This window comes from Aeromonas sp. QDB62, assembly GCF_027705695.1.
GTDB classification, from domain to species: domain Bacteria; phylum Pseudomonadota; class Gammaproteobacteria; order Enterobacterales; family Aeromonadaceae; genus Aeromonas; species Aeromonas allosaccharophila.
The window spans coordinates 57672-168725 of record NZ_JAPDCD010000002.1 but is presented as its reverse complement, the minus strand read 5'-3'; the positions used below and the strand labels follow the sequence as shown (position 1 = coordinate 168725).

Below are 111054 nucleotides of genomic sequence, written 5' to 3'. Positions count from 1 at the left end.
CCTTGCCACTGGCGAGATCCCGGCGCCAGACGTTGAAATCGCCGCTGCGCTCGCTCAGGTAAAAGAGGGTATCCCCCTGGTCGCTCCAGACCGGATCGGTGGCGGCGACCCGATCTTCGGTCAGCTGCTTGTGCTGCTTGCCATCAAACAGCCAGAGGCGGGGCACCGCGAAGGAGTGCTGATGCTTGCGAAAGGGTTGATCCGCCGCGGGCATCTGATAGGCGAGCAACTTCCCGTGCGGGCGAGCCAGGGTCGCAGGCAGCGGCAGATCGGCCTGCAAGGTGCCGCCGCTGATCGGAGTCCAGTAGAGCTCGCCCCATTGGTAGCCTTCCGCGACAAAATGGTCGGCATCGGGGGACCCCGGCCGCTGGCTGCTCAGCAGCAGCCGTTTGCCATCGGCGCTGAAGGCTTGCGGCAGATCGGTGCGCGAATCGCGGGTGAGGCGCACCATCTCGCCGCCGCTGGCGGGTACCACGAACACATCCTCGTTGCCGTAGAGATTGGCGGCAAAGGCGAGCCGTTTGCCATCCGGCGACCAGACTGGCCGCTGGCTCAGGTAGTCGCTGCCGGTGAGCGCTGTAGCGGGGCCGCCCTCGGCACTGGCGACAAAAATGCGCCCCTGCCAGGTGAAGGCAAGCTGCTTGCCATCGGGGGAGAGGGCAGGCTCGCGCAGCCAGAGAGCATCGGCGGCAACACTGGCGGGCAGCCAGAGCAGCAGCGGCGAGCACAGTAGCGAAGAGAACAGCAGGGTGGCGAGGCGGCACGAAGATCGCATGGCATAAACCTGTCGGGGAGTGGAGTGTTATCTTCGCCGATCATTGCCCCGGGTGCCAGCGCGATAATATTTTGTATCTTGTTGTTTTAACTGTTAATTACCAATGTCAGATGACGGCGCTCAGGGCCGGTGTCGCCGCAGTTGCAAGATATGTTTTACCGGGCATATTGAGTATTGATGGCGATCCAATATCATGGCGCTCGCTCGCCGCTCGGCGGGCATAGTTCAGATGATCTGGTAACAAGAAAAGCCCGCACCAGAGGCTTGTCGAGGGATGGAATGAGAGCCGTATTACTGTGTTTGTTGGGGCTTTGGCCCGCACTGAGTTTTGCCAACCTGTCTGCCGACATGGTGATAGTCAAGAAGTCGACCTATAGCCTGACCCTGATGAAGGATGGCAAAGAGGTGAAACGCTACTGGATTGCACTGGGCCCGGCGCCCAAGGGGCACAAGCAGCAGGAAGGGGATCAGCGTACGCCGGAAGGGCGCTACACCCTCGATTACAAGAAGACCAATTCCGGCTACTACAAAGCCATCCATATCAACTATCCGAACCTGGATGACATCAAGCGAGCCAATGAGCTGGGTGTGCGTCCGGGTGGCATGATCATGATCCACGGCCAGCGCAACAGCATTGGCAACCGCAGGGTTCAGCCCTCCAACTGGACCAACGGCTGTATCGCCATGCTCAACCACGAGCTGGACGAGGTGTGGAGCGCCATCGAACCGGGCACGCCCATCATCATCGAGCCCTGATCCGCACAACGGGGGCCTTGTCGGCAGACAAGGCCCCCGTTCTGTTTGGGGTGTGATCGTCTATTGCGGATGTCTTTTTGAGACATTCGTATTGTTGTGAATGTCACTTCAAAAAAAGCCTGCAAACGGTGAGGATATGGGCTCTGTCCGTGAAGGAGTGTCCCATGTCTTTGACCGAAACCTGTCAGCGCATCGTGCGCGATCCCCATCTCTCTGCTGCCCAGAAGAGCCATGCGCTGGCGCTGGCCGCCGAGAATGCGTTGCCCTACCCCGACCTGCCTGCCGCAGTCGCCGAGGCGATGGAGCTGGGATTTATCTGCGACATGTTCGAAGGGCATGCCCCCTACAAGCCGCGCTATGTGCTGCCGGACTATGAAAAATTCCTGAGTCAGGGCTCTGCCTGGCTGGAGCTGGCGGCGCCGCAGGATTTCGACGAGGCGCTCAACGCCCTGCGCATCCTCTATCACCATGTCCCCTCCGTTACCGGCATGCCGGTCTGGCTGGGTCGGCTCGACCATCTGTTGCTGCCGTTCGTCGGCGAACTGGATGACGAGACCCTCTATCGCAAGCTGAAGGGGTTCTGGGTCTATCTGGACAGGGTGCTGCCGGACGCCTTCATGCACGTCAACATCGGGCCGGATGACAACCGCATCTGCCGCCTGATCCTGCGCATCGACAACGAGCTCAAGCAGGTGGCACCGAACCTCACCTTCTTCCACGATCCGGAGCAGACCCCGGACAGCCTGCTGCTGCAAGCGGTGAAGAACATCGCCGAGTGCAGCAAGCCGCACATCGCCAACTACCCGATCCACCGCGATACCTTCGACCAGCGTGGTTTTGGCATCGTCAGCTGCTACAACGCCCTGCCGCAGGCCGGTGGCGCCAACACCCTGGTGCGCATCTCCCTCAAGCGGGTCGCCGAGCAGTGTCAGGGGATCGATGATTTCCTCGGCTGCCTGCTGCCCCACTACTGCCGCCTGGCCTCCCAGTTGATCGAGGCGCGAGCCGCTTTCCTGCATCAGGAGTCCGGTTTCTTCGACAGCTTCCTGGTGAAAGAGGGGCTGCTGGATGAGGATCGTTTCGTCCCCATGTTCGGTATCTACGGCATGGCGGAAGCGGTCAATATCCTGATGGATAAAGAGAACCTGCCGGATCGCTACGGCCACGGCGAGGAGGCGAACCAGCTTGGCTATCGCATCTCGGCCCAGCTCTCGGAATATGTCACTGCGACGCCGCAAACCCATGCCTGGGGTGGTCGCGCCCTGCTGCACTCACAGGGTGGCCTCAGCATCGATGTGGCGGTGACCCCCGGGGTGCGCATTCCCTACGGGCATGAGCCGGATCCGGCCAGCCATGTGCTGGCACTGGCACCGCACCACACTTATTACCATTCGGGGATCAGCGAGATCCTGACCCTGGATCCCACCATCCGCCAGAACCCGCAGGCACTGCTGCAGCTCTGCAAAGGGGCGCTCGCCATCGGTATGCGCGAGTTCACCGCCAACGTGGCCGACAGCGATCTGGTGCGGGTGACCGGCTACATGATCCGCAAGAGCGACGTGGCTCGCTTCGCAGAAGAAGGGTCGCGGTTGCAGACCACCTGTCTCGGTGCCGAGGCGAGTGAAGTGACCGCCATCCGGCAGCGGGCACCGCGAGTGGTCGCCCACGAATCGACCATCGGCGAGTATTGAGTTCGCCCTGATGGCTGATGTTTTGCCAACACGCAGCGCCCTGGTAAGCAGGGTGCTGCCGTTCTCCTGTGTCGACGGGCCGGGCAACCGGCTGGTGCTGTTTCTGCAGGGTTGCAACTTTCGCTGCCCCGGCTGCCACAACCCGCACACCATAGGGCTGTGCGACGATTGCGGTGACTGCCTTGCGGTCTGTCCGAGCGGTGCCCTCTCTCTGGATGAGGCCCCCCCTGGCAAACGCAACGTGCGCTGGCAGGCGGCGCTCTGCACCGATTGCGATGCTTGTCTGGATGCCTGCCCCCGCAGCGCCAATCCCAAGACCGCCACCATGACGGTGGCCGAGGTGCTGGTCCTGCTGCGTCGCTACGGCCCGCTGCTGAGCGGAATTACCGTCTCCGGTGGTGAGGCGACCACCCAGCTCCCCTTCGTGGTTGCGCTGTTTGCCGCCATCAAGGGCGCGCCGGATCTGACCCATCTCACTTGCCTGCTCGACAGTAACGGCTCGCTGGCCGAAACCGGCTGGCAGCGGCTGCTGCCGGTGCTCGACGGCGCCATGCTCGATCTCAAGGGGTGGCGCGACTCGGTGCATCACTCGCTGACCGGCTATGGTCGCGAGCGGGTACTGGGGTCGCTGCAACTGCTGGCAAGCCACGGCAAGCTGACGGAACTGCGGCTGCTCCACGTGCCGGGCAAGAGCGATTTTCTGGATGCGAATGGTGAGCTGGACGCAGATCTCGCCACGTTTTTGCAGCGGCTTGGGCCTGTGCCCATTCGCCTCAACGGCTTTCGCCACCACGGAGTACGTGGGGAGGCGGCGCAATGGCCAGAGGCTAGCCAAACCGAGCTGGAACAGCTGGCCAGCCGCTTGCGCGCAGCAGGATTGGGGCCGGTCTCACTGCCAGCCCTGATGCGCTGAGTGGCTGCGTCATCCGGTGACCGTTATGGCGTGAGGAGCGGTATGGAAAGGCCGTAACTGTGATTTCTGTCTATTGGAGGGGGCGAGAACGGCGGCTAGAATAATGGCCATCTTCTTCCCCCTCAATGACAGATAATCATGAGTGAAAGCAAGGCGTTATATCGGGTTCAGTTTATTTGCCACAGCGAGCGCTACGAAGTGTATGTGCGCGAAGTCAATCAGGGCTCGCTGTTCGGTTTTATCGAGATTGCCGACTTTGTCTGGGACAACCACACGGCGCTTATCGTCGATCCCGGCCACGAGAAGCTAAAGAGCGAATTTGCCGATGTGCGCCACACCCTGATCCCCATGCATCAGGTGCTGCGCATCGATCAGGTCAGAAAGCAGGGGGCGGCTCGCATCACGGAGCTGGGCAGCAACGTCGCCTCCTTCCCCAGCCCCATCTATACCAAACGCCCCTGATCCCTCAATGCCGTTGATGTTTCGCCGCGGCGAAACATCAACTTCTTCTCTCTGTCGCCCGGCTCAGGGCTCAATCAATTCGCGACCCAGTTGCAGGATCCGCTGGCGGAACCAGTGACGGGCCGAACCGTCTCCGGCCGGGCCATACCAGACCAGACTGTGGCTCACCTTACCGTAATCGAACGGTGCCGGACGCAGTACCAGATCCGGCTGATTGGCCATGCAGGCTGCCCAGCCACCGATGGCGGTGAGGATCAGGTCGGTCTGGGGCAGCAGGGCCGCCGCGCTGGCAAAATCGGGCAGGGTGGCGCCAATCTGGCGACGTACCTGCTGCTGGGCCAGGCTCTGCTCGAAGAAGGGGTTGGCCAGCTCCTGATCCCGGATGGCGATATGGCGCCAGCTCAGGTAGGCATCGAGATCCCAGGGCTTGGCCAGCGCCGGGTGATCTTTGCGCAGCAGGCAGACCAGTTTTTCTTCCCGCAGGGTCTCCCACACCAGCCCCGGCTGGCGCGGCAATGGCTGGCTCTGGTCATGTGGCAGGATCACGAAGTCGAGTTTGCCCGCTGCCAGCGCCTCCAGCCCCTGCTCATCCTTGTTCCAGATCTCCGGCACCATGCCCGGCACCTCTTTCATCAGCTGACCCAGAATGGGGCCCACCGGCCAGGTCATCACGCTCTCGCGCAACCCCAGTCGCAAGCTGCCCTGCCACTGCTGCGGGTTGAAGGCGTTCTGGCGGGTGAGGCCGTTCAGCTCCCCCAGCAGCCGGTGCAGGGTCGGGGCCAGCCGCTCTGCCATGGGGGTGAGCAGCAGCTGGTTGCCCTGGCGATAGAGCAGTTGATCCCCCAGCAGATCCCGCAGCTGGTTGAGGGTCTTGCTGACGGTGGAGGGGGTGGTGCAGAGCCGCTCGGCGGTGCGGGTGACGCTCTGGTTGTCGAGCAGCAGGTGCAGGGTGACCAGATGGCGACCTCCCAGCCGAGAGAGAGCGATCAGATCCATAAAGACTCCACAAGCGAATGAAACAGACAAAAAGCCCCGCCGAAGCGGGGCTGGTGCGGATTAGCCCTGGAGCACCGCGGCCATGGCATCGGCCACGTAGTCGACGTTGCGGCTGTTGAGGCCCGCCACGCACATGCGACCGGAGCGCACCAGATAGACGGCGAACTCCTCGCGCAGGCGATCAACTTGCTCCGGCGTGAAGCCGGTGTAGCTGAACATGCCGCGCTGGTTGATGAAGTAGCTGAAATCACGGCCCGGCACCTTGGCGCTCAGCACCTCGAACAGCTTCTCGCGCATCGCCTTGATGCGGGTGCGCATCCCGGTCACCTCGTCAACCCACAGGGCGTGCAGCTCCGGCTGGCTCATCACCGCCGCGGTGATCTGGCCACCGTGGGTGGGCGGGCTGGAGTAGTTGCGACGCACGGTGGCCTTCATCTGGCCCAGTACCCGGCTTGCCTCTTCGGCATCTTTGCAGATGACCGACAGGCCGCCGCAGCGCTCGCCGTAGAAGGAGAGGTTCTTGGAAAACGAGTTGCTGACGAAGAAGCTGACCCCCGCAGCCACCATGGCGCGAATGGCATAGGCATCCTCTTCCAGCCCGTCGCCGAAGCCCTGATAGGCGATGTCCATGAAAGGAATGAGATTCTTCTCGACCACCAGCGCGATCACCCGATCCCACTGGGCGCGGGAGAGATCCACCCCGGTCGGGTTGTGGCAGCAGGGGTGCAGCAGCACGATGCTTTTTGCTGGCAGGACGCTCAGGCAGTCGATCATTGCATCGAACTGTACGCCGCCGGTGGCCGCATCGTAGTAGGGGTAGTCGTGCACCTTGATGCCGGCCCCCTCGAACATCGCCTTGTGGTTGTCCCAGGTCGGGTTGCTGACCCATACCTCGGAGGTCGGGAAGTAGCGCTTGAGCAGATCGGCGCCGATCTTCAGCGCGCCTGAGCCGCCGATGGTCTGGATGGTGGCGATACGTCCCGCCTTGACCGCTTCATGGTCGGCACCAAACAGCAGGTGTTGCACTGCGGTGCGGTAGTTGGCGGCGCCTTCCATCGGCTGGTAGGGGCGCGGGGCAGGGGCGGCGGCGCGCTGGGCTTCGGCCTGCTGCACCGACGGCAGCAGCGGAATGCGCCCCTGCTCGTCGTAATAGAGGCCGATCCCCAGGTTCACCTTCTGCTCGCGGGTGTCTTTGTGGAAGGTCTCGACTAGCGTCAGGATGGGGTCGCCAGCATAGGCATCGACGTGTTCAAACATGGGGGATCCTTGAAATTGACTGTCCAGTAAAACCGGCGGTCAGCCGGGCTGGACATCATGGCGCAAAGCTGACGGTGGCTCAAGCCCGACGCTAGTCGAGCCTGAAGGGATGGTGCCACTGGCAGGCAGTGCCACCTTGATCACTTCAAATAGGATCGCAGGACGCTGACCACCTGATCCAGATCCTCCAATCGCTCGGTCGGGGTGGCATCGGCGGCGCCGAGATGCTCGCGCATATGTCCCTCCAGCACCTCCAGCATCAAGCCGTTGACGGCGCCGCGGATGGCGGCGATCTGCTGCAAAATGGCGGCGCAGTCGCTCTCCTGCTCCAGCGCGCTCTCCAGCGCACCGGTCTGTCCCTTGATGCGGCGCACCCGTGTCAGCAGCTTCTTTTTGTCGTGAATGGTGTGGGACATGACGGATCCTCTCGATCGATAAAACTATACTGGGGTATAGTATATTGCATCGTCGCTCTCAGGAGAAATCCATGTCATCCCTCGCTCAATCCCACTGCCATCAACCCGTCATCCACCAGGGCAATCCGCTGGCCGAACAGAAGACCCGCTGGGCCGTATTGCTGACCGTCATCATGATGGTGGCGGAGATCGGCGGCGGCTGGTTCTACAACTCCATGGCACTGCTGGCGGATGGCTGGCACATGAGCTCCCACGCGCTGGCGCTCGGTCTCTCGGTGCTGGCCTATCGCGCTGCCCGCCACTTTGCTCGCGACCACAGATTCAGCTTCGGCACCTGGAAGATCGAGGTACTGGGGGGCTTCACCAGCGCCCTGTTGCTGGTGGGGGTGGCCGGGTTGATGCTGTTCGAGTCGGTGTTCCGGCTGCTCGATCCCAGCCCGATCCACTATCAACAGGCGATCGCCATCGCGCTGGTTGGGCTGCTGGTGAACCTCGCCTGTGCCTGGCTGCTCAAGGATGATCATGGTCATCACCACCACGGCCATGGGCATGACCACCATCATGATCATCACGACCACGATCATCATCATGACCACGATCATCATCATGACCATGATGATCACCACGGTCATCAGGATCTCAACCTGCGCGCCGCCTATATCCACGTACTGGCGGATGCAGCCACTTCCGTGCTGGCGATCCTGGCGCTGGTGGGGGGCATGCTGTGGGGGGCTGATTGGCTCGATCCGCTGATGGGCATAGTCGGCGCCGGACTGGTAGCGGTATGGGCCTGGGGTCTGCTGCGCGACTCAGGTCGGGTGCTGCTGGATGCCGAGATGGATACCCCGCTGGTGGCGGAGATCCGCGAGGTCATCGCCGAGCTGCCGGGCACCGATATCCGTGATCTGCACGTCTGGCGGGTAGGGCAGCAGCAGTATGCCTGTGTGCTCTCTGTGCTGATGGTCAATCCGCTGCCGGCGCAGCAGATCCGCGAGCGGCTGGCGATCCATGAAGAGCTGGTGCATGTGACCATCGAGATCGCCAGCGCATAGGATAAATAGCGGGGGCCGTTGGCCCCCTTGGTTTCAGTGCCGTTGGCTCCCTGATGTCAGTGCGGTTGCCCGGTGATCTCCTCCTGGGGCTTGTGTTGCCACACTGCGCCGAGCAGCAGCTTGAGCAGCAGTCCGGGCGGGTTGTCCAGCAGCTTGCCCGACTCCAGCAGCAGCTGGCCATCGGCGCGAAACCCGAGGCTGGCATCGATAGTGCCATCCTCCGAGACCACCTGGATCAGGCCATGAAGGGCTGAGCGCTCACCGGGCTGACAGCGCAGCCGCAACTCGCGGGGTTCCCCCAGCAGGGTGAAGGCGCGGTTCAGCGGGGGCGAGTCTTCATAATCGGGCCAGTTGAAGAAGTGATACTGCTCGGCCAGGGCGCCCGCCTGCTGGCAGAACTGGTCGAACAGCTGCCCGATCGCCTGATACTCCTGATCGAGTCGTTGTGCCTGCTCTTCAATCCGTTTCATTGTTTACTCCTTGTCTATCCACTTGATCAGACATTGCTTTTCTGACCCCGTGACTGCCGTTTTCCAGATATGAGGCCAAATGGCCGCGAGGTCTGTGAGCCGGATCGAAGTTTCAATCTGAAAACGTTATCTTGTTGAAACTGGATGGTTTTTTTGCCCTTCCGCTCACATTTGAATCGATTGCCGCTGATTAATATGGCACCGCCTGGCAATGACCGGGTGCTCGACTATCGAGACTAACTACAGCGGGAATTATAAAAATATGGATATGAAAAAGACCAAAGTGGCGCTGGTAACAGCCTCACTGTTCGCGCTTTTGTCTGGCTGTAATGACAACAGCTCTGATCCCTCCGGTGTGAAACCCGTCCCCCCTACACCGCCTACGCCTGAAGTCACCGATGGGCCTGTTGCCCGTCTGCCCAAGATGGATCCCCCGAAAGAGTTGCTGGTTGCCGGCGACAATCAGGTGGTCATTGCACTGGTGGATACCCAGTCGGCAGCCAAAGGGGCCAAAACGCCCTTTGACAGCCACAGCCTGCATCTTTGGAACAAAGATGCCTGCAACGCTACCGCTGCTGAATACCGGGTGGGATGATAAGAGCAAGACGCCAGCCACCGCCGACAGCTTTGGTCCGGCCTGGGTCGTACCGCTCAGCAAGGTGGAAGGGTGCATCAACTTCATTGCCCGCAACGGTGATCTGGCCAACCTGACCGGTAGCGACATGAAGGTGATCTTCAGTGAGCACCCGGATCGCACCGTGGCCATCGTCGCGGGCAAGAAAGATCTGTTTGGCAGCCGCGCCGAGGCCTTTACCGCCGCCTTCGGGGTGGCGGGTGCCAGCGCCCATCTGATCGATGGCAATACCCTGATCTGGCAAGGGGGCAAGGACAAGCCCCACGTGCGCCTCTATTACACCGACTCGGGCACCATCAAGGCCAATGCCGATGGGGTGTTCGATTTCCCCTATATCACTCTGACCGCGACCAGTCTCACTGCCGAGCAGCAGGCCAAGTATCCGCACCTCAAGGATGCAGCCGCCTTTGCCCTGACTGCCGGGAAAGATCTCAAGCCCCTGCTCAAGGGCGAACTGGTGGCTATCGGCACCGATGCTGACGGTATCCTGCAGGGGGCGACCCTGGTGCAGAGCGCCGGAGCCCTCGATGCGCTCTATGCTCCCGAGGCGACCAAGCTGAGCTATGGCGCCGTGGTGGAGGGCAACCGGGTGACCTTCCGCCTCTGGGCGCCGACCGCCAAGTCGGTCAAGCTGGCCTTCTACAATGCCAGCCACCAGAAGAGTGGTGAAGTGGCGATGACCTTCGACAGCGCCAGCGGCAGCTGGAGTTACGAAGGGGGCAGCGAGCTGGTCGGCCAGTTCTACCGCTACGACATGGAGGTCTACCACCCGCTGAGCCGCAAGGTTGAGCACTACGAGGTGACCGACCCCTACTCCTTGAGTCTGGCGATGAACTCCGAGTTCAGTCAGGTGGTGGATCTCGACGATCCTGCGCTGAAACCGGAAGGGTGGGATAGCCTCAAGGCGCCCCACAGCCAGCAGAACCCTGCCGACATCACCATCTATGAGGCCCATGTTCGTGACCTGACCGGTAACGACGCCTCCACCGATGAAGAGAAGCGCGGCAAATTTGTTGGTTTGACCCAACCCGATTCTGTACCGGTCAACCATCTGAAAGCGCTGGCAAAAAGCGGCGTCAGCCACCTGCACCTGCTGCCGGTGTTCGATATCGCCACCGTCAACGAGGATCCGGCCAAGGTGGCCAATCTCGGCGATGACTTCAGCAAGCTTTGTCAGGTCAATCCGGATGTGAAAACATCCCAATTTGGCACCTACTGCGGTGGCGGCCAGACTGTCGGCCAGGTGCTGGATGCTCTCAAGTCAGGCGACGGCAAGGATAATCCGCAGGTGCAGGAGCTCTCCGGCTACCTGCGCGGCGTCGACTCCTTCAACTGGGGTTATGATCCCTACCACTACACCACGCCGGAAGGCTCCTACGCCACCAACGCCGAGGGGACCAAACGTATTCTGGAGTTCCGCGAGATGGTCAAGGCCATCAAGCAGAACATCGGCATGAACGTGGTGATGGACGTGGTCTACAACCACACCAACGAATCCGGATTGGGGCCCAAGTCGGTGCTCGACAAGATCGTGCCCTGGTACTATCAGCGCCTCAATCCGGAGACCGGCTCGGTCGAGAACTCCACCTGCTGCTCCAACACGGCGCCGGAACATGCCATGTTCGCCAAGCTGATGGATGACTCGCTGGTGACCTGGGCGCGCGACTACAAGATCGACGCCTTCCGCTTTGACCTGATGGGCCACCACCCGAAAGATCAGATGGTGCAGGCGCTGGCCGCGGTGAAGAAGGTCAATCCCGAGATGTACTTCTACGGCGAGGGGTGGAACTTCGGCGAGGTGCAGGATGACAAGCGCTTCGTGCAGGCGACCCAGAAGCATCTGGGCGGTACCGGCATCGGCTCCTTCTCCGACCGCTTGCGTGATGCGGTGCGTGGTGGCAGTCCGTTTGATAGTAAAGATGCCATTCGTGAAACCCAGGGCTTTGGCAACGGCGCCTTCGCCGAGCCTAACGAAATGAGCAAGGTGGAGCTGGCAACGGCCTTGCACCAGTCCGATCTGGTGCGCCTCGGCATGGCGGGTAACCTCAAGGAGTTCGTGCTGACCGACAAGGATGGCATGCCGAAGAAAGGCGCCGAGATCGACTACAACGGTCAACCTGCCGGTTATGCCCAGGATCCGGTGGAAGTGCAGAACTATGTCGACAAGCACGACAACCAGACCCTGTTCGACAACCTGATCTACAAGGCACCTGCCGGAGCCGATCTGGTGCGGATGCAGGGGGTATCGCTCGCCACCGCCATGCTGGGGCAGGGTATCCCCTTCACCCACGCCGGTGTCGAGCTGCTGCGTTCCAAGTCCATGGAGCGGGACAGCTATGACTCGGGCGACTGGTACAACAAGGTCGACTACACCCTGGCCGACAACAACTTTGACAAGGGGTTGCCGCGCAAGGACAAGGATGGCGACAACTATCCGTTGATCGAGCAGGTGCTGGGCCAGCATGTCAAACCGAGCGGTGCCGACATGGCGACCATGGTGAGCTTCTATCAGGAGCTGGCGGAGCTGCGCAAATCATCGCGTCTGCTGCGTCTTGGAAGCGGGGCCGAGGTGATCAAGCGGGTCGATTTCCGCAATACCGGGCCGGATCAGGTGCCGGGCCTGATCGTGATGACGGTGGATGATGGCGTCAATGCCGGAGCGGATCTGGATCCGGCTATCGACGGTCTGGTGGTGATGATCAACGCCACCAATCAGAGCCAGAGTATCGGCGATTTCCGTGACGGTAACGATCAGACTATCGATCTGACCAGCCTGCGGTTGAGCCCGGCCCACCATGCCAGCAACAGTATTGCCCGCGATGCCGTCGCCAATGGCGGTACCCTGACCCTGGGAGCCTGGTCGGCAGCGGTGTTCATCAAGCCACAGTCTGGCGAGCAAGGCCTGGGCCTGCCGGTGAGCAAGAAGACCGACCTGAGCACGCTGCCCCCGTTCGGGAAAACCGATATTTTTATTCGCGGTTTCCTTGGCCAGTGGGATCCGGTCAATCAGATGGCGTTTAGCGGCAACTATATGTATGAGCTGACCACCCCAGTGGCCGAAGGGCAACTGGGTGAGGCGACGCTCAAGATTGCCGATGCCAACTGGGGGGCGATCAACTACGGCAAGTGTGCGCCGAGCGACGTGCTGACCATTTCAGCCCCTCTTACCTTGTGCAAAGGGGGTGATAACGTTGGTATGACCCTGAGCAAGGCAGGCAACTACAAGTTTGTCTTTACCGCGATGAACAAGGAGAAGCCGACCCTGAGCGTCAGCGTGGCTGAGGCAACGCCATAGGCAAACCCATTGAGCCCGGGGGATGGCTCGGCGTCCCCGGGTTGAATTCCACCTTGCCAAGGGTGGGATAACTCCGAGAGAGTAAGCAAAGCGCGACTGCCGACCGGCAGGCGCGCTTTTTCTTTGTCGGGTGAGTCGCTTGCATAGAAAGAGAAAAGCCGTCCAGGTTGGGGACGGCTTCTGGATGATAGGTATTGGCTACCTTGTCCGGATCAGCGCTTGCGCAGCAGCCGCAAGGCGTTGGCGGTCACCAGCGCGGTGGCGCCGGTATCGGCCAGCACCGCAATCCACAGGCCGGTGATGCCGAGCAGACTGGTAACCAGGAAGATAGCCTTCAGTCCCAGCGCCAGCGCGATATTCTGGTGAATATTGGCCAGTGCCGCCCGCGACAACCGGATCATCGCGGCGATGCCACCGAGCTGGTTATGGGTCAGCGCCGCATCGGCGGTCTCCAGCGCCACGTCGGTGCCGCCCCCCATGGCGATGCCGATGCTGGCCCGCTTCATGGCAGGGGCATCGTTGATGCCATCGCCGATCATCGCGACTTTCTGCGAGCTGGCCAGCTTGGCGATCTCTTCCACCTTGTTCTCCGGCAGCAGACCGGCACGCCAGCCCATGCCCAGCTCGGTGGCGATCGCCTCGGCGGCACGGGGGTTGTCCCCGGTCAGCATGATGCTGTTGAGCCCGAGCCGATTAAGCTCTTGCAGCGCAGCCGCCGCCTCTGGCCGGATCTGATCCCGCAGCGCCAGCAGGGCGACCGGCAGCGCCTGGTCGCCGCGGCTCTGGCAGAGCACCACGACAGTTTTGCCCTGCTGCTCCAGCGTACCAATCCGGGTCTGCTGTTCCGCATTCAGGGTCGCTACCCGGCTCGGTGCCAGCAGTTGCCACAGCTCGCCATCGATACGCCCCTCAACCCCCATGCCCGGCAGGGCACGCAGGTCGCGGGCGTCGGCCAGCGTAAGCCCCTGTTCGGTCGCGTTGGCGACCACGGCGCGGGCCAGCGGGTGGTGGGAACCCTGCTCGATGGCAGCCGCCAGTGCCAGCAGTTCGGTTTCCGGCTGGCCATTAAGGCTCACCAGCTCGGTCAGTTGCGGCTTGCCCAGAGTCAGGGTGCCGGTCTTGTCAAACGCCACGGTATCGATATGAGCCAGTCGCTCCAGCGCGGCACCACCTTTGATCAGAGCCCCCTGACGGGTGGCCGCCGCCAGTGCCGAGGTAACCGCTGCCGGGGTGGAGATGACCAGCGCGCAGGGGCAACCGATCAGCAGCAGCGCCAGGCCGCGATAGATCCACTCATCCCAGCTCTGGCCAAAGACAAGGGGCGGCACCAGCACCACCAGCAGGGCAACCAGCATCATGGCCGGGGTGTACCAGCGGCTGAAGCGGTCGATAAAGCGCTCGATGGGGGCGCGCTGGCTTTCGGCCTCCTCGATGAGGTGCAGAATGCGGTCGATGGCGTTGTTGCCGGGCTCGGAGACGACTTCAAGACGTAGTACCCGATCGGCCGCCAGACTGCCGGCCGGCACCTTGTCACCCTGGCGGCGTTCCACCGGAATGGATTCGCCAGTCAGGGCGCTCTCGTCAAACCCACCGAGCTCATCGAGCAGACGGGCATCGGCGGCCAAGCGGGCACCCGGGGCGATTTCGATGATATCGCCGGGACGCAGCTGATCGGCAGCTACCTCTTCCCGCACCTCGCCCTCGGCAGTGGTACGGATGCGCAGCGCCTTGTCGGGCACCAGCGCCATCAGAGCGGTCACCCCGGCCCGGGCGCGTCCGGCGGCGTAGGCCTCCAGATGTTCCCCCAGCATAAAGAGCAGCAGCACCATGGCCGCTTCGGCGGTTTCACCGAGGAACAGGGCGCCCAGCGCTGCCACCGTCATCAGGGTCTCGATGGCGAAGGGGGAGCCGCTTTTGGTCAGCGCCCACGCCTTGCGGGAGATAGGCCACAGACCCCACAGGGTCGCCAGGGTAAACAGCGGCTTACCGATTTCGCTCGGTAGCAGAGCGGCGACCAGCATCAGACCCGCCAGTGACAGGGGCTGCCAGTATTTGCCCAAAAAGTTGCCGAGCGCCTTGCCAAACAGATTGCCCAGCAGGGTCGGTTGTGAAGCTTGCTCGCGGCCAGCGGCCTGCTTGCCAGCGCTTTCCCCCTTGAGCTGGAAACCGGCGGCCAGTACGGCGGCGGTGACGGGATCGGGGGAGAGGCCGGGGGCCAGATCCACAACCAGCTTCTCGGTGGCAAACAACACGCGCGCCTGCTGCACGCCGCTCACCCGGCTGACGGCGGTCTCGATCTTGCGAGCGCAGCTGGGGCAGTCCATCCCCAGCACCTGCCAGCTGTGGCGGCTGTTGCCTTGCTCTGGCGCAACCAGCGGGTCGGCAGGTGGCATATCGTGATCATGTTCATGATCGTGAGCCGACGATAAGGGGGCACTGCAGCACGCTTGATCGTGGCAACCTCCTCGGGGAGGCTCATCATCCCCGGGGGATTCATTGCCGTCACGGGATGCGTGCTCATGAGGCGATGTGGCTGAACCGCCACTGACGGGCGTAGCGTTGTCGCAGCAGTGGCTATCGTGGTGATGTTCACTCTGGCCGGAGGCCGCCTTGCTGACGGCCTTGATGGGGGCGGCGTGCTGATGATTGCAGCAGGATTTGCTCATGATGAGTCCCTCTTGATGGATCCCGCCCCTGCGAGATCCCTGATTACTGAGGGGGAGTCTAAACCTTGGTGTTAAGTCCAAGGTCAACCCCTTTTATTCCCCTGATGTTGTCGGGTGTTTGTGAGGTCGTGACAGGCTTATACTGGGGCACAGATTTTTACTACACCAATAAAAAGGACATAACACATGAGCAACTCAGTCACTCTGCAAGGCAACCCGGTTTCCGTCGCGGGTCACTTCCCGGTCGCCGGTGAGCAAGCCAAGCCCTTCTCCCTGGTGGCCAAGGATCTCTCCGATGTGACCCTGGCAAGCTTTGCCGGTCAGCGCAAAATCCTGAACATCTTCCCGAGCGTCGATACCCCGACCTGCGCCACCTCAGTGCGCAAGTTCAACGAGCAGGCCAGCGCGCTGGATAACACCGTTGTGCTGTGCATCTCCGCCGATCTGCCGTTCGCCCAGTCCCGCTTCTGCGGCGCCGAAGGTCTGGACAAGGTGGTGACCCTCTCCACCCTGCGCGGTGCGACCTTCATGGAAGATTACGGCGTTGCCTTCTCCTCCGGCCCGCTGGTCGGGCTGACCGCTCGCGCCATCGTGGTGTTGGATGGTGACAACAAGGTGCTGCACAGCGAGCTGGTCGCCGAAGTGGCCGACGAGCCGAACTACGCCGCCGCGCTGGCCGTGCTGTAAGGCTGCAAGCCATAAAAAATCCCGCTTCGGCGGGATTTTTTATGCGGGAATGGCCTGTTCAGGGCGTTGCGGGCGGGGTGGTCGCTGACTCAGCCTTGGCGGGAGGAGATGGTTGCCACTCCACATAGGGGCGGTGGATCTTCTGGTAGATCTCGGCCAGTTTGCCGCTGGCGGCCAGCTGGTCGATGGCGTTGCGGAGAAATTCATCCATCTCGTCACCCGCCGCCCCTTTCTGGATGATGAAGACATCTTCGAAATCACCGAAGAATTCGCGGCGGATATTGGTCAGCCCCAGATGCTTCAGCATCAGGTCGGCCTCCTCTTGCGCCCAGACAAAGGCGTCGATACGCCCACGGGAGAGTTTGCGCAGTGACTGTTCGATGCTCATCGAGCGCTGCACCGGGAAGGGCATATAGTCGGGAACAGCCTCGATCAGCTGATCCCGTTTGGTGGGGATTATGCCGTAGGCCATATCTGTGCTAACCGGATGGGTGGTATTGCTGTAAATCACATGAGCCACCTTGCCGAAACTACGGGTGCTGAAGCGATAGGGCAGCATCTCGGCATCTTTGAGGTTACGGATGGCGGGCAGGCCCAGGTCAGCCTTGCCGGCAATCACCCCCGCCATGGCGCGTGCGATGGGGTAGATGGTGATCTTGATGGTCACATCGGGGTAGAGATCATCGATGGCGTGCACCAGATCGACGAAGGGGCCTGTCTTGTCGGCATTGATCAGCCCCGGCAGCTCGCCAAGGTGGGCATTGAGAACGCGCACCGGTTTCGGTTGCTCTGTACCCTTGTCGCTCGCCGTCGTCTGCGACAGGCCGAGCGTCGCGCTGCCGAGCAGGGCAGCCACGAGCAGCAGGAGGGGGAGGTGTCTGGTCATGGCGGGTCTCTCTTGGCAAGGTGTCAGGTGAAGTGTAGTCAGCCTGCCGCCCGCACCGTGCGGTCGGTCCATGGTGGATAGGGTTTTACTTCTCTCCCCCCGCTCACTAGACTTCGCCTCCCACTTCTTTGTTGACGTAGCGCCATGACCTTTAGCGAACTAGCCCTCCATCCCGCCCTGTTGGCCTCTTTGCCCGCCACCTTGCAGACGCCGACCCGCATCCAGCAGTTGGCTATTCCGGCGGCACTGGCGGGGCAGGATCTGCTGGCGCTGGCCCAGACCGGCAGCGGAAAGACCCTGGCGTTTGGCTTGCCGCTGTTGCAGCGGCTGGATCCCGCCTCCAGTCTGGTGCAGGGGCTGGTGCTGGTGCCGACCCGCGAGCTGGCGATCCAGGTCACTGCTGCGCTAAAAGAGGGCGCCGAGGCGTTGGGGCTGCGCATCGTTACCCTCTGTGGTGGTGTGCCTCAAGAGCGGCAGCAGGCCGAACTGGCGCAGGGGCCACAGCTGCTGGTGGCGACGCCGGGGCGGCTGCGGGATCTGCTGACCCAGCAACTGCTGGGGCTGGATGGCCTGCAATTGCTGGTGCTGGATGAGGCGGATCGTCTGCTGGAGATGGGTTTTGCTCCCGACATCAAGGCGCTGCTCGGTTTTATTCCGGCAGATCGCCAGACCCTGCTCTTCTCTGCCACCCTGCCTGCCGAGCTGGAGGCACTGGCCAACGGCCTGCTGCGCGAGCCCACCCGCATCGAGGCCAACCCCCTCAACAGCGTGGTGAACGAGATCGAAGAGCGGCTCTATCTGGTCAACAAGAGCAGCAAGGTGCCGGCGCTCATCAGCTTGCTCAAGGATCAGGCGTGGCCGCAGGTGCTGGTCTTTATCAGTGCGCGGGATGATGCCGACGGGGTTGCCAGAAAGCTGGCCAAGGCGGGCATTGCGGTGGCCGCCCTCCATGGCGAGAAGGAGCAGGCGGTGCGCGAGCAGGCGCTCAATGATTTCAAGGAGAGTCAGGTGCGGGTGCTGGTCGCCACTGACCTGATGGCGCGTGGCATTCATGTGGAGGCGCTGCCGGTGGTGATCAATCTGGACTTGCCCGCCAGCGCCCCTGTCTATGTACACCGCATTGGCAGGACCGCCCGGGCTGGCCGTGAAGGGCTGGCCATCTCGCTGGTCTGTCATGGCGAGAGTGACATGCTGCAAGCCATTCGCACCCTGACCGGCCGCGAGCTGCCGCTGGGCGATCTGGCCGGATTCCCGGTCACCGACCAGCCCGCCAGCGGCGAGGGCAAGCGCCCGGCTCGCGACAAGCAGGCCAATCGGCGCACGCAGGCCAAGCGTAGCGTCAAGGCGTTCAAGGGCAAGACGCCACGCGGCTGAGATCAGGCCCGTGCCAGCGGGTAGGTAAACAGCGCCAGATGGGCGAAGTTGAAGGCGAAGTGCAGCAGGATCGCCACCGTGAGTCGCCCGCTCAGCTGGAGTGCCAAGCCGTAGCAGATGCCCGCTAGCGTGGCGAAGAGAGCCAATAGGGCGCCACCCGCCAGATGACCCGCCCCGAACAGGCTGGCGGCCACCACTATGCCAATCCAGGGGCGGTAGCGTTCGGCCAGCCCTTGCTGGATCGCCCCCCGAAACAGCGCCTCCTCCGCCACACAGGTGAACAGCAGGTTGTTCAGCGCGAACAACCACCACCAGTGAGGCAGCCCCACCTCCGGTTTCAGTGCCCCCAACTGCCAGGCGATGACCAGCAGGGCGGCCAGCGGCAGCAACAACAGGGCCAGTGGGCGCCAGCAGATGCTGCCTCCCTTGCCGAGCAGCGTCGGGCAGGCCAGCAGCAAGCCAAACAAGAGCAGCGGCTTGTCGAGGTTCAGATACATATTGAACGGCACGCTGGCGGGGCCTGCCAGCGCCTGATCCAGTACCTTGAAATTGCTGAATCCGGGGATCAGATGCAGGGTCAGCGCTACCGCCCATATCAGCAAGGCGCCCCATGCGATGGTACGGCCATGGCCGGGCAGTGAGGGCAGGCGCCAGGCTAGCAGCAGTGCGGCCAGTGTCACCAGCAGGGCGGTCGGAGTGATGCGAGCGAGCCAGAGCGCCAGCAGCAGGGCTACCCCCAGCAGCAGGAAACCGGGCCGCCGTTGCCGTGCCAGACAGAGCAGGGTGGCCAGCGCCAGCGCTCCCCAGATCAGTGTGTCGGGTAGGGGTAACATCGGAACTCCTTTGTAACAAAAGGGCCGCACCTTAGCAGGAGCATCGGCGCAAAGGCAACCAGAGCGGGTTATCCGGGCCAGCCTCCTATACTCAACAAGAGAGTAAAAAGAGGGATGGTGATGAAGCACTATGGCTGGTTGTTCTGTTGTTGGTGTGGATGGTTGTCATGCGCCCCCTTGTCGCTGGTGACCGGGGAGTTCTCACCCTATTCCGGGGCTGCGCTGCCTGATGGCGGCCTGAGTACCCGGCTGGTCACCACCCTGCTGCGTGAGGCGGGCTATGACGAGCTGAAGGTGGAGTTTTTGCCCTGGAACCGGGGTTACGAGCTGACGCGCAACGGTCTGGCGTCCGCCACCTTCCCCTATGCCTGGACGCGCGAGCGGGCCAAGCTCTTCTATTACAGTGCCCCCATCCACATCAATTACCTCTCCTGGTTCAGCTATCGCGCCAGCGATCGGGTGCTCGATGGCAAATGGCAGGGATTGCGGGTCTGCATTCCCGCAGGCTGGAGTACCAGTCATGCGGATGAGGTCATTGCCCGTTTTTCCTTGCAACTCACCCGCCCAAAGAGTCTGGCGCAGTGCTTGAAAATGCTGGAACTCAAACGGGTTGATCTGATGCCGATGAACGATGCGGTGACGGCAGAAGCCAGCATGCAGGTGTTCGGTGATCCCAACTATCTGCAACCACTCCCCTATTTTCGCCAGCGCGATACCTTCTATCTGCTGGTTTCGCGCAAGTTGCAAGGGGGGCATGAGCTGATTGAACGCTTCAACGAGGTGCTGGCTGAAGCTCGCGCCAGTGGTCATTACGACAAGCTGGTTCCCGGAGCCTTACCCCGGTTGCCCCGTTGCGATAGATGATGAGTGGGGGAGCATAAAACCATCAAGCCGGAGCCGTGACTCCGGCTTGATGGATCTTGGAGGGGCATCACAACGCAGATATCGGGATGCCGTGAAGCAACGGTTGACCGGTATGGAGGGCTTGACGTGCCCAGATACTGATAACAGCGTCAATTGTCGGTGTTGCGGCTAATATCAGGATCGTCTCCCTGTTCGCATGCACTGAATTTCAGAGGTCGGGATGAAGCACGGTTGGTGGCTGCTCGGTTGTTGGTGTGGATGGCTATCCAGTGCCCCGTTGACGCTGGTGACCGGCGACTATTCCCCCTATTCCGGCGCCGATTTACCGGAGGGCGGGCAGAGCACCCGACTGGTGACCAGAGTGCTGCACACTGCCGGCTATCACGATCTGGTTGTGGACTATCTGCCCTGGGCCCGGGGCTATCAACAGGCCCTCAATGGTCTGGCCACCGCGACCTACCCGTATGCTCGCACCCGCGAGCGCGAGCTTGATTTCTATTACAGCGATCCCATCCATCTCGATCACCTCTCATGGTTCACCTACCGAGGCAGTCAGGCAGTGCTGGCTGGCCGATGGCAGGGGTTGAAAGTCTGTATGCCTCTGGGCTGGCGTTCCAGCAACTTTGATAGCGTGGTAAAGCAGTTCGGGTTGATTGTTCAGAGCCCCAAGACCCTGACGCAGTGTCTGCAGTTGCTGGCGCGTCAACGGGTCGATCTGATCACCATGAATGATGCCGTGATGGCGGACGCCAGCCTGCAGGCATTTGGCGACCCCTGTCATTTGCAACCCTTGCCCTATTTTCGCGAGGCCGAGGCACTCTATCTGATTGTCTCGCGCAAATTACCCGATGGGGCCGATGTGGTACGGCGCTTCAACCGCGCGCTGGCAACATTACATGCCAACGGAAGTTATGATGAGCTGGTAGGGGGGCGTAACGGCGGGCGGTGCCATCTATGGCAGAAAAAATAAGCCGGAGCAATCGCGCCGGCTTATTTGCATTCAGAGGGGGGATTAGCGGCCGGATTCGGCGATCACGCGGGCGATGATATCGGCGCGCTTGCTGGCTTCCAGCTCACCCAGAGCGATCAGGCCAGCCTTGAAGATGACATTCTTCGGCAGGCTGACGTCGTCCAGGGTGGTGATGGCTTCAACGTGCATGCCGTTGAGGCGGCTTGCATCGCGCGGGCTCAGGTTGACCTGGGTGTTCATCACCTGCTTGCCTTTCTTCTTGGCAGGCGCAGCGGCTTTCTTGGTGGATTCCTGTTCTTCGTCTTCCGGCAGTTCGTCATCAAAATCGTAAATAGACATAGTCAATCCTGTTGAGTTAGGCAAAAGGGCATGTTTGCCCGACATATTCATTTCGTATTTTAACCCGATATCGGGTCAATCAGCCCATATCCTCGTTACGGATAAAGGCGCGCCAGGAGGCGAGCACCTGGGCAAAATCTTCCAGCCCGCACATGGCCAGCTGTTCATCATCGTAGTAGGCGAGATCGTCGAGATCCTCATCCAGCTCGATATTGAGGGCGTTGGCTTTCACCTCCGCCTCTTCGTGGGTCAGCAGCAGGGAGTAGTCACCGCCATTGAGCCGGTATTCGACTCGGGTGCGGTTGGATAGCTGGTCAATGATGGCGAAGAGCTCGTCGAGCTTCTCTTCATCCTTGCCAACCTCGTCGATCAACCACTGACCGATGGCTTCATGGCCCATGGAGAACCGGGCGCGATAGCCACCAAACGGGTCGCGGCGAAATTCATAATCCATAGCACAGTCCAGATCGGAGGGATGGGCCATCACGGGCAGGCGGGTGCAAGCACGCAATTCCTGCTCCATGGCGGGGCCCACATCGGGTAAAGTGGCCTATTCTAGCGATCCCCCTCTCGCTTGTCTTGATGATGTGGCATCTTTGCGCCCATGTGCTCTGAATCGGCCCGTAGTGGCACCGCCAGATCAGCCCCATGTCCGGAGATGTTATGCAGCTAAACGATAACCTTGCCCGCCAGATCGTCGCACGGGCGATGAAGATCCTCTCCTTTTCGGTCAACGTGATGGACGAACGCGGCCTCATTATTGCGTCCGGCAATCCGGAGCGGATCCATGAGCGCCACGAAGGTGCCGTGCTGGCGCTGACCGAAAACCGGGTGGTGGAGATCAGCGAAGCGACCGCCTTGCAGCTCAAGGGGGTGCGGCCCGGCATTAACCTGCCTATCGCCTATCAGGGGGAGCTGATCGGGGTGATCGGCATCTCCGGCGACCCGGATGAAGTGCGTGCTTACGCCGAACTGGTGCGGATGACCGCCGAGCTGATCCTGGAGCAGGCGGCGCTCACCGAGCAGTTGCAGTGGGACAAGCGCCACAAGGAGGAGCTGGTGCTGCAGCTCATTCGTGGTGAGGGGCGAGTCGATCAGTTGCAACAGGCGGCCCGTTTTCTCGGGCTGGACTTGGCCCAGCCTCGGGTGGTGGCGGTGCTGGCGCTGGAGGAGGCCGACCCTGCTCGTCTGCGGGAGCTGGTCCATCAGCTGGAGAACCCGGAGCGGGACAATCTGGTGGCCATCAACGGGCTCGACGAGATAGTGGTGCTCAAACCGGCGCAACTGAGCGAGGGGGTCTGGCAATCAGCGCAGGAGCGCAGCCGGATCAAGCAGTTACTGGCGCGCATTCCCCACTTCAAGGTGCATATCGCGGTGGGCGATTACTTCGCCGGGATCGACGGGCTGGCGCGCTCTTACCAGACGGCGCGGGATACCCTGCGTCGTGGCATGCGGCAGGCGCCGCGCAAGCAGGTCTACTTCTTTGAGGACTATCGCTTGCCGGTGCTGCTGGGGAGTCTGATGGACTCCTGGCAGGCGGATCAGCTGCGTGCTCCCTTGCTGAAACTGGCCGAAGAGGATAGCAAGGGGGCGCTGCAGAAGACCCTGTGCCACTATTTCTTGCAGGATTGTGATCTGCATCGCTGTGCCGAAGCCTTGTTCATTCACCCCAATACCCTGCGCTATCGGCTGGGTCGGATCGAGCAGATAACCGGGTTGAATTTCAACAAGTTAGACGACAAATTTCAGCTTTACCTGGGGCTTAATCTGAGCATGTAATTGTTGGTAATTACAATTAATATGCTTTTTAGCGCCTGTTATTTGTCGTTTCGTCTAAAGATTTATCGTTTTGCATCCCCATAATGGCGAGCACTCTATCTATTCAAGGTGTCCGTCATGATCCCGGTTACAGCCCTTGGCGCCATCGCGGCGCTCTCCATCGCCATCATCCTCATTTTGAAGAAGGTGCCGCCCGCTTACGGCATGATCGTGGGAGCCCTGGCCGGTGGCCTGATTGGCGGTGCCGATCTGACCCAGACCGTCGCCCTGATGATCGGCGGCGCCCAGGGGATCACCACCGCGGTGATGCGGATCCTGGCGGCCGGTGTGCTGGCTGGCGTGCTGATCGAATCGGGTGCGGCCACAACCATCGCCGAAACCATCGTCAAGAAACTGGGTGAAACCCGCGCCCTGCTGGCGCTGGCGCTGGCGACCCTGATCCTGACGGCGGTTGGCGTCTTCGTGGACGTGGCCGTCATCACGGTTGCGCCCATTGCGCTGGCCATCGCCCGCCGTGCGGATCTCTCCAAGGCGGCCATCCTGCTGGCGATGATCGGTGGCGGCAAGGCGGGTAACGTCATGTCACCCAATCCCAACGCCATTGCCGCGGCTGACGCCTTCCATCTGCCCCTCACTTCGGTGATGGCTGCGGGCATCATCCCGGGTCTGTTCGGTCTGGTGATGGCCTACTGGCTGGCCAAGCGTCTCAACAACAAGGGCAGCAAGGTCGCGGCCGACGAGGTAGTGAGCTTCGAGGGCACCAAACTGCCGGGCTTTGCCGCCGCCATCAGCGCACCGCTGGTCGCCATCCTGCTGCTGGCTCTGCGCCCGGTCGCCGGTATCGTGGTGGATCCGCTGATTGCACTGCCGCTCGGTGGTTTGGTCGGCGCCCTGATGATGGGTAAATTCAGCAAGGTGAACCAGTTTGCGGTCTCCGGCCTCGCCCGCATGGCTCCGGTCGCCATCATGCTGTTGGGTACCGGTACCCTTGCAGGCATCATCGCCAACTCCGGCCTGAAAGATGTGCTGATCAGTGGCCTGACCGCCTCCGGTCTGCCTTCTTACCTGCTGGCGCCTATCTCCGGTGCTCTGATGTCGCTGGCGACTGCCTCGACCACCGCCGGTACCGTGGTGGCCTCCAACGTCTTCAGCTCCACCCTGATTGAACTGGGGATCAGCAGTCTGGCCGGTGCGGCGATGATCCATGCCGGTGCCACTGTGTTTGACCACATGCCCCACGGCTCCTTCTTCCACGCCACCGGTGGCAGCGTCCACATGGGGGTGGGTGAACGCCTGAAACTTATCCCTTACGAAACTGCAGTCGGTCTGACCATTGCCACTGTCTCCACCCTGATGTTTGGCGTGTTTGGCCTCGCCTAAGGAATTGATATGAAAATTGTTATTGCCCCCGATTCATTCAAGGAGAGTCTGAGCGCCATGGCGGTGGCTGATGCCATCGAGGCTGGTTTCAAGCAGGTGTTGCCGAATGCCACCTACGTCAAATTGCCGATGGCCGATGGCGGCGAAGGCACGGTGCAATCGCTGGTTGATGCCACCGGTGGCCGCATTCTGCCGGTCGAAGTGACCGCACCGCTTGGCAACAAGGTACAGGGTTTCGTCGGCCTGCTGGGTGATGGCGAGCGTGCCGTCATCGAGATGGCCGCCGCCTCCGGCATCCATCTGGTTGCTCCCGAGCAGCGCAATCCGCTGCTCACCTCCAGCTTCGGTACCGGTGAGCTGATCCTGGCCGCGCTGGAGATGGGGGTGAAGCACCTGATCCTCGGTATCGGCGGCAGCGCCACCAATGACGGCGGTGCCGGCATGATCCAGGCACTCGGCGGCAAGCTGCTCAAAGCCGATGGCTCTGCCATCGAGCTGGGCGGTGGTGGTCTCAGTGAGCTCGCGACCATAGATCTGAGCGGTCTGGATCCGCGCTTGAGCGAGCTGGTTATCGAGGTGGCGTGCGATGTGAACAACCCGCTGTGCGGCCCGAAAGGTGCCTCCGCGGTGTTTGGCCCGCAGAAGGGGGCGACCCCGGAGATGGTGGCGCAGCTCGATGCCAACCTCTCCCGTTATGCCGACTGTATCGAACAGGCGCTCGGCTGCCGGGTGAAGGATATTCCGGGTGCGGGCGCTGCCGGTGGTATGGGGGCCGCGCTGGTCGGTCTGCTTGGTGCCGAGCTCAAGCCCGGTATCCAGATTGTGATTGAAGCGCTGAAGCTGGCCGAGGAAGTGGCCGACGCGGATCTGGTCATCACCGGTGAAGGTCGCATCGACAGCCAGACCATCCACGGCAAGACGCCAATCGGTGTCGCACGCTGTGCCAAGCAGTTTGGCAAGCCGGTGATCGGTATCTCCGGCTGCCTGACCGACGATTGCGGTGTGGTACACGAGCACGGGCTGGACGCGGTGTTCGCCGTGGTCAACCGCGCCATGTCCCTGCCGGAGGCGTTGGCCACCGCCAGCATCAATATCGAGCTGACCGCGCGCAACGTGGCCGCGCTCTATCGGTTGCCTCGCTGATATTTGGGTCTATGCCTGCTACCCGGGCATCGACCATCCCTCGCCCCGTGAGGGGGCCTTTCTCATCTGATGAGAAATCCGGTTGCCCTTAGCACTTTTCGCCGACCCTTCGAGGTCGGCTTTTTTGTCTCCTTCGCGTTTCCCGTATCCTGCCCTGCCACGGGTTTCTATAGGCGCATCTCTCCCTTTACGGCATAGTGGTCGTACCAAGTACAAGGAGAGACGCATGTTCCTGCTGACCCTGGGGGTTGCGCTGTTTACCCTGATCCATCTCTACCCCTGTTTTGCCGTGGCCCATCGGGCGCGGCTGCGCGAGCGGCTGGGTGAGAATCGCTACAAGGGGCTCTTCTCCCTGCTGGTGTTTGTCGCCATCGCCTGCATCATCGCCGGCTGGCGGTCGGCCAGCGCATTACCGCTCTACTTCCTGCCGGATTGGGGGCCGATGACCATGACGGTGATGATGCCCTTTGCGCTGATCCTCTTCTTCTCCGGTCAGGGGTCCAACCATCTGCGCCGCTGGCTGGTGCATCCCCAACTGCTCGGCACCCTGCTGTGGGCGGTGGCTCATCTGCTGGTCAATAGCGAGGCGCGATCTCTGGTGCTGTTTGGCGGTATCGGGATCTGGGCGCTGGTGAGCATCGTCTGGATTTCGGTGCGGGACTGGCAGCGATATCCCCGTCCGGCAGCCAACTGGACGGGCACCGGCATCAGCGTCGGTGCGGGATTGGCGGCCACCGCGTTGCTGGTCTTCTGGGGCCACGACTGGCTGACCGGCATTCCCCTGCATTGAGCGTGAACTGCGGCTCTGGTAACCGCGTATGATGGATAAAACAAAAGGAGTCTTGGCGATGAAATGGTTCACTCTGTTGCTGTTATTGGGTGCTGGTGCGGCCTCTGCGGCGTGCCCCGATTATTTCAATGTGGAGATGCGGGAGCTCAACAACTCTCAGCGCCACAACCTCTGTCAGCTGACCGAGGGCAAGGTGGTGCTGGTGGTCAATACCGCCTCCTATTGCGGTTACAGCGGCCAGTTCCGCGATCTGGAAAAGCTCTACCAGAGCTACAAGGATAAAGGGCTGATTATTCTCGGTTTCCCCTCCAACGACTTCTGGCAGGAGGCGGGTAACGAGACAAAGACCGCCGAGGTGTGTCGCCGCGACTATGGGGTGACCTTCCCGATGTTCAATCGGGTGGCGGTACGCGGCTCCGATGCGGTGCCGCTGTTCAAGGGGCTGGCTGCGGCCGCAGACGGGGATGAGCCGAACTGGAACTTCCACAAGTATCTGGTGGGGCGCGATGGCAAGCTGATCGCCAGCTACGGCGCCAACCAGAATCCGTCTGACGATCCCCTCAAACTGCAGATCACCCGGGCGCTGGGGCTCTGACCCTACCCCTTGGCGGGCGGCTCTGGAATAATGGGCGCCCGCCACTCACTCTGGTTATCTTGTGCTGCAACGTCTTCCCCAAATGGTCATCTTCGATGCGCTGGTGCGCGAGCAGGGGATCTCTGCTGCCGCCCGTCGTCTCGGGGTCTCCAAGTCCCATATCAGCAAGCAGTTGGCGCTGCTGGAGACCACCCTCGGCGCCCAGTTGGTGCAGCGTACCACCCGCCGCTTCGCCCTGACCGAGCTGGGGCAGGAGTATGCCCGTCATTGCCATGCGCTGGTGGCGGTGGCGCAGGAGGCTGACTCCATGATCGCCGAGCGGCGCGGCAAGGTGAGCGGCGTGCTCCATCTCGGGGTAGGCCAATCCTTCGGTCGTTTGCACGTCATTCCCCATCTCAAGGCGTTTCAGGACTGCTATCCCGAGCTGGAGCTGGAGGTCTCGCTGTTTGACCACAGAACCAGTCTGGTGGATGAGGGGCTGGATCTCTGGATCACCACTTACGAAGACAAGCCGGAAGGGCTGGTGGGGCAGCGGCTGGCCGACATCGGCTTCGTACTGGCGGCCTCGCCGGATTACCTGCTGAGCCACGGCACGCCGCTCCATCCGAAGGATCTGGCCCAGCACAACTGCATCACCTACCAGAGCCGGGAGCGCCGCTATCACCAGTGGGCGTTTCGTCAGGGCAAGGAGCGCCAGACGGTGCAGGTGGCCGGCAACTATCGGGTGGATATGGCGGAAGCGGTGCGGGATGCGGCGCTGGCCGGTCTCGGCATCGCCTATATCGCCAACTACCTGCTGGACAAGGAGCTGCAGAGCGGTCAGCTGATCCCGCTGTTGCCCCAGTGGCGGCCAAATCAGCAGATGGCGGTACACGCCGTTTACGCCCGGCGCGAGCATCTGGATCCCAAGATCCGTCTCTTCATCGATTTCCTCAAGGCCCGCTTTGGTCCCGAACCCTATTGGGAGCAGCGGTTGGCCCCCTGGCTCGGCGGTAAATTGTCCGGCAGCGAGGAATAATCGTTTCCATATAAAAACACTGGCTTTCGCGTGATACTAAAATTGAACCAAATCAGCCAGTTGGCGCAACCGATATCGTGAAAACGTTTTTGCTAACAGAGCTGTAACCAAGCGGACTTGCAGTGACGGGGTGAGAGGCGCAGAATCCGCGCCCATCTTTTGCCCCACCTGATGGAGTCCCTATGATTGCCCTGCTCGGCATCCTGAGTATCCTGGCGCTTGCCGTGATCTGCTCTGATAATCGTCGTCGTATCCCGCTGCGAACAGTTGGCTTTGCCCTCTGCCTGCAAGTCATGTTTGCCGGTCTGGTGCTCTGGCTGCCTGCCGGTCAGCACGTGCTGAACGGGGTCAGCGAAAGCGTCAGCAGCGTGATCGGTTATGGTCAGGAGGGGATTGCCTTCCTGTTCGGTGATCTGGCCAAGTTCAAACTGGGCTTCATCTTTGCCTTCAACGTATTGCCGGTCATCATCTTCTTCTCTGCAGTGATCGCCATCCTCTACCACATCGGCATCATGCCGCGGGTGATCGCCCTGCTGGGTGGTGGTCTGCAGAAGCTGCTGGGTACCGGTCGTGCCGAGAGCCTCTCCGCGACCGCCAACATCTTCGTCGGCATGGTGGAAGCGCCGCTGGTGGTCAAACCCTACCTCTCCAAGATGTCAGATTCCCAGTTCTTCGCGGTGATGAGCTGCGGCCTCGCCTCGGTCGCAGGCGGTACTCTGGTGGGTTACGCGAGTATCGGTGTCGAGCTGAAATACCTGATCGCCGCCGCCTTCATGTCGGCGCCTGCAGGTCTGGCGATGGCCAAGATTTTGGTGCCGCCTGAGGCTGAAGAAGTTGACCACTGTCAGGATGTAGAGATCCCCCGCGCCACCAACGTGATCGAAGCGGCGGCCGATGGCGCCATGTCCGGCCTCAATATCGCGGTGGCAGTCGGTGCGACCCTGCTGGCCTTCGTCGGCGTGATCGCCATGCTCAATGGCCTGCTCGGTTGGGCTGGCGGTCTGGTAGGGCTGGATCTGAGCTTCCAGATCATTCTGGGCTGGCTGTTTGCCCCCGTCTCCTGGCTGATCGGTGTGCCCTGGGAGCAGGCGCAGGCCGCTGGTGCCCTGATCGGTACCAAGATCGTGGTCAACGAGTTCGTCGCCTTCATCGGTCTGGTACAGGATCAGACCCTGAGCGAGTCGAGCAAGGCCATCGTCACCTTCGCCCTGTGCGGCTTTGCCAACATCTCCTCCATGGCGATCCTGATCGGTGGTCTCGGCTCCATGGTACCGGAGCGCAAATCCTTCATTGCCCGTTACGGCATGCGCGCCATCCTCTCCGGCGTGCTGGCGAACCTGATGAGCGCCTGTCTGGCCGGTCTGTTCCTCGCCCTGTAACAGCGGCTGCACGGAATGGATGCAACAAGGGCGCCGCGATGGCGCCCTTGTCATATGGAAAAAAGAAGCCCCGACCTTGGTCGGGGCTTCTTGTTGCTGCTCAGTCGACGTAGAAGGTCTGCTGGAAGGTGAGGTTCTGTTGCTGCCCGCTGCCCATGATCTTCAGGGTGAACTGATAGGTATCTTCGTTGCGGTAAGGGAGGGTCGCCAGATAGTAGATGGCATCGCCCTCTTTTACCTCCTGAAAGCTCAGGGTGCGGATGGTGCCGGTCAGGTTCTTGGCCTCACCGGTGATCCCCACGGCTTGAGCCACTTTCTGCTTGTCCTGTACCGCGATATTGATGATGGCGTTGTAGCGGCTGCGCTCCAGTCCATACGCCTTGGCAACCTCGGGGGTGAGGAAGCTGGAGTTGAAGGCGTTGTAGTGCACCAGCCAGGGCCCCAGCTCCTTCATCTGTTCTGCCTTGAGCGGCAGGGTCATCAGCAGTGCCAGCAGGCCACTCATCCAGGCTGTTTTCATCTGTCATCCCTCTCATATCTACGGTTGGCGCAGGCCGATTCATTCAGCCTTGCGCGTCATTCAGCAGTGCACTCACTTCTTGCGGCAACTGTTTGGGGCTGTCGATGGCGACGGTTTTGTGTCGCCCCAGCTCGCCCCGCACTATGGTGACCTGTCCCTTGGCTACCTTGAACTGCTTGGCCAGAAACTTGATCAGATGACTGTTGGCCTGGCCATCGACCGGCGGCGCCGTGATGGCCACTTTCAGCTCTTCGCCATGCAATCCGATGATCTGATCCCGACTCGCCTTGGGCTGGATCACCAGATGCAGTACCAGTTCATCCCCTTGTTGCAGGACGGCTGGCATCAAATCATCCACCACAGCTGGCCGAACAGGTCACCCAGCAGGTAGTTGATGGCTTGCAGGCCGATAAAGGCGACCAGTACCGACAAGTCCAGCCCCCCCAGTGCCGGCAGTACGCGGCGGATAGGGGCGAGGAACGGCTCGGTCAGCTGATGCATCACGTATTCGATGGGGTTGCGGCCCTGGCTGACCCAGCTCAGGATGGCGCGGATCAGCAGTACCCAGAAGATCATCGAACCCGCTTTCTTCAGCACGGTCAGTGCGGCGAACAGGCTGATGCTGAGCCAGTCCGCCAGTAGCACGTTCATGCTCTTGAGCAGGGCCAGCTTGGCAAAGGCGATGACCAGCGCCAGCATCACGGAGGCGAGATCGATGCCGCCAAAGCCCGGGATGACGCGGCGCAGCGGGATCACCAGCGGATTGGTCAGCTTGACCACCATCTGGCTCATCGGGTTGTAGAAGTCGGCGCGGGCCCACTGCAACCAGACGCGCAGCAGGATCACCATCAGGTAGAGATCGAAAACGGTGTTAATCAGAAAGTAAGCAGTGTTCATCTGGGCTCCTGTTAGAAGAGGGTTTCCATTTCGGTGGCACGAGTAACGGCCGCCTGCATGGCTTGCGCAGTCAGCGGCATCAGCCCCTGCTGCTGGAAGGTGTTGATGGCTTCGGCAGTGGTGCCGCCCTTGCTGGTCACCTGCTCGCGCAGGGTTTGCAGCGCCAGCTCGGGGTTCTGCTCCACCATGGCGGCTGCGCCCAGCGCGGTCTGCTGCACCAGCAGGCGTGCCTGCTCGGGTGAGAAGCCCATTGCTTCTGCTTCTTCGGCGATGGCTTGCATAAAGAGGAAGAAGTAGGCCGGGGCACTGCCCGCCGCGGCGATGACGCCGTTGATGCCGGACTCCTGCTCCACCCAGAGGGTCTTGCCGACCGCCTGCATCATCTGCTCGGCAAAGTCGCGATCACTGGCTCCAATATGCTCGGGGGCGTAGAGGCCGGTCATGCCCAGGCCCAGCAGGGCCGGGGTATTGGGCATGGTGCGGATGATGCGGTCATGGCCACCGGCCATCTCGCCAAGGCGCGCCACCTTGATACCAGCCGCGATGGAGATAAGCAGCTTGCCCTCAAGGGAGCCCAGCTCGGCAACCAGCGCGGCCAGCATACCGGCCATCAGCTGTGGTTTGACCGCCAGCACGATCACTTCGGCGTCGCGGGCCGCCTCGGCATTACTCTGGGTGATGTGAATACCATGTTCGCTCGCCAGCGCCTCCAGCTTGGGCAGGCTGGGGTTGGCGGCCGTGATCTGCCCGGCGGGATAGCCCGCCTTGACCAGTCCGGCAATGATGCTGCGGCTCATGTTGCCCGCGCCGATAAAGGCCAGCGTTCTATGCTGCATCAGATGCTCCTGTTGCACATGGGGTCGCGGTGAGGTGGGTGCTGCCTGCACCACCTGACGCCAGAATTCGGTGTTCCATCAAACGCTCCTGTTGATGAAGTCGCGGCAAGGGGCGGATCTATCGGTTATCCACCAGCCTGCCTATGAGTAGTCACGGGCGCCGAAGATGGCGGTGCCGACCCGCACCATGGTACTGCCATGGGCGATGGCCAGCTCGAGATCTTCGGTCATGCCCATCGAGAGGGTATCCACCGTGGGGTATTGTCGCGCAAGCTCGGTGAACAGAGTCTGCATGCGGGTCATTTGGGCGGCCAGGACGGTCTCGTCACTGGTGTGTTCGGGAATGGCCATCAGCCCCCGCAGCACCAGTCGGTCACTGAGGGAGACCAGCTCGGCAAGGCGGAAAATCTCTTGTTCCGACGTTCCGGATTTGCTGCTCTCTCCGCTAATATTGATTTGCAGACAAACATTTAGCGGTGCCATGCTGGCGGGGCGCTGGTTGTTGAGGCGGTCGATCAACTTGTCCCGATCCACGCTCTGCACCCAGTCGAACCGTTCGGCGACCAGTTTGGATTTGTTCGATTGCAAAGGGCCGATAAAGTGCCACTCTATGTCGCAATATTCCGGCTGCTGGCGCAAGGTATCGATCTTGGTCGCCGATTCCTGGGCGTAGGATTCGCCAAAGCAGCGCTGACCTGCGGCATGGGCGGCCATGACGGCCTCGACCGGTTTGGTCTTGCTCACGGCCAGCAGGCGGATCTGCTGCAGGTTGCGGCTCGCCCGTTCGGCGGCCTGGGCAATACGTTCCTTTACCTGAAACAGGTGCTGGGCAATCTGGTTCATATTTCGTTAGTGATCTTGTGATGGGAGAATGACAAGTCTATGGATATCACAGAGTTATTGGCTTTCAGTGTAAAGCATAAAGCCTCGGATCTACACCTCTCGGCCGGGGTTCCCCCGATGATCAGGGTTGATGGTGAGGTTCGCAAGATCAATTTGCCCGCCCTGGAACACCGGGAAGTGCATGCCCTCATTTATGACATCATGAACGACCATCAGCGCAAGGAGCTGGAGGAGAACTTCGAGGTCGACTTCTCGTTCGAGGTGCCTAATCTGGCCCGTTTCCGGGTTAACGCCTTCCAGCAGGCGCGCGGTTCCGGCGCGGTATTTCGTACCATCCCCAGCACGGTCTTGAGCCTCGAGGATCTCGATGCGCCGGAGATCTTTCGCAAGATCTCCGAATACCCGCGCGGTCTGGTGCTGGTGACCGGCCCGACCGGTTCCGGTAAATCGACCACCCTGGCGGCCATGGTCAACTACATCAACGAGAACTTTCATCACCACATTCTCACCATCGAAGACCCCATCGAATTCGTTCACGAGAACAAGCGCTGTCTGGTGAACCAGCGGGAAGTACACCGCGATACCAAGAGCTTCAGCAACGCCCTGCGCTCGGCACTGCGGGAAGACCCGGACATCATTCTGGTGGGCGAGATGCGTGACCTCGAGACCATTCGTCTGGCCATGACCGCCGCCGAAACCGGCCACCTGGTGTTTGGCACCCTGCACACCTCGTCGGCGGCCAAGACCATCGACCGTATCATCGACGTCTTCCCCGGTGCGGAGAAAGACATGGTGCGCTCCATGCTCTCCGAATCCCTGCGGGCGGTTATCTCCCAGACCCTGCTCAAGCGCATTGGTGGCGGTCGGGTGGCGGCTCACGAGATCATGATGGGCATTCCGGCGGTGCGTAACCTCATCCGGGAGGACAAGATCGCCCAGCTCTATTCGGTGATCCAGACCGGGATGACCCACGGCATGCAGACCATGGATCAGAGCCTCAAGCAGCTGGTGAGCCGCGGCGTGGTGGCATCCCTCGATGCCAAGGCCAAGGCCGTCGATCCCAACAGCGTTTAAGAGCGTCGAACCCAGGGAGGGATAAATGATGAATCTGGATGAATTGCTGACCGAACTGGTCGAACGAAAGGGCTCGGATCTGTTTGTGACGGTGGGCTCGCCGCCCACTCTCAAGGTCAATGGTCATCTGGTGTCGCTGGGGGGCGAGGCGCTTGACAAGAAGGGGGCGCTGACGCTGGTCAGGGATACCCTCAGCAGCGATCACTTCGAGCGCTACATCCGTACCAAGGAGGCCAACTACGCCATCTATCGCGAGGCGCTTGGCCGTTTTCGGGTCAGCGCCTTCTGGCAGCAGGAGCTGCCCGGCATGGTGATACGGCGCATTGAGACCCGTATCCCCACCTTTGAAGATCTGCAGTTGCCCAACATCCTGCAGGAGGTCGCCATGGCCAAGCGGGGGTTGGTGCTGTTTGTCGGGGCCACCGGGGCGGGTAAGTCCACCACCCAGGCGGCGATGATCGGCTATCGCAACCAGCATGCCGATGGCCATATCCTGACGGTGGAAGACCCGGTGGAGTTCGTCCATCAGCATGGCCGCAGTCTGGTGACCCAGCGTGAAGTGGGGATCGATACCGAGTCGTTCGATGTGGCGCTGAAGAGCTCGCTGCGTCAGGCGCCGGACGTGATCCTGATCGGCGAGATCCGCAGTCAGGAGACCATGGAGTTTGCCCTGCAGTTTGCCGAGACCGGTCACCTTTGCCTCGCCACTCTGCATGCCAACAACGCCAACCAGGCGCTGGATCGGATCCTCCATCTGGTGCCGCAAGACAAACATCGCCAGTTCCTGTTCGATCTCTCCTTCAACCTGAAAGCCATCGTTGCCCAGCAACTGGTGCCAAGCATGGATGGCAAGCGGCGTTTTGCCGCGTTCGAGGTGCTGCTCAATACCCCGCTGATCACCGACATCATCCGCAAGGGTGAGATGCACCGCCTCAAAGAGGTGATGACCAAATCCACCGAACTGGGCATGCAGACCTTCGATCAGGCGCTGTTCAGCCTGTTCTGTGCCGGCCAGATTGGCTACAGTGAGGCCCTCGCTCATGCCGACTCGGCTAATGATTTGCGTCTGCAAATCAAGCTCTCTGGTCAGGATACGCTTGGCTCCGGCACGCTGGAGAATGTGACGCTGGATGAATGAATCATGGGGCCGTTTTGTCGTTCGGCCCCTCGCCATAAAGGAACGTTATGCTGATTGTGGTTTCCCCGGCCAAGACGCTGGATTACGAGTCACCGCTGGTGACCTCCCGTTTCACCCAACCCGAGCTGCTGGATCACTCTGCCGAACTGATTAGCCGGGCCCGCCAATTGAGCCCGGATCAGATTGCCAGCCTGATGAAGATCAGTGACAAGTTGGCGGGCCTCAACGCCGCCCGGTTTGCAGAGTGGCAGCCAGATTTTACCCCTGCCAACGCCCGTCAGGCGCTGCTGGCCTTCAAGGGGGATGTCTACACCGGATTGGCGGTAGAGGATTTCAGCGAGGCCGATTTTGACTTCGCTCAGGCGCACCTGCGGATGCTCTCCGGCCTCTATGGCGTGCTGCGCCCCCTCGATCTGATGATGCCTTACCGGCTGGAGATGGGGACCAGGCTCGACAATAGCCGCGGTAAGGATCTCTACCAGTTCTGGGGGGAGGTGATCACTCACCACCTCAATGATGCGCTGGCCGCACAGGGTGATGAGGTGCTGATCAATCTGGCCTCCGACGAGTATTTCAAGTCGGTACGGCCCAAGAGCCTGAAAGGGCGGATCGTCACGCCGGTGTTCAAGGATGAGAAGAACGGCCAGTTCAAGATCATCAGCTTCTACGCCAAGAAGGCGCGCGGCATGATGGCCCGCCATATCATCAAGCACCGTCTGACCGAGGTGGAGCAGCTGACCGGTTTCAACGCCGAGGGCTACTATTTCGTGCCGGAAGAGTCGGATGCCAATACCCTGATGTTTAAACGCGCCAAAAATTAATTACAAAAAGAGGGAACTAATCTTTCGACCCGCGGGTCTGAATATGTGAATCCTCTGTTGTAAGCACTTTTTATTCGCCGACGTTTGATACGTCGGCTTTTTTATTGCCGTTTTTATTGTCCATCGATTGCCTTCGCCGGGCCTATGTGGTTCAGATAGACTCAAGACAGGGAGTGAGTTGTCGCGAGGTGAATATGGAACAGAAAAATGCCATTCGGCAGCTTGCCGTACCTTGGGCTCCGTCCCGCCAGCTACCGCCCGGTCTGGTTGTGGCCGAGTTGCATCAGGATCTCTGGGGTGACTCCCTGACCATCATGCTGGGACGGGCGCGCAGTATCGATCTGCCCCCGCAAATCCTCTGCCGGGTCTATTTCCGCCACATCTATGCCCTGCGGGTGATCGAGGATTGCGATCTGGCCGAGGGGAAGGATAGCCACGCCATCGAAGAGCAGATCCAGCTCATCACCCCATCCCGTTTTGCCAGCTGGTTTCATCAGGAGTCGGACGGCCTGCATCTGGACGAAGATCTGCAGCACTATCGCATCTCGACCTGGGATTATTGCGCCGATGTGCTGACCTCCTCGGCACCGGAACTGCAGTTCCTGCCCCAGAGCGAGTAGCCAGCGGTCACGTCAGAGGCGAAGGGGATCCTTCGCCTCTTGTGTTTGTGGAGGTGCAGAGCGTGCGATGCTCAGGTCACTCTGCCAGAGGGGGCCTGTTGTGTTGGCACAAAAAAAGCGCCTCAGAGGAGGCGCGGGGAAAAAGACAGATTGGAAGCGTCACATGGGTGCTACTTGAATCAGCGAATGAGCCGTGCCATTCAAGTATGAAGCCATCATGCCAAGCTCAATCTGAAGGTGTTCTGAGGCGATTCTTCATTTTCTGTTCATCTTGTCAGTAAACACCGACCACTGGCTGAAAGCCTTTTCATTTCTGCGGCCAGAGGATGTGCAACTGGAGCATGAACAACACACAGGTTTACGGTGCCAGCTCGAAAGCCGTGCCTGTTTGTTCCAGAGCCAGCAACCAGCGCTTGATGGGAATGCCGCCTGCATAGCCGGTCATATCGCCGCTGCGTCCGATCACCCGATGGCAGGGTACTATGATGCTGAGCGGATTGCGGCCATTGGCAGCGCCCACCGCTCGCACCGCCTTGGGATTGCCGATGGATTGGGCTATCTCGAGGTAGCTGACGGTCTCGCCATAGGGAATATCGCACAAAGCGTTCCACACCGTTTGCTGGAACGGGGTGCCCCGAGCGGCCATGGGCAGGTCGAAAAGCTGCAACTTCCCGGCGAAATAGGCGTCGAACTGGGCAAGATAGGGGGCCAGCGCCTTGTCATCCCGTTGCCAGTCAGCTTGCGGCATGACGGGCCGCTCCCCGTGCATAAACTCGACGTGGCGCAGGCCATCCTGATCGATAGCGACCAGCAGGGGGCCTCGGGCGCTGTCGCAAAAACTGTATCTCATCGGCTGACATCCTTTGTAGGCTGGAGGCTCAGTCCAGAACCGGCTTGCCGCGGGCGGATTTGATATCCCCTTTGCGTTTCTTGGCATCGACCCGTTTGCGCTGGGAGCTGCGGGTCGGCTTGGTGGCATGACGAGCCTTGGGGCGCCAGGCTGCTTTCTTCAGCAACTCCACCAGACGGCTCATCGCCTCCTTGCGGTTCATGTCCTGGCTGCGATGGCTCTCGACCCGGATCATGATAAAGCCGTCGTGTACCCGGCTGTCGCTCAGCTTGTCGAGACCCTCCTTGTAGAGGGGCGTCAGGCTGGGAGAGCTGCGGTAATCGAAGCGCAACCAGACGGCGGAGTCGGTCTTGTTGACGTGTTGTCCGCCATTGCCCTGTGCCCGCATGGTCTGGAATTGCAGCTCATGCCAGGGAATCGTGACGCTGTTGGAGATAACTAACATGCTGTTTTGCTCTTGTTTGGTGCATACCCGCTGGCCGCTGCAGCATGGTGCCTCATTATGGGGCGCACTGGCCGGTTATGGGGATGTGCCTGGCGAATGGCGCTGGCATTAAACTCTATCTATATGAAATAAAACAATAAAAATACTTGGCATAAGAATTGAAACCCGATTCATGACACACCATGGATTGGGAGCAACCAGATGAAGCTGATTAGTGCGATTATCAAACCGTTCAAGTTGGACGATGTCCGCGAGGCGATTGCCAACCTGGGGGTGGAAGGGCTGACCGTGTCCGAGGTCAAGGGATTTGGCCGCCAGAAGGGACACACCGAATTATACCGGGGAGCCGAGTATCAGGTCGACTTCCTGCCCAAGGTGAAGCTGGAGATTGCCACCGCCGATGATAACGTGGAAGGGGTGATCGAGGCGATCTGCAAGGCGGCCTATACCGGCAAGATCGGCGACGGCAAGATTTTTGTCTACGACTTGCTGCAGGCGGTGCGCATCCGCACCGGCGAGAGTGACGACGAGGCGCTGTGATGAATTGCATCCGTGACGTGCAGATCTGCTGACCTCCCGACCTCGGGGAATCCCGATGGGGTGAGCGCTTATTGAAGCCTGATTAACAGAATGTGTTGGTCAGAAGAGGCCGGATGGGATTCCATCCGGCCTCTTTAATTTTATTGGCGATTAAATATGTGAAGTACGATGGCAAGCGTTCTTGATCCGCTTATAAGATGTATGCAGAATGCAAACGGCAATCGTTATCACTCTGTATAGCTAATCAAGGAATGGATGATGAAAATGAAGATGTTGGCACTGGCTTTCTCTGCGTTGGCTGCTCAGTCGGCATTGGCGGCCGGGGAAGTGAATGTCTACTCCAACCGGCAGGATGAGCTGATCAAGCCCATCATCCAGCAGTTCGAGAAGGAATCGGGCATCAAGGTGAACGTGGTGTTCGCCAAAGAGGGGTTGAACGAGCGTCTGGAGCGGGAAGGCAAACTCTCTCCGGCCGACCTGATGCTGACCGTCGATATCAGCCGTCTGACCGATCTGGTGGACAAGGGGCTGGTGCAGCCGGCGGACAGCAAGATCCTGCAGGAGAACATCCCCGCCATCTATCGTGATCCGGAGAATCGCTGGTTCGCCCTGACCACCCGGGTGCGCGCCATCTACTCCAGCAAGGATCGTCTCGGCAAGCTCGACACCATCAGCTACGAAGATCTGGCCAAGCCGGAATTCAAAGGGAAAATCTGCACCCGCAGCGGCAAGCATGAGTACAATGTGGCGCTGGTCTCCTCGATGATTGCCCATCACGGCATGGCCGAGACCAAAACCTGGCTGGAAGGAGTCAAGGCCAACCTGGCGCGCAAACCGCAGGGCAACGACCGGGATCAGGTCAAGGCGATCAAGGATGGTATCTGTGACGTGTCGCTCGGCAACAGCTACTATCTGGGCGCCATGTTGAAAGATCCGGCGCAGAAGTCCTGGGCGGATGCGGTTTATATCAACTTCCCGAATCAGGCTGACCGCGGTGCCCACGTCAACGTGAGCGGCGTGGCCATGACCAAGTATGCCAAGAACAAGGCCGAGGCCCAGAAGCTGATGGAGTTCCTCGCCGGCGATACCGCCCAGCACATGTATGCGGACGTGAACGCCGAGTATCCGGTCAAGGCCGGGGTCGAGCCTTCCGCCATGGTCAAGTCCTGGGGCAGTTTCAAGTCTGACGCACTACCGGTCAGCGATTATGCCAAGCACCGCAAGGACGCCTTGCAGTTGCTGGATGAAGTGAAGTTCGACTTGTAATCAGATGGGGCCAACGGCCCCATCAACCTCTGTGGTCTCATGAAAAATTTTGGATGGATGACCGGCAGCTGGGCCATCGCCCTGCTGCTGGGTTTACCGGTTATAGCCCTGCTTTTCTCAGCCTTCTCGGCTGAGGGAGATCTGTTTCGTCACCTCGCCGATACCGTGCTGCTCGATTATCTGGCCAATACCCTTGGGCTGGTGGTCGGCGTGGTGCTGCTCAGCCTGCTGTTTGGCGTGCCAACCGCCTGGCTGGTGGCCATGTGTCAGGTACCGGGGAGGCGCGCCCTGCAGTGGGCGCTGATGCTGCCGATGGCGATGCCCTCCTATATCGTTGCCTATGTCTATACCGACCTGCTCGACTACTCGGGCCCGCTACAGGCCGGGTTGCGCACACTCTTTGGCTGGAACACTCCGGCCGATTACTGGTTTCCTGCCATTCGCTCCCTTGGCGGCGCCGCCTGGGTGCTGGCTTTGGTGTTGTTTCCCTATGTCTATCTGCTGACCCGCGCCTCCTTTCTGGAGCAGTCGGTCAGCCTGATCCACTCCAGCCGCTTGCTCGGTTGTACCCCCTGGCAGAGTTTTCGCCGCCTCAGCCTGCCGCTGGCGCGCCCCGCCATCATGGTGGCGGTATCGCTGGTGGCGATGGAGACGTTGGCTGACTTCGCCACCGTCCACTTCTTTGCCATCAATACCCTGACCACGGCGGTCTACGACACCTGGCTCGGCTATGGCAGTCTGGCCACCGCGGCCAAACTCTCCTGCCTGATGCTGCTGGCAGTGGTACTGCTGATCGCGCTAGAGCGCCGCTCTCGCAGCCGGCAGCAGGTGTTCCAGAAGTCCATGGGTCATGAGCAGCCGCTGCGCTACCCGCTCAAGGGGATTCGCCGTTGGCTGGCTGGTCTCTGGTGCTGGGGTCTGGTGCTGGCCGGCTTCGGCCTGCCGTTCGTCATCCTGCTTGATTACGGGGTGCGCTACTTCGAGTTGTCGTGGACGCCGGAGTTCGTCCGCTTTGCCGGTAACAGTCTGCTCATCTCGGCGCTAACCGCCCTGCTAGCGATGGGGATTGCACTGCTGCTGGGCTTCTTCCGCCGTCTCGATGGCGGGATCAAGAGTCTGCTGCCCCTGCGCATCGCCGCCATGGGATACGCCATGCCGGGGACCGTGCTGGCCATCGGCGTGCTGGTGCCGCTCACCGCCCTCGACTTTGCCATCAACGATCTGGCCGAGTGGTTGGGGCGTCAGGGGCCGGGGCTGCTGCTGACCGGCACCATCACCGCCATCGTGTTCGGCTATCTGGTGCGCTTCGTGGCCATCGCCATCGGCTCGGTGGAGAGCAGCATGGGCAAGATCTCTCCCAGTCTCGACATGGCGGCCCGCTCCCTGGGGCAGGGTGATGGCGGCATGCTGCGGCGGGTGCACCTGCCGCTGGTGCGCCGCGGTCTGTTTGCCGGTGCCATGCTGGTGTTTATCGAATCCATGAAGGAGCTGCCTGCGGCGCTGCTGCTGCGGCCGTTCAACTTCGACACCCTGGCGACCCACGTCTACCAGTTCGTCTCGGACGAGATGCTGGAGCGCGGCGCGCTGGGCGCCATCGTTATCGTGCTGGTGGGGCTGTTGCCGCTGATCTGGGTCAACCGCACTCTGGACAGTCCGGGCCACTGAGTCGCCACGTCGGCCAATGAAATTGCATGTGGTGCGCTGAACCGAAAGGCAGCGCGCCGCCAGAAACGAGAGGAAGTCAGCCTTGTCCTGTTTGCAGGTTGAAAATGTCAGCTGCCGTTACAACGGTCGCAATGTGCTGGAACAGCTCTCCCTGACGGTGGCAGACAACGAGATCGTCTGTTTGCTGGGAGCGAGCGGCTGCGGCAAAACCACGCTGCTCAAGGCCATCGCCGGCCTGCTGCCGCTGGCAGAGGGTACGATCCGCCTCGGCGATACCCTGCTCGACGGGGCGGATGCCAGCGTGCCGCCCGAGGCGCGCAATATCGGGATGATCTTTCAGGATTACGCCCTCTTCCCCCACCTGACGGTGGCCGACAACGTCGGTTTCGGTCTGACCCGACTCGATCACCGAGCCCACCAGCAGCAGGTGGACGAGGCGCTGGCGCTGGTCAATCTGCAGGGGCTGGGGGATCGTTATCCGCACCAGCTCTCCGGTGGCCAGCAGCAGCGGGTGGCCATCGCCCGGGCGCTGGTCTGCAAGCCGCGGCTGATGCTGCTGGATGAACCCTTCTCCAACATCGACACCCAGGTGCGGATGAAGTTGATCCTCGAGATCCGCGCCCTGCTCAAGCAGCAGGGGATCGGCGCCATCTTCGTCAGCCACAGCAAGGAGGAGGCATTCGCCTTCGCCGATCGGCTGGCGCTGTTTCGCGCCGGTCACATCGAGCAGGTGGGCCAGCCGGAGCAGCTCTATCGCCGCCCGCAAAACCGCTTCGTGGCGGAGTTTCTCGGCGGGGTCAACTATCTGGCCGCCGAGGTGGTGGACAGCCACTGCGTGCAGACGGCGCTCGGGGTCATCTGTGGCAGCGAACCCCATGGTCGTGCGGTGGGCGAGCAGTTGCAGTTGATGCTCAGACCCCAGCAACTGCTGCTGGAGAGCGCCGCAGAGGGCGAGCTCAAGGTGGTGGAGCAGCAGTTCCTCGGCCACCATTGCCGGGTGCTGTTCGAGTGTGGCGATCTGCAGCTGGAGGCGAGCATTGGCGAGCCCCTTGAAGGGATGCGGGCACGGATCAAGGTCGCCCCTCATGGGCTGGTGTTGTTCGACCCTTTACCCTGAACGCGTGATATCGTCGTGAAATCAAAGAACTGGAACAACTCTGGTTTATAATCGCGCAACGCTAATAGCCCGTAACGCTAACGCCTACTCAGGGGAGAGATATATGAAAGCCCAAGCCGGGATCTGCGCAGAGCCGAATCTGCACGCCCTCTATCTGATGTTCAATCGCACCGGCGATGCCGCCGAACTGGCCGGCCGTCTGGCCAAGTTGCCTGCCCTGTGGCAGGCGGTGGCCGCCGATTTCCCCGATGCCGGTTTCAGCGGGCTGGTTGCCGTTGGCGCCGATGCCTGGGATGGTCTCTACCCTGCCGCCCGTCCGCCCCAGTTCCGTAGCTTTATGGCGCAATCCGCCAACGGTCAGGAAGCGCCCAACACCCCGTTTGATCTCTTTATTCAGCTGCGTGCCGATCGGGTGGATGTACTGCACCACGTCGGTCACCGCGTGATGGCGCTGCTGGCCGGACTGGTCGAGCTGGCCGAAGAGGTGCGCGGTTTCCGCAATCTGGATTGCCGTGACCTGACCGGTTTCGTCGATGGCACCGAGAACCCGCAGGATGAGCATCGCGCCGAAGTGGCGTTGTTGGCCGATGGCGAGTTTGCCGGTGGATCCTACATTCACGTCCAGCGCTGGGTCCACGCCATGAGCGACTGGGAGAAGCTGGCGCAAAAAGAGCAGGAAGACATTATCGGTCGCACCAAGCCCGACAACATCGAGTATGAGTCTGCCGCCAAGCCGCTGACCGCCCACATCAAGCGGGTCAACCTCAAGACTCCGAAAGGGGAGTCTATGGAGATCCTGCGCCAGAGCATGCCCTGGGGCACCATGCGCGAGCAGGGGCTCTACTTCATCTCCTGCTGCCGCACACCGCAGCACTTCAACGCCATGCTGGCCAGCATGTACAAGGGGGAGGGCAGCCACTTCGATCACCTGCTGCGCTTCACCAAGGCAGTGACCGGCGCGGCTTTCTTCGCCCCATCGGAAGGCTTTTTGATGGCACAGGGCAAATAAGCCCGCCTGACGAAGCTGCAGAAAACAAAAATCCCGGCCTTGGCCGGGATTTTTCGTTCTGGCGTGATCGCTATGACGCGGTGGCCACCATTACGGGGTCTGTTCGAACAGCTCGAGTGCGGAGAGGTAGAGCTCTTCGATATCGGTATCGCTGGTCGGGGTGATGAAGATGGTGTCATCACCGGCGATGGTGCCGAGGATCCCCTCTGCCTTGCCGAGGGAGTCGAGCAGGCGGGCGATCAGCTGGGCCGCGCCCGGGCTGGTGTGGATCACCACCAGTGCGCCGTTGTGGTCGACGTCCAGTACCAGATTCTTGAGCGGGCTGGAGGTGGTGGGCACGCCCAGCTCCACCGGCAGGCAGTAGACCATCTCCATCTTGGCATTGCGAGTGCGAACGGCGCCGAAGCGGCTCAGCATGCGCGATACCTTGGACTGGTTGATGTTCTCGAAGCCCAGCTCTTGCAGGGCGGTGACGATCTCTGCCTGGGAGCCAAAGCGCTCTTCTTTCAGCAAGGCTTTAAAGGCCTTGGCCAGTTTTTCTTGCTTGTCGTTGTGTTTCATCTTGGTCTCACGAATGAGGAGGTGTGGCGGCCTGTGTGACACAGGCGGCAGATACGAACAGCGAGGCCATTTTGCATTCATATGCCGTTTTTTGCAAGGAAGCGGCGCTTGTTCTGCATATTGATTCAAAAATGGCTTGCATCAACCTCTATTAGGGATAGAATCGGGATGAAATTTTGAAAACTTATTCAATTGGGCTGTATGGGTATTGAATTAATAGGTATCGAGAAATCCTGGCACAAGGTGCCGGTTCTGCAACAGGTCAGCTTTCGGACATCCCCCGGTGAAACCTTGGTGTTGCTGGGCCCGAGCGGTGCTGGCAAGAGTTCCCTGCTACGGATGATGAACCTGCTGGATACCCCGGATGCGGGTGTTCTGCGGATTGGCGAAAGTGAATTTTCTTTCCCGAACGCCCTCTCTGCTGCCGAATTCAACCGCCAGTCCCAACTGCTGCGTCGCAAGGTGGGTATGGTGTTCCAGCAGTACAATCTCTGGCCACATCTCACTGTGATGGAGAATCTGATTGAAGCGCCGGTCAAGGTGCTCGGCATGAGCAAGGAGGCCGCCATCGAGAAGGGGGCCTATCTGCTGGCCCAGTTGCAGCTGGCCGACAAGCGCGATGCCTGGCCTGCCCGTCTCTCCGGCGGTCAGCAGCAGCGGGTGGCCATTGCCCGTACCCTGATGATGGACCCGGAAGTGCTGCTGTTTGACGAACCGACTGCCGCGCTGGATCCCGAGATCACCAAAGAGGTGGCCGAGATTATCCGCAACCTGAGCCAGACCGGCATTACCCAGGTGGTGGTGACCCACGAGGTCGATTTTGCCCGCAAGGTGGCCAGTCAGGTGATTTATCTGGAGAAGGGGCGGATCATCGAATCCGGCACCGCCGCCATTTTCCAATCCCCGCAAACCAGCCGGTTTGCCGAATTCTTGATGCATTGATATTGAATCGATAAGGAAGCTGTCATGAAAAAGAGTCTGTTGTTGGTTGCTGCCATGGGTCTGTTGAGTACCTCGGTCATGGCCAAAGAGATCAAGTTCGCCACCGAGGCCACCTACGCGCCGTTCGAATACCTGGATGACAAGAACGAGTTTCAGGGTTTTGACATCGATCTGGCTCGCGCCATTTGCGAGCAGGCCAAGCTGGAGTGCAGCTTCCACAACCAGGCCTTTGACAGCCTGATCCCCAGCCTGAAATTCCGTCGCTATGATGCCGCCATCGCCGCCATGGACGTGACTCCGGAGCGCTCCGCGCAGGTCGATTTCTCCGACATCTACTACGAGAACTCGGCAGTATTCGTCGCCAAGAAAGATGCCTTCAAGGGGCCGGAAGAGATGGTCGACAAGACTGTCGGTGTGCAGAACGGCACCTCTCACCAGTCCTATCTGGTGGATAACTGGGTGAGCAAGGGTCTGCTGACCGTGCCTTATGCCAGCTACCAGAGCGCCTTCCTCGACATGATGAATGGCCGTACCGACGGTGTGTTTGCCGATACCGCCGTTGCTGCCGACTGGCTGAAGCAACACAAGGAGTATGCGGTAGTGGGTACGCCGGTGACCGATGCCAAGTACTTCGGTACCGGCTTTGGCATCGCGGTCGCCAAGGGCAATCAGGAGCTGCTGACTCAGCTGAACAAGGGGCTGGCCGAGATCAAGGCCAACGGCACCTATCAGAAAATCTTCGACAAATACTTCGCGCAGTAAGCCATGTTGAGCCTGTTGTTGGATGCAGCCTGGATGACCCTCGGGCTGGCCTTGGCATCACTGGTCGGGGGCATGGTGTTGGCACTGGCGTTCAGTGCCGCCGAGCTCAGCAAGCAGCGTGCGCTGGTGTGGCCGGTGGCCACTCTGACCACGCTGATCCGTGGCCTGCCCGAGTTGCTGGTGGTGCTGTTCATCTACTTCGGCTCGACCCAGGTGCTGTTCCTCATCACCGGCGAGTATGTGGAGTTCAGCCCGTTTGCCTGCGGCGTGCTGGCGCTCTCCCTGCTGTTTGCCAGCTATGCGACCCAGACCCTGCGGGCGGCACTCAATGCAGTGCCTGCCGGGCAACGGTTGGCGGCGATGGCGCTGGGTCTTGGCAAGGGCCACATCTTCTTTCGTATCGTGTTGCCGCAGGCGTGGCGTCACGCCCTGCCGGGCCTCGGCAACCAGTGGCTGGTGCTGCTGAAAGACACCGCGCTGGTGTCGCTGATCGGGGTCAACGAGATGATGCGTCAGGCGCAGATGGCCTCGGCCAGTACCTATGAGCCGTTCACCTGGTATGCCGCCGCCGCCCTCATCTATCTGGCTATCAGTTTGGTGAGCGAGTACGGCCTCGGGCTCGCTGCCCGCTACACCCGCCGCTACGGAGGCTAACTGATGCAAGAGTATCTCGTTACGTTGCTGGGCGGTCTGGTCACCACACTGGAGCTGACTCTGTTCAGCCTGCTGCTGGGGATAGCTCTGGCGGCCCTGATGACCTGGGTGCTGGAGCTGCGCCTGCCGGTGGCGACCCAGCTGGTGCAGCTGTGGGTGCTGATCTTTACCGGTACGCCGCTGCTCATTCAGATCTTCCTGATTTACTACGGGCCGGGGCAGTTCGAGTGGCTGAAAGCCAGCCCGCTCTGGCCGCTGCTCAAGCAGCCTTGGTTCTGCGCCGTGCTGGCACTGGGTCTCAACACGGCGGCCTACTCCACCCGGTTGTTCAAGGGGGCGCTCGATGCCATCCCGGCCGGTGAGGTGGAAGCGTGCCGGGCGCTGGGTTTCTCCTCCGGGCAAACCCTCTGGATGAAGGTGCGCCACGCGGCCCGTCATCTGGTGCCTGCCTACTCCAACGAGGTGATCCTGGTGCTCAAGGGGAGTTCCCTCGCCAGTACCATCACCATCATGGACATCATGGGGCTGGCGCAGGGGTTGAATGCCCAGACCTACGATACCCTGGCGGTGTTCGGGGTGGCTGGCGGGCTGTATCTGGCGATGAACGGATTGTTAACAATTGGTTTTCGCTGGTGTGAAAAACGGGCGTTGGCATTTCAATCCTGAAACCTTCATAACTACCTCTTTATGGTAAGGAGAAGTGCAGAAAAACTGTGCTTCTCCTCCAACTTTTTGTATTTCCCTCCAATTTTTGCTCCCGCGTGTTTCGTGGCTCACAGAACCCGTGACTGCAACTGTTATCAGATTGTTTTTTATGGGGGGATCCATTAAGGTTGGGCGCACAACAAGAAACAACCTTAAACCTACGCTTAAACATGGAGTTGATCATGAAAGTTGCCGTTCTGGGTGCCGCTGGTGGCATCGGTCAAGCCCTCGCTCTGCTGTTGAAAAACCGTCTGCCGGCTGGCTCCGAGCTGAGCCTGTATGACATCGCCCCGGTCACCCCGGGTGTGGCCGTTGACCTCAGTCATATTCCTACCGACGTCGCCATCAAGGGCTTCTGCGGTGAAGATCCGACTCCTGCGCTGGTTGGGGCCGATGTGGTGCTGATCTCCGCCGGTGTGGCACGCAAGCCGGGGATGGATCGCTCCGACCTGTTCAACATCAACGCCGGTATCGTCAAGAATCTGGTCGAGAAGTGCGCGGCCACTTGTCCGAAAGCACTGATCGGCATCATCACCAACCCGGTCAACACCACTGTGGCCATCGCCGCCGAAGTGCTGAAGAAAGCCGGTGTCTATGACAAGCGCCGTCTGTTCGGTGTCACCACCCTGGACGTGATCCGCGCCGAGACCTTCGTGGCCGCCGCCAAAGGGCTGAACATCGACAAGGTTCGCGTCAACGTGATCGGTGGTCACAGTGGCGTGACCATTCTGCCGCTGCTCTCCCAGATTGAAGGCGCCTCCTTCACTGCAGAAGAAGTGGCTGCCATGACCAAGCGCATCCAGAATGCCGGTACCGAAGTGGTGGAAGCCAAAGCCGGTGGCGGTTCTGCGACCCTCTCCATGGGTCAGGCGGCTTGCCGTTTCGGTCTCTCCCTCATCAAGGGTCTGCAGGGTGAAGCCAACGTTGTTGAGTGCGCCTACGTGGAAGGCAACGGCGAGCACGCCACCTTCTTCGCGCAGCCGGTACTGCTGGGCAAGAACGGCGTCGAAACCGTACTGGATTACGGCAAGCTGAGCGCGTTCGAGCAAGAAGCGATGGAAGGCATGCTGGCTACCCTGAAAGCCGATATCCAGCTGGGTGTCGATTTCGTCAAGTAAGCGGGTCAACCGTGCCAACAAGGGAGCTTCGGCTCCCTTTTGTATTGATGAGATCCGCCCGGCAGGCTAAGGGGATGGGGGTTGGTGCCGATAACAGAGTGCAGCAGGAGATCCTTATGATGAAACCCCTTACCCTTCTCGTTCTTGTCGGTGCATTCAGCGCGCCCCTCTATGGTGCCGAGGCGGTATCGGCTGCCGTATCGAGCGATGCGCCAGCGGTCAGTGCCTCGATGCCGACTGAAAGCAGCGCTGCGGTGGCAACGGCGCCTGTCTCTGCGACTACACCTACGCCCTCTGAGGCTGCCCCCGTCTTGCTCCCGGCCGAGCCGACCACACCGGTCGCCAGCAGTGGCGAGGGTGCTGCGCCGCTGCCACAACCGGTGGAACCCGCTGCTGCGGTTGCACCTCCCGCGCCACTGGCCGCTGGCGAGTTGCAGGCGGTGCCGCTCTATCGTCAGGACGAACTGCTCAACTGGATTGAGCAGGGGCGTCATCTCACTCAGGTGAAGCAGGATCGCTGTCAGTTGACTCAGGATATCGAAGCGCGCGCCTCGGTGATGAAGATCCCGGCCTATCAGTACCTCTGGGGGGATATGTTGGCATGGGGCGTCTGTACCAAGCCCAATGCCGAACTCGGAGTGCAATATATGTGGGAGGCGGCCAATCAGGGGTTGGCGCCCGCGCTGGAGCAACTGGGCCGCTACTACTGGAAAGGAACCCTGGTGCAGAAGGATCTGGTGCGTGCCGAGACTCTGATGCGCGAGGCGGCCAGCCTCGGTTTTCTGCGCGCCCGCATCGAGTGGGTCGAGATGCTGTTGCAGGGGATGGGCAGCCCGCTCGATTATGAGGATGCCTACCGTTGGCTCCATGGTGCTGTCATCGGTGACAAGGCGCTGCACCAGAAGGCGGCGAGTCTGCTCAGTCGGCTTGGCAACCGGATGCCGGCCAACGTGGTAGCCCGCGCCAAGGCGATGCACTGATCCAACAAAATGACCCACAGATCTGCATCTGTGGGTCCGGTTCCAGCCGCCGTGCCATGACAGGCCGGAGCCTCCCTCCGTTATATGGCCGCCCGCGCCTTAGAGATCTTGATGGGGGCCAAAAACTTCGTAATGAAGCTGCCCGGCTGATACCCCAGCCGCCAGCAACTGCCGCTTGATCTCTTGCATGAAGCCCACGGGGCCACAGAAGTAGTAGTGGGCCTCTGGCGTGATGCGTTCCTTCACTGCGGTCAGATCCATGGTGCCGGAAAGGTCGTAATCTTCGTCCGGCACATCATTGGCCTCCGGCTCCCGATACCAGACCCGGCTCAGCAAGTTGGGATGCTGGCGGGATTTTTGCTGAATATCTTCCCTGAAAGCGTGCACAGCGCCCTGTTCGCAGGCGTGCAGCCAGGTGATATCGGCCTGATGGCCGCTCGCCAGCAGCTGGTTAAGCATGCTCATCATCGGCGTCACGCCGACACCGGCGGAGAGCAGTACCACCGGAGTCTGGCTGTCGGCTTTCAGATAGAAATCGCCAGTGGGGGGCATCACCTCGATCTTGTCACCCACCTGCAGGTGATCGTGCAGCAGATTGGAGACCTGACCCTGCGGCTCGCGCTTGACGCTGATGCGGTAATCCTGCCCGTTGGGGGCATCGGAGAGGGAGTACTGGCGGATCTCCTGATATTCGAGCTCGGGATGAACCAGCTTAATGCTGAGGTATTGGCCCGGTTTGAAGTCCAATACCGGCTTGCCATCTTCCGGCGCCAGCAGGAAGGAGGTGATGATGGCGCTCTCGGCCCGCTTCTCCTTGATGATGAAGCTGCGGGTACCTTGCCAGCCGCCATCCTGATTGGCCTTCTCCTGATAGATCTCCCGCTCGCGGCCGATGAAGATGTCGGCCAGCACACCATACGCCTTGCCCCATGCCTCCAGCACCTCGTCGGTGACCGCACTTCCGCCCAATTCTTTGAGCGTGGCCAAGAGATGACTACCTACAATGTGATATTGTTCCGGCTGGATCAGGAATCCGGTATGTTTGTGCGCAATCCGCTCGACCGCACCGGCGAGTGCCCCCAGATTGTCGATATTCCTGGCGTAAGCCGCGACCGCATTGAACAGGGCCAACGGCTGGCCGCCACTGCGTTGATGGGCCAGGTTGAAGATATCTTTCAGCTCCGGGTTATGGCTGAACATCCGCTGATAGAAGTGCTGGGTAAGGGCCGGACCTGCTGATTCGAGTAGCGGAATGGTGCTTTTGATGACGGCAACGGTGGTTTGATCTAGCATAGGGGCCTCGTTTTAATTGAACATATAAAATGTCATTTAATAAGTGGCATCCTAGATGTTTATTTGATTTGAATCAATACTCCACTTTTCGCATTGCGCTAATCAGGTTTTATGAGACTAACCAGTTATACAGATTTCGGATTGAGAGCCCTGCTCTATCTTGCCACCCTGCCGGAAGGGGAGTTGTCGAGCGTCGCCAAGGTATCGGCCCTGTATGGCGTTTCCCGCAACCACATGGTGAAGGTGGTCAATCAGCTGGTGAAGCTGGGCTATCTGCAATCCCAGCGGGGCAAGAATGGCGGTATTCGCATGGCTTGCGATCCGGCCACCATCAATATCGGGCAGGTTATCCGTGCGCTGGAAGGCAATCTGGACGGGATCGACTGCGGCTCGCCCGTTTGCCATATCGTCTCGGTTTGTCTGCTCAAGAGTGCGCTGCGAGAGGCAATGGATGCATTTTTGGCGGTGATGGACAGCTATACGCTGCAAGACCTGCTGGCCAACCGTGCCGAGTTGCAACGGGTCTTCGGCGAGTTGATCCCGACCCTGGTGCTGGAGCCGGATGACGAAGACGAACAATGAAAATGAGCAATAGAAAAGGGCTGCCACTGGCAGCCCTTTTTCAATGTTGTGAATCTGTATCGGCCCGGTAAGATGCCGGCATGATCCGCGCCATCTTTACCATGTTGTTCTCCACATCGAGGATCTCGATAGGATAACCGGCCAGTCGGATCCCGATGTTGGGCTGGGGGATCTCCTCCAGATATTCGAGGATCAGACCGTTGAGGGTGCGCGGGCCGTCGATGGGCAGGTGCCAGTTCATCTCCTTGTTCAGCTCGCGCACACTGGCCGAGCCTTCCACCAAAAACGTGCCGTCCGGCTGGGGGTGGATCTCGTCGCTCGGCGCGGGCGTCATGGAGGTAGTGAAGTCGCCCACGATCTCTTCCAGAATGTCGTCCAGGGTGATCAGTCCCTGAATATCGCCATACTCATCGACAATCAGGCCGATCCGCTCCTTGTTGCGCTGGAACTTGGCCAGCTGCACGTTGAGCGGGGTCCCTTCCGGAATGAAGTAGATCTCGTCCACTTCCCGCAACAGACTCGATTTGTTGAACAGATCCCGAGCAACCAGTCTCAGGGCATCGCGCGCGTGTAAAAAGCCGACAACGTCATCGATATTGTCGCGATAGAGCAGGATTTTGGTGTGGGCGCAGTGAGCCAGCTGACGCTGGATGCTCTTCCAGTCATCGTTGATGTCGATGGCGTAGATGTCGCTGCGCGGCACCATGATGTCCTCGACCAGCATCTTGTCGAGATCCAGGATGCTGAGCAGCATCTCCTGATGACGCTTGGGGATCAGGTTGCCTGCCTCGTTGACGATGGTGCGCAGCTCCTCGGTGTTGAGGGAGTCATCCTTGTTGGGATTGATCTTCAGCATCTTGAGCAGGCCGCTGGTGATGCCGTTGATCAGCCAGACCAGCGGCGAGAGCGGCACCATCAATCCTTTCAGGATCCAGGAGGCGGGATAGGCGATCTTCTCCGGGAACATGGCGGCCAGGGTCTTGGGGGTCACTTCACCAAACACCAGCACCACCAGGGTCAGGCCGAAGGTGGCGATGGCGACGCCGAGATCACCAAACAGCCGGATGCAGACGATAGTGGCGATGGCTGAGGCGAGGATATTGACCAGATTGTTGCCGATCAGGATCAGCCCCAGCAGGCGATCGGGGCGGGCGAGCAGTTGTTCGACGCGGCGTGCGGCTTTGTGTTTGGTCTGTGCCAGATGCCGCAGCTTGTAGCGGTTGATGGACATCAGGCCGGTTTCGGAACTGGAGAAAAAAGCGGATAGAAGGATCAAGATAACGAGGACAATCAGTAATGTGCTCGTTGAGATGCTGTCCAAAAAGGGCTCCTGTTGGATGGTGTGACGAAAAGAGTAGGGGTCAGCTCAACAACACTTCTTTGACGAAGCGGCTGCCAAAGTAGGCAAGGGTCAGGATGACGCTGCCAATCAGACTGAGCGTGATGACTTTACGGCCGCGCCAGCCATAGGTGTGATGACCCCACAGCAACAGCACGTAGACACACCAGGCAAGAATGGAGAGCACCGCCTTGTGGGATTTGCCCTGGGCGAACATGTCTTCGAGGAAGAAGAGGCCGGAGGCGATGGAGAGGGTCAGCAGCAGCACCCCCGCAGAGATCAGCTGGAACAGCCGTTTCTCCACCGTCATCAGTGGTGGCATGGCTGGCAGATTACTGATTTTTCTCGATTTCAGCTGCTTGTCCAGACAGGCGAGCTGCAGCGCAAACAGACAGGCGATCATCAATACCGAGTAGGCCATCAGCGCGAGGCCGATGTGCAGCAACAGCTGGGGATGGGCCTCCAGATGGGTGATGTAGCGACCCGGGATCAGGGCACTGGCTGCCAGTAACAGGGCCGAGAAGCTGTAGACCACCGGCAGCAGGATCCAGCCGTTGAAGCGGCGGGTGACGCAGGTCATGAAGCAACTGATGATGAGGCTGACCAGCGAGGCAACGTTGAGCATGCTCAGGTTCTGGCCGGAACTCTGCAATACCTCTGAACCGAGGGCGCTGGCATGGGCGATCAGGGCCAATCCGATACAGGCAAACAGGGAGCGCTGTCCCACCGGCTTGGCGCTCAGTAACAGATGCAGGGAGGCGATGATGGCCAGCAGATAAAACGCCAGGGCCAGAACAGAGATTACGATCATAACCAGGTCGTTGTTGCACAAGCTTTTGAGGGTAAGAGGGGCAGTATACCTTGCACGAGAAGTGCTCGCCAGTTGTGCAACGGTCGATCTGCCCATATATAGGGAGAAGGTCCCTGCTGCTGCGGTGCGGTGAATAATCGTCCTCGCGCCCGCTCTGGGTTATAATGCCTCCAATTTATTACGCCAAGAACCGGAATCCGTCATGTTTGAGAATTTGACTGAACGACTCTCGCGCACCTTGCGCAATGTCAGTGGCCGTGGTCGCCTGACCGAAGAGAACATCAAGGAAACCCTGCGCGAAGTCCGCATGGCGCTGCTCGAGGCGGATGTCGCCCTGCCGGTAGTGCGTGATTTCGTGGCGCGCGTCAAAGAGCGCGCAGTCGGGCAGGAAGTGGCCAAATCCCTGAGCCCGGGCCAGGCATTCATCAAGATTGTGCACGGTGAACTGGTCACCGTGATGGGGGAGGCCAACGAACAGCTCAACCTGGCTGCCCAGCCGCCTGCGATCATCCTGATGGCCGGTCTGCAGGGTGCCGGTAAGACCACCACAGTTGGCAAACTGGCCAAACTGCTCAAAGAGCGCAGCAAGAAGAAAGTGCTGGTGGTCAGTGCTGACGTCTATCGCCCTGCGGCGATCAAGCAGCTGGAGACCCTGGCCAGCGACATCGGGGTCGACTTCTTCCCGAGCGACGCCAGCCAGAAGCCGGTCGACATCGCCACCGCCGCCATCGATCAGGCGCGCAAGAAGTTCTATGACGTGGTGATCGTCGATACCGCCGGTCGTCTGCACGTCGACAGCGAGATGATGGCCGAGATCCAGCATCTGCACGCCACCATCAAGCCGGTCGAAACCCTGTTCGTGGTCGATGCCATGACTGGTCAGGATGCCGCCAATACCGCCAAGGCGTTTAACGAAGCATTGCCGCTCACCGGTGTGATCCTCACCAAGGCGGACGGCGACGCCCGCGGTGGTGCCGCCCTGTCGGTGCGTCACATCACTGGCAAACCGGTCAAGTTTATCGGTATGGGTGAAAAGACCGATGCGCTGGAGCCGTTCCACCCGGATCGTCTCGCTTCCCGCATCCTCGGTATGGGCGATGTGCTGTCGCTGATCGAGGAAGTCGAGCGCAACGTCGATAAAGAGAAAGCGGCCAAGCTGGCCAGCAAGGTCAAGAGCGGTAAAGGCTTTGATCTGGAAGATTTCCGCGAGCAGCTGGTCCAGATGCGCAACATGGGCGGCATGATGGGGATGCTCGACAAGTTGCCTGGCATGTCCGGCTTGCCGGATAACGTGAAAGATCAGATGGATGACAAGCTCACCGTGCGGATGGAAGCCATCATCAGCTCCATGACGCCGAAAGAGCGCGCTCATCCTGATCTCATCAAGGGTTCCCGCAAACGCCGTATCGCCGCAGGCTCCGGCATGCAGGTGCAGGACGTGAACAAGCTGCTCAAGCAGTTCACCGAGATGCAGCGCATGATGAAAAAAATGTCCGGCAAGGGCGGCATGCGCAAGATGATGAGCCAGATGAAGAACATGATGCCCCCCGGTTTCGGTGGCGGTCGCGGCCCGTTCTGATCCGGCCAGCGTGTTGATGGGGGTCTGCCGCGGCAGGCCCCTTTTCATTGCGGTTCTGCGCAAAAAATGGCTGGCTTGGTTGCAATTATTACGAATCCAAGTAGAATTACGCGGCTTATTTTAAGCTAGGGTCCGCGTGTTTGCGGGCCTTGTTCATTAGATGTTAATGAGGACGATATGGTAACCATTCGTTTACAACGTGGTGGCGCGAAAAAGCGTCCGTTTTACCAGGTAGTAGTTTCTGACAGCCGTTGCGCCCGTGACGGTCGCTTCATCGAGCGCGTTGGTTTCTTCAACCCGGTTGCTGCTGGTTCTGCTGAAAAGCTGAACCTGGACCTGGCTCGTATCGAGCATTGGGTTGCTACTGGTGCCGCTGTTTCTGACCGCGTTGCCAAGCTGATCAAAGACGCTAAAAAAGCTGCTTAATCAGCTAAACGGTAAGGAGTTAAGGTGGAAAAACCTATAGTTCTGGGCACCCTGGGTACCGTTTATGGCATCAAGGGCTGGCTTAAAGTGAACTCCTTCACCGATGTTGCCGAAGCGATTTTCGATTACAACCCCTGGCTGATCAATCAGAACGGGGCGTGGCGTGAAATTCGGGTTTCATCCTGGAAACGTCACAACAAGGGTCTGATCTGCAAACTCGATGGTATCGATGTGCGCGAAGATGCCCTGGCATTGACCAATGTCGAGATTGGCGTACCCGCTGATCTGTTGCCTGCGTTGCCTGAAGGTGAGTTCTACTGGCGTGACCTGATTGGTTGCTCCGTGGTGACCACCAAGGGATACGACCTGGGCAAGGTGACCGAATTGATGGAAACCGGCTCCAACGATGTGTTGGTGGTTGAGGCCAATGTAAAAGATGCCTTTGGTGCAAAGGAGCGGTTAATTCCGTTCCTGGAAGAGCAGGTGATCAAGAATATTGATCTGACTGCTCGAACAATCGAAGTTGATTGGGATCCTGGTTTCTAGTTTCCCGCGCTAACACGGGTGCCGGAGGTTTCTTATGTGGATTGGGGTCATTAGCCTCTTCCCTGAAATGTTCCGAGCCATTACCGAGCACGGGGTAACGGGTCGGGCCGTCAAGAGTGGCCTGCTGCAGATTGAGTGCTGGAACCCTCGGGAGTTTACCCACGATAAACACCGTACGGTCGATGATCGTCCTTATGGTGGTGGGCCCGGCATGTTAATGATGGTTCAGCCGCTGCGTGACGCGATTCATGCAGCCAAGCAAGCGGCGGGAGACGGGGCGAAAGTCATCTATCTCTCTCCTCAGGGACGCAAGCTGACTCAAGCGGGCGTAACCGAGTTGGCGACGAATCAGAAACTGATTCTGGTAGCCGGTCGATACGAAGGTATCGATGAACGCGTGATACAAACCGAAGTCGACGAAGAGTGGTCTATCGGGGATTACGTGTTAAGTGGTGGCGAGTTGCCTGCCATGACCCTGATCGATGCGGTTTCGCGTCTGGTCCCGGGGGTTTTGGGCGATCAGGCCAGTGCCGAGCAAGACTCCTTTACGGATGGCTTGCTGGATCATCCCCACTACACTCGGCCGGAGGTGTTGGATGGATTGGCGGTGCCAGAGGCGCTGACAAGCGGCAATCACGAAGTGATTCGACGCTGGCGTCTCAAACAGTCGCTCGGACGAACCTGGCAAAGAAGGCCGGAACTTATTAACAACCTAGCTCTGACTGACGAGCAAGAATCACTTCTTGCCGAGTATGTCCGCGAAGTGCGTGACAGCGTTAAGTAGAGTTTTCAGTTTATCCTAGGTAAGGAAAGACAATGAGCAAGATTATTCAGCAGCTTGAACAAGAGCAACTGCGTACCGACATCCCGGCTTTTGCCCAGGGCGACACTGTACGTGTTCAAGTTCGTGTTAAAGAAGGTGGTAAAGAGCGTCTGCAGGCTTTCGAAGGCATCGTTATTGCCAAGCGTAACCGCGGTCTGCACTCTGCTTTCACCGTTCGCAAGATCTCCAACGGCGAAGGTGTTGAGCGTGTATTCCAGACTCACTCTCCGCTGATCCACAGTGTAGAACTGAAGCGTCGTGGTGATGTTCGCCGCGCCAAACTGTACTACCTGCGCAACCTGTCCGGCAAAGCTGCTCGTATCAAAGAGAAGCTCAACTAATTCGATTCGAATTGGTGTCGGTATGTCGGCAAATAGCTCGACAGGTAGTGAAAAGGCTCGCCAATGGCGAGCCTTTTTTGTATCCGTCTATTGGCTATCTGGGTGCCGTTACTGGATGACCCGTACTACCGAGTTGTCGCGCCCGAAGGGGCCAGGTACATAGTCATCCGCTGCCCAGTCATTCTCGTAGAGGGTCTCCCCTTCCGGGGTGATGAGCTGGTAGCAATATTCGAAGTAACCCGGGCCGTCGGTCGGCAGATTGAGGGTGGCTTTGAACTCGCCGCTCTTCATGCGTTTCAGCTCGACCGGTTGCCACTGGGTGAACTCACCGATCAGCATCACCTGCTCCGCGCCTGCGGCGGCCTCCTTCTCTACGGCGAAGGTCACCTTGACCTCGGGCTTGGACTTTAAAAACTGTTTGATCAGTGGCATGACGCCTCCTTGTCTGTGAGTTAAAAATGGCTCCTGTCTATTTTTATACCATCATATGACAAAGATGTTGATAAGGCAGATCAAGTCGGCAAGGCAAAATAGCGTTGCAGCAGGCTGTGGGTGAAGTCGATCTTGAGATAGAAGCCGCGCGGCAGGGTCATGATGGGTTGACCATCGCGACCGATGGCTCTTGTCAGTGCCTTGTTGTTGGCGGCCTTGGGCCGCAGTTGCATCACCTGGCCGTGGCGCGCGCTGATCTGCTCCACTTCCCCCAGCACAATCATGTCCATCAGCTCCTCCCAGTCCTGACGCAGTAGCCGATCTTCCTCTTCATTCGGGCTCCACATCAGCGGCATGCCGACCCGCCGCTCGCCAACCGGGATCTCGCGACTGCCTTCCACCGGGATCCAGAGCACCCGGGAGAGCTTGTTGCGCACGTTTGACTCCTCCCAGCGCTGGCCGCTGACGCCGATCAGCGGGGCGACGCAGACGAAGGTGGTCTCCAGCGGTTTGCCCTGAGGATCCACGGGGATCGTCTTGAGCTCGATCCCCAGCTCAGGGAAGTCCTGTTCCGGCTTGCTCCCTGCGCTGGCCCCCAGTTGCAGCTCGATCAACTGACCGACCCACCCCTTGTCACGGCGCAGATCGTTGGGCACCGCGATGCCAGCCTCGGCGGCCAGCTGCGCCAGCGTGAAGCCAGCCATGGCATAGGCGCGGCTCAATAACTCCTGCTCGGATTGGGGATTGCTTGGCATAGTTGGCTCCATCTTGCTCGCCATATTCTAACAGGGGAGGATCCCGAGAAGGATCGCTGTTTTTATAACCGATCCTGAGTGGATAAGATCAAATGCAGAGAATTTGGGGGCTATCAGCTCATCGTGATGATTTTAAAGGGTTTTGTCTGTTTTATCGAGCAGTGATCCTGGCCTGGTTTGACCTCGAAATAGTTGTCCAAGGGTTTGTGCATGATGTTACACACAGTTATCCACAGAAATCTTGGATAAGTGGATGAAAGTGGGTGGAGTCGCTGATATGTTACAAAAAATTGTGAATGCCACCCCATTTTTATCGGGTAAACGGGGTAGATATTGTGCCACTCCTGTGGATAATTTCGCCGCGGTGGATCTTTGAGCAGTTGAACTTGTTCACAATCCGGATCATGGATCTGGCTCTTTGATTGACATGGATCTAGATCCAGTTGTTTTGATTTAACTATTTGTATGATAATGTTTTTTTGTCTTTTTATCTGCGAGATTGCGCGAAAGGTCGCTTTTTGCGTACAGTTAAAAAGTACTGTATATACCCGTTTGCTAACAGCTTTATGCACAGCCTGGGTGGGCAACTTGGGGGCGCGGATCCTTGGATTTGTTTATAAGTATGTTTGAAATTGAAAGTTATTCATGAAACAGGGGATTCACTCCTTGTTTGCTGCCACGGAGTGAATGTGGAACAATCTCCTTATAGATTCAGCCTTTATAAGGTGATCACGTGATTGATGGCGACGGATTTCGTCCCAATGTCGGTATCGTGATCTGTAACCGTGAAGGACAAGTGTTGTGGGCTAAACGCTATGGGCAGCACTCCTGGCAGTTTCCGCAGGGGGGGGTTGATGATGGTGAAACGCCAGAGCAGGCCATGTATCGAGAGCTGTATGAGGAGATTGGCCTCAAGCCCGAAGATGTGACCATCATGGCCACCAGTCGTAACTGGCTAAAGTACCGTTTACCCAAACGTCTTGTCCGCTGGGACAGTTCACCGGTCTGTATTGGCCAAAAGCAAAAATGGTTCCTGTTACAACTTGGTCCGGGCAGGGAATCGCGGATCCAGTTCGGCTGTCATGGCCATCCCGAATTTGACGACTGGCGTTGGGTCAGCTTCTGGTACCCGGTGCGTCAGGTCGTCTCGTTCAAGCGGGAGGTTTACCGCAGGGTCATGAAAGAGTTTGCCCCGCTGGCGATGCCGGTGCCGGCAGTGCAGGTCAACAAGAAGGATGGGCGGCGCAACCGCGCCCGTTAAGGAGCACAGATTAGTTGTTAACGGAACTGAGACGTATCGTCGAGAGCATGGCCGAGGCCAATACCCTCGAGCAGGCCTTGCAGGCATTGGTGAGCCAGACCCGGCACGCCATGGCAGTGGACTGCTGCTCCGTCTATGTCTCGGAACCCGAGGTGCGCCGCTATCGCCTGGCGGCTACCGACGGCTTAGCCCCGTCCGCGGTTGGCAAGGTGACCCTGCCCTACGAGCAGGGCATCGTCGGTCTGGTGGGTCAGCGGGAAGAGCTGATCAACCTGGCTGATGCCCCCGCGCACCCCAGTTTCAAATTCCTGCCCGATGTCGCCGAAGAGGCGTTCCGCTCCTTCCTGGGCGCCCCCATCATGCACCAGCGTCAGGTGGTCGGCATTCTGGTGGTGCAGCAGAAGGAGAGCCGCCGCTTCGATGAGGGGGAGGAGTCCTTTATGGTCACCCTGGCGGCCCAGCTGGCGGCGCGGATCGCCCAGGCGCAGGCCAAGGGGTGGTTGCAGAAGACCGACTGGAGCAAGCCGCTGCGCGGTATTGCCGGGGCCAGCGGTATCGCCATGGCCAAGGCCTGGGTGTGGCGGCCGCGCAAGGCGCTCTCGTCCATCACCCCGCGCAAGGATGAAGACCATGTCAGCCAGCTGGAGCGGCTGGAGCTGGCTGTGGAGGAGGTGCGCCACGATCTGGAGAGTCTGGCACTGCGTTTTCGCGAGAGCTACAGCCAGGATTCGGTGGCGATCTTCGATATCTACCTCCATCTGCTGAACGATCCCGGCTACATCAAGCCCATTCGCAACAAGGTGAGCAAGGAGCACTGGACTGCGGTCTCGGCGGTCAAGCTCATCAGCGATCGCTTGATCGAGCAGTTCAAGGGCATGAAGGATCCCTACCTGCAGGAGCGCTCCACCGACGTGAAGGATATTGCCCAGCGGCTGATCAGCCGACTGGTGCAGAATGAACCGGAACATATCTCCATCGGCGAGCCGGTGGTGCTGGTTGCCGACGAGGTGACCGCCACCATCCTTGCAGAAGTGCCCCGCGAGTATCTGACCGGGGTGGTCTCGCTCAAGGGGGGCACCAACTCCCACGCGGCCATTCTGGCCCGTGCCATGGGGGTCGCCGCCATCATGGGGGTCGATCTGCCCCTAGGCGACATCGGCGGTCGCATGCTGGTGGTCGATGGCTACAGCGGCGATCTCTTCATCGAACCCAATCAGGTGATCCTGACCGAGTATCGTCAGTTGCTCAATGAAGAGCGGGCACTCGATACCCTGGTGCGCAGTGTCGACAACCTGCCATCCGAGACGGCCGATGGTACCAAGGTCTCCCTGTTGCTCAACGCCGGTCTCAGTGCCGACACCGAGATCTCCCTCAATCAGCTGGCGGACGGGGTCGGGCTCTATCGCACCGAGATCCCCTTTATGCTGCAGGAGAGCTTCCCCTCCGAGTGGGAGCAGACTGCCCGCTATCGCGGCATTCTGGAGACCTACCGCAACCGGCCGGTCTGCATGCGGACGCTGGATGTGGGCGGCGACAAGCCGTTACCCTATTTCCCCATCGTCGAGGAAAACCCCTTCCTTGGCTGGCGGGGGATCCGGATCACCCTGGATCACCCCGAACTGTTTCTGGTGCAGCTCAAAGCGATGCTGCGGGCCAGTGAAGGGCTGGACAATCTGGCCATCATGCTGCCGATGATCAGCAGCGTCAGCGAAATCAAGGCCTCCCGCCGTCTGCTGGATCAAGCGTGGCGGGAAGTATCGGAAGAGGCGGCGAGCCGCGATGCGGTGATCCGCTACCCCAGCCTCGGGGTGATGATCGAGGTGCCCTCAGCCCTCTTTATCTTGCCGGAGATGGCGCCGCTCATCGACTTCTGGTCGGTGGGCAGCAATGACCTGACCCAGTACCTGCTGGCGGTGGATCGCAACAACTCCCGGGTTGCCAACATCTACGATGCCTTCCATCCTGCGGTGATCCGCGCTTTGCAACAGCTGGTTGATGCCTCCCATCGCTACCAGAAGCCGGTGTCGGTCTGTGGCGAGCTGGCCGGTGATCCGGTCGGTGTACTGCTGCTGCTGGCCATGGGCTATCGCCGCTTCAGTATGAACACCCACAACATCGCCCGGATCAAGTACGTGCTGCGTCAATCCACCCTGAGCGAGTTGACCGAACTGATGGCCGATGGCCTCAAGCATGACAATCCCCACGTGCTGCGCGGCCTGTTTGCCCGCTATCTGGAGGAGCATGGTTTGGGCGGTTTGCTGCGAGCCGGTCATAAATCGAAACAGAGTGATTGATAATCATGCCTTGTCCCTGCTGACGAATGATCGGAAAATGCGGCTTTTATTTTGACTGGGGCCGCTTATGCAGCACGATGGATATTGGGTTTTCTCGCAGATTGATCCCGTAGCATTCAGTTTGGGACCACTATCGGTACGCTGGTATGGTCTCATGTACCTGTTTGGTTTCGCTTTTGCCATGTGGCTTGCCGGCCGTCGCGCCGATACGCCGAACAGCGGCTGGACTCGCAACGAGGTGTCGGATCTGCTGTTCTACGGTTTCCTCGGGGTGATCCTCGGTGGCCGTATCGGTTACGTGCTGTTCTACAACTTCGATCTCTTCCTCGCGGATCCCACCTATTTGTTCAAGATCTGGACCGGCGGCATGTCGTTCCACGGTGGTCTGATCGGGGTTATCACCGCAATGATCTGGTTTGCCCACAAGACCAAGCGCCACTTCTTCACCGTGGCCGACTTTGTGGCGCCGCTCATTCCGTTTGGTCTCGGCGTTGGCCGGATCGGCAACTTCCTCAACGGCGAGTTGTGGGGGCGGATCACCGATGTGCCTTGGGCCATCATCTTCCCGGAAGCGGGCCCCGAGCCGCGTCACCCTTCCCAGCTCTACCAGTTCGCACTGGAAGGGGTGGTGCTGTTCATCATCCTCAACCTGTTCTGGCGCAAGAACCCGCCGCGCGGCGCCATCTCCGGCATGTTCCTGCTGTTCTACGGCCTGTTCCGCTTCCTGGTGGAGTTTGTGCGCCAGCCGGACAGCCAGCTTGGTCTCTACTTCCAGGAGATCAGCATGGGCCAGATCCTCTCCACCCCGATGATTATCGCCGGTGCCCTGATGATTTGGGTTGCCTACAAGCGTCCGCAGTTGTTCGGTAATGCCATCAAGGAGGCGAAATAATGCGAGCTTATCTCAACCTGATGCAGAAGATCCTCGATGAGGGTACCGTCAAGTCTGACCGTACCGGCACCGGTACCGTCTCCCTGTTCGGCCATCAGATGCGCTTCAATCTGGCGGAAGGCTTTCCGCTGGTTACCACCAAGAAGTGCCACCTGCGCTCCATCATTCACGAGCTGCTGTGGTTCCTTAATGGCGATACCAACACCGCCTACCTGAAAGAGCACGGCGTCAGCATCTGGGACGAGTGGGCCGACGAGAACGGCGATCTGGGGCCGGTATATGGCGCCCAGTGGCGCTCTTGGCCAGCGGTTGACGGGTCTGTCATCGATCAGATCCAGAAGGCGGTGGACGACATCAAGCACAATCCGGATTCGCGCCGCATCATCGTCTCCGCCTGGAACGTGGGCGAGCTGGACAAGATGGCGCTGGCTCCCTGCCACGCCTTCTTCCAGTTCTATGTGGCGGACGGCAAGCTCTCCTGCCAGCTCTACCAGCGCAGCTGTGATGTCTTCCTCGGCCTGCCGTTCAACATCGCCAGCTATGCCCTGCTGACCCACATGATGGCCCAGCAGTGCGATCTGGAAGTGGGTGACTTCGTCTGGACCGGCGGCGATGTGCACCTCTACTCCAACCACATGGAGCAGACTGCGCTGCAGCTTTCCCGTGAGCCGCGCCCGCTGCCGACCCTGGTGATCAAGCGCAAGCCGGACTCCATCTTCGACTACAAGTTCGAGGATTTCGAGATCGAGGGTTATGACCCCCATCCCGGGATCAAGGCGCCCGTCGCCATCTGATAGCAAGGCGCCTCAGGGCGCCTTTTTTATGCAGCTAAATAATTGAAAATTCATTTTATTGATTAATAAGACGGTAGCCAGAGACGAGGAAAAACCTGCTTATAGCAGGTATGTTTTATTTTGCCTTCGGTTTTTTCGTTGTGTTGAGCAGCAAGAAACGATTTTCCATTGGTTGTTGCAGGATATAGACTCAAATCAAAGCAATACGGTGGAAAATTTAACCATGAGTGACGTAATCAAAAAGTTCCTGAAGCTGGAGGCCGCCTCCGGAATTATTCTGATCATGGCTGCCATGCTGGCAATGATTTTAGCCAATACCGCGCTGGCTGGCGGGTATCAGGCGTTTCTCGACACGCCGGTGCAGGTGCGCATCGCAGCCCTCGACATCAACAAGCCGCTGCTGCTCTGGATCAACGATGGCTTCATGGCGATCTTCTTCCTGCTGGTTGGTCTGGAAGTGAAGCGTGAAATGCTGGAAGGGGCGCTTTCGACCCGGGTTCAGGCGACCTTCCCGGCCATTGCAGCGGTGGGCGGCATGCTGGCGCCGGCCTTGATCTACGCCTTTTTCAACTATTCGGACGACGTGGCGCGCGCTGGCTGGGCGATTCCGGCTGCGACCGACATCGCCTTTGCCCTCGGGGTGATGGCGCTGCTCGGCAAGCGGGTGCCGGTGAGCCTCAAGGTATTCCTGCTGGCACTGGCCATCATGGATGACCTCGGCGTCATCATCATCATCGCGCTCTTCTATACCCAGCAGCTGTCGCTGGAGGCGCTGGCTATCGGTATTCTGGCAACCCTCACCCTGCTTTGGATGAATCGCCGTGGTGAGGACAGGATCAGCCTCTACATGCTGGTCGGTCTGGTGCTCTGGGTGGCGGTACTCAAGTCTGGCGTCCATGCGACCCTGGCGGGTGTGGTGGTGGGCTTTATGGTTCCGCTTAACGGCAAGCGTTACGCCTCGCCGCTCAAGTATCTGGAGCACAAGTTGCACCCCTGGAGTGCCTATCTGATCCTGCCGCTGTTTGCGTTTGCCAACGCCGGGGTATCGCTGGAGGGGATTGGTCTCTCCTCCCTGTTGAGCCCGGTGCCGATGGGGATCATGCTGGGGCTGTTTATCGGCAAGCCGCTCGGGGTGTTCACCATCAGCTGGCTGTCGGTCAAACTGGGCATCGCCCAGTTGCCGCCCGGGGTCAACTTCAAGCAGATCTTTGCGGTCAGCATCCTCTGTGGCATCGGGTTTACCATGTCGATGTTTATCGCCTCGCTCGCCTTCGAGCACGGTGGGCTGGATTACGGCAGCTACTCGCGCCTAGGGATCCTGGTGGGTTCTACCATGGCGGCGGTGGTCGGCTATCTGGCCTTGCGCATGGCCCTTCCCAAGGGTGAAGGGGAACAGAGTACGGAGGGACTATGAAGCTACATACAGGGTTGTTGATGCTGTTGTTGAGCCCCGCGGCATGGGCCGGCGGGCTGGAGGATTGCAAGCAGGACGCCGCCTCGGCGAACTGCTCTGCCTATCTGAACGGAGTGGTCGATAGCGCCCTGCTGTTGGGGGACAAGCAGGCCAAGGCGCGCTTTGGCGAGACCTTCTCCGAGCGGGCGCTGAGCAGCCGGGCTGGCGAGCGGGTCAAACACTCCAACAAGCGTTATTGCGCTGACCGGATGCCGGACAAGGCACGCCTCAAGGCCAGCCTGATGGAGCAGTTTGGCGCGAACAAGGTTGACTCGGTCAGCGACATGTATGACATTCTGGCGGTTGAACTCAGCTGCTACCGGAGTCCGCGCACCGCGGGAACCTCATCGGATGTCACACCTTAACTACAACCACCTTTACTATTTTTGGATGACTCAGAAGAAGGGCTCCGTTACTCAGGCAGCGGAAGCCCTTTTTTTGACCCCGCAAACGGTCACCGGTCAGATCAAGCTGCTGGAGCAGCGTCTCGGCGGCAAGCTGCTCAAGCGCAAGGGGCGCTCGCTCGAGGCGACCGAGCTGGGCCAGCTGGTGTTTCGCTATGCCGACAAGATGTTCAGCCTCTCCTACGAGATGCTCGATATCGTTAACTACCGCAAGGAGAGCCAGATCCTGTTTGACGTCGGCATCGCCGATGCTCTATCCAAGCGCCTTGCCAGCCGCGTGCTGCTTTCTGTTATTCCGAATGATGGCTCCATCCACCTGCGCTGCTTCGAGTCGACCCACGAACTGCTGCTGGAGCAGCTGAGCGAGCACAAGCTCGACATGATCCTCTCCGACTGTCCGGTGGACTCCAGCCAGCATGCGGGGCTGCTTTCCAAGCGGTTGGGCGGCTGTGGCGTCAGCTTCTTCTGCAAGGCGCCGTTGCCCGAAAAGCCCTTTCCCGCCTGTCTGGAGGAGCGCAAGCTGCTGATCCCCGGTCGCCGTACCGCCATGGGGCGTCAGCTGACCCAGTGGTTCGAGCAGCAGGGGGTTTCTCCCAGCATTCTTGGCGAGTTCGATGATGCCGCCCTGATGAAGGCGTTTGGCTTCTTCAATCAGGGGATCTTCATGGCCCCCACCATCTATCGGGAGGAGATCCTCGAGGGGGAGGGGGTGATGCTGATCGGGGAGACCCAGGATCTGATGGAGGAGTATTACGTCATCTTCGCCGAGCGGATGATCCAGCATCCGGCGGTGAAGCGGGTCTGCGAGAGCGATTTTACCTTTCTCTTTTCCGGCCAAGAGAATTTCTCCGCCATCCAGCCTGCTACCCTGTCGTTTTAAAACGGCCCATCACCACGTATCATCGGCGATGAGTGGCAGAGGAGAGATGTGATGCAACTTGAAGAGATGGAAGCCAATGCGAGTAAAGCGGTGGCCTTGCTCAAGGCGCTGGCCAACGAACGGCGGCTGTTTATTCTGTGCCAGTTGCTGGAGCGGGAGCTGTCGGTGGGGGAGCTCAACGAGCGATTGGGATTGAGTCAGTCGGCCTTGTCACAGCATCTGGCGCTGTTGCGGCGGGATGAACTGGTGACGACGCGCAAAGAGGCCCAGACGGTCTACTATTCGCTGCGCAGCCATGAGGTGCGTGAAATGATCAGTTTGCTGCATCGACTTTATTGCTGCGCAGATAAATAAAAAACCGGCACTAAGGCCGGTTTTTTTAGCTTTGATCAGCAGAAGCTGATTAAGCCATAGCTTTGATCTGGGCAGACAGGCGGCTCTTGTGACGAGCAGCTTTGTTCTTGTGGATCAGGCCTTTGGTCGCCATACGATCCATGATCGGCTGAGCAACAGCGAAAGCGGCAGTCGCGGCAGCTTTGTCGCCAGAGGCGATAGCAGCGATGACTTTCTTCAGGTAGGTACGGGTCATGGAACGACGGCTGGCGTTGTGCTGACGGCGTTTTTCTGACTGAAGAGCGCGCTTCTTAGCAGATTTGATGTTAGCCAAGGTAAAACTCCTAAAACTGTCTTAGCGAGTGTATTGAAAAGGCCCGGAAATATGCCCTTCCAACCACATAATGTCAAATGATTTGTGCAAATAAACACCGCCTCCCGGTGGTGTGTCAGTAGGGAGACGGTTAAACTGTCGGCCGATTCTAGCAGCATTCTTTTCATTCTGACAGTTCCAGAGGCCTCGTCTTGAGTAAGAAATTGATCAAATCCGGCATGATAGTGTCCGGAATGACGCTGGCATCCCGCGTAATGGGCTTGGTTCGCGATGTGGTCATCGCCAATCTGCTCGGTGCCGGGGTGGCCGCAGACGTCTTCTTCTTTGCCAATCGCATTCCCAACTTTCTGCGTCGTCTGTTCGCCGAAGGTGCCTTCAACCAGGCCTTTGTCCCCGTAATGACGGAGTACAAGAAAAATGGCGACGAGGGGGAAGTGCGTGAATTGCTGGCCGCGGTGGCGGGTACGCTGGGGGGCATAGTGACGGTAGTTACCCTGCTCGGGGTGCTGGGGTCGGGAGTGCTGACCGCGCTGTTTGGCTGGGGCTGGTTCTGGGACTGGTTGCACGGCGGCCCTGCGGCCGAGAAGTTCGAGCTCGCCAGTCTGATGCTCAAGATCACCTTCCCCTACCTCTGGTTTATCACCTTTACCGCCATGGCGGGGGCCATCCTCAACACCTTTGGCCGCTTTGCAGTCTCGTCGTTTACGCCGGTGTTTCTCAACATCACCATGATTGCTGCGGCCTGGTGGATTGCGCCACTGATGGACAAACCGGAGATCTCGCTGGCGATTGGTGTCTTTTTGGGCGGTTTGGTGCAGTTTTTGTTCCAGTACCCCTTTTTGCGCCAAATCAACATGCTGGTGTGGCCCAAGTGGGGATGGCATCACCCGGGAGTGGTGAAGATCCGCACCCTGATGATCCCGGCCCTGTTCGGGGTATCGGTCAGCCAGATCAACTTGCTGGTCAACACCATGCTCGCCTCCTTCCTGGCGACCGGTGCCATCAGCTACCTCTACTACTCGGATCGTCTGCTGGAGTTCCCCCTCGGCCTGTTTGCGGTGGCCATCAGTACCGTGATCCTGCCTGCGCTGGCGAAAAAGCATGTGGATGCCGATCCGGCCGACTTCTCCCGCACCATGGATTGGGGGGTGCGGATGGTGATGCTGCTCGGCCTGCCCGCCATGATAGGCATTGCGGTGATGCGCGAGCCGATTCTGCGGGTGCTGTTTATGCGCGGCGAGTTCGGCATGCATGAAGTGAGCATGTCGAGCGCCAGCCTGCTGGCGTCCACCACCGGTCTGCTCTCCCTGATGCTGATCAAGGTGCTGGCTCCCGGTTATTACGCACGGCAGGACACCAAGACGCCGGTGCGGATCGGGATGATGTCGATGGCGGCCAATATGGTCTGCAACCTCCTCTTCATCTATCCGCTCGGTTACGTGGGGCTGGCGCTCTCGACCGCCTGCTCGGGCACCCTGAATGCGGCCTTGTTGTTCAAGGGGTTGTACCAGCAGAGCGTCTATCGTCCCTCCCGCCATACCGGGGTGTTCTGCCTCAAGCTGCTGGTCGCCAGCGTGCTGATGGGGGGCGTGCTCGCCTACCTGTCGCCGGATCTGGCCCAATGGGGCGCATGGAGCATGGGCAAGGCCAGTTTGCAGCTGACCATGTTGCTGTCGCTGGGGGCCGGGGTCTATGCGATGGTGTTGCTGCTGCTGGGCATTCGTCCGCGTCATCTTAAAGCGGGGCAGCAGTAGCCGTGATCCTGCGGCGCCATGGGGATAGTGCCTCATGGCGCCGCGGGGGCAGGATTGGGCCCGGATAGTTGAAATCAGGCTATGAGGGCTGACCCTGCCTGCTGCCTGATATATAATCCGCCGATTTCCATGGCAGCAACGCACAAGGCACTGATGGAGCTTATTCGCGGCATTCACAATCTCAAGCCCCGTCACCGGGGATGTGTATTGACCATTGGCAACTTTGATGGGGTTCATCAGGGTCACCATGCGGTATTGGCACGTCTCAAGGAGAAAGCGGCCCAGCTGGGATTGCCCGCCTGCGTCATGCTGTTCGAACCGCAGCCGCTGGAGCTGTTTGCCGGTACGGCGGCGCCTGCCCGGCTGAGCCGGTTGCGGGAAAAGTATGAAGCACTGCGGGGGCTGCAGATCGACCGCATGCTCTGCGTGCGCTTCAGCCATCGCTTTGCCGAGCAAGCGGCTGCGACCTTCATCGAGCAGTTGCTGGTGGAGAAGCTCGGGGTTCGCTATCTGGTGGTTGGCGACGATTTTCGCTTCGGCAAGGGGCGGGAAGGGGACTTCCACCTGCTGGAAGAGGCGGGCCATCGCTTCGGGTTCGAGGTGATCAGTACCCAGAGCTTCCAGCTCGAACGGCAGAGGGTCAGCAGCACCCTGGTGCGTGAAGCCCTCAAGGCGGGCCGGATGGCGGAAGTGGAGCTGATGCTTGGCCGCCCCTACACCATCAGCGGCCGGGTGGCCCACGGCGACAAGCTGGGGCGCACCATAGGTTTTCCCACCGCCAATCTGGCCCTCAAGCGCCAGGTGATCCCGGTCGGTGGCGTGTTTGCGGTGGAAGTGATATGTTCCGGCAAGACCTTCCCCGGTGTAGCCAATGTGGGTGTACGGCCGACCTTGAGCGGTACACAAGCCAGATTGGAAGTACATCTATTTGATTTTTCTGGTGATCTATATGGTCAGCAGGTCAAGGTGCTGCTTCGCCACAAGCTGCGCGAAGAGCAGAAGTTTGCCTCTTTCATTGCCTTGAAAGAGCAGATCGAACGAGATGCCCTGGCGGCCCGAGCCTGGTTCGGGCTGCCACAATTCAATTTACCCAGCACTCTTTTAGAAAAGAAGGGAACCCAGGACTGATGAGCGACTATAAACACACCCTGAATCTTCCGGAAACCGAGTTTCCGATGCGTGGCGATCTGGCCAAGCGCGAACCCAACATGCTGAAACGTTGGTACGATCAGGATCTCTACGGCGCTATTCGCCGCGCCAAAGCGGGCAAGCCTTCTTTCATTCTGCATGATGGCCCCCCCTATGCGAACGGCAACATTCACATCGGTCACTCGGTCAACAAGATCCTCAAAGACATCATCATCAAGTCCAAGGGCCTCTCCGGTTTCGATTCCCCCTATGTGCCGGGTTGGGATTGCCACGGTCTGCCTATCGAGCTGAAAGTGGAAGGCATGGTTGGCAAGCCGGGCGAGAAGGTTTCCGCTGCCGAATTCCGCGCCGAGTGCCGCAAATACGCCAAGACCCAGATCGAAGCGCAGAAGACCGACTTCATCCGTCTGGGTGTGCTGGGCGACTGGGAACACCCCTATCTGACCATGGATTTTGGCACCGAAGCCAACATCATCCGCTCCATGGCCAAGATCGTTGAAAACGGCCACCTGCACAAAGGTTCCAAGCCGGTGCACTGGTGTACCGATTGTGGCTCCGCGCTGGCTGAAGCCGAAGTGGAGTACTACGACAAGAACTCCCCCTCCATCGATGTGCGTTTCAAAGCCGTTGACGAGGCGACCGTTGCCGCCAAGTTTGATTGCGCCGAAGGCCACACCGGCAAGGGCCCGATCTCTGCGGTGATCTGGACCACTACCCCGTGGACCCTGCCAGCCAACCGTGGCATCGCCATGCACGCCGACCTCGACTATGCGCTGGTGCAGGTGGAAGGTGAGCACCCCGAGCGCCTGATCATGGCCGCCGAACTGGTCAAGGATGTGATGGATCGTGCCGGTATCGAGCAGTTCCACAATCTGGGCTACGCCAAGGGCGCGGCACTCGAGCTGTTGCGCTTCAACCACCCCTTCTACAGCTTCGACGTGCCGGTGGTACTGGGTGACCACGTCACCCTGGATGCCGGTACCGGTGCCGTCCACACCGCCCCTGGCCACGGTCAGGAAGACTTTGTAGTCGGTCAGAAGTACGGTCTGGAAGTGGCCAACCCGGTTGGCAGCAACGGCGTGTATCTGCCGGATACCGAACTGTTTGCCGGCCAGCACGTGTTCAAGGCCAACGCCTCCGTGGTCGAGGTGCTGACCGAGCGCGGCGCCCTGCTGCATCACAAGGTGTTCAACCACTCCTACCCGCACTGCTGGCGTCACAAGACCCCTATCATCTTCCGTGCCACCCCGCAGTGGTTCATCAGCATGGAACAGAAGGGTCTGCGCCAGCGCGCGCTGGAAGAGATCGAGCGTATCGAGAAGGACGGTATCAAACAGCACGGCCAGAGCGGCTGGGTACCAGCCTGGGGTAAAAACCGCATTCAGGCGATGGTCGAGAACCGTCCTGACTGGTGTATTTCCCGTCAGCGTACCTGGGGTGTGCCTATCTCCCTGTTCGTTCACAAAGAGACCCAGGCGCTCCACCCGGAATCCGTGCGCCTGATGCACGAAGTGGCCAAGCGGGTCGAGCAGTCCGGCATCCAGGCATGGTGGGATCTGGACAAGGCCGAGCTGCTGGGCAGCGATGCCGACATGTACGACAAGGTGCCTGACACCCTGGACGTCTGGTTCGACTCCGGTTCAACCCACTCCTCCGTGGTTGATGCCCGTCCCGAGTTCAACGGCAACCCGGCCGACATGTATCTGGAAGGTTCTGACCAGCACCGCGGCTGGTTCATGTCCTCCCTGATGATCGGCGTGGCGATGAAAGACAAGGCCCCGTACAACCAGGTGTTGACTCACGGCTTCACCGTGGATGGTCAGGGTCGCAAGATGTCCAAGTCCATCGGTAACGTGGTCAGCCCGCAGGACGTAATGAACAAGCTGGGTGCCGACATCCTGCGTCTGTGGGTAGCGAGCACTGACTACACCGGCGAGATGACTGTCTCCGACGAGATCCTCAAGCGCTCTGCCGATGCTTATCGCCGTATTCGCAACACCGCCCGCTTCCTGCTGGCCAACCTGAATGGCTTCAATCCGGCGACCGACATGGTGGCGCCTGCCGACATGGTGGTGGTGGATCGCTGGGCTGTCGGTCGTGCCAAAGCGGTACAGGCCGAGATCATGGCAGCGTTCGATGAGTACAACTTCCACGGGGTGACTCAGAAGCTGATGCAGTTCTGCTCCATCGAGATGGGCTCCTTCTATCTGGATGTCATCAAGGATCGTCAGTACACCGCCAAGGCTGACAGCCTGGCCCGTCGCTCCTGCCAGACCGCGCTCTATCACATCGCCGAGGCCATGGTGCGCTGGATGGCGCCGATCATGAGCTTCACCGCTGATGAAATCTGGGCACTGCTGCCGGGCGAGCGCGGCGAGTTCGTGTTCACCGAAGAGTGGTACGACGGCCTGTTCGGTCTGGAAGCGGGTGAAACCCTCAACGACGACTTCTGGGCCGAGATCCTCACCGTGCGTGGTGAAGTGAACAAGGCGTTGGAAGTGGCCCGTGGCGAGAAGCGCATCGGTGGCTCCCTGCAGGCCGAACTGACCCTGTTCGCCAAGCCGGAGCTGGCTGCGCGCCTGAACGCCCTGGCCGATGAGTTGCGCTTCGTGCTGCTCACCTCCAAGGCCAAGGTGGTGGTGGCTGACACTGCGCCGGAAGGCTCTGTGGCGACCGAGCGTGATGACCTGTGGCTGAGCGTGGCCCAGTCTGCTGCCGCCAAGTGCGACCGCTGCTGGCACCATGTGGAAGACGTGGGCACCATCGCGGGTCACGAAGAGATCTGTGGTCGCTGTGTGACCAACGTTGAGGGTGACGGCGAAACGCGTCAATTTGCCTGATGAACATGACTCAACATAAAAGCGGCCTGCGTTGGCTGTGGCTGGCAGTGCTGGCCTTTGTACTGGACCAGGCGAGCAAGCTCGCCGTGGTCAAGTTGCTGCCATTTGGTTACCCGGGGGTGGAGATCACCCCCTTCTTCAATCTGGTTCACGTCTACAACAAGGGCGCCGCATTCAGCTTTCTGGCTGATCAGGGTGGCTGGCAGCGCTGGTTCTTCGCGGTGCTGGCTTTTGCCATCTGTGGATTGCTGATCCACTGGCTGCGCAAGCAGTCGGTGACCCAACGTTGGAGCGGTATCGCCTATTCACTCATCATCGGTGGTGCCCTTGGCAACGTCTTTGATCGACTGGTGTTGGGCCATGTGGTCGACTTCCTCGACTTCTACTGGCAGCGTGCGCACTGGCCGGCATTCAACCTGGCCGACAGCTTTATCTTTATCGGGGCCGCCATGATTGTGTTGGACGGTTTCCGTGGTGAGAAAAAGGAACAGGCATGAGCCCGCAGATCACCGCTAACAGCAGCGTGCTGTTCCACTTCTCCATCAAGCTGGAAGATGGTTCAGTTGCCGACAGCACTACGCTGCACGGCAAACCGGCTCGCCTGCGGATGGGCGATGGCAGCCTGACCCCGACCTTCGAGCAGTGCCTGCTGGGCCTGTGCGAAGGGGAGAGCAAGAGCTTCACTCTGGCGCCGGAGCAGGCGTTTGGCCTCTCCAATCCCGACAACATCTACCATCTCGACCGTGCCAAGTTTGGCGCCGATGTGGAGCCAAAAGTTGGCACCATCATCCTGTTCGATCAGCCCAACGGCAGCGAACTGCCGGGCATTATCCGGGCGGTAGCCGGGATGTCGGTCACGGTCGATTTCAACCATCCGCTGGCCGGTCATACCGTCACCTTCGAGGTGGAGATCCTGGGCGTTGATGATGAGGAGAAGGTGCACTAATGGATATTCTGCTCGCTAACCCGCGCGGTTTTTGCGCCGGTGTCGATCGCGCCATCAGTATTGTCGAGAGCGCGCTGGAGAAGTTCGGGGCCCCCATCTATGTCCGCCACGAAGTGGTGCATAACCGCTATGTGGTGAACAAGCTGAAAGAGGCGGGTGCCGTCTTCGTCGAGGAGCTCGATGAGGTGCCGGATGACAGCATCGTCATCTTCTCCGCCCACGGCGTGGCCAAGACGGTGCGCGAGATGGCCAAGTCTCGTGCCCTCAAGGTATTCGATGCCACCTGTCCGCTGGTGACCAAGGTGCATATGGAGGTTCATCGCGCCAGCCGCAAGGGCTCCGAGGCTGTGCTCATCGGCCACGCCGGTCACCCCGAGGTGATCGGGACCATGGGGCAGTACGAGAATCGCGAAGGCGGCATGTATCTGGTGGAGACACCGGAAGATGTCGCCAAACTCAAGGTGAAAAATCCGGATGACCTCTGCTTCGTCACCCAGACCACCCTGAGCGTGGATGAAACTTCTGACGTGATCGATGCCCTGCGCAAGCACTTCCCCAAGATCCAGGGGCCACGCAAGGACGACATCTGCTATGCCACCCAGAACCGTCAGGATGCGGTGCGGGAGATGGCGGGGCTGGTGGATGCCATGCTGGTGGTGGGGTCTCGCAACTCCTCCAACTCCAACCGTCTGCGCGAGCTGGCCGAGAAGGTGGGCGCCAGCGCCTATCTTATCGACGATGCCTCGATGATTGAGGCGAGCTGGCTGGAAGGGGTGAAGGCGATCGGCGTCACAGCTGGCGCTTCTGCCCCCGAGGTACTGGTGCAATCCGTCATCACGCGCCTGCGCGAGCTGGGTGGCAAGGTGGTTGCCGAGCATCCTGGCCGTGAAGAGAACGTAGTCTTTGAGGTTCCTCCCGAACTTAGAATAATTTGAGTGCAGCCAGGAAGGCTTAAGAATAAAGTGTGTTAATAATGACGCCGGGTTTGTTCTAGTGACAGGCTCGGCGTTAAACTTATAAAGCAGTCAGTCACCAAGGATGGGATATGATTGGATACTCTCGTGGCTTTTCTCTTATTGAGCTGATGATTGTCGTCGCCATCGTGGCGATCCTCGGCACCATCGCCTACCCCTCTTATCAGCAATATGTGCTGCGCAGTCACCGTGTCGAAGCCAAGGCCATGTTGTTGAATGCGGCCAATCGGCAAGAAACCTATTTTATGGATTTTAATCAGTACGCATCTTCTGCTGCGGCACTTGGTATTAGTAGTGCATCTGAGACCGGTCTGTATCAATTGTCCATTGCCGTATCAGGCAACACCTACACCTTGTCAGCCAGTGCTGGCGCGACGACTGCCCAGGCCAAGGATACCGATTGCACGGTGTTTTCCATTAATCAGATGGGTATCAAAAGTGCTTCTGGTACAGCTAGCAATAGCTGCTGGGAATAGCCTATGGCCATTCATGCTCCTTCACATCAGAGAGGATTCAGCCTGCTGGAAGTAATGATAACCGCAGTGATCCTGTCATTGGGGCTGCTCGGTCTGGTTGCTTTGCAAACCCACTCCAAATTTGCCAGTTACGAAGCTCGCCAGCGCACTATTGCCAGTTGGCTGGCTAACGATATGGTCGAACGAGTACGGATAAATCGTGACAGCTGGAGTGCTACAGGCGCTGTGACGGTTAATCTGGCCGCTAATTTACCCCGACCTACATGCGCAGCAGCAGATGGCACTATCAGTGCGTGCAGTGCGGCAGATTTACGTAATGCCGACCTGCACTATTGGCAGCAGGCCTTATTGGGAGCAAGTGTGACGGGGGCGGCCTCCGCATTGAACTCGCCGGTCGGTTGTGTGGTGCGGCGAGCCAATAATGTGCTGGCGGTCGGGATTTTCTGGGCTGGCAAACAAGATATATCCGATGGGGGGGCGGCCGGTGCGGCAGCAACCTTGATTAATGAGTGTCAATTGTCAACGGTCAACAATCTTGCGAGGCGTCAGTTTATTCTGACGACCACCTTATGAAATCCCGCGGTTTCACTCTGGTCGAGTGGCTGGTCGCCATGGTGCTCGGTCTATTCCTCTTGGCCGGGGTATTCACTGTTTTTGTTATGTCTCGCTCAAGCTCTGAAGATGCATTTGATCAAAGTGAATTACAGGAAAATGGTCGATTAGCCATTCGGCTGATTAGCCAGGATATAAAATGGGCGGGCTTTTTTGGGGCTTATACCGGCCAGTCGACACAAGTTGGATCCTCTCTGACCCTCAGTGCTGGCAGCATTATTCCTGCCAGTAGCGATTGTCTGGATGAGCGTTCTGTGGGGAGTTTGCCATCAAATGCTGGTCCCATCAGAGGGCTATGGGTCAGTCGGGTATCAGCCAGCAAAGGGCTTGCCGGGTTTGCTTGTATTCTCGCGGCTGATCGGGTGGCAAATAGCGATGTAATTAGCATCAAGCGATTGGTGGGGCGTCCTATACCAGCATCAGAGGGATTGGATGCAAACCGCTTTTATATGGCAGCCAATAGTCAGGAAGCGAGAGTCATCAAGGGGAGCGAAACCCGACCACTATTTGGCGCTAATAATGAGAGCCAAGTCTGGGAATACCAGCACTATATTTATTATCTGTCGCAAGAAGATGGAATTCCTGTTTTGCGCAAGCGCTATTTGACCGTCAATGGTGGTTCTTCTCTGATTGGTGGCGCCATGGCTGAAGGGGTTGAACATATGGTGCTGATGTATGGTGTTGACGACTCCTTGATCCCTGACGGACGCATAGACCGATATATGTCAACGGATCAGATGACAACGCAGCGGTGGAATGAAGGGCGGGTATTGGGCGCCCGACTGTTCTTGCTGATTAGATCCGATCGGGAATCAAGTCGCTATAAGAATAACAATAGCTATCAACTCGGTAATATTACGGTCAATGGTGGAGGTGATGGTTATCGCCGTCTGCTATTGGAGAGCAGTATTGCGCTACGCAATCAACAAATTGCCACCCGAGGTGGAACATGAGAACGGTTAAAAAACATCAGGGTGTGGCATTGATAGTCGCACTGGTCATTCTGGTTCCTTTGACTCTGATTGCCGTAGTTGTCATGCAGTCCAGCGGTATGAGTCTGAAAATGGCCAGTTCTAGCGCCAGTTTACAACGAGCAGAACACGAAGTTGAAGGTACCCTGGAGTCTGCATTGGGTGACTCTTCTCTCTCAACACAAATTGCAACGCAGGCTATTGGCACTTCAGCTGCAATCGGTACGACCACTCCTGCGACTACCCTGACAATCAATACCGAAAGTGTATGCAAACGCAAATTTGAAGCCAGTAGCCAGAATGTAACACCAGCCTGTCGTTATGCTGAAGCGACCACATCCAGTGCTTATGGCAAAGTGAATAGCCAAATGACCTTTACTGCCGGGGTAGAACAACCCTTGCTCAGTGCCAATTAGGGGGCAAAATATGAACATCAGGAACTGTGTACTAACAAGCTTGCTGGTGTTGTGTAGTGGTATGTCTAGCACAACCATGGCGGTAGGGACTGGCTATTCAGATGATACCGAATTATTTATTTACGATTTTGCCAAGGCTGGAGATTTCAGGCCAAAAGTCCTTTTTATATTTGATAACTCTGGGAGTATGAGAAATACGACAGAGGTAGCCAAAGATCCTTACGAACCATCGATTAATTATCCATCCTTACCCAATGATCCCGATATAAATAATAGCAATCGCTTTATTTATTTTTCTACTGATGGAAAGGTTCCAGCTATAAACAGCACCAAGCGTTTTCGTGATAATTTAAACGCATGTGAGACATCTAAAAACCCTCTAAATAGTGTTGGTCGGTTTCAGTCTCGTGTTTGGGGATATGAGATATATGACAGTAACAGAAGAGGACGTTGGCGCTCTTTAAATGATTTTGATGTCACAAGTATCATAGTCGCAGATTGTCAGCAGGATATTGATGATAAGAATCCTAGCAACCCTTATTCTGGTTCATATGCAACCTACATTGTTGATGGGTATCCTGTTAATAAGCCTAATCGTAATAATGGTAGTTGGTTTTATACACCAAATATAACTAATGCCCTTAGTGATGGTAGTACGACACAAATATCACTGTTTACGGCTAATTATGTTCGTTGGTACCATGGTGCGACAGGGGTATCTATGCAGACCCGTTTAAAAGTCGCCCAGGATGCGGTAAAGGAACTGGTGCTGGCGACGCCTGCCGTTGATTTTGGTCTGGCGGTATTTAATTACAATGATGGTAATGCATCAAACAGTAGAAATGGCGGCAGGATAATTAGAGATATCATTGGTAATGATGCAATATTGTCCTCAGGAAAAACGGGGGCACAAGATCTAATCGATAAAGTGAATGCTCTGAGTTCGGATACTTGGACACCTTTGTGTGAGACATTATATGAAGCCTATCGTTATTTCGGTGGTCTGAGTGTCAATTTTGGTAATGATGATACCAACCGTAACCCCAAGCGTGATCCCAATGCTGAGTCACCAGCCGGGACCTATAAATCCCCGTATGACAAATGCTCAAATAATGGCTATATCATCTATATGACAGATGGTGAACCAACCTATGACACTGCTGCCGACACCCTGATTTCAAATATGATTAATACCTTGCCCTCTGCTGATAGGTCCGCATATGGTGGGACCGTTGGTTATGGATCGTCAGGGGAAAAAAGCTATCTGGCTGCATTGGCTGGTTATATGAAAAATAACGATGTCAATGTGTCTGCAGCTGGTAAACAGACGGTCACAACATTCACCGTAGGTTTTGGTGATGAAGCTATAAAAGGAGCCGGAGCCTTGTTGGCTGAAACTGCTCGTCGTGGTGGTGGTAAATATTATCCGGCAACTGATGCGACCCAGCTTAATGAGGCGTTAAAATCATCATTGCTGGCCATACTGAAAATGAATACCTCGTTGGTTTCTCCCGCGATTGCCACCAATAACTTTGACCGCACTCGTAGTCTGAATAATATTTACTATGCCATGTTTGAACCAGGTTCAGGCCCGCGATGGAAGGGGAATCTTAAAAAGCTGGTGCTGAATCCAGATAAGGGTTACGTAGTCGATCAAAGTGGCTTACCTGCCATTTCCAGTGATGGCACAATCCTTGAGTCAGCAAAAACCTATTGGTCGTCAACTAGTGACGGTAACAAGGTTGCTGAGGGGGGGATACAAGAGATACTGGCAGCGAAAACTAATCGTAATATTTATATTATTCCTCCTTCCACAAATACCACAGATTCATTAATCGAATTTAGCAAGTCTAACCTTGAAAGCATGGCGGGTGGGGCTACTCAGTTACGCACAATAATGAACCTCAATAGTACTGATAGCATGGATGATCTGCTTAACTGGACCAAGGGGGGAGATGCTTTTGATGAAAATCAGGATGGAAGCAAGACTGATGTTCGGGAGCATATCCTGGGTGATCCTCTGCATTCTCGGCCATTAGTGATCAATTATGGTTGTACAAAGTTGACAGGACAGACATCGTGTACACCTGACCTGCGAATCGTGATGGGAACCAATGCTGGCTTCTTGCATATGTTCAAAGACAGCGGTACCACCGTTGATGAAAGCTGGGCCGCCATGCCTTATCAATTTATAGCTAATCAGAAAGCGTTGCGAGAGAACCTGGATTCATCGGTACATCTCTATGGTGTGGATTCATCACCTACTGTGCTGGTCAATGAGCAAGTCAAAGATGGTCATATCAAGTCGTCACAAGGTGATAAGGTATGGTTATTTACCGGGTTACGGGGCGGTGGCAAGGCCTATTATGCTTTGAATATATCCAATCCGGATTCTCCCTCGCTGATGTGGCGGTTGGACAAAAATAGTGCTGGCTTTGGCAGGCTCGGTGAAACCTGGTCGATCCCTGAGGTTGCTTTTATTCCAGGTTATTACTCAGAAACCGCTGGTAAAAAAAATTATAAGCCTGTTCTGATATTCTCTGGGGGTTATGACCAATCAAAGAGCTATTTGGGTCAAGGGGTTGAAGATAGTGAAGGGTTGGGTATTTATATCGTTGATGCTGAAGCTGGTACTCTGTTGTTCAGCTTCACTCCGGATGCAACTAGTGCAACGAATAAGCAAGTCGCGGGCATGGTTTATAGTATGCCAGGCTCGGTCTCCGTGCTGGACAGCGATGGGGATGGTATTTCAGACCGGATCTATGCAGGAGATACCGGCGGTCAGATCTGGCGTATCGATATGAAAGGAGAAGATAAATCCAAATGGACGGCCATCAAGTTTGCCAGCTTGGGAAATGCACATTTAAGTGGAACCGCCAAGAAGCTGGAAGATGATCGTCGTTTCTTTACTCAGCCCGTATTGGTGCGCACTATCAATAAAGGTTGGAAGTATGATGGTACAAATTATCTCTACAGTGAGCGCCCGTTTGATGCCGTGTTGATAGGCAGTGGTGATAGAAATCGTCCTTCCTCGGAAGCGACAACCCAAAATGTGTATGTGATGCTACGTGATTACAATGTCAATCCGACTTTATTTGGCATAGATCCAGATACTGATGAAAGTCCTTCTGTTATTACGTTAGATGATCTTTATGATGTGACCAGCGATCCATTTATTGGTTTGAATGAAGATCAGATCGTAAATACAACCAAGGCTTTGACCAGCAAGTTGGGATGGAAATTCTGGCTCAATGAAAGCGGTGAAAAATCAATGGGGGCTGGTTTGGTGTTGCAAGGCAAGCTCTACTTCACCTCTTTCCTGCCTCAGGTTCAGGATTTCCAGCAATGTACGATTCAATCAATCGGTGCCATGCGCCAGTATATGATTGATATGCACTACGGTACTTCGTTCAAATATGTGCTGGATAGCAACAATCAGGAAGTTATTCAGCGTTACGTAGAGGTGCAAAATAAAGTTGCTGATGATCTGGTTATTCATGGTGGGGATGATGGCCGGATTAGAATTATAGGTGGTGCTCCGGGCAAGGAGGTCATCCTTAAAGATGAGGGGCAGGGAGAGCCTGAACGTTGTACCGGTGAAGGTGAGTGCTCTCAAGGTGCGGAGGAGGCAAAAATGGATATGTCTCCCAAGAAAATCTATCTCTATGAAGGAGAACAGGGATGAAACGCATGCTGCTCTGGTGTGTGGGCTTGCCCTTGTTGGTTCAGGCTCAAACTGAAGACATAAAATGTTATGTCACTCTGGAAGGTGGCGTGCAGATGGTGTTGCAGCAACCGGTCGCTGATACCAGCAAGGCAAATCTGGTCAGGGTGTTTAAACAGAAAGGTTATGAAATTGATGGCGTGGTGCATCTTGTCACAGAGGTAATCGAGTGTGTTCCTTTGGCCGCTACCTTTTCGCTGGCTGATGCAAAAAAGCAAGATGAAATCCAACCCAGATAACGCTGCTGGGAGGGTAGGGTATAGGGGCTAAGAACAACTCAGCCCCTTTTTTTCGCTTCTGTTTCGACCGGATGGCGAGATGATGATATCGACTCGGGGTGCCTGGTCGCTACAAAACTGGAGCGTCATGTTGGTGCCAATCGCTGTGCCATCCGGGCTAAAACGTACAAATTGTCGATTGGCAGTGACGGTATGTTTTTCAAGAAAGGGTTCTGTTGCTGATAACAAGACATCGCCATTTGCAATATCGAATTGGCGATCCTGATTGGTGTCGATAAAGACAAGCATTCGCTGGGCGCCAGCATGATTTGCGAGTACGCAGCTTTCTTTTGTGGAGTTCCTGACAGGCATGGCAAGACATACTGTGACTGGTTGCTGCAGTGTGATGGCTTGTCGTTGGCCGAAGATCAGGTGGTCCTGCAGGTTTCTGGTGTAGATGTCGCTGTCGGTAGATGTCAGCAGATTTGCCAATGACGGCAGTCCCAAGGTCAGCAGGATGGTTGTCAGGCTTGCAGATATCAAAAACTCAAGCAGGGTAAATCCATTTCGTGCCATAGCGTATGAGTCCTTGTTCAAAAGAGACTCTAAGCATAGTTATTGGATTGAAATGGATCCTTTTGTGATCGTGTGTGTTTCGCTGTAGTTAACGCTGGTCATGGACATACAGCACCACTTGCCTGGCTATGGGCACGTCCAGCATGCATTACATCAATCGTCACACTATTTTCACCGCTAATACAAAGCGAAAATATAACTTCAATATTGGCTTCATCAGGCGGGACTTCCGTTATGGTGCCGACCGGGTTGAAGCGCAGCGCCTGTGCATCGGCGGAAATGGTCAGTTCTGCAGGAAATTCGGGACTGGCAGCAATAGTTGCTTCGTTACCATTAAGCTTCAGGTCGCCATTAGTATCGATAAAGGCGAGTAGCCGATTCGCACCATGTTGAGCTGCTGGTATGCACTCCTCAGTAGCATTGTTGAGAGTGGTCAGGCAAAGAGTGACGGTCTGCTGGTTGGAGATGGCTTGTTGTCTGGCGTAGTTTAAGTGGTTGAGAAGGCTCTTTTCTTGGGTCGCCAAATTATTGCTGCCAAGCAGGTTAGAGAGGGACGGAATACCAATCCCCAGCAGAATGACGCCCAGCGCAATGGCTATCATCAACTCCATAAGGGTAAATCCGGCGTTTTTCATATCTGCGAAGGCCTGTCGTTCCGTGACTACATACAGCTTATCTCTCCCGCTGATTGCTGTCACATGGTTACGCCCGTCTTGAACTGGCAGATTGCCCCCCTTTTCTTTATCATTCCCCATCATTTTTGATTTTAAGATGCATCGCCATGGCAAAAGCCCTCTCTCTGATGCTTGCCCAGTTGAATCTGACGGTAGGCGCCATCGAAGATAACACTGACAAAGTGCTCGCTGCGGCGGCTCAGGCCGAGCAGCAAGGTGCAGATCTGCTGGTCTGCTCCGAGCTGGCCCTGACCGGCTATCCGCCGGAAGATCTGCTGTTGCGTGCCGATCTGATGATCCGGGTTGATGCCGCGCTGGCCCGCATTGCGGCATGGCAGGGTAACTGTGCCATTTTGGTGGGTCACCCCTGGCGTGAAGGGGAGGCGCTCTACAATGCGGCTTCCCTCTATGAGCACGGCAAGCTGGTTGCACGCTACTTCAAACAGGACTTGCCCAACTACGGGGTATTCGACGAGAAGCGCTACTTCACCGCGGCAACCGAGACCTGTGTGGTCCCCTTCCGTGGTCATCAGCTGGGATTGCTCATCTGCGAAGATCTGTGGCAGCCGGGCCCGGCGCTGGCCGCCAAGGCGGCGGGAGCTGAGTTGCTGCTCACCATCAATGCGTCGCCCTACGATCAGGAGAAACCCTGGATCCGCCGCGAGCTGATGGCTGAGCGCTGCGATCAGACCGGTCTGCCGCTGGTCTACCTCAATCAGGTATGCGGTCAGGATGAGCTGATTTTCGACGGCTGCTCCAAGGTGTTCAGCAGTCAGGGCGAGTTGACCCACAAGCTGGCGCCATTTGCCGAAGAGCTGGCGCTGGTGCGCTTTGTCGATGGTCAGCCGATGAAAGAGCGGGAACCTGCTGCGCCGCTGGAGCCGCTGGCCGAGACCTATCAGGCGCTGGTGCTGGCGGTGCGCGATTACGTGACCAAAAATGGCTTCCATGGGGCCGTGCTGGGCCTCTCCGGTGGCATCGATTCTGCGCTGACGCTCGCCATCGCGGCCGATGCCATCGGGGCCGACAAGGTGCAGGCAGTGATGATGCCGTTCCGCTATACCGCCCAGATGAGTGTGGAAGATGCCAAGGAGCAGGCCGAGCGGATGGGGGTGGAGTTCAACATCATCTCCATCGAGCCGATGTTCGAAGGGTTTATGACCCAGCTGGCGCCGCTGTTTGAAGGCACTGCCCGTGACACTACCGAAGAGAACCTGCAGGCGCGCTGTCGCGGTGTGTTACTGATGGCGCTCTCCAACAAGCGTCGTCGCATAGTGCTGACCACTGGCAACAAGAGCGAAATGGCGGTCGGTTATGCCACGCTGTACGGTGACATGGCGGGCGGTTTCGACGTGCTGAAAGATGTGCCCAAGACGCTGGTCTTCAAATTGTGCGAATATCGCAACTCGGTTGACTACGTGATCCCGCAGCGGGTTATCGACCGCCCCCCTTCAGCGGAGCTGGCGCCGGATCAGGTGGATCAGGACAGTCTGCCCCCCTATGACATCCTCGATGCGATCCTCAAGCGTTATGTGGAAGAGGATGCCTCGGTCGCCGACATGGTGGCAGAAGGCTTTGAGGAAGCGGTGGTGCGCAAGGTGATCCGGCTGGTGGATCTCAACGAATACAAGCGCCGTCAGGCGGCGGTCGGGCCCCGTATTACGGCTCGCAACTTTGGTAAGGATCGCCGTTACCCCATTACATCCGGGTTCGGCAAACAGAACTGGTAAGGAGTCACCATGAAGAAGATTGAAGCCATCATCAAACCGTTCAAGCTGGACGATGTGCGCGAGGCCCTGGCCGAGATCGGCATCAACGGCATGACCGTATCCGAAGTCAAAGGCTTCGGCCGCCAGAAGGGCCATACCGAGCTCTATCGCGGTGCCGAGTATATGGTCGACTTCCTGCCGAAAGTGAAGGTGGAGCTGGTGGTGCAGGACGAGGATCTCGATGCCTGCCTGGAAGCCATCCAGAACACCGCCCGCACCGGCAAGATTGGTGATGGCAAGATCTTCGTCTGTGAGGTGGAGCGCGTCATTCGTATCCGTACCGGCGAAGAGAACGAAGACGCGATCTGACCTTGGCTATCCCTTTACCTGACCAGAGGTGCGAAGTGCGGCCTCATTTGATGGGGTGGATGCGTTTTGCTGTGGTCGTCAGCCTGTTGGCGGGCCTTACTGCTTGCAGTACCCGTCCACCGGCTCAGCCGGAGAATCTGTGCCAAATCTTTCGCGAGAAGCCGGAGTGGCACAAGGCTGCGCTCAAGATGAACGAGAAGTGGGGGACGCCGATTCATGTGGTGATGGCCATGATGTATCAGGAGTCCTCTTACGTACATGATGCCCAGCCGCCGATGCAGTATTTCCTCTTCATCCCGACCGGGCGGGCCAGTTCGGCTTATGGTTATGCTCAGGTTAAAGATGAAACCTGGGCGGATTACCAGCGGGAAACCGGCAACAGCTGGAGTGACCGTGATGACTTTGCCGACGCCATCGATTTTATGGGTTGGTACACTAACAAAGCCCAGCGGCTCAATGGCACCTCCAAGTGGGATGCCTATGGCCAGTACCTCAACTATCACGAAGGGTGGGGTGGCTACCGGCGTGGCAGCTATCGCAGCAAGGGGTGGTTGATGAAGACCTCTCGCAAGGTGGAAGCTCGCGCCCAGCGCTACGGCGCCCAGTACCGTCAATGCAAGGAGCAGCTCTCCCGTGGGGGCTGGTTCTGGTAACCAAATCAGGAGTCAGAAATGCCGTTATTGGACAGTTTTACCGTTGACCACACCCGTATGGAAGCGCCAGCGGTGCGTGTGGCCAAGACCATGCAGACCCCGAACAAGGACACCATTACCGTGTTCGACCTGCGTTTCTGTGTGCCGAATCAGGAGATCCTCTCCGAGCGCGGTATCCATACGCTGGAGCACCTGTTCGCCGGTTTTATGCGTGACCACCTGAACGGCAACGGCGTGGAGATCATCGACATCTCCCCCATGGGTTGCCGTACCGGCTTCTACATGAGCCAGATCGGCGCGCCGGACGAAGCCCGTGTTGGCGCCGCCTGGCAGGCGGCTATGAGCGACGTGCTGACCGTGCAGGATCAGGCCAAGATCCCCGAGCTGAACGAGTATCAGTGCGGCACCTACAGCATGCACTCGCTGGAAGAAGCTCACGCCATCGCCCGTCATGTGCTGGAGCGCGGGATCGGTGTTAACCACAACGACGAGCTGGCCTTGCCGGAAGAGAAGTTGAAGAGCCTGTGAGGCGGATGAGCTGTCGCTCATCGGGTAATCGCTTCGGGGAATGTTAAAAGAGCCGGTCAGCCATGCTGACCGGCTCTTTCTATCTCGCGCGATCGCAAAAATGGGGATGACTTGCTCCCCTTGCCAACTCTGATTAGGATGGTTTTTGACCTGAACCTGTTGGCGAGGTGTGACGATGAAAGGGGTATTGCTGCGTTGGCTGGCCCGTTACGATGCATGGTGCGAGGAGTGGGGGCTCACTCAGGAGAACCGGCGCTGCTGCACGCCGGTTCGTTATGATGACGATTCAGCCACAGAGCGAGCTTGCGCAGAAGAGGCTGAACTCAATCAAAATTGCGGGTCACGGCACCGGTAACACTGTTGTACTCGAAGCCGAGGCCGTTTAGATAATCCGAGTTGGTCTGGAAGCGGTTGATTGAGTCGCGCAGGATATAGCGGCAGTTATTGTGTTCTTGGTTCGGTTCATCTTCATCTTTATGCTTCGTTTCAATATAGATGGACAGGTAATCAACCCCTTCTGGAATAACTCCCCTACTGAGATCTGCGGGGGCCACAGTTTGGCCGCCATCAAGCAGATAGGTAAAGAGCAGTTGGCAGTCAGACCGGTTGCTGACCGAGATATGGTTGCCCGAGCCAGGCTGATAGGGGGTATCTACTGGTTTGTTGTAATCTTCCTCGGAGCCAACCGGCCAACCATATCGATTGATATCCACTTCGCCTTTACCAAAGCTGCTCAGGTTGTAGAGCGCGATCGCTTGTCCCTGTACTTTCACCGCCCAGCCAGCATGAGCCAGCTGTACCGCACTGGCAAAGCTGCCAGCGGTCGCCGAGACCGTGCTTTTCAGGGCATCATCCTTGATATTGATAAAGCGGGGTAGGGCGGTGACAGCCAGGATCCCCAGCACTATGATCACCAGCACCAGTTCAATCAGGGTAAAGCCGTTGTTTCTGTTGTTCATCATGTTCAATGACCCATTAAATACCGCAAACAGGTGTGAGTGATATGCAGCTGATAGATACCCATTGCCATCTCGACTTTCCGGTGTTTGACCATGACAGGGCGGCGCTGCTGGCCCGTTGTCGGGCATTGGGGGTGATGGAGTATATCATTCCTGCCATCGCAGAGGATAACTGGACTCGTGTGATGGCACTGGCAGATCAGCATGACGGCCTCTTTTATGGCCTGGGCATTCATCCCTGGTATGCCGGTGAGCAGCGGGAGGGGGTAATGGAGCGGCTGCGAACACTGGTAATGAGCCAGCCTGCCGGGCTGGTAGCCATTGGCGAGTGCGGGCTGGATCTGCGCTCTCAGGTGCCGCAGGAAGGGCAATTTGCGCTGTTTGAGGCTCAGATTCGGTTGGCCGCCGATGCCGGGCTACCCCTGATGATCCACTCGGTGCGCGCCAATGACACTGTGGTCAAGGTTTTGCGCCGCTTCAAGCCGCCACGTGGCGGGGTGATCCACGCCTTCAGCGGTTCGTTGCAGCAGGCGGAGGCATTCTGGCAACTGGGTTTTCGACTCGGGGTGGGCGGGGTGATCAGTTTTGAGCGGGCGAACAAGACGCGAGAGGTATTTCGGGCCATGCCGCTTGAGGCCATGGTGCTGGAAACCGACTCGCCCGATATGCCGCTGCAAGGTGAACAAGGCACCCGAAATACCCCGGAAGCGCTGCCGAAAATAGCGGAAATATTGATGACGTTGCGGGGGGAATCATCGGCGGATGTTGCAAAGGTGTTATTTGAAACTGCCCGACACATTTTCCATCATGATCAATTGCCATGAAACAAACCCGCAACACATGATTAAGTTATCAGGAAAAAAAACGAGCGTAAAAATCGTTTGCTGTCTAATTTTGTGACACTTGGACATTTTGATAACGATAAAATGTGACCAGCATTCTATTTTATCGGACTTTAATTAGTATAATGCGCTCCCCTTGATTAGTTGGGTTTAATAACAACTCACTAACAAGCCAGGTGCTACTAGAGGAAGATAATAATGAATTTGTTCATGGGTCTGGTAGGGATGGCGACGCTCGTCCTTATCGCGGTGCTGTTCTCCAGCAATCGCAAGGCAATCAACGTGCGTACCGTTGTCGGTGCGTTCGTAATTCAAGCCGGTCTGGGTGCGTTCGTACTCTATGTCCCGGTTGGTCGCGATATCCTGGTCGGTGTGTCCGACGCGGTATCCAGCGTGATCAGCTACGGCCAGAACGGGATCGAATTCCTGTTCGGCGGTCTGGTCAGCAACAAGATGTTTGAAGTGTTCGGTGGCGGCGGCTTTATCTTTGCCTTCCGTGTTCTGCCGGTCATCATCTTCTTCTCTTCCCTGATTGCCGTGCTCTACTACCTGGGCATCATGCAGGTTGTCATCAAGTTGCTGGGCGGTGGCCTGCAGAAAGTGCTGGGTACTTCCCGCACCGAATCCCTGTCAGCCACAGCCAACATCTTCGTAGGCCAGACTGAAGCGCCGCTGGTGGTTCGTCCCTACATCTCCAAGATGACTGACTCCGAGCTGTTCGCCGTCATGTGTGGTGGTCTGGCTTCCGTTGCCGGTTCCGTACTGGCCGGTTACGCCTCCATGGGCGTCAAGATGGAGTACCTGATTGCTGCCTCCTTCATGGCCGCACCGGGTGGTCTGCTGTTTGCCAAGCTGCTGGTTCCCGAGACCGAGACCCCGAACTATGACGAAAGCTCTGCCGATGCCGAGCTGGACGACAAGCCTGCCAACGTCATTGACGCTGCTGCTGCTGGCGCCTCTGCCGGTATGCAACTGGCCCTGAACGTCGGCGCCATGCTGCTGGCCTTCATCGGTCTGATCGCCATGATCAACGGCATCTTCTCCGGTGTGGGTGGCTGGTTCGGTTATCCGCAACTCTCTCTGGAACTGCTGCTGGGCTGGATCTTCTCCCCGCTGGCCTTCCTGATCGGTGTGCCCTGGAATGAAGCCATCGTGGCGGGTTCCTTCATCGGTCAGAAGCTGGTGGTGAACGAGTTTGTTGCCTACCTGAACTTTGCTCCGTACCTGAAAGATGAAGTGCTGATCAACGGCGTGGCCATGTCTGCCCACACCAAGGCGATCATCTCCTTTGCCCTGTGTGGTTTTGCCAACCTCTCCTCCGTTGCCATCCTGCTGGGTGGTCTGGGGTCGATGGCACCGAACCGCCGCGGCACCATTGCACGTTTTGGTCTGAAAGCCGTACTGGCTGGCTCTCTGTCCAACCTGATGTCTGCCACTATCGCAGGCTTCTTCCTGGCTCTCTCCGCCATGTAATAGCGGCCTGATTGACAGGGTATAAACACGAACGCCACGGCATCTGCCGTGGCGTTCGCGTATGGATCGGTGACAACCGTTTTCCTATCTAAACTAATAATAAAATGAGTCAAATCGGAGGTTATATGAATGAAGTGCTACTGGCGATGGTGGCTGGCTTTATAGTCGGTTTGTTGTTTTCTTTCCTCAAATTGCCGATCCCGGCACCACCCGTTTTGTCCGGGGTAATGGGGATCGTCGGGGTCTACCTGGGGGGATTGGCCTACTCCTGGATCCTGACTCGGTTCTTTTCGTAAGGCTTTTTTAGACCTGGATTTGCCAGATGTGAGGTACCTCTGAAATTGGCAAATCCGGCTTGCAAACAGGGGGTATCTCGGCTGAAATAGGCGTTGCCAGCAGGGTGCTGGCAATGACTAATACTCGATGAAATCGGGTGTTGGCGGTCAAATGGAATTGATTGGGAAGTCGGGTCAGATGTTGTCGGCCTTTCTCAAGTCTTCATGGAACCAAGTCCGCACTTTTGTAAGAAAGTGACAGGGCTCTTGCCTTATTTACAGTCGCAGTGCCTGCAGGGTGCTTTGAATGGCATCCGGATAGTGGCGGTGCCTTCGCACTGTAATTCCATTCCCGTATAGCTGGGGATTACTGCCTGTGCATCCATCGCTGGATGGTCTGGTGGTGCCCGGTTATCTGGATTAAATCGAGACTTTGGAGAACAGAATGACTGATCTGAAAGTGGCCGCCCAGCGCGCCCTGAACCTGATGGACCTGACCACCCTGAACGATGACGACACCGATCAGAAGGTGATCGACCTGTGCCGCAAGGCCAAGTCACCGGCTGGCCTGACTGCCGCCGTCTGCATCTATCCCCGTTTTATCCCTATCGCTCGCAAGACCCTGCGTGAGATCGGCGCTGCCGACGTGCGCATTGCGACCGTGACCAACTTCCCTCACGGCAACGACGACATCGAGATCGCCGTGGCCGAAACCCGTGCCGCTGTCGCCTACGGTGCCGACGAAGTGGATGTGGTATTCCCGTACCGTGCCTTCATGGCCGGCAATGAACAGATCGGTTTTGATCTGGTCAAAGCTTGTAAAGAAGCCTGTGGCGCCAAGGTGCTGCTGAAAGTGATCATCGAAACTGGTGAACTGAAAGAAGAGGCGCTGATCCGTCGCGCTTCCGAGATCTGTATCGATGCCGGTGCCGACTTCATCAAGACCTCCACCGGCAAGGTGCCGGTCAATGCGACTCCGGAAGCGGCGCGCATCATGATGGAAGTGATCAAGGCCAAGAATCCGAAAGTCGGCTTCAAGCCTGCTGGTGGCGTGAAAGACGCAGCCGTTGCCGGTCAGTACCTGGCCATGGCCGAAGAGATCCTCGGTAACGACTGGGTATCCGCTCGCACCTTCCGCTTCGGCGCATCCAGCCTGCTCGCCAGCTTGCTGGCAACACTGGGGCACGGCGACAAGCCGGCCAACACCAGCGGTTACTAATAAGTTGATGAGAGGGCGGGGGACTCCCGCCCTGTCTAGCCCCCACCATGCGGTGTGCGGGCAAGGATCCAGGCTTGTTTGACGCCAGCAATGGCGGAGGGAATGAAAGATGTTTTTGCCTCAAGAAATTATTCGCAAGAAGCGCAACGGTGAAGCGCTCAGTACCCAAGAAATTCAATTCTTCATTCAGGGCATTACCAACAACACCATCGGCGAGGGGCAGATTGCTGCGCTGGCGATGGCGGTCTACTTCAAAGACATGACCATGGATGAGCGGGTTGCCCTGACTTGCGCCATGCGTGACTCCGGCATGGTACTGACCTGGGATCACCTGAACCTGGGTGGCCCGATTGTCGACAAGCACTCCACCGGCGGTGTGGGTGACGTGGTCTCTCTGATGCTTGGCCCGATGGTCGCTGCGTGCGGCGGTTTCGTGCCGATGATCTCCGGTCGTGGCTTGGGCCACACTGGCGGTACGCTGGACAAGCTGGATGCCATTCCCGGCTACCAGACCTCGGTCGATAACGATCGTTTCCTGAAAGTGGTGAAAGAGGCGGGTGTCGCCATCATCGGCCAGACCGGCGATCTCGCCCCGGCTGACAAGCGTATCTATGCAGTACGGGACATCACCGCCACCGTCGAATCCATCGCGATGATCACCGGCTCCATCCTCTCCAAGAAGCTTGCCTCCGGGCTCGAAGCACTGGTAATGGATGTGAAAGTGGGTTCCGGCGCCTTTATGCCGACCTTCGAAGCGTCCGAAGAGCTGGCCAAGAGCATCGTGGCCGTGGCCAACGGTGCCGGTTGCCGCACCTCTGCGCTGCTCACCGACATGAACCAGGTGCTGGCCTCCAGCGCCGGTAACGCGGTAGAAGTGCGCGAAGCGGTGCGCTACCTGACCGGTGAATACCGCAACCCGCGGATACACGAAGTTACCATGGCGCTGTGCGCCGAGATGCTGATCTCCGCCGGTCTGGCCAGCGATGACAGCGATGCCCGCGCCAAGCTGCAGGCGGTGCTGGATAACGGCAAGGCTGCCGAGATCTTCGGTCGCATGGTGACTGGCCTCGGTGGCCCGGCCGATTTCATGGAGCGTTACGATGCTTACCTGCCGAAAGCTACCATCGTGCGCCCGGTGTTTGCGGCCAACAGCGGTTTCGTGACCGCCATGGATACCCGCGAGCTGGGTCTGGCCGTGGTGGCGATGGGCGGTGGTCGCCGCGCTGCCGGTGACAAACTTGATTATGCGGTCGGTCTGACCGACTTTATCCGCCTGGGTCAAAGCGTCGATGCTGACAAGCCGATCGCGATGATCCACGCTCAGACTGAAGAGCAATATGCTCAGGCTGCCAGCATGGTGCAGGCGGCTGTCCGGATTGGTGGCGAGCGGCCACAGGCACTGCCTGAAGTGTACCGCCGTATCACCCTGGCTGATTTGTAACAAGGGGAAGACCCATGAAACGTACCTTTATTCTGATGATGGACTCTTTCGGTATTGGCGCTGCTGCCGACGCCGAGAAGTTCGGAGATGTGGGCGCCAACACCCTTGGCCATATCGCCAAGGCGTGTGCGGCAGGTGACATTGAAGGCCGCGGTGCCCTCAATCTGCCGAACCTCAACAAGCTGGGTCTGGGCCACGCTTGCGAGCAGGCCTCCGGCTACTTCCCGGAAGGGCTGAAGAAAGATATCGACGTGGTCGGTGCCTACGGCTTTGCTCAGGAGCTCTCCTCCGGCAAGGACACCCCGTCCGGTCACTGGGAGATTGCCGGTGTGCCCGTGCTGTTCGAGTGGGGCTACTTCAAGGATCACCATAACAGCTTCCCGCAGGAGCTGCTGGACGCCATCGTCGAGAAGGCCGGTCTGCCGGGTTATCTGGGCAACTGCCACGCTTCCGGTACCCAGGTGCTGGATGATCTGGGCGAAGAGCACATGAAGACCGGCAAGCCGATCCTCTACACCTCTGCCGACTCCGTGTTCCAGATTGCCTGCCACGAAGAGACCTACGGCCTCGAGAAGCTCTATGAGCTGTGCCACATCGTGCGCGAGCTGCTGGAGCCCTACAACATCGGCCGCGTGATTGCGCGTCCGTTCGTGGGCACTGGCAAGGGCAACTTCAAGCGTACCGGCAACCGTCACGACTACTCCGTGCTGCCGCCGGCGCCGACCGTGCTGGACTACATGAAAGATGCGGGTGGCCAGGTGGTCTCCATCGGCAAGATCGCCGACATCTATGCCGAGCAGGGCATCACCAAGAAGGTGAAGGGTACAGGTCTGGTTGAGCTATGGGATCGTACTCTGGAAGAGGTGAAAGCCGCCGGTGACAACACCATCGTCTTCACCAACTTTGTGGACTTCGACTCCTCTTACGGCCACCGTCGTGACGTGAAGGGTTACGCCGATGCACTGGAGTACTTCGACTCCCGCCTGCCGGAGCTGTTCGAGCAGATGCAGGATGGCGACGTGGTGGTGCTGACCGCCGACCACGGCTGCGATCCGACCTGGGGTGGCACTGACCACACCCGTGAATACATTCCGGTGCTGTTCTTCGGCAAACCGGTCAAGGCTGGCTCCGTCGGTCGTCGCGAGACCTTTGCCGATATCGGCCAGAGCATCGCGGCTTACCACGGTCTGCCGAAACTGGCATACGGTACCAGCTTCCTGTAATTTACCCGCCCGCCACTTCGGCGGCGGGCAATTTATAAAACAATAAAACTCAACCTGTGTGAAGGAATCAAGAGAATGGCAACTCCTCATATCAATGCGAAAGATGGCGCCTTTGCTGATACCGTGCTGATGCCGGGCGACCCCCTGCGCGCCAAGTACATCGCGGAAACTTTCCTGGAGAACGTCGAGCAGATCTGCGACGTGCGCAACATGTTCGGCTTTACCGGTACCTACAAGGGCCGTCGTATCTCCGTCATGGGTCACGGCATGGGTATCCCGTCCTGCTCCATCTACGCAAAAGAGCTGATCACCGATTACGGTGTTAAGACCCTGATCCGCGTGGGCTCCTGCGGTGCCGTGCGTGAAGATGTGAAACTGCGTGACGTGGTGATCGGTATGGGTGCCTGCACCGATTCCAAAGTCAACCGTCTGCGTTTCAAGGATCACGACTTCGCTGCCATCGCTGACTTCGACCTGGTTGCCAATGCTGTTCAGGCTGCCAAGAACAAGGGCACTCCGGTGCGCGTTGGTAACATCTTCTCCGCCGACCTGTTCTACACCCCGGATCCCTCCATGTTCGACGTCATGGAAAAATACGGCATCCTGGGTGTCGAGATGGAAGCGGCCGGTATCTACGGCGTGGCTGCAGAGTACGGTGCCAAGGCACTGACCATCTGCACCGTCTCTGACCATATCCGTACCGGCGAGCAGACCACTGCCGAAGAGCGTCAGCTGACCTTCAACGACATGATCGAGATCGCGCTGGACTCCGTCCTGCTGGGCGACAAGTAATCTGTCGTAGTGGCATGACAAGTGGAATGAAAACGGCGGCCTTGGGGCCGCCGTTTTGCATTTCTGAGGCTGGCGTCATAGGTCGAGGGCGAAGCGCCCCTTGCCCGCCAGCTTGGCCCGATACATGGCGGCATCCGCCCGATGCAGCAGCTCGTCGATGTGGCAGTGCTGCCCTGAACGGCAGAGCGCCCCGCCAATGCTGCCCGCCAGCGGCAACCGGTGGCCAGCCACATCCCAGGGTTCGGCCATGGCGGTCAGCAGCCGCTGGCAGAGGGCTGGCAGCTCCTGCTCCGGGTGGCGCAAGTCGGGCAGTATGATGGTGAACTCGTCGCCAGCAAGGCGGGCCACCATGTCGCCGGGACGCACTTCGGCACAGAGCACGCTGGCGAAGCGGTGCAACAGGGCATCCCCCACATGGTGTCCCAGCCGGTCGTTGATCTCCTTGAAGCCATCCAGATCGAGAAATAGTAGGCCGAGCGCTTCCCCGTCATGGTGTACCCGCGCCAACTCGCGGGTCAGGCGCAGGGTGAACGCGCGCCGGTTGGGCAGGGTGGTGAGCGGGTCGTGGCTGGCATCATGTTCAAGCTGGCTCTGCAGCGCCTTGAACTGGGTGATATCGGCACCCAGGATATAGATCCCGGCCTCGTCGCCCCGGCTCGGGATCATGGTGATCTTGAGATCGCGCGGGCCGATGGGCAGCTCGAAGCGGTATTCGAAGCTCACCTGCTCCCCCGCCTGTGCCCGGGCGAGATAGGTCATGGCATTGGCATAGGCGGCTTCACCGATCACTTCCCGCGCGCTCATATCCAGCATGCGTTCGGGATCGAGCCCGAAATAGCGGCAGTAAGCCTGATTGGCAAACAGGTAGCGCCCCTCTGGCGAGAGCATGCTGATGGTAACCGGCAGGCCGTCGGTGATGGCGCGCAGTCGGGCACGGTTGCGCTCCACCTCGGCCATTGCGATGTGCAGTTGCTCGACGGTTGCCGACTGCTCGCGGGTGCGTTCCCGCACCTGCATCGCCAACCCCAGCTGCAGCTGCAGCAGCTTCTCTTCGGCCAGCTTGCGCTCGGTGAGATCGGCAAACACGGCGATCAGGTGGGGGGCCACGGTGCGGCTCTTGCACAGGGTTACGCTCAGTTGTACCCAACAGTGGCGGCCATCGGCACGCAACATCCGCTTCTCCAGCCGGTAGTGCTGGCGCTGGCCATCGATCAGCGCCTGAAAGAGCGGCAACTCTCGCGGCAGATCATCGGGATGGGTCATGGCTTGCCAGGTTTGATTCAGCATCTCCTGTTCGCGATAACCGAGCAGTTGTTGCAGCCCCGGATTGGCTTTGAGCCACACCCCCTCCATAGAGGAGAGCGCCATGCCGACCGCCGACTGGTTGAAGGTCTGGGTGAAGAGATGCTCCTGATCTTCCAGCACGTTGCTGAGGCTGCGCACCTGATGGCGCCGCTCGAGATCGTGCAGGGTGCTCTCGACCAGCAGGCCGAAATCATCGAGATCCTGGCGCTGCGCCTCATCGAGGGTGCGCGGCTTGCTGTCTACCAGACAGAGGGTGCCGAGCACTACTCCGTCCAGCGCCCGCAGGGGGCGACCGGCGTAGAACACCACATGGGGTGGGCCGAGCACCAGCGGGTTGTCGGCAAAGCGGGGATCGATACGGGCATCCGGCACCTGCATGATGCCGGGTTGCAAAATGGCGTGGCCACAGAAGGAGTGCTCCCGGCTGATTTCGCACAGCGGGATGCCGGTGCGGGAGAGAAACCACTGGCGATCCACATCGGTCAGGGAGACCAGTGCCACGGGCAGATCAAAATGGCGGCTGATGAGGCGGGTCAGGCGATCCAGCTGGGCGATAGGCTCGCGGTCGAGCAGCCCGAGGATCCGCAGTCGTGCCAACCGACTCTCTTCATCCACGGGTAAAGTGGGGGCAATCATGCAGCTCTCCTGCTGGTTGTGCCATCAAGGATATATATACAAGGTGGCAGGGGGATCTGCGCCGGTCTACGGCTGATCGGCAGGTTTGCTCTTTTTCTTGTGTTTGCGCACCCGCATGTAGTTGCGGCGCACGCCGTAGGAGATGAGTAGCCCGGCCAGCAGGGCAACCAGCAGCATCAGCCGCTGTTTCTCCTGCACTACTTTGAGCCGGGTATCCTTGTCTGCCAGCAGCTTTTGCTCTTCCAGGGTGATGCGCAGGTAGCCGATGGTCTGAGCGCCATCGAGGATCTCCTGCACGAACTGGATCCGCCCCTTGCCCTGATCCGGCAGCGACTTGTTGTCGCTGCCGATGGGCAGCAGGCTCTCCAGCGGCACCGCCTGCTCCGACTGGGCGAGGGGAATGCCACGTCCGTCATAGAGGGTGACATCGAGGATCTCCGGCTCGGCAGCCAGATCCCGTGCCAGCCGCTCCAGCTCGCTGCTTTTGTCTTCCTTGATCCAGCGCTTCATGTCGCGGGCGGCATAGGCGACCAGTGCCTGCGCCCTGTTGCGCGCCTCACTGTGCAGTGATGCCTGGCTTTCACCCTGCATATGGATGAGCACGCCGAGTACCCAGCAGCCGAGCAGAATGCCGGCGGCCAGGCTGAGAACACGTTTGATGGGAAGATGACGCTGCAAGCGTGAGACCTCATGGTGACAAGGAGTGGCGGGATCTTGGCGCTTGCCTGTACAAAAAGCAATACGCTACTCTGGGCCAGCATTGTTAACCCCCTGATCACCAAGGAAGGCGTATCCCTTATGTTGTTGTCCCGGCTCCCCCCTCTGTTATCCGATTGGCCCGCGTTGTTGTCCGGCGCACCCTGCTGGCAGCTCAACGTTGATGCGTTGCAGCCGACAGAGACCCCGCAGGCGGGGGGCTGGCTGGTGCTATTTGGCAAGGGGCTGGGCGCATCCCATCTGGCGCGTCTGTCGCCACTGTTGGCCGCGCAGGGGCTGGCAGCCACCCTCTATCCTCCCAGCGAGGTGGCGGGTGTGCCGCTGCTGCTGCTTGGCTGCGATCGCTTCTCACCCGCGCTGGTGGCCGAGCTCAAGAGCGGTGTGTGGGAGATCGATCTCTGTCATTTGCCCGCGCTGCCGACCCTGAGCGAACCCGGCCTGCTGGTGATGGACATGGATTCCACCGCGATCCGCATCGAGTGTATCGACGAGATTGCCCGCCTTGCCGGGGTGGGGGAGCAGGTGGCGGCGGTAACGGCCGCGGCCATGCAGGGTAAGCTGGAGTTCTCCGACAGCCTGCGCAACCGGGTGGCCCTGCTGGCAGGGGCGCCGGTCACCATTCTCGACCAGGTAGCCGCCAACATGCCGTGGATGCCCGGCTTGCAGTTGATGGTCGATACCCTCAAAGGGGCGGGTTGGAAGGTGGCCATCGCCTCCGGTGGTTTTACCCGTTTTGCTGGCCAGTTGCAGCGCGAGCTGGGGCTCGATGCTATTTTCGCCAACGAGCTGGCGGTGGAAGGGGGTCAGCTGACCGGCAAGGTGAGCGGGCGCATCGTCGATGCCAGCGTCAAGGCCGAGGTGTTGCAGCAGTTGGCGCAGGAGTACGGCATTGCTGCCGCCCAGACTGTGGCCATCGGCGATGGCGCCAACGATCTCAAGATGATGAGCGTTGCCGGCCTTGGCATCGCTATTCACGCCAAACCGCTGGTGCGGGCGCAGGCGGCGGCCACCCTCAATCATCACGATCTGGAAGGGGTGATCTGCTTGCTGGCGGCGCGGGCCTGCAGCGAGCGGCGCTGGGACCAGCGCTGATCGTGTTTCAAGGAGGAAACCCATAAAAATGGAATTGTTGCAGCAGTCTCTATTTATCCCCTGTGGCGCCCATCAACTGCATGTTCGCCACATCAAACCCCGGGTCGCCGTGCATGGCGAGCCGATCCTGATGGTGCACGGCGCCATCGAGAACGGCCGGATCTTCTACACTGAATCGGGCAAGGGGCTGGCCTGTTTTCTGGCCCGCCACGGCTATCAGGTCTATGTGGCTGATTTGCGGGGGCGGGGGCTCAGCACCCCGGCCATCGCCGAGCAGGCGGAGCACGGTCAGCACGAACTGATCACCGAGGATCTGCCCGCCCTGCACCGCTGGATTGCCGCGCGCCATCACGGCTTCAAGGTGCACTGGGTGGCCCACTCCTGGGGCGGTGTCATCATGGCCTCGACTCTGGTGCGCTTTCCCGAGCTGGCGGAGCAGGTGGCCAGTCTGCTGTTTTTTGGCACCAAGCGCGGAGTGTCGGTGCACAATCCCGAGCGCTGGCTGAAGGTGGATCTGATCTGGAATCGGTTGGCCCCCTGGCTGGCCCGCCGCCGCGGTTTTCTGGCGGCTCGCAATCTGAAGATCGGGGCGGACGACGAGCCGCTGCGCTATCTGCAGGAGACCATCCCCTGGGTCAAGTGTGGCCCCTGGCAGGATCCCTACGACGGTTTTGCCTATGACGAGGCGGCAGCACGGGTCAACTGGCCGCCGCTCTGGATGATTTCGGCCAAAGCGGACAAGGTGCTGGGTCACCCGACCGATGTGCGCCGTTTCAGCGCCGAGATGGGCTCGGTCACCCGCCACACTCGCCTTGGCAGGGACAATGGTAACCGCCTCGATTATGACCACATCAACATGCTGACCGCCCCGCAGGCGCAGGAGGATCACTTCCCCCAGATCCTTGACTGGCTGCTCAATCCGCAGGCGGCATGACAAAAAACAGGGCGCATCGTGCGCCCTGCGTCATTTGGGTATGCTCCGAGATCTTCAGCTCAGCGGCGGCGTGATGCCAAAGCGGAACAGGGTGGCCCGGGTGGTATCGGTCAGCTCGCCGACACCCACCACGCTCCACAGCTCCTCTTCCAGCTTCTTGGCCTTGTGGATGGCGAACTTGGCTATGTAGTCCAGCTCGTTGGCGATGAAGTTGGTGTCGGGCCGCCCGGTGCGGGAGATGCCGACCAGTACCGAGTAAAACTCTCCCTGTTGTTGTGCCAGTTCGATGAACTGACGTTTCTCCTTGCTGCTGACAAAGCTGCTGGCCAGCCGGCTGTTGAAGATGGGCAGGCCCGCCTTGGTCTGGATGCTGGCGATGTAGACCTCGTCTTCTCTCGGTTTGTCCTCCCGCTCGATGGCGCGCAGCGGGTTCATCAGCAGCTCCTTGAGCAGTTCCCCCTGAAACAGCGGGTAGAGGTTCTCCTGCTCCGGCAGCTCGGCACAGGCTTGCAGCAGCCGCTGCAGACTGCGCGGTTGCAGCGACTTGCCGATGGAGGCCGGTTTGGGCGCCCCTTTCAGCTTGTTGACGTAGACCGGCGAGTTGAACAGGTGATGGGTGTAGATGTTGCGCAGTGCCCGCGCCAGCCCCCGATAGCGGCGCTGCTCCTGCGCCGCCTTGAGCTTGTTCTGGTTGCTCTCGATCAGCAGGCTGAAGAATTGGCGGCCGGTATGGCGATCCGAATCCCCTTCGATGCAGAGGTGCAGCACGGTACGGGTCATGTTGAGGCTGACCAGCCGGTAGGAGAGGTGCTGCAGATCCATGCTCTTGGAGAGCTCCTGCAAACGGGGCAGGGCGATGGTCACCACATCGTTCTTCTCGCCGATGAAGGCCTCTTCCAGCTCGATTTGCAGGCCGTGAGTCGAGATGTCGCGGGTCCAGCCGATCCAGGATTTGCCATTGTGGTGGATGGCGACCGCCGTCTTGTGGATGTAGCGCAGCTCCTTGCGCAACTGGACATAGTGCAGGGTTTCGAGCTCGAACGGGGCGACGCCCTGCTCGTGGCCAAAGCGCTGCAGCTCGTTGGCATTGTGATTGACCCCCTCCTGATGAAACTCCTCGCGCTGGGACTCCAGGCCGATCTCCTGCAGCAGGCCGCAATAGCCGATCTGCTTGAGCCGCTCGAGCAGCAGGATATCTTGCAACTGCGGGTTGTCCTGCCCCTGTAGTTGGCCCACATCCGCCTCGACCAAATCACACGCCTCCAGCGAAAATTTGTAGACGCGCCAGCTGGGGCGGCGCGAGCCCACCTGGAAAAAGAGGGCTGTAAGGCCACTCTGGCGCAGCTCCTCGGCGGTCGCGGAGAAGAAGTAGATATGGCTGCGCACAGTGTGGGTAAAGCAGTAGATGATGACCTCGGTGGTGGTGCCGGGGGCCGGGCAGAGCCGTTTCATCCGCTCGGCATTGAAGAGGCCCGCGAGGGCATCGCGGTTCTTTTCGTCGCGCCAATACTCCAGCAGGTGCTGGTTGTTCTCGGTACGCAGGGCTATCTCGAGGTTGGGGCTGTCGCCGGTGCCGAAGAAGAGCGGCATGCCGGTCATCCGCGGCAGGTAGAATTGCTCATAGCCCTTGATGATGGCGGCGGAGAGCAGGTAGTCAACGCTGACCCGATAGCGGATCTTGTTGGCCTCGATAAAGTCGCTGAGGAAGGCATCGAAGGCGGGCTGCTCGCCCGATCGCACCAGTCTTAGCCAATATTTCCCCTCTTTGCTCTCTTCACCGAGTATCTGGTAGCCGACCGGTTGGTGCAGCACCGGATTGGGGGTGTCCCGCTCCAGCCCGGTAAAGAAGACCTCCACCTGGGCGCCGGTGTGGTAGTTGGGCATATAGGGGACCGAGACCCGCATGCCTCCAAGTGATAGGTCAGAACTCTTGGCGAACAGCTTCTCACCGTCCTGAAACTTGATCAGCACCGGCGAGCTGAAGTGCATCCGCTCCTGACGGCGGCCGTAGTAGCTGGCAAAGGCGATGGTATTGACGTCATATTGCCGGAAGGGGCTGGCAGGGGGAGATAGCTGACCATCCACGCGGGCGTTATGGTGCTGTTTTTGCCACTGTTGCAGCGCCTCGTAGACACCGAGAGTATAGATATCGCGGTAGAGATAGCATTGGGACTGAAACAGGCCGATCGCCTCGGCGGGCATGAAGTGGGTGATGCCGTCGAATTCATGCACCAGGCACTCATCCCCCAGCTCATCGCGCATGTCGATGACCCTGCGGCAGGGTGAGCACTTGCGCTTGAGCTCCATCTTGATCAGAAAACGGCTGTTGCTATTTTCCTCCTGGGTCATGCGGTTGAAGATCTCGTCGAAATCTTTCTCCCGCAACAAGGGGACGAGTTGTTCAATCAGATGTTGCTGGTGTTCTGAATCCATGTGTTCCTGCCACGGAAAGTCACTTTTCCGATTCTGGGTTTGATCTGTCGGTCGCAAACAAGTATATCAAGCAGGAATTCATCCTGTCCCCGAGTTATCAATGGCCAAAAATAAAACTGCTTATGTTTGTTCCGAATGTGGTGCCGACTTCACACGCTGGCAAGGTCAATGCAGCGAATGCAAGGAGTGGAATACCATCACCGAGGTGCGTCTCGGGTCGGTGAGCCCCGCTGGCAAGAGTGCCCGATACACCGGTTATGCCGGCGCGGTCGGCAGTCAGGTACAAACATTGGCAGAGATCGCCACCACCGAAATCCCCCGTTTTACCTCAGGTTTCAAGGAGCTGGATCGGGTGCTTGGCGGTGGCGTGGTGCCCGGTTCGGCGATTCTGATCGGCGGCAACCCGGGGGCGGGCAAGTCGACCCTGCTGCTGCAGACCATGTGTGGTCTGGCCGAGCGGATGAAAACCCTCTATGTCACCGGCGAGGAGTCGCTCCAGCAGGTGGCGATGCGGGCCAACCGCCTCGGGCTGCCCACCGACAAGCTGCGGATGCTCTCCGAGACCAGCGTCGAGCAGATCTGCCTGATTGCCCAGCAGGAGCAGCCGCAGATCATGGTGATCGACTCCATTCAGGTGATGCATGTGGCGGATGTGCAATCATCCCCCGGTTCGGTCTCACAGGTGCGTGAAGCGGCGGCGCTGCTGACCCGCTACGCCAAACAGAATCATGTGGCCATCTTCATGGTGGGTCACGTGACCAAGGATGGCAGTCTGGCCGGCCCCAAGGTGCTGGAGCACTGCATCGACTGCTCGGTGCTGCTCGATGGTGGCCATGACTCCCGTTTTCGGACCCTGCGCTCCCACAAGAACCGCTTCGGCGCGGTCAACGAGCTGGGGGTCTTTGCCATGACCGAGCAGGGGATGCGCGAGGTGAGCAACCCCTCCGCCATCTTCCTCAGTCGGGGTCAGGAGCAGGCACCCGGATCCATCGTCATGGTGATCTGGGAGGGCACCCGGCCGCTGCTGGTGGAGTTGCAGGCGCTGGTGGACTACTCCCAGCTCTCCAACCCGCGCCGAGTGGCGGTGGGCATGGATCATAACCGGCTCGCTATGCTGCTGGCGGTGCTGCATCGTCACGGTGGGCTGCAGATGGCGGATCAGGATGTCTTCATCAACGTGGTCGGCGGGGTCAAGGTCGAGGAGACCAGTGCGGATCTGGCGCTGCTGCTGGCGATGGTCTCCAGTTTCCGGGATCAGGCACTGCCTAAGGATCTGGTGGTGTTCGGCGAAGTGGGCCTTTCCGGTGAGATTCGTCCGGTGCCGTCTGGTCAGGAGCGGTTGCAGGAGGCAGCCAAGCACGGTTTCCGTCGCGCCATCGTGCCGCACGCCAATGCCCCCAAGCACCCCATCGAAGGGATGGAAGTGGTGCCGGTCAAGAAGCTGTCCGAGGCTCTCGAGGCGCTGTAATCGTCCCGCATTGTAATTGAGACAACAGAACAGCAAAAAAGAGCGCCTCGGCGCTCTTTTTACGGGGTGGAACCTGCCATCAGGGCTGGCTATGCTCCAGATGCTCGCTCAGCAGTTGTTCCAGCTCGCGGTGGAGCAGCTCTTCGTCGCCGACGTTGAGCTCGATCATCCGCTTGAGGTGGGTGGCGCTGTCGATGTCGATGTGGTGGCAATAGAAACCCAGCTTCTTGCTGGCCTCGTGGGTCAGCTCGACCTGCATCTTGATTTCGATATCGCTACCGCTGAGCACAAAGCTGAGCTGGTACTCTTTGTTGTCACGACTCTCCCAGTCGTCGGGGCGGATCAACAGGGCTCCCTGCAAGGAGACATCGACCAGCTGAGTCTGCCACTTCTGTTCCCCCTGAGTTAGTTCTGCCATGGTCAAGTAGAGGATCCGTGCAAAACGGCGGCGCTCAGACATGCTCATCTCCTGTATGCAATAAGTGTGGACGCTAGGGTCATTGCTCTGAGTGTAATCCACCTTGGTTGCCAGTATCTTGAACTTGCTCCGAAAATGGCGTTCAGGCTTGCTGGGTAGTCAAGGATTCCACCACATGGAGCGCCTTGACCAGACGATCTTCCTGTTTGAAGCGCTCCTCCAGTACCGGACCCAGCTCGTTGAGATCGTCATCCAGCAGCAGCAGTTGGGCCTCGTCGGCATCGCTGTATTTGTCGTTGAACTCGAGAGCGAATTCGGTGCTGGTACGAATGTGGGGATAGATTCGCTTGGCCAGCTCCAGCGTTTCGCCGCTGGCTTGCTCGAAGGCGGTGACCACATGGTGGTAGATCTCGAAATGACCGGCGCTGACATAGTCGACCAGCTTTTCGCAAAAGTGCTGCAGCTCTTCCGTTTTTGGCAGGTTGCGTTGCTTGGTGCGGGCCGGGGTGAGGCCTGCCAGCCGCATATACTCGACCAGCAACGCTTGCCTTGCATCCAGCCAGTCATCGATAGCCTTATGCTTGCCAGCCAGCGCCTGTTTGGTCTGTTCCAGTTTCGTCAACATAATCCCTCCGTGGGGCAAAGGCTGGGCGTTTGATGGGCTTCCGAGCCGTTTGAGCAGTGACATTACCTATAACTAGGGAAAATCTGACCAAGCGTCAATAGCCATGCCGGGATATTGTTAAGTGACGAAGAAATAGGCTCTCTATCGTTTCCCCATGCCTGCAGCTTTCAGGCCGGTCCGCAGTTTTTCTGGTGTGGAATGTGACTATTTCCGCAGATCTTGATGAAAACCCCAGCGTTTGACGCGTTCGGCTCGATAAAGGCTTTGCCTGTGCGTTTTTTTTTGCATAGAGTGACCCAGCGCTAAATGCCCGATCATAAAGGAAATGTTATGAACAAAGCTCAACTTGTCGATGCGATTGCCGCCAAAGCAGATCTGAGCAAAGCTCAGGCCAAAGTGGCTCTGGAAGAGATCATCAATGGTATTACCCAGAGCTTGAAAGAAGGCGATGCTGTGCAACTGGTCGGTTTTGGCACCTTCAAGGTCACCCACCGCGCAGGCCGCACCGGTCGTAACCCGCAAACTGGTAACGAGATCCAGATTGCTGCTGCCAACGTGCCTTCATTCGTGGCTGGCAAGGCTCTGAAAGACGCCGTCAAGTAAGTCCGAAAGTCTGTTTTGTCCAATGCCAGTCAGCTTGCTGACTGGCATTGTTTTTATGGGGTTCTCACATCCTTCCGGTTAGTGCTTCCTGACTTTTCCTGCTGTGCCAGTTCCTTCTGTCAGCCTTGTTGTGGCTGAGGATTCATGCCGTCTGCGGGCTGGATGGCAGCGGCCAGATCCGTTCATAGGCCCAGGTAAAGAGCATGATGTAGACGAGGTAGAAGGCGACGAAGCCGAGATCCAGCATCAGGGCGTCCCACAGCCCCAGATCGAGCCAGAACATGACACAGGGGAGGGAGAGCATCATAAAGCTCGCCTCGTAGCCAAAAGCGTGCAGGAAGCGGTCGAGTGGTCGCTTGTTGGCGCGCCCGCAAAGTTTGAGCAACCCCTTGTCGAACAACAGGTTCCAGCCGTAGGTCCAGGCGGTGGCGACGATGGAGAAGAAGATGGCCAGCGAACCGACCTCGGCGACGCCCTGACCAAACAGCTGGCTGATCAGCGGTGCGACCAGCGCCAGCCCGATGCCTTCGTAGAGAACCAGATAACGAAGTCGATCCGGGGTGGTGCGCAGTTGGGTACTACTCATGTGATGTGCCTCCTGTGGGAGGCGCATTCTAATCAGGGAGTGGTTAAAAGAGAAGCACCCCGGCTCGTCAGGGCTGGCGTTGAGGGGGCATGATGATGCCCCCTCTTTGCGATACGTCTCTATTGCCAACTCTGGGCGCTGACCCCTGGTGGTCAACAGGCGCCGGTTGGCGTGACATGGGTCAGCATGGCAAAGCCCTCTTCCACCTGAGTGAGCTGTACCTTGACCTCTCCCAACTCGGCGAGCGAGGCAACATGGGTACCGCCACAGGGGATGGTCACCTCCTGACCTTCCAGCGTGCAGTGCCAGTAGCGGGAATCGATGATCGCCTCGCCAGCGCGGCTGCGGCGGATCTCGCCCCCGGCTGCGATCCAGTCGGCCAGTTGTTGATTGACCTGCTCTTCAATCAGCGCCAGATCCGCCAGCAGCGCTTCGCTGTTGACTCCCTTTTTGCGCAGACTTTTGCCGATGCGGTATTGCTCGCGTGAGCCCATGGGCTCGACCCGTGAACTCTGGATGGCAAGGCGGTCGAAGTCGGGCTGACCCAGCGCATCACGCTCGCTTACCTCCTTGCACCAGTAGGGGATAAGTACCCGATTGAGCGCCAGCGCGGCCAGATGGCAGCCACTGTGGCCCAGACTCAGGGCGTGGCGGGTGGTGCTATCCACTTGCAACTCGACCTGGCTGCCGACGGCCAGTGCGTGGTCACCGGTCAGCGGATGCACCACCACGAAACGCCACCCTTCAGCCCCTCGTTTGACTGGAATGGCAGTATCGACGAACAGCTCGCCATCCGGGCTGATGGCTCCCATCCGGCAAGGGCCAATCGCGGCTTCGCCCCCTTCCCAGCGAACATGGCCCACATCCCCCGGCTGATCGGGCCAGAGATGGCTCTGGGGATGAAAGGGGGTGAGGTCGGTGACCAGCAGCGTGGTATCACCGCGCTGGCAGCAGACCACGCTGGCCTGCTCCTGATGATGGCCCAGCACGAAGCTGGATCGAGTATGTTCCATGGCAAGGCTCCCGCAACGAGAAATGAGAAGAGAAAGCGGCAGCATACGCCAAAGTGCGAAGGGGCTCATTAACCAGCGTTAATGAGCCCCTCTGTTGCTTGACGGTTTGCTAGATCATGGCAACCAGCAGGTAGGCGTTGAGGCCGATCACCAGCGCGACGATAAGGCGGCCTATCGCCTGGGTGACGGGGTGGTTGCGATGTTCCCCCATCAGCGCCCGATCGCCGGTCAGCATCAACAGCGGAATGAGGGCCAGTGCGATACCAAAGCTCAGGACCACCTGACTCAGCACCAGAATTTCGGTGGTGTTGAGCCCCATGGCGATCACTACGAAGGCGGGAGCCATGGTGATGGCGCGACGCAGCCAGAGTGGGATGGTAAAGCGGACAAAGCCCTGCATCACCACTTGCCCGGCCAGGGTGCCCACCACAGTAGAGCTGATGCCGGAGGCGACCAGAGAGAGGCCAAACAGGGTGGCAGCCGCCTGACCCAGCAGCGGGGTGAGGGTCTGGTAGGCAGATTCCAGCTCCGCCACCTGCTGGTGGCCAGAGCTGTGGAATGCGGCGGCCGCCATCGCCATCATCGCCAGATTGACGAAGCCGGCGATGGTCATGGCGATCGCCACATCGACCCGGGTGGTGTGCAGCCGCTGGCTGACCGAGCCCTGATCCTGCGTGTGCTGGGTCAGCGCCGAGTGCAGGTAGATGACGTGGGGCATCACGGTGGCACCGAGCACCCCGGCGGCCAGATAGACGGCATCGCTGTTGGGCAGGCCGGGGAAGAGGGCGCCCTCCAGCAGGCTGGGCAGATGGGGGCGGGAGAAGATCAGTTCGACGATGTAGGCTGCCGCGACAAACAGCAGCAGGCCACCGACTACGAACTCCAGCGGTTTCTGGCCGCGGGATTGCAACATCAGGATCCCCCAGGTCACCACGGCGGTGATGCAGGCTCCTTCCAGCAGGGTGACACCAAGCAGCAGCTTGAAGCCGACCGCGGCGCCGATAAATTCGGCGAGATCGGTGGCCATGGCGATGATCTCTGCCTGCACCCAGTAGGCCCACACCGCCGGTTTAGGCAGTCGGTCGCGAATGTGCTCCGCCAGATTCTTGCCGGTGACGATGCCGAGCTTGGCCGAGAGGGTCTGCACCACCATGGCCATCAGGTTGGCCCACACCACCACCCACAGCAGCTGGTAGCCGAAGGTAGAGCCCGCCTGGATATTGGTGGCGAAGTTGCCCGGATCGATGTAACCGATGGCGGCGATAAAGGCAGGCCCGAGCAGGGTCAGTTTGAATTTGCGGGCCGGGATCGTTGTTGTCAGTGCGGGTTGCATGGCATCACCCTCCATAAGGATATGGAGAGAGAATAGATCTAAATGATAACCATTATCAATTGGTCTTTTGTATCATTTCCATCGGGAAAAACATTTGAGGCAGTCAGTTGCAGTGAAGGATGTGATTTTGTACAATACGCCGCCCTAGAAAAGCAGCGACTAAACACCTTTATGTTCCTTGCCTCCGAGGTCTGGCTGCACCTGGGCGGAGGCTGAATTAATCCGTAAGGAGCTAAAATGCGTCATTACGAAATCGTCTTCATGGTTCATCCGGACCAGAGCGAGCAAGTACCCGGCATGATCGAGCGTTACACCGGCGCTATCACCACCTCCGGTGGCACCATTCATCGCCTGGAAGATTGGGGCCGTCGTCAGCTGGCTTACCCGATCGACAAACTGCACAAAGCCCACTACGTTCTGATGAACGTAGAAGCAGAGCAAGCCGTTATCGATGAGCTGGAAACCAACTTCCGCTTCAACGATGCCGTTATCCGCAACATGATCATGCGCACCAAGCACGCTGTGACTGAAGTTTCTCCGATGGCCAAGGCCAAGGAAGAGCGTTTTGTCCGTCGTGACGACGAGCGCCGTGAAGAAGCTACCGAAGCTGCTTCCGAAGAGTAATTCTGGATCACTGAATAGAGGATAAAGGCCATGGCACGTTATTTCCGTCGTCGTAAGTTCTGCCGCTTCACCGCCGAGAACGTTACCGAGATCGACTACAAAGATATCGTTACTCTGAAAAACTACGTCACTGAATCTGGCAAGATCGTACCGAGCCGTATCACCGGTACCCGCGCCAAGTATCAGCGTCAGCTGGCACGCGCCATCAAGCGTGCTCGTTACCTGGCTCTGCTGCCGTACACCGATCTGCACAACAAGTAAGAATCGGTCCGGCACTTAAGCCTAACTCAACTTCTCTAGAGGAAAGGTAATGCAAGTTATCCTGCTCGACAAAATCGCCAAACTGGGCGGTCTGGGTGATCAAGTCGCTGTTAAAGCTGGCTACGCCCGTAACTATCTGATCCCGCAAGGCAAAGCTGTTATGGCTACCAAGGCTAACATCGAATCTTTCGATGCTCGCCGTGCTGAACTGGAAGCCAAACTGGCTGCCGGCAAAGCTGCCGCTGAAGAGCGCGCTGCCAAGCTGGCCGAACTGGCTGCCGTTGTTATCGCCTCCAAATCTGGCGACGAAGGCAAGCTGTTCGGTTCCATCGGTACCCGTGACGTGGCTGAAGCCATCACTGCTGCTGGTGTTGCTGTTGCCAAGAGCGAAGTCCGTATGGGCAACGTTCTGCGTAACACCGGTGAGTACGAAGTTGCCGTTCAGCTGCACGCTGACGTTAAAGCAACCGTACAGATCCAGGTTGTTGCCCTGTAATAGCGATTCGCTTTTGCAGAAAAAACCCGCGCTTTTGCGCGGGTTTTTTATTTTGGGGTCCGGGGGTAGAGTGAAGGTCTGTTCCACTGGAGGAGATCCTTATGGCAGCCTGGGTCGAAGGTCGCGTCATCGAACGCATCGAATGGACACCCACCCTGTTTTCCCTGCGCGTAGCGGCCGATCTGGCCCCCTACAAGGCAGGTCAATTCACCAAGCTGGCCCTCGAGCAGGGCGATCGCCGCATTCAGCGCGCTTACTCCTTCGTCAATCCTCCCTCTGCGCCATACCACGAGTTCTATCTGGTCGAGATCCCCAGTGGTGAACTGACCCCCTCGCTCGGCTCACTACAAGCCGGTGATACCCTGCTGGTGCAATCCCAGGCGACCGGCTTCCTGACGCTCGATGAGGTGCCCGCCGGGCGCGATCTCTGGCTGCTCTCGACCGGTACGGCCATCGGTCCGTTCCTCTCCATGCTGGCCGATGGCGAGGTGTTTAACCGTTTCGAGAATCTGGTGCTGGTGCACGGGGTGCGCAAAGGCGAAGAGCTAAGTTATCAGCCACTTATCGCCAGCTTTGCCGGGCAATATAGCGAACGCTTTTGTTATGTTCCCTTTGTCAGCCGTGAGCCGTGGCCCGAGGCGATGGCAGGGCGGATCCCGGCTGCCATCGCCGAAGGTCGGTTGCAGGCGCGAGTGGGGCTGGAATTTTCACCCGAGCTGAGCCAGGTGCTGATCTGTGGCAACCCGGAGATGGTGAAAGAGACCCAGCAGACCTTGCTGGCGCTGGGGTTGGCCAAGAATCTGCGGCGGGCGCCGGGTAATATCAGTGCGGAGAACTACTGGTAATAGTCGTGGAGTCGGGGCCACGATTGGCCCCTGACCATTACTGGTTATTACCCTGAGGGGCGGAGAGCTGGTTGGTGCTGGGTGGCTGATTGCGGTTCTCTTCATCTTCCAGATTGAATTTGACCGCCTTGCAGTCGGCCGGAGCGGTTTCGCCGATCCCCAGATCGAGGCAGTCGTTCTGGGTCCAGCCGAACTGCTTGTCATCCCAGTCCAGATTGAATTTAAGCTCATCGACGGAGAATTCGGAGCCACTGCTCTCTTGATATTGCTGTGTCGCAGCGGCGCTGCCGGTAATCAGAAGAAGGGAGAGTAGCAAAGTGGTCTTACTGTTCATGATGGCCTCGGATAATTGCAACGGTGGATGAGTCTACTGATCGGGGCTGAACCCGAGCGGAACCGTAGTGCATCTCACCATTCGATTAAGTCAGGAGGGGATTGTATCGCGTTTCTGCTGCCGATTTGTCCGTTTTGGTCGCACTCTGGGCAGCTGGTTGTCAATCTGAAGGAATTCAGTCATTTGCCCTTCTCTACGCGGGCTCGACGACTATAATCGGCAGCCAACTTTTCCTGCACAGCACACCCCTTCATCATGACCACACAGGACTCCTCCGCGCTGCGCTACCCCAAGGGGTGGTTTGCTCTGACGACGGTATACAGTTTCACCGGGTTGGCCATTCTGGCCTCCATCATCTTCTCCCTGCTGCTGTTCCTCTCCATCGATGACAATCCGCTGATGAAGTGGCTGTTTGGCGGGCTGGCCATCATCTTCGAACTGGGCAAGTTTTACGTCTGGTACGAGTACGGTGAGCGCAAGGCGCGGCGGGATCTGGGCGGCGCTTTCTGGTCTCTGCTGTTCTACAGCGTGCTGGCGGCCATCTCCATTGGCGGCAGTATCGGTGGCATCAACAGTGCCACCAACACGGTATTGAGCCAGCAGGCACGCCACGAGCGGGAGCTTGCCCGTTTCGACGAGCAGATCGCCAGCATCGAGCGGCAGATCCAGCTCAACGAAGAGGCGGCCCGCAAATATATCGAGCTGGAGCGCATCTCTAGCGGTGTCTCCTCGTTGCAGCACGCCAACACCAAGCTGCGCTTGCAGCAGGATGAGCTGCGCCAGCAGCGCGATGCCAAGCCGGTCAACGAACAATCCTCCATGCTGGGGCTGATGAGCAGTCTGGCGGACGGGGTGGGGATGAGCATCAGTCAGGTGCAGTTCCTGTTGGTCTGCTTCCTCTCGGTGCTGCTCGACGTGTTTGGCGCCTTCTTCGTCAGCTTGATCGGCGAGGAGAACCGCTTTCGCCGGATGTGGCGCTGGCAGCAAGAGCAAGCCCGCCTTGCTGCGCAGGAAGCGCTGGCGATGGCGGCTCAGCACGAGCCGATGATACCCCCCGAGCCCGCTCCCGAAGTGCTGGCGCAGGTTCACGGTGCGCTGGTGAGCGGTGAGCTCAAGTGCAGCAAGCGCTCGGTGGCGCAGGCGCTGTCACTCTCGCTGGAGGAGGTGGATCGGGTGTTCCACCATCTGCTGTCGCAAGGGGTACTGGGGCAGGGGAGTAATCGCCACTACTACCTCAATCCGGCGCTGGAGCAGCAACCCGGGTAATGAGAAGGCCACCGGAATGCGGTGGCCTTTGTCGTTATAAAGCGGCGGTAGCACTCAGTGAGTCAGCACCATCATCAGGCTGAGGAAGGCGGCCAGTCCGCCACCGATACCGATGATCCAGTAAAACCCCTTGGCCCCCTGTTTGAGCGGGATGCGGAAGTAGAGCAGAAACGCCCACCACCCCAGTGCCAGCAACAGAGGAATAAGAAACATTCGAGCCATGGTGTCCTCGCTGTTATTCTGTTGACCCTTGATCAATCAACAGGATGGATTGTGCAATGACGCAACTACAGATTACCGCATTCGGTGACCCCTCGGTACTCAAGCTCAACCCTTCCCTCGATAAGGTGCCAGCCGATGGCGAAGTGCGGGTGCGCATCTGCTTTGCCGGGGTCAATCCCATCGATGCCAAAACCCGTGCAGGCCTTGGCTGGGCGGCGGCCCAGAACAAGGACAAGCTGCCCTGGACGCCGGGTTATGACGTCTCCGGCGTGGTGGAGAAGGTGGGCCCCGGCGTGACCTCGCTGGTCGAAGGTGATCAGGTGTGCGGCATGGTTGGGTTTCCCCTGAGCGCCGGTGGCTACGGGGAGTCTGTGGTGGCAAGCGAGAGCGAGCTGGTCAAACTCGACGGGGTGAGCCTCCAGCAGGGGGCTGCGTTGCCCTTGGCCGGTCTCACCGCCTGGCAGGGGCTGTTTGAGCACGGGGCCCTCCAGAGCGGCCAGCGGGTGTTGATCCTCGCCGGTGCCGGTGGTGTCGGCCATCTGGCGGTGCAGTTTGCCAGCGCCTATGGCGCCGAGGTGGTGGCTACCGCAAGCCCGGACAACCATGGCTTCCTGCACGCTCTGGGGGCGCGCTGGATGGTGGACTACCACGACGCAAACTGGCCAGCACGGGTGG

General features: G+C 58.8%; 115 protein-coding genes and 1 pseudogene (2 of these 116 running past the window's edge). 79 read left to right on the top strand and 37 right to left on the bottom strand.

The genetic code is table 11. The features are described 5' to 3' along the window. Positions 1 to 775, bottom strand: partial view of a S41 family peptidase gene (locus OKC27_RS01875; RefSeq protein ID WP_270805894.1) — the 5' end (the start) only. The gene continues 2408 nt to the left of window position 1, outside the view; only the first 775 of its 3183 coding nucleotides appear in the window; it begins with the start codon at positions 773 to 775; the stop codon falls past the left edge of the window. 279 nt (positions 776 to 1054) lie between these two features. Here OKC27_RS01875 and OKC27_RS01870 point away from each other — a divergent pair, with 279 nt between their 5' ends. The 4 genes from OKC27_RS01870 to OKC27_RS01855 all read left to right on the top strand — a co-directional run bounded on the left by OKC27_RS01870 (position 1055) and on the right by OKC27_RS01855 (position 4597). Beyond that, positions 1055 to 1531 (top strand): L,D-transpeptidase family protein, encoded by a 477-nt coding sequence (locus OKC27_RS01870; RefSeq protein ID WP_042059638.1) that lies wholly within the window; start codon positions 1055 to 1057, stop codon positions 1529 to 1531. A gap of 164 nt (positions 1532 to 1695) precedes the next feature. Beyond that, positions 1696 to 3222, top strand: a complete 1527-nt coding sequence (locus OKC27_RS01865) for a YjjI family glycine radical enzyme (RefSeq protein ID WP_182938734.1) — start codon at positions 1696 to 1698, stop codon at positions 3220 to 3222. Positions 3223 to 3232: 10 nt separating this feature from the next. After that, positions 3233 to 4135, top strand: a complete 903-nt coding sequence (locus OKC27_RS01860) for a YjjW family glycine radical enzyme activase (RefSeq protein ID WP_182938735.1) — start codon at positions 3233 to 3235, stop codon at positions 4133 to 4135. A 138-nt stretch (positions 4136 to 4273) separates the two neighbouring features. Beyond that, positions 4274 to 4597: a DUF1820 family protein gene (locus OKC27_RS01855; RefSeq protein ID WP_042059647.1), complete on the top strand. Its 324-nt coding sequence runs from the start codon at positions 4274 to 4276 to the stop codon at positions 4595 to 4597. A 63-nt stretch (positions 4598 to 4660) separates the two neighbouring features. On the opposite strand, the gene OKC27_RS01850 is transcribed toward OKC27_RS01855, so the two are convergent. The 3 genes from OKC27_RS01850 to OKC27_RS01840 all read right to left on the bottom strand — a co-directional run bounded on the left by OKC27_RS01850 (position 4661) and on the right by OKC27_RS01840 (position 7266). Continuing rightward, entirely contained in the window at positions 4661 to 5593 is a 933-nt protein-coding gene (locus tag OKC27_RS01850; RefSeq protein WP_182938736.1) for a LysR family transcriptional regulator, read from the bottom strand. Positions 5594 to 5653: 60 nt separating this feature from the next. Further along, entirely contained in the window at positions 5654 to 6850 is a 1197-nt protein-coding gene (locus OKC27_RS01845) for an amino acid aminotransferase (protein WP_182938737.1), read from the bottom strand. Between the two features lie 140 nt (positions 6851 to 6990). Next, entirely contained in the window at positions 6991 to 7266 is a 276-nt protein-coding gene (locus tag OKC27_RS01840) for a metal/formaldehyde-sensitive transcriptional repressor (RefSeq protein WP_270805893.1), read from the bottom strand. A gap of 71 nt (positions 7267 to 7337) precedes the next feature. Here OKC27_RS01840 and dmeF point away from each other — a divergent pair, with 71 nt between their 5' ends. Next, on the top strand, positions 7338 to 8318 hold the full coding sequence (gene dmeF, locus OKC27_RS01835) for a CDF family Co(II)/Ni(II) efflux transporter DmeF (RefSeq protein WP_270805892.1): 981 nt from the start codon (positions 7338 to 7340) through the stop codon (positions 8316 to 8318). Positions 8319 to 8374: 56 nt separating this feature from the next. Here the strand turns inward: dmeF and OKC27_RS01830 are convergent, their stop codons facing one another. Then, a complete protein-coding gene (locus OKC27_RS01830; RefSeq protein WP_270805891.1) occupies positions 8375 to 8788 on the bottom strand; it encodes a hypothetical protein in 414 nt (137 codons plus the stop codon). Between the two features lie 262 nt (positions 8789 to 9050). Here OKC27_RS01830 and pulA point away from each other — a divergent pair. Then, positions 9051 to 12717: pseudogene (gene pulA / locus OKC27_RS01825) on the top strand (pullulanase-type alpha-1,6-glucosidase). Positions 12718 to 12929: 212 nt separating this feature from the next. Here the strand turns inward: pulA and OKC27_RS01820 are convergent. Beyond that, positions 12930 to 15383, bottom strand: a complete 2454-nt coding sequence (locus OKC27_RS01820) for a zinc/cadmium/mercury/lead-transporting ATPase (protein ID WP_182938740.1) — start codon at positions 15381 to 15383, stop codon at positions 12930 to 12932. A 186-nt stretch (positions 15384 to 15569) separates the two neighbouring features. On the opposite strand from OKC27_RS01820, the gene tpx reads away from it, so the two are divergent. Next, complete coding sequence (gene tpx / locus OKC27_RS01815; RefSeq protein WP_182938741.1) at positions 15570 to 16070, top strand: thiol peroxidase; 501 nt, start codon at positions 15570 to 15572, stop codon at positions 16068 to 16070. Positions 16071 to 16128: 58 nt separating this feature from the next. Here the strand turns inward: tpx and OKC27_RS01810 are convergent, their stop codons facing one another. Continuing rightward, positions 16129 to 16956: a transporter substrate-binding domain-containing protein gene (locus tag OKC27_RS01810; RefSeq protein ID WP_182938742.1), complete on the bottom strand. Its 828-nt coding sequence runs from the start codon at positions 16954 to 16956 to the stop codon at positions 16129 to 16131. Between the two features lie 144 nt (positions 16957 to 17100). On the opposite strand from OKC27_RS01810, the gene OKC27_RS01805 reads away from it, so the two are divergent. Beyond that, entirely contained in the window at positions 17101 to 18330 is a 1230-nt protein-coding gene (locus OKC27_RS01805; RefSeq protein WP_182938743.1) for a DEAD/DEAH box helicase, read from the top strand. 2 nt (positions 18331 to 18332) lie between these two features. Here OKC27_RS01805 and OKC27_RS01800 read toward each other — a convergent pair whose 3' ends face one another. Beyond that, complete coding sequence (locus OKC27_RS01800; protein ID WP_182938744.1) at positions 18333 to 19163, bottom strand: CPBP family intramembrane glutamic endopeptidase; 831 nt, start codon at positions 19161 to 19163, stop codon at positions 18333 to 18335. A 186-nt stretch (positions 19164 to 19349) separates the two neighbouring features. On the opposite strand from OKC27_RS01800, the gene OKC27_RS01795 reads away from it, so the two are divergent. Then, a complete protein-coding gene (locus OKC27_RS01795) occupies positions 19350 to 20027 on the top strand; it encodes a substrate-binding periplasmic protein (protein ID WP_270805907.1) in 678 nt (225 codons plus the stop codon). Positions 20028 to 20247: 220 nt separating this feature from the next. Next, positions 20248 to 20997 (top strand): substrate-binding periplasmic protein, encoded by a 750-nt coding sequence (locus OKC27_RS01790; protein ID WP_182938745.1) that lies wholly within the window; start codon positions 20248 to 20250, stop codon positions 20995 to 20997. A 42-nt stretch (positions 20998 to 21039) separates the two neighbouring features. On the opposite strand, the gene OKC27_RS01785 is transcribed toward OKC27_RS01790, so the two are convergent. Continuing rightward, on the bottom strand, positions 21040 to 21336 hold the full coding sequence (locus OKC27_RS01785; RefSeq protein WP_033135544.1) for a hypothetical protein: 297 nt from the start codon (positions 21334 to 21336) through the stop codon (positions 21040 to 21042). Positions 21337 to 21415: 79 nt separating this feature from the next. Continuing rightward, positions 21416 to 21790 (bottom strand): YacL family protein, encoded by a 375-nt coding sequence (locus OKC27_RS01780; protein ID WP_042656337.1) that lies wholly within the window; start codon positions 21788 to 21790, stop codon positions 21416 to 21418. A gap of 209 nt (positions 21791 to 21999) precedes the next feature. Between OKC27_RS01780 and OKC27_RS01775 the strand changes: the two genes are divergently transcribed. The 7 genes from OKC27_RS01775 (at position 22000) to OKC27_RS01745 (ending at position 29420) form a co-directional block, all read left to right on the top strand. After that, positions 22000 to 23115 (top strand): sugar diacid recognition domain-containing protein, encoded by a 1116-nt coding sequence (locus tag OKC27_RS01775; RefSeq protein WP_182938746.1) that lies wholly within the window; start codon positions 22000 to 22002, stop codon positions 23113 to 23115. 117 nt (positions 23116 to 23232) lie between these two features. Continuing rightward, positions 23233 to 24495: a GntP family permease gene (locus OKC27_RS01770; protein WP_058059709.1), complete on the top strand. Its 1263-nt coding sequence runs from the start codon at positions 23233 to 23235 to the stop codon at positions 24493 to 24495. 9 nt (positions 24496 to 24504) lie between these two features. Continuing rightward, positions 24505 to 25638 (top strand): glycerate kinase, encoded by a 1134-nt coding sequence (locus OKC27_RS01765; protein WP_182938747.1) that lies wholly within the window; start codon positions 24505 to 24507, stop codon positions 25636 to 25638. 226 nt (positions 25639 to 25864) lie between these two features. After that, on the top strand, positions 25865 to 26428 hold the full coding sequence (locus tag OKC27_RS01760) for an NnrU family protein (protein WP_182938748.1): 564 nt from the start codon (positions 25865 to 25867) through the stop codon (positions 26426 to 26428). Between the two features lie 58 nt (positions 26429 to 26486). Continuing rightward, a complete protein-coding gene (locus OKC27_RS01755) occupies positions 26487 to 27023 on the top strand; it encodes a glutathione peroxidase (protein WP_182938749.1) in 537 nt (178 codons plus the stop codon). Between the two features lie 82 nt (positions 27024 to 27105). Then, the gene (locus OKC27_RS01750; RefSeq protein ID WP_042063184.1) at positions 27106 to 28041 is read left to right on the top strand and encodes a LysR family transcriptional regulator; all 936 of its coding nucleotides are present in this window, start codon (positions 27106 to 27108) and stop codon (positions 28039 to 28041) included. A gap of 182 nt (positions 28042 to 28223) precedes the next feature. Further along, a complete protein-coding gene (locus tag OKC27_RS01745; RefSeq protein ID WP_042063182.1) occupies positions 28224 to 29420 on the top strand; it encodes a NupC/NupG family nucleoside CNT transporter in 1197 nt (398 codons plus the stop codon). Positions 29421 to 29520: 100 nt separating this feature from the next. On the opposite strand, the gene OKC27_RS01740 is transcribed toward OKC27_RS01745, so the two are convergent. The 5 genes from OKC27_RS01740 to OKC27_RS01720 form a co-directional block, all read right to left on the bottom strand. Continuing rightward, positions 29521 to 29940, bottom strand: a complete 420-nt coding sequence (locus tag OKC27_RS01740) for a DUF4426 domain-containing protein (RefSeq protein ID WP_182933454.1) — start codon at positions 29938 to 29940, stop codon at positions 29521 to 29523. A 43-nt stretch (positions 29941 to 29983) separates the two neighbouring features. Beyond that, positions 29984 to 30286: a DUF167 family protein YggU gene (yggU, locus tag OKC27_RS01735; protein ID WP_005341417.1), complete on the bottom strand. Its 303-nt coding sequence runs from the start codon at positions 30284 to 30286 to the stop codon at positions 29984 to 29986. Beyond that, positions 30286 to 30837: a YggT family protein gene (locus OKC27_RS01730; protein ID WP_270805890.1), complete on the bottom strand. Its 552-nt coding sequence runs from the start codon at positions 30835 to 30837 to the stop codon at positions 30286 to 30288. The genes yggU and OKC27_RS01730 overlap by 1 nt, the downstream gene beginning before the upstream one ends. Positions 30838 to 30848: 11 nt before the next feature. Next, complete coding sequence (gene proC, locus OKC27_RS01725) at positions 30849 to 31673, bottom strand: pyrroline-5-carboxylate reductase (protein WP_270805888.1); 825 nt, start codon at positions 31671 to 31673, stop codon at positions 30849 to 30851. Between the two features lie 141 nt (positions 31674 to 31814). Beyond that, positions 31815 to 32516: a YggS family pyridoxal phosphate-dependent enzyme gene (locus tag OKC27_RS01720; protein ID WP_270805887.1), complete on the bottom strand. Its 702-nt coding sequence runs from the start codon at positions 32514 to 32516 to the stop codon at positions 31815 to 31817. Positions 32517 to 32555: 39 nt separating this feature from the next. Here OKC27_RS01720 and tapT point away from each other — a divergent pair, with 39 nt between their 5' ends. The 4 genes from tapT (at position 32556) to OKC27_RS01700 (ending at position 36169) form a co-directional block, all read left to right on the top strand. Continuing rightward, a complete protein-coding gene (gene tapT, locus OKC27_RS01715) occupies positions 32556 to 33590 on the top strand; it encodes a type IVa pilus ATPase TapT (RefSeq protein ID WP_042063177.1) in 1035 nt (344 codons plus the stop codon). A 28-nt stretch (positions 33591 to 33618) separates the two neighbouring features. Beyond that, complete coding sequence (tapU, locus tag OKC27_RS01710; protein ID WP_111806244.1) at positions 33619 to 34728, top strand: type IVa pilus ATPase TapU; 1110 nt, start codon at positions 33619 to 33621, stop codon at positions 34726 to 34728. A 47-nt stretch (positions 34729 to 34775) separates the two neighbouring features. Then, the gene (gene yaaA, locus OKC27_RS01705; RefSeq protein ID WP_182938753.1) at positions 34776 to 35549 is read left to right on the top strand and encodes a peroxide stress protein YaaA; all 774 of its coding nucleotides are present in this window, start codon (positions 34776 to 34778) and stop codon (positions 35547 to 35549) included. Positions 35550 to 35743: 194 nt separating this feature from the next. Continuing rightward, entirely contained in the window at positions 35744 to 36169 is a 426-nt protein-coding gene (locus OKC27_RS01700) for a hypothetical protein (RefSeq protein ID WP_270805886.1), read from the top strand. Between the two features lie 358 nt (positions 36170 to 36527). On the opposite strand, the gene OKC27_RS01695 is transcribed toward OKC27_RS01700, so the two are convergent. Beyond that, complete coding sequence (locus OKC27_RS01695) at positions 36528 to 37019, bottom strand: methylated-DNA--[protein]-cysteine S-methyltransferase (RefSeq protein WP_182938754.1); 492 nt, start codon at positions 37017 to 37019, stop codon at positions 36528 to 36530. A gap of 28 nt (positions 37020 to 37047) precedes the next feature. Next, the gene (gene arfB, locus OKC27_RS01690; protein WP_075113904.1) at positions 37048 to 37464 is read right to left on the bottom strand and encodes an alternative ribosome rescue aminoacyl-tRNA hydrolase ArfB; all 417 of its coding nucleotides are present in this window, start codon (positions 37462 to 37464) and stop codon (positions 37048 to 37050) included. A gap of 201 nt (positions 37465 to 37665) precedes the next feature. Between arfB and glnK the strand changes: the two genes are divergently transcribed. From glnK to OKC27_RS01665, 5 genes are all read left to right on the top strand, one after another. Further along, positions 37666 to 38004: a P-II family nitrogen regulator gene (gene glnK / locus OKC27_RS01685; protein ID WP_005341406.1), complete on the top strand. Its 339-nt coding sequence runs from the start codon at positions 37666 to 37668 to the stop codon at positions 38002 to 38004. 258 nt (positions 38005 to 38262) lie between these two features. After that, on the top strand, positions 38263 to 39270 hold the full coding sequence (locus OKC27_RS01680) for a Fe(3+) ABC transporter substrate-binding protein (protein ID WP_197970805.1): 1008 nt from the start codon (positions 38263 to 38265) through the stop codon (positions 39268 to 39270). 39 nt (positions 39271 to 39309) lie between these two features. After that, the gene (locus OKC27_RS01675) at positions 39310 to 40935 is read left to right on the top strand and encodes an ABC transporter permease (protein WP_182938756.1); all 1626 of its coding nucleotides are present in this window, start codon (positions 39310 to 39312) and stop codon (positions 40933 to 40935) included. Positions 40936 to 41017: 82 nt separating this feature from the next. Beyond that, positions 41018 to 42052 (top strand): ABC transporter ATP-binding protein, encoded by a 1035-nt coding sequence (locus tag OKC27_RS01670; RefSeq protein WP_270805885.1) that lies wholly within the window; start codon positions 41018 to 41020, stop codon positions 42050 to 42052. A 103-nt stretch (positions 42053 to 42155) separates the two neighbouring features. After that, positions 42156 to 43061, top strand: coding sequence for a Dyp-type peroxidase (locus OKC27_RS01665; protein ID WP_182938758.1), 906 nt, complete (start codon positions 42156 to 42158; stop codon positions 43059 to 43061). Positions 43062 to 43151: 90 nt separating this feature from the next. Here the strand turns inward: OKC27_RS01665 and argR are convergent, their stop codons facing one another. Then, a complete protein-coding gene (gene argR / locus OKC27_RS01660; protein ID WP_005340378.1) occupies positions 43152 to 43622 on the bottom strand; it encodes a transcriptional regulator ArgR in 471 nt (156 codons plus the stop codon). A 201-nt stretch (positions 43623 to 43823) separates the two neighbouring features. Here argR and OKC27_RS01655 point away from each other — a divergent pair, with 201 nt between their 5' ends. From OKC27_RS01655 to OKC27_RS01630, 6 genes are all read left to right on the top strand, one after another. Further along, positions 43824 to 44564: an ATP-binding cassette domain-containing protein gene (locus tag OKC27_RS01655; protein WP_111806084.1), complete on the top strand. Its 741-nt coding sequence runs from the start codon at positions 43824 to 43826 to the stop codon at positions 44562 to 44564. Positions 44565 to 44588: 24 nt separating this feature from the next. Next, positions 44589 to 45326: a transporter substrate-binding domain-containing protein gene (locus tag OKC27_RS01650; protein ID WP_042024243.1), complete on the top strand. Its 738-nt coding sequence runs from the start codon at positions 44589 to 44591 to the stop codon at positions 45324 to 45326. 3 nt (positions 45327 to 45329) lie between these two features. Then, positions 45330 to 45980: an arginine ABC transporter permease ArtQ gene (artQ, locus tag OKC27_RS01645; RefSeq protein WP_111806089.1), complete on the top strand. Its 651-nt coding sequence runs from the start codon at positions 45330 to 45332 to the stop codon at positions 45978 to 45980. Between the two features lie 3 nt (positions 45981 to 45983). After that, on the top strand, positions 45984 to 46646 hold the full coding sequence (artM, locus tag OKC27_RS01640) for an arginine ABC transporter permease ArtM (RefSeq protein ID WP_058053931.1): 663 nt from the start codon (positions 45984 to 45986) through the stop codon (positions 46644 to 46646). A gap of 221 nt (positions 46647 to 46867) precedes the next feature. Continuing rightward, a complete protein-coding gene (gene mdh, locus OKC27_RS01635; protein WP_005340384.1) occupies positions 46868 to 47803 on the top strand; it encodes a malate dehydrogenase in 936 nt (311 codons plus the stop codon). Between the two features lie 368 nt (positions 47804 to 48171). Beyond that, the gene (locus OKC27_RS01630) at positions 48172 to 48783 is read left to right on the top strand and encodes a tetratricopeptide repeat protein (protein ID WP_156129202.1); all 612 of its coding nucleotides are present in this window, start codon (positions 48172 to 48174) and stop codon (positions 48781 to 48783) included. A 99-nt stretch (positions 48784 to 48882) separates the two neighbouring features. Here OKC27_RS01630 and hmpA read toward each other — a convergent pair whose 3' ends face one another. Next, positions 48883 to 50076 carry an NO-inducible flavohemoprotein gene (gene hmpA / locus OKC27_RS01625; RefSeq protein ID WP_270805884.1) on the bottom strand — a complete coding sequence of 398 codons (1194 nt, stop codon included), beginning with the start codon at positions 50074 to 50076 and terminating at the stop codon, positions 48883 to 48885. Positions 50077 to 50187: 111 nt separating this feature from the next. Between hmpA and OKC27_RS01620 the strand changes: the two genes are divergently transcribed. Continuing rightward, on the top strand, positions 50188 to 50658 hold the full coding sequence (locus tag OKC27_RS01620; protein WP_182938760.1) for an Rrf2 family transcriptional regulator: 471 nt from the start codon (positions 50188 to 50190) through the stop codon (positions 50656 to 50658). Positions 50659 to 50698: 40 nt separating this feature from the next. Here OKC27_RS01620 and OKC27_RS01615 read toward each other — a convergent pair whose 3' ends face one another. Continuing rightward, positions 50699 to 51979 carry an HlyC/CorC family transporter gene (locus OKC27_RS01615; RefSeq protein WP_042059662.1) on the bottom strand — a complete coding sequence of 427 codons (1281 nt, stop codon included), beginning with the start codon at positions 51977 to 51979 and terminating at the stop codon, positions 50699 to 50701. 40 nt (positions 51980 to 52019) lie between these two features. Next, entirely contained in the window at positions 52020 to 52808 is a 789-nt protein-coding gene (locus tag OKC27_RS01610; RefSeq protein ID WP_042059703.1) for a cytochrome C assembly family protein, read from the bottom strand. Between the two features lie 202 nt (positions 52809 to 53010). Between OKC27_RS01610 and ffh the strand changes: the two genes are divergently transcribed. From ffh to rplS, 5 genes are all read left to right on the top strand, one after another. Next, entirely contained in the window at positions 53011 to 54387 is a 1377-nt protein-coding gene (gene ffh / locus OKC27_RS01605; protein WP_270805883.1) for a signal recognition particle protein, read from the top strand. Between the two features lie 177 nt (positions 54388 to 54564). After that, the gene (rpsP, locus tag OKC27_RS01600; protein ID WP_042059663.1) at positions 54565 to 54813 is read left to right on the top strand and encodes a 30S ribosomal protein S16; all 249 of its coding nucleotides are present in this window, start codon (positions 54565 to 54567) and stop codon (positions 54811 to 54813) included. A 24-nt stretch (positions 54814 to 54837) separates the two neighbouring features. After that, complete coding sequence (rimM, locus tag OKC27_RS01595; protein ID WP_042059665.1) at positions 54838 to 55359, top strand: ribosome maturation factor RimM; 522 nt, start codon at positions 54838 to 54840, stop codon at positions 55357 to 55359. A gap of 34 nt (positions 55360 to 55393) precedes the next feature. Next, positions 55394 to 56143 carry a tRNA (guanosine(37)-N1)-methyltransferase TrmD gene (trmD, locus tag OKC27_RS01590; RefSeq protein WP_005340400.1) on the top strand — a complete coding sequence of 250 codons (750 nt, stop codon included), beginning with the start codon at positions 55394 to 55396 and terminating at the stop codon, positions 56141 to 56143. A 32-nt stretch (positions 56144 to 56175) separates the two neighbouring features. Continuing rightward, entirely contained in the window at positions 56176 to 56523 is a 348-nt protein-coding gene (rplS, locus tag OKC27_RS01585) for a 50S ribosomal protein L19 (protein WP_005313505.1), read from the top strand. A 108-nt stretch (positions 56524 to 56631) separates the two neighbouring features. On the opposite strand, the gene OKC27_RS01580 is transcribed toward rplS, so the two are convergent. Then, positions 56632 to 56955 (bottom strand): isoamylase early set domain-containing protein, encoded by a 324-nt coding sequence (locus tag OKC27_RS01580; RefSeq protein ID WP_019445584.1) that lies wholly within the window; start codon positions 56953 to 56955, stop codon positions 56632 to 56634. 80 nt (positions 56956 to 57035) lie between these two features. After that, positions 57036 to 57710, bottom strand: coding sequence for a DNA mismatch repair endonuclease MutH (gene mutH / locus OKC27_RS01575; RefSeq protein WP_182938762.1), 675 nt, complete (start codon positions 57708 to 57710; stop codon positions 57036 to 57038). Between the two features lie 733 nt (positions 57711 to 58443). Here mutH and rppH point away from each other — a divergent pair. The 8 genes from rppH (at position 58444) to OKC27_RS01535 (ending at position 66042) form a co-directional block, all read left to right on the top strand. Continuing rightward, the gene (gene rppH / locus OKC27_RS01570; RefSeq protein ID WP_033135511.1) at positions 58444 to 58971 is read left to right on the top strand and encodes an RNA pyrophosphohydrolase; all 528 of its coding nucleotides are present in this window, start codon (positions 58444 to 58446) and stop codon (positions 58969 to 58971) included. A gap of 14 nt (positions 58972 to 58985) precedes the next feature. Next, a complete protein-coding gene (ptsP, locus tag OKC27_RS01565; RefSeq protein ID WP_182938763.1) occupies positions 58986 to 61265 on the top strand; it encodes a phosphoenolpyruvate--protein phosphotransferase in 2280 nt (759 codons plus the stop codon). A 67-nt stretch (positions 61266 to 61332) separates the two neighbouring features. Further along, a complete protein-coding gene (lgt, locus tag OKC27_RS01560) occupies positions 61333 to 62157 on the top strand; it encodes a prolipoprotein diacylglyceryl transferase (protein WP_182938764.1) in 825 nt (274 codons plus the stop codon). Next, entirely contained in the window at positions 62157 to 62951 is a 795-nt protein-coding gene (gene thyA / locus OKC27_RS01555; RefSeq protein ID WP_182938765.1) for a thymidylate synthase, read from the top strand. The genes lgt and thyA overlap by 1 nt, the downstream gene beginning before the upstream one ends. 223 nt (positions 62952 to 63174) lie before the next feature. Next, positions 63175 to 64365 carry a Na+/H+ antiporter NhaA gene (gene nhaA, locus OKC27_RS01550; protein WP_111806101.1) on the top strand — a complete coding sequence of 397 codons (1191 nt, stop codon included), beginning with the start codon at positions 63175 to 63177 and terminating at the stop codon, positions 64363 to 64365. Continuing rightward, positions 64362 to 64769 carry a hypothetical protein gene (locus OKC27_RS01545; protein WP_182938766.1) on the top strand — a complete coding sequence of 136 codons (408 nt, stop codon included), beginning with the start codon at positions 64362 to 64364 and terminating at the stop codon, positions 64767 to 64769. Before nhaA ends, OKC27_RS01545 begins: the two co-directional genes overlap by 4 nt. Beyond that, positions 64756 to 65688: a transcriptional activator NhaR gene (nhaR, locus tag OKC27_RS01540; RefSeq protein ID WP_005340434.1), complete on the top strand. Its 933-nt coding sequence runs from the start codon at positions 64756 to 64758 to the stop codon at positions 65686 to 65688. Before OKC27_RS01545 ends, nhaR begins: the two co-directional genes overlap by 14 nt. 51 nt (positions 65689 to 65739) lie before the next feature. Further along, positions 65740 to 66042 carry an ArsR/SmtB family transcription factor gene (locus OKC27_RS01535; protein ID WP_182938767.1) on the top strand — a complete coding sequence of 101 codons (303 nt, stop codon included), beginning with the start codon at positions 65740 to 65742 and terminating at the stop codon, positions 66040 to 66042. Between the two features lie 49 nt (positions 66043 to 66091). On the opposite strand, the gene rpsT is transcribed toward OKC27_RS01535, so the two are convergent. Further along, on the bottom strand, positions 66092 to 66355 hold the full coding sequence (rpsT, locus tag OKC27_RS01530) for a 30S ribosomal protein S20 (RefSeq protein ID WP_005308808.1): 264 nt from the start codon (positions 66353 to 66355) through the stop codon (positions 66092 to 66094). Between the two features lie 191 nt (positions 66356 to 66546). On the opposite strand from rpsT, the gene murJ reads away from it, so the two are divergent. The 12 genes from murJ (at position 66547) to tapY2 (ending at position 80456) form a co-directional block, all read left to right on the top strand. After that, a complete protein-coding gene (gene murJ / locus OKC27_RS01525; RefSeq protein ID WP_270805882.1) occupies positions 66547 to 68109 on the top strand; it encodes a murein biosynthesis integral membrane protein MurJ in 1563 nt (520 codons plus the stop codon). Positions 68110 to 68262: 153 nt separating this feature from the next. After that, positions 68263 to 69237 carry a bifunctional riboflavin kinase/FAD synthetase gene (gene ribF / locus OKC27_RS01520; protein ID WP_163129015.1) on the top strand — a complete coding sequence of 325 codons (975 nt, stop codon included), beginning with the start codon at positions 68263 to 68265 and terminating at the stop codon, positions 69235 to 69237. Further along, the gene (ileS, locus tag OKC27_RS01515; RefSeq protein ID WP_270805881.1) at positions 69237 to 72098 is read left to right on the top strand and encodes an isoleucine--tRNA ligase; all 2862 of its coding nucleotides are present in this window, start codon (positions 69237 to 69239) and stop codon (positions 72096 to 72098) included. Before ribF ends, ileS begins: the two co-directional genes overlap by 1 nt. Next, positions 72098 to 72595 carry a signal peptidase II gene (lspA, locus tag OKC27_RS01510; RefSeq protein WP_005340447.1) on the top strand — a complete coding sequence of 166 codons (498 nt, stop codon included), beginning with the start codon at positions 72098 to 72100 and terminating at the stop codon, positions 72593 to 72595. The genes ileS and lspA overlap by 1 nt, the downstream gene beginning before the upstream one ends. Next, positions 72592 to 73044 (top strand): FKBP-type peptidyl-prolyl cis-trans isomerase, encoded by a 453-nt coding sequence (gene fkpB, locus OKC27_RS01505; RefSeq protein ID WP_270805880.1) that lies wholly within the window; start codon positions 72592 to 72594, stop codon positions 73042 to 73044. The genes lspA and fkpB overlap by 4 nt, the downstream gene beginning before the upstream one ends. Continuing rightward, complete coding sequence (gene ispH / locus OKC27_RS01500; RefSeq protein WP_111806111.1) at positions 73044 to 73979, top strand: 4-hydroxy-3-methylbut-2-enyl diphosphate reductase; 936 nt, start codon at positions 73044 to 73046, stop codon at positions 73977 to 73979. Before fkpB ends, ispH begins: the two co-directional genes overlap by 1 nt. A gap of 110 nt (positions 73980 to 74089) precedes the next feature. Next, positions 74090 to 74494: a type IV pilin protein gene (locus OKC27_RS01495; protein WP_042059696.1), complete on the top strand. Its 405-nt coding sequence runs from the start codon at positions 74090 to 74092 to the stop codon at positions 74492 to 74494. 3 nt (positions 74495 to 74497) lie between these two features. Further along, positions 74498 to 75067, top strand: a complete 570-nt coding sequence (pilV, locus tag OKC27_RS01490) for a type IV pilus modification protein PilV (RefSeq protein ID WP_042059698.1) — start codon at positions 74498 to 74500, stop codon at positions 75065 to 75067. Continuing rightward, complete coding sequence (locus tag OKC27_RS01485) at positions 75064 to 76059, top strand: PilW family protein (protein WP_234604388.1); 996 nt, start codon at positions 75064 to 75066, stop codon at positions 76057 to 76059. Before pilV ends, OKC27_RS01485 begins: the two co-directional genes overlap by 4 nt. After that, positions 76056 to 76493, top strand: coding sequence for a type IVa pilus pseudopilin TppD (gene tppD / locus OKC27_RS01480; protein WP_213391910.1), 438 nt, complete (start codon positions 76056 to 76058; stop codon positions 76491 to 76493). The genes OKC27_RS01485 and tppD overlap by 4 nt, the downstream gene beginning before the upstream one ends. A 10-nt stretch (positions 76494 to 76503) precedes the next feature. After that, positions 76504 to 80178, top strand: coding sequence for a pilus assembly protein (locus OKC27_RS01475; RefSeq protein WP_411624364.1), 3675 nt, complete (start codon positions 76504 to 76506; stop codon positions 80176 to 80178). After that, positions 80175 to 80456, top strand: coding sequence for a type IVa secretion system protein TapY2 (tapY2, locus tag OKC27_RS01470; protein ID WP_058053944.1), 282 nt, complete (start codon positions 80175 to 80177; stop codon positions 80454 to 80456). The genes OKC27_RS01475 and tapY2 overlap by 4 nt, the downstream gene beginning before the upstream one ends. Positions 80457 to 80483: 27 nt before the next feature. Here tapY2 and OKC27_RS01465 read toward each other — a convergent pair whose 3' ends face one another. Next, complete coding sequence (locus OKC27_RS01465; protein WP_270805878.1) at positions 80484 to 81011, bottom strand: GspH/FimT family protein; 528 nt, start codon at positions 81009 to 81011, stop codon at positions 80484 to 80486. Positions 81012 to 81109: 98 nt separating this feature from the next. Continuing rightward, positions 81110 to 81799, bottom strand: coding sequence for a GspH/FimT family pseudopilin (locus OKC27_RS01460; protein ID WP_232100234.1), 690 nt, complete (start codon positions 81797 to 81799; stop codon positions 81110 to 81112). Here OKC27_RS01460 and OKC27_RS01455 point away from each other — a divergent pair. The 4 genes from OKC27_RS01455 to luxS are packed head-to-tail and all read left to right on the top strand — an operon-like array spanning position 81793 to position 84944. Next, positions 81793 to 83415 carry an NAD+ synthase gene (locus OKC27_RS01455; RefSeq protein ID WP_270805877.1) on the top strand — a complete coding sequence of 541 codons (1623 nt, stop codon included), beginning with the start codon at positions 81793 to 81795 and terminating at the stop codon, positions 83413 to 83415. The genes OKC27_RS01460 and OKC27_RS01455 overlap by 7 nt on opposite strands. A 9-nt stretch (positions 83416 to 83424) precedes the next feature. Next, positions 83425 to 83763 carry a nitrogen regulatory protein P-II gene (gene glnB, locus OKC27_RS01450; protein ID WP_005308848.1) on the top strand — a complete coding sequence of 113 codons (339 nt, stop codon included), beginning with the start codon at positions 83425 to 83427 and terminating at the stop codon, positions 83761 to 83763. A 59-nt stretch (positions 83764 to 83822) separates the two neighbouring features. Further along, positions 83823 to 84416: a transglycosylase SLT domain-containing protein gene (locus OKC27_RS01445; RefSeq protein ID WP_270805876.1), complete on the top strand. Its 594-nt coding sequence runs from the start codon at positions 83823 to 83825 to the stop codon at positions 84414 to 84416. Positions 84417 to 84434: 18 nt separating this feature from the next. Continuing rightward, on the top strand, positions 84435 to 84944 hold the full coding sequence (luxS, locus tag OKC27_RS01440; RefSeq protein WP_270805875.1) for an S-ribosylhomocysteine lyase: 510 nt from the start codon (positions 84435 to 84437) through the stop codon (positions 84942 to 84944). Between the two features lie 323 nt (positions 84945 to 85267). Here luxS and OKC27_RS01435 read toward each other — a convergent pair whose 3' ends face one another. Continuing rightward, entirely contained in the window at positions 85268 to 85906 is a 639-nt protein-coding gene (locus tag OKC27_RS01435; protein WP_270805874.1) for a type II secretion system protein, read from the bottom strand. Between the two features lie 41 nt (positions 85907 to 85947). Between OKC27_RS01435 and OKC27_RS01430 the strand changes: the two genes are divergently transcribed. From OKC27_RS01430 to deoD, 7 genes are all read left to right on the top strand, one after another. Further along, the gene (locus OKC27_RS01430; RefSeq protein WP_270805873.1) at positions 85948 to 86727 is read left to right on the top strand and encodes a TatD family hydrolase; all 780 of its coding nucleotides are present in this window, start codon (positions 85948 to 85950) and stop codon (positions 86725 to 86727) included. A 216-nt stretch (positions 86728 to 86943) separates the two neighbouring features. Further along, the gene (locus OKC27_RS01425; protein WP_058053950.1) at positions 86944 to 88218 is read left to right on the top strand and encodes a NupC/NupG family nucleoside CNT transporter; all 1275 of its coding nucleotides are present in this window, start codon (positions 86944 to 86946) and stop codon (positions 88216 to 88218) included. A 125-nt stretch (positions 88219 to 88343) separates the two neighbouring features. Then, the gene (locus OKC27_RS01420) at positions 88344 to 88514 is read left to right on the top strand and encodes a XapX domain-containing protein (protein WP_005340467.1); all 171 of its coding nucleotides are present in this window, start codon (positions 88344 to 88346) and stop codon (positions 88512 to 88514) included. Between the two features lie 424 nt (positions 88515 to 88938). Continuing rightward, complete coding sequence (deoC, locus tag OKC27_RS01415; RefSeq protein WP_270805872.1) at positions 88939 to 89712, top strand: deoxyribose-phosphate aldolase; 774 nt, start codon at positions 88939 to 88941, stop codon at positions 89710 to 89712. Positions 89713 to 89821: 109 nt separating this feature from the next. Next, positions 89822 to 91153 (top strand): thymidine phosphorylase, encoded by a 1332-nt coding sequence (gene deoA, locus OKC27_RS01410; RefSeq protein ID WP_270805871.1) that lies wholly within the window; start codon positions 89822 to 89824, stop codon positions 91151 to 91153. Between the two features lie 14 nt (positions 91154 to 91167). Next, entirely contained in the window at positions 91168 to 92376 is a 1209-nt protein-coding gene (locus OKC27_RS01405; RefSeq protein ID WP_270805870.1) for a phosphopentomutase, read from the top strand. A gap of 75 nt (positions 92377 to 92451) precedes the next feature. Beyond that, positions 92452 to 93168, top strand: coding sequence for a purine-nucleoside phosphorylase (gene deoD, locus OKC27_RS01400; protein ID WP_033135484.1), 717 nt, complete (start codon positions 92452 to 92454; stop codon positions 93166 to 93168). A gap of 75 nt (positions 93169 to 93243) precedes the next feature. Here deoD and OKC27_RS01395 read toward each other — a convergent pair whose 3' ends face one another. Then, entirely contained in the window at positions 93244 to 95109 is a 1866-nt protein-coding gene (locus tag OKC27_RS01395) for a sensor domain-containing diguanylate cyclase (RefSeq protein WP_270805869.1), read from the bottom strand. Positions 95110 to 95175: 66 nt separating this feature from the next. Then, complete coding sequence (locus OKC27_RS01390; RefSeq protein ID WP_111806135.1) at positions 95176 to 95787, bottom strand: AhpA/YtjB family protein; 612 nt, start codon at positions 95785 to 95787, stop codon at positions 95176 to 95178. 120 nt (positions 95788 to 95907) lie between these two features. Here OKC27_RS01390 and serB point away from each other — a divergent pair, with 120 nt between their 5' ends. Continuing rightward, positions 95908 to 96918 (top strand): phosphoserine phosphatase SerB, encoded by a 1011-nt coding sequence (serB, locus tag OKC27_RS01385; RefSeq protein ID WP_182938780.1) that lies wholly within the window; start codon positions 95908 to 95910, stop codon positions 96916 to 96918. Between the two features lie 28 nt (positions 96919 to 96946). Next, the gene (locus OKC27_RS01380) at positions 96947 to 97852 is read left to right on the top strand and encodes an alpha/beta fold hydrolase (protein ID WP_182938781.1); all 906 of its coding nucleotides are present in this window, start codon (positions 96947 to 96949) and stop codon (positions 97850 to 97852) included. Positions 97853 to 97906: 54 nt separating this feature from the next. Here the strand turns inward: OKC27_RS01380 and OKC27_RS01375 are convergent, their stop codons facing one another. After that, positions 97907 to 100285 (bottom strand): PilZ domain-containing protein, encoded by a 2379-nt coding sequence (locus OKC27_RS01375; protein WP_182938782.1) that lies wholly within the window; start codon positions 100283 to 100285, stop codon positions 97907 to 97909. A 100-nt stretch (positions 100286 to 100385) separates the two neighbouring features. Between OKC27_RS01375 and radA the strand changes: the two genes are divergently transcribed. Then, complete coding sequence (gene radA, locus OKC27_RS01370) at positions 100386 to 101753, top strand: DNA repair protein RadA (protein ID WP_005340481.1); 1368 nt, start codon at positions 100386 to 100388, stop codon at positions 101751 to 101753. 79 nt (positions 101754 to 101832) lie between these two features. On the opposite strand, the gene OKC27_RS01365 is transcribed toward radA, so the two are convergent. Together OKC27_RS01365 and OKC27_RS01360 are read right to left on the bottom strand one after the other, a co-directional pair. Next, positions 101833 to 102213, bottom strand: a complete 381-nt coding sequence (locus tag OKC27_RS01365) for a PilZ domain-containing protein (RefSeq protein WP_042063002.1) — start codon at positions 102211 to 102213, stop codon at positions 101833 to 101835. 100 nt (positions 102214 to 102313) lie between these two features. Continuing rightward, entirely contained in the window at positions 102314 to 102796 is a 483-nt protein-coding gene (locus tag OKC27_RS01360; protein WP_042063003.1) for an Rsd/AlgQ family anti-sigma factor, read from the bottom strand. Positions 102797 to 103126: 330 nt separating this feature from the next. On the opposite strand from OKC27_RS01360, the gene OKC27_RS01355 reads away from it, so the two are divergent. After that, positions 103127 to 103399 (top strand): HU family DNA-binding protein, encoded by a 273-nt coding sequence (locus tag OKC27_RS01355; protein ID WP_033135475.1) that lies wholly within the window; start codon positions 103127 to 103129, stop codon positions 103397 to 103399. 142 nt (positions 103400 to 103541) lie between these two features. Here OKC27_RS01355 and OKC27_RS01350 read toward each other — a convergent pair whose 3' ends face one another. The 3 genes from OKC27_RS01350 to OKC27_RS01340 all read right to left on the bottom strand — a co-directional run bounded on the left by OKC27_RS01350 (position 103542) and on the right by OKC27_RS01340 (position 106331). After that, positions 103542 to 103985: a PACE efflux transporter gene (locus OKC27_RS01350; protein WP_139406857.1), complete on the bottom strand. Its 444-nt coding sequence runs from the start codon at positions 103983 to 103985 to the stop codon at positions 103542 to 103544. 152 nt (positions 103986 to 104137) lie between these two features. Further along, entirely contained in the window at positions 104138 to 104998 is an 861-nt protein-coding gene (locus OKC27_RS01345; protein ID WP_270805868.1) for a hypothetical protein, read from the bottom strand. Positions 104999 to 105107: 109 nt separating this feature from the next. Beyond that, complete coding sequence (locus tag OKC27_RS01340; RefSeq protein ID WP_270805867.1) at positions 105108 to 106331, bottom strand: Nramp family divalent metal transporter; 1224 nt, start codon at positions 106329 to 106331, stop codon at positions 105108 to 105110. A 237-nt stretch (positions 106332 to 106568) separates the two neighbouring features. Between OKC27_RS01340 and rpsF the strand changes: the two genes are divergently transcribed. The 4 genes from rpsF (at position 106569) to OKC27_RS01320 (ending at position 108557) form a co-directional block, all read left to right on the top strand. Next, positions 106569 to 106955, top strand: a complete 387-nt coding sequence (gene rpsF / locus OKC27_RS01335) for a 30S ribosomal protein S6 (protein WP_033135470.1) — start codon at positions 106569 to 106571, stop codon at positions 106953 to 106955. Positions 106956 to 106985: 30 nt separating this feature from the next. Next, on the top strand, positions 106986 to 107216 hold the full coding sequence (gene rpsR, locus OKC27_RS01330; RefSeq protein WP_005313392.1) for a 30S ribosomal protein S18: 231 nt from the start codon (positions 106986 to 106988) through the stop codon (positions 107214 to 107216). 49 nt (positions 107217 to 107265) lie between these two features. Next, positions 107266 to 107712, top strand: a complete 447-nt coding sequence (gene rplI, locus OKC27_RS01325; RefSeq protein WP_042063007.1) for a 50S ribosomal protein L9 — start codon at positions 107266 to 107268, stop codon at positions 107710 to 107712. 101 nt (positions 107713 to 107813) lie between these two features. Continuing rightward, entirely contained in the window at positions 107814 to 108557 is a 744-nt protein-coding gene (locus OKC27_RS01320) for a ferredoxin--NADP reductase (RefSeq protein ID WP_182938785.1), read from the top strand. Positions 108558 to 108594: 37 nt separating this feature from the next. Here the strand turns inward: OKC27_RS01320 and OKC27_RS01315 are convergent, their stop codons facing one another. Beyond that, the gene (locus OKC27_RS01315) at positions 108595 to 108891 is read right to left on the bottom strand and encodes a hypothetical protein (RefSeq protein ID WP_111807709.1); all 297 of its coding nucleotides are present in this window, start codon (positions 108889 to 108891) and stop codon (positions 108595 to 108597) included. A gap of 255 nt (positions 108892 to 109146) precedes the next feature. Here OKC27_RS01315 and OKC27_RS01310 point away from each other — a divergent pair, with 255 nt between their 5' ends. After that, the gene (locus OKC27_RS01310) at positions 109147 to 110157 is read left to right on the top strand and encodes a Preprotein translocase subunit SecY (protein ID WP_182938786.1); all 1011 of its coding nucleotides are present in this window, start codon (positions 109147 to 109149) and stop codon (positions 110155 to 110157) included. Between the two features lie 54 nt (positions 110158 to 110211). On the opposite strand, the gene OKC27_RS01305 is transcribed toward OKC27_RS01310, so the two are convergent. Then, on the bottom strand, positions 110212 to 110379 hold the full coding sequence (locus OKC27_RS01305) for a hypothetical protein (RefSeq protein ID WP_005308905.1): 168 nt from the start codon (positions 110377 to 110379) through the stop codon (positions 110212 to 110214). A 56-nt stretch (positions 110380 to 110435) separates the two neighbouring features. Between OKC27_RS01305 and OKC27_RS01300 the strand changes: the two genes are divergently transcribed. Continuing rightward, positions 110436 to 111054, top strand: the 5' portion of a protein-coding gene (locus tag OKC27_RS01300; RefSeq protein WP_270692746.1) for an NADP-dependent oxidoreductase. The gene runs 359 nt beyond the window's last position; 619 of the gene's 978 nt are visible here — the first part of the coding sequence; it begins with the start codon at positions 110436 to 110438; its stop codon lies beyond the right edge, outside the window.

What these genes read in the sequence shown, in the direction of transcription:
- dmeF (WP_270805892.1), top strand. Translation starts at nt 7,338, where the DNA reads ATGTCATCCCTCGCTCAATCCCACTGCCATCAACCCGTCATCCACCAG.
- OKC27_RS01355 (WP_033135475.1), top strand. Translation starts at nt 103,127, where the DNA reads ATGAACAAAGCTCAACTTGTCGATGCGATTGCCGCCAAAGCAGATCTG.
- artQ (WP_111806089.1), top strand. Translation starts at nt 45,330, where the DNA reads ATGTTGAGCCTGTTGTTGGATGCAGCCTGGATGACCCTCGGGCTGGCC.
- OKC27_RS01610 (WP_042059703.1), bottom strand. Translation starts at nt 52,808, where the DNA reads ATGATCGTAATCTCTGTTCTGGCCCTGGCGTTTTATCTGCTGGCCATC.
- OKC27_RS01445 (WP_270805876.1), top strand. Translation starts at nt 83,823, where the DNA reads ATGCGTTTTGCTGTGGTCGTCAGCCTGTTGGCGGGCCTTACTGCTTGC.
- OKC27_RS01770 (WP_058059709.1), top strand. Translation starts at nt 23,233, where the DNA reads ATGATCCCGGTTACAGCCCTTGGCGCCATCGCGGCGCTCTCCATCGCC.
- OKC27_RS01810 (WP_182938742.1), bottom strand. Translation starts at nt 16,956, where the DNA reads ATGACCAGACACCTCCCCCTCCTGCTGCTCGTGGCTGCCCTGCTCGGC.
- glnB (WP_005308848.1), top strand. Translation starts at nt 83,425, where the DNA reads ATGAAGAAGATTGAAGCCATCATCAAACCGTTCAAGCTGGACGATGTG.
- OKC27_RS01865 (WP_182938734.1), top strand. Translation starts at nt 1,696, where the DNA reads ATGTCTTTGACCGAAACCTGTCAGCGCATCGTGCGCGATCCCCATCTC.
- rplI (WP_042063007.1), top strand. Translation starts at nt 107,266, where the DNA reads ATGCAAGTTATCCTGCTCGACAAAATCGCCAAACTGGGCGGTCTGGGT.
- OKC27_RS01760 (WP_182938748.1), top strand. Translation starts at nt 25,865, where the DNA reads ATGTTCCTGCTGACCCTGGGGGTTGCGCTGTTTACCCTGATCCATCTC.
- OKC27_RS01580 (WP_019445584.1), bottom strand. Translation starts at nt 56,955, where the DNA reads ATGCCACTGATCAAACAGTTTTTAAAGTCCAAGCCCGAGGTCAAGGTG.
- OKC27_RS01340 (WP_270805867.1), bottom strand. Translation starts at nt 106,331, where the DNA reads ATGCAACCCGCACTGACAACAACGATCCCGGCCCGCAAATTCAAACTG.
- OKC27_RS01345 (WP_270805868.1), bottom strand. Translation starts at nt 104,998, where the DNA reads ATGGAACATACTCGATCCAGCTTCGTGCTGGGCCATCATCAGGAGCAG.
- OKC27_RS01315 (WP_111807709.1), bottom strand. Translation starts at nt 108,891, where the DNA reads ATGAACAGTAAGACCACTTTGCTACTCTCCCTTCTTCTGATTACCGGC.
- fkpB (WP_270805880.1), top strand. Translation starts at nt 72,592, where the DNA reads ATGAGCCCGCAGATCACCGCTAACAGCAGCGTGCTGTTCCACTTCTCC.
- ribF (WP_163129015.1), top strand. Translation starts at nt 68,263, where the DNA reads ATGGAGCTTATTCGCGGCATTCACAATCTCAAGCCCCGTCACCGGGGA.
- OKC27_RS01465 (WP_270805878.1), bottom strand. Translation starts at nt 81,011, where the DNA reads ATGGCACGAAATGGATTTACCCTGCTTGAGTTTTTGATATCTGCAAGC.
- OKC27_RS01700 (WP_270805886.1), top strand. Translation starts at nt 35,744, where the DNA reads ATGGAACAGAAAAATGCCATTCGGCAGCTTGCCGTACCTTGGGCTCCG.
- radA (WP_005340481.1), top strand. Translation starts at nt 100,386, where the DNA reads ATGGCCAAAAATAAAACTGCTTATGTTTGTTCCGAATGTGGTGCCGAC.
- OKC27_RS01305 (WP_005308905.1), bottom strand. Translation starts at nt 110,379, where the DNA reads ATGGCTCGAATGTTTCTTATTCCTCTGTTGCTGGCACTGGGGTGGTGG.
- argR (WP_005340378.1), bottom strand. Translation starts at nt 43,622, where the DNA reads ATGAAACACAACGACAAGCAAGAAAAACTGGCCAAGGCCTTTAAAGCC.
- glnK (WP_005341406.1), top strand. Translation starts at nt 37,666, where the DNA reads ATGAAGCTGATTAGTGCGATTATCAAACCGTTCAAGTTGGACGATGTC.
- serB (WP_182938780.1), top strand. Translation starts at nt 95,908, where the DNA reads ATGTTGTTGTCCCGGCTCCCCCCTCTGTTATCCGATTGGCCCGCGTTG.
- tapT (WP_042063177.1), top strand. Translation starts at nt 32,556, where the DNA reads ATGGATATCACAGAGTTATTGGCTTTCAGTGTAAAGCATAAAGCCTCG.
- OKC27_RS01775 (WP_182938746.1), top strand. Translation starts at nt 22,000, where the DNA reads ATGCAGCTAAACGATAACCTTGCCCGCCAGATCGTCGCACGGGCGATG.
- OKC27_RS01845 (WP_182938737.1), bottom strand. Translation starts at nt 6,850, where the DNA reads ATGTTTGAACACGTCGATGCCTATGCTGGCGACCCCATCCTGACGCTA.
- nhaR (WP_005340434.1), top strand. Translation starts at nt 64,756, where the DNA reads ATGTCACACCTTAACTACAACCACCTTTACTATTTTTGGATGACTCAG.
- OKC27_RS01310 (WP_182938786.1), top strand. Translation starts at nt 109,147, where the DNA reads ATGACCACACAGGACTCCTCCGCGCTGCGCTACCCCAAGGGGTGGTTT.
- OKC27_RS01820 (WP_182938740.1), bottom strand. Translation starts at nt 15,383, where the DNA reads ATGAGCAAATCCTGCTGCAATCATCAGCACGCCGCCCCCATCAAGGCC.
- OKC27_RS01730 (WP_270805890.1), bottom strand. Translation starts at nt 30,837, where the DNA reads ATGAACACTGCTTACTTTCTGATTAACACCGTTTTCGATCTCTACCTG.
- OKC27_RS01485 (WP_234604388.1), top strand. Translation starts at nt 75,064, where the DNA reads ATGAAATCCCGCGGTTTCACTCTGGTCGAGTGGCTGGTCGCCATGGTG.
- lgt (WP_182938764.1), top strand. Translation starts at nt 61,333, where the DNA reads ATGCAGCACGATGGATATTGGGTTTTCTCGCAGATTGATCCCGTAGCA.
- OKC27_RS01435 (WP_270805874.1), bottom strand. Translation starts at nt 85,906, where the DNA reads ATGATGAACAACAGAAACAACGGCTTTACCCTGATTGAACTGGTGCTG.
- OKC27_RS01740 (WP_182933454.1), bottom strand. Translation starts at nt 29,940, where the DNA reads ATGAAAACAGCCTGGATGAGTGGCCTGCTGGCACTGCTGATGACCCTG.
- OKC27_RS01405 (WP_270805870.1), top strand. Translation starts at nt 91,168, where the DNA reads ATGAAACGTACCTTTATTCTGATGATGGACTCTTTCGGTATTGGCGCT.
- OKC27_RS01850 (WP_182938736.1), bottom strand. Translation starts at nt 5,593, where the DNA reads ATGGATCTGATCGCTCTCTCTCGGCTGGGAGGTCGCCATCTGGTCACC.
- OKC27_RS01395 (WP_270805869.1), bottom strand. Translation starts at nt 95,109, where the DNA reads ATGATTGCCCCCACTTTACCCGTGGATGAAGAGAGTCGGTTGGCACGA.
- tapY2 (WP_058053944.1), top strand. Translation starts at nt 80,175, where the DNA reads ATGAAACGCATGCTGCTCTGGTGTGTGGGCTTGCCCTTGTTGGTTCAG.
- mdh (WP_005340384.1), top strand. Translation starts at nt 46,868, where the DNA reads ATGAAAGTTGCCGTTCTGGGTGCCGCTGGTGGCATCGGTCAAGCCCTC.
- mutH (WP_182938762.1), bottom strand. Translation starts at nt 57,710, where the DNA reads ATGCCAAGCAATCCCCAATCCGAGCAGGAGTTATTGAGCCGCGCCTAT.
- yggU (WP_005341417.1), bottom strand. Translation starts at nt 30,286, where the DNA reads ATGCCAGCCGTCCTGCAACAAGGGGATGAACTGGTACTGCATCTGGTG.
- arfB (WP_075113904.1), bottom strand. Translation starts at nt 37,464, where the DNA reads ATGTTAGTTATCTCCAACAGCGTCACGATTCCCTGGCATGAGCTGCAA.
- OKC27_RS01860 (WP_182938735.1), top strand. Translation starts at nt 3,233, where the DNA reads ATGGCTGATGTTTTGCCAACACGCAGCGCCCTGGTAAGCAGGGTGCTG.
- OKC27_RS01655 (WP_111806084.1), top strand. Translation starts at nt 43,824, where the DNA reads ATGGGTATTGAATTAATAGGTATCGAGAAATCCTGGCACAAGGTGCCG.
- OKC27_RS01780 (WP_042656337.1), bottom strand. Translation starts at nt 21,790, where the DNA reads ATGGATTATGAATTTCGCCGCGACCCGTTTGGTGGCTATCGCGCCCGG.
- deoC (WP_270805872.1), top strand. Translation starts at nt 88,939, where the DNA reads ATGACTGATCTGAAAGTGGCCGCCCAGCGCGCCCTGAACCTGATGGAC.
- OKC27_RS01650 (WP_042024243.1), top strand. Translation starts at nt 44,589, where the DNA reads ATGAAAAAGAGTCTGTTGTTGGTTGCTGCCATGGGTCTGTTGAGTACC.
- pilV (WP_042059698.1), top strand. Translation starts at nt 74,498, where the DNA reads ATGGCCATTCATGCTCCTTCACATCAGAGAGGATTCAGCCTGCTGGAA.
- ispH (WP_111806111.1), top strand. Translation starts at nt 73,044, where the DNA reads ATGGATATTCTGCTCGCTAACCCGCGCGGTTTTTGCGCCGGTGTCGAT.
- lspA (WP_005340447.1), top strand. Translation starts at nt 72,098, where the DNA reads ATGAACATGACTCAACATAAAAGCGGCCTGCGTTGGCTGTGGCTGGCA.
- OKC27_RS01745 (WP_042063182.1), top strand. Translation starts at nt 28,224, where the DNA reads ATGATTGCCCTGCTCGGCATCCTGAGTATCCTGGCGCTTGCCGTGATC.
- OKC27_RS01675 (WP_182938756.1), top strand. Translation starts at nt 39,310, where the DNA reads ATGAAAAATTTTGGATGGATGACCGGCAGCTGGGCCATCGCCCTGCTG.
- ffh (WP_270805883.1), top strand. Translation starts at nt 53,011, where the DNA reads ATGTTTGAGAATTTGACTGAACGACTCTCGCGCACCTTGCGCAATGTC.
- OKC27_RS01620 (WP_182938760.1), top strand. Translation starts at nt 50,188, where the DNA reads ATGAGACTAACCAGTTATACAGATTTCGGATTGAGAGCCCTGCTCTAT.
- OKC27_RS01380 (WP_182938781.1), top strand. Translation starts at nt 96,947, where the DNA reads ATGGAATTGTTGCAGCAGTCTCTATTTATCCCCTGTGGCGCCCATCAA.
- tapU (WP_111806244.1), top strand. Translation starts at nt 33,619, where the DNA reads ATGAATCTGGATGAATTGCTGACCGAACTGGTCGAACGAAAGGGCTCG.
- OKC27_RS01535 (WP_182938767.1), top strand. Translation starts at nt 65,740, where the DNA reads ATGCAACTTGAAGAGATGGAAGCCAATGCGAGTAAAGCGGTGGCCTTG.
- OKC27_RS01800 (WP_182938744.1), bottom strand. Translation starts at nt 19,163, where the DNA reads ATGTTACCCCTACCCGACACACTGATCTGGGGAGCGCTGGCGCTGGCC.
- rplS (WP_005313505.1), top strand. Translation starts at nt 56,176, where the DNA reads ATGAGCAAGATTATTCAGCAGCTTGAACAAGAGCAACTGCGTACCGAC.
- thyA (WP_182938765.1), top strand. Translation starts at nt 62,157, where the DNA reads ATGCGAGCTTATCTCAACCTGATGCAGAAGATCCTCGATGAGGGTACC.
- OKC27_RS01680 (WP_197970805.1), top strand. Translation starts at nt 38,263, where the DNA reads ATGAAAATGAAGATGTTGGCACTGGCTTTCTCTGCGTTGGCTGCTCAG.
- OKC27_RS01545 (WP_182938766.1), top strand. Translation starts at nt 64,362, where the DNA reads ATGAAGCTACATACAGGGTTGTTGATGCTGTTGTTGAGCCCCGCGGCA.
- artM (WP_058053931.1), top strand. Translation starts at nt 45,984, where the DNA reads ATGCAAGAGTATCTCGTTACGTTGCTGGGCGGTCTGGTCACCACACTG.
- tppD (WP_213391910.1), top strand. Translation starts at nt 76,056, where the DNA reads ATGAGAACGGTTAAAAAACATCAGGGTGTGGCATTGATAGTCGCACTG.
- OKC27_RS01430 (WP_270805873.1), top strand. Translation starts at nt 85,948, where the DNA reads ATGCAGCTGATAGATACCCATTGCCATCTCGACTTTCCGGTGTTTGAC.
- OKC27_RS01665 (WP_182938758.1), top strand. Translation starts at nt 42,156, where the DNA reads ATGAAAGCCCAAGCCGGGATCTGCGCAGAGCCGAATCTGCACGCCCTC.
- OKC27_RS01695 (WP_182938754.1), bottom strand. Translation starts at nt 37,019, where the DNA reads ATGAGATACAGTTTTTGCGACAGCGCCCGAGGCCCCCTGCTGGTCGCT.
- nhaA (WP_111806101.1), top strand. Translation starts at nt 63,175, where the DNA reads ATGAGTGACGTAATCAAAAAGTTCCTGAAGCTGGAGGCCGCCTCCGGA.
- OKC27_RS01455 (WP_270805877.1), top strand. Translation starts at nt 81,793, where the DNA reads ATGGCAAAAGCCCTCTCTCTGATGCTTGCCCAGTTGAATCTGACGGTA.
- OKC27_RS01855 (WP_042059647.1), top strand. Translation starts at nt 4,274, where the DNA reads ATGAGTGAAAGCAAGGCGTTATATCGGGTTCAGTTTATTTGCCACAGC.
- OKC27_RS01790 (WP_182938745.1), top strand. Translation starts at nt 20,248, where the DNA reads ATGAAGCACGGTTGGTGGCTGCTCGGTTGTTGGTGTGGATGGCTATCC.
- rpsP (WP_042059663.1), top strand. Translation starts at nt 54,565, where the DNA reads ATGGTAACCATTCGTTTACAACGTGGTGGCGCGAAAAAGCGTCCGTTT.
- OKC27_RS01360 (WP_042063003.1), bottom strand. Translation starts at nt 102,796, where the DNA reads ATGTTGACGAAACTGGAACAGACCAAACAGGCGCTGGCTGGCAAGCAT.
- yaaA (WP_182938753.1), top strand. Translation starts at nt 34,776, where the DNA reads ATGCTGATTGTGGTTTCCCCGGCCAAGACGCTGGATTACGAGTCACCG.
- OKC27_RS01495 (WP_042059696.1), top strand. Translation starts at nt 74,090, where the DNA reads ATGATTGGATACTCTCGTGGCTTTTCTCTTATTGAGCTGATGATTGTC.
- OKC27_RS01755 (WP_182938749.1), top strand. Translation starts at nt 26,487, where the DNA reads ATGAAATGGTTCACTCTGTTGCTGTTATTGGGTGCTGGTGCGGCCTCT.
- deoD (WP_033135484.1), top strand. Translation starts at nt 92,452, where the DNA reads ATGGCAACTCCTCATATCAATGCGAAAGATGGCGCCTTTGCTGATACC.
- OKC27_RS01720 (WP_270805887.1), bottom strand. Translation starts at nt 32,516, where the DNA reads ATGAACCAGATTGCCCAGCACCTGTTTCAGGTAAAGGAACGTATTGCC.
- OKC27_RS01420 (WP_005340467.1), top strand. Translation starts at nt 88,344, where the DNA reads ATGAATGAAGTGCTACTGGCGATGGTGGCTGGCTTTATAGTCGGTTTG.
- OKC27_RS01365 (WP_042063002.1), bottom strand. Translation starts at nt 102,213, where the DNA reads ATGTCTGAGCGCCGCCGTTTTGCACGGATCCTCTACTTGACCATGGCA.
- OKC27_RS01765 (WP_182938747.1), top strand. Translation starts at nt 24,505, where the DNA reads ATGAAAATTGTTATTGCCCCCGATTCATTCAAGGAGAGTCTGAGCGCC.
- OKC27_RS01320 (WP_182938785.1), top strand. Translation starts at nt 107,814, where the DNA reads ATGGCAGCCTGGGTCGAAGGTCGCGTCATCGAACGCATCGAATGGACA.
- OKC27_RS01785 (WP_033135544.1), bottom strand. Translation starts at nt 21,336, where the DNA reads ATGTCTATTTACGATTTTGATGACGAACTGCCGGAAGACGAAGAACAG.
- deoA (WP_270805871.1), top strand. Translation starts at nt 89,822, where the DNA reads ATGTTTTTGCCTCAAGAAATTATTCGCAAGAAGCGCAACGGTGAAGCG.
- OKC27_RS01475 (WP_411624364.1), top strand. Translation starts at nt 76,504, where the DNA reads ATGAACATCAGGAACTGTGTACTAACAAGCTTGCTGGTGTTGTGTAGT.
- luxS (WP_270805875.1), top strand. Translation starts at nt 84,435, where the DNA reads ATGCCGTTATTGGACAGTTTTACCGTTGACCACACCCGTATGGAAGCG.
- OKC27_RS01805 (WP_182938743.1), top strand. Translation starts at nt 17,101, where the DNA reads ATGACCTTTAGCGAACTAGCCCTCCATCCCGCCCTGTTGGCCTCTTTG.
- ileS (WP_270805881.1), top strand. Translation starts at nt 69,237, where the DNA reads ATGAGCGACTATAAACACACCCTGAATCTTCCGGAAACCGAGTTTCCG.
- tpx (WP_182938741.1), top strand. Translation starts at nt 15,570, where the DNA reads ATGAGCAACTCAGTCACTCTGCAAGGCAACCCGGTTTCCGTCGCGGGT.
- OKC27_RS01750 (WP_042063184.1), top strand. Translation starts at nt 27,106, where the DNA reads ATGGTCATCTTCGATGCGCTGGTGCGCGAGCAGGGGATCTCTGCTGCC.
- OKC27_RS01830 (WP_270805891.1), bottom strand. Translation starts at nt 8,788, where the DNA reads ATGAAACGGATTGAAGAGCAGGCACAACGACTCGATCAGGAGTATCAG.
- OKC27_RS01870 (WP_042059638.1), top strand. Translation starts at nt 1,055, where the DNA reads ATGAGAGCCGTATTACTGTGTTTGTTGGGGCTTTGGCCCGCACTGAGT.
- proC (WP_270805888.1), bottom strand. Translation starts at nt 31,673, where the DNA reads ATGCAGCATAGAACGCTGGCCTTTATCGGCGCGGGCAACATGAGCCGC.
- OKC27_RS01840 (WP_270805893.1), bottom strand. Translation starts at nt 7,266, where the DNA reads ATGTCCCACACCATTCACGACAAAAAGAAGCTGCTGACACGGGTGCGC.
- OKC27_RS01350 (WP_139406857.1), bottom strand. Translation starts at nt 103,985, where the DNA reads ATGAGTAGTACCCAACTGCGCACCACCCCGGATCGACTTCGTTATCTG.
- hmpA (WP_270805884.1), bottom strand. Translation starts at nt 50,076, where the DNA reads ATGCTAGATCAAACCACCGTTGCCGTCATCAAAAGCACCATTCCGCTA.
- trmD (WP_005340400.1), top strand. Translation starts at nt 55,394, where the DNA reads ATGTGGATTGGGGTCATTAGCCTCTTCCCTGAAATGTTCCGAGCCATT.
- OKC27_RS01375 (WP_182938782.1), bottom strand. Translation starts at nt 100,285, where the DNA reads ATGGATTCAGAACACCAGCAACATCTGATTGAACAACTCGTCCCCTTG.
- rpsR (WP_005313392.1), top strand. Translation starts at nt 106,986, where the DNA reads ATGGCACGTTATTTCCGTCGTCGTAAGTTCTGCCGCTTCACCGCCGAG.
- OKC27_RS01425 (WP_058053950.1), top strand. Translation starts at nt 86,944, where the DNA reads ATGAATTTGTTCATGGGTCTGGTAGGGATGGCGACGCTCGTCCTTATC.
- rpsF (WP_033135470.1), top strand. Translation starts at nt 106,569, where the DNA reads ATGCGTCATTACGAAATCGTCTTCATGGTTCATCCGGACCAGAGCGAG.